The following is a 111,308-nucleotide window of genomic DNA, read 5'->3' on the forward strand; positions in this document are numbered from 1 at the left end:
GTATGGAAAACTTCTCGCCGGTGGCCAAGGCCGCCTGGACGACGGACGATGGCGCAGCCACGTTCTGCGTTCCGATGGCGTCGGTTATCCACGGTTTCATCTACAACAAGGATGCCTTCGACAAGCTCGGCATCGCGATCCCGGCAACCGAAGCCGACTTCTTTGCGGCCCTCGACAAGATCAAGGCTGACGGCACCTATATCCCGCTCGCCATGGGCACGAAGGATCTCTGGGAAGCCGCCACCATGGGCTACCAGAACATCGGCCCGACCTACTGGAAGGGTGAAGAAGGCCGCGCAGCCCTGATCAAGGGCGAGCAGAAGCTGACCGATGCCGATTGGGTCGAGCCCTACAAGGTTCTCGCCAAGTGGAAGGACTATCTCGGCGACGGTTTCGAAGCCCAGACCTATCCGGACAGCCAGAACCTCTTCACGCTCGGCCGCGCCGCCATCTATCCGGCCGGCTCGTGGGAAATCGGCCTGTTCAATACGCAGGCCCAGTTCAAGATGGGCGCCTTCCCGCCGCCGGTCAAAGCTGCTGGCGACGCTTGCTACATCTCGGACCACAACGACATCGGCGTCGGCCTGAATGCCAAGAGCGCGCATCCGGAAGAAGCCAAGAAGCTTCTCTCCTGGATCGCTTCGCCCGAATTCGCCGACATCTATGCCAACTCGCTGCCGGGCTTCTTCAGCCTGAACTCGACGCCGGTCGCGATGAAGGACCCGCTCGCCCAGGAATTCGTTTCCTGGCGCGAAAAGTGCAAGCCGACGATCCGCTCGACCTACCAGATCCTGTCGCGCGGCACCCCGAACCTCGAAAACGAGACCTGGGTTGAATCGGCCAACGTGATCAACGGCACCGATACGCCGGAAGTTGCTGGCGAGAAGCTGCAGAAGGGCCTCGACAGCTGGTACAAGCCGGCGAAGTAAGTTTGGTCTGCTAACAGGTTGGGGTTTGCCCCTCACCCTAGCCCTCTCCCCGCTTGCGGGGAGAGGGGACTAACAGAGTTTGTGGCTCCTCCCTTCTGCCCGTTCCGACGGGGAGAAGGTGCCCGCCCCTTGATAGTGAGGGAGGGTCGGATGAGGGGCGGCACTCGGCGCAGGATGTTCCAATGCGAAAAAGCAGGGCATCCAGCCGAAAACATGTAATCTGAAATCACATCCTGCCAGCGCCTCTGGGCCTGCTGGCAATGGCATGCGCGGCGGGGACCGGCGGCGCAGAGCCTTGCCGCATAGGCGGCAATCGACGAAGAACGGGTCGGAGCGGCAGAAGCCATGAGCAGCGCCATATCGTCTGAGGACACAATCGGAATTCCGGCGCGGCCGAAACGCTGGCATATCCTTGTCTTCCTGTTGCCGGCCTTCATCGTCTATTCGGCCGTGATGATCCTGCCGCTGATCGAAACGCTGCGCTTGTCGCTGTTCAACACGGTGGACGGACAATCGACCTTTGTCGGTCTTCACAATTTCCAGGTCCTGTTCGGGGACGAGCGCTGGGCCGCCGACTTCTGGCGGGCGCTGAAGAACAACTTCATCTTCTTTGCCATTCACATGCTGGTTCAGAATCCGCTCGGCATCGCGCTTGCCGCCATGTTGTCGATCCCGAAACTCAGGCTCGCGGCCTTCTACCGCACGGCGATCTTCATGCCGACGATCCTGTCCTTCGTCATTGTCGGCTTCATCTGGAAGCTGATCCTGTCGCCGATCTGGGGCATCACGCCGTTCTTCATGGATCTCGTTGGCCTGAAAGCCTTCTTCGGCCCATGGCTTGGAAAACCCGGCTCGGCGCTGATCGCGGTGTCGCTGATCTCCGTCTGGCAGAATGTCGGCATTCCCATGATGCTGATCTATGCAGCCCTTCTCAACATCCCCGATGAGGTCATCGAGGCGGCCGAATGCGACGGGATCACCGGCTGGAGCCAGTTCTGGAAGATCAAGCTGCCGCTGGTGCTGCCGGCCATCGGCATGGTCTCGATCCTCACCTTCGTCGGAAATTTCAATGCCTTCGACCTGATCTACACGGTGCAGGGCGCCCTGGCGGGGCCGGACGGATCGACTGATATCCTCGGCACGCTGCTTTACCGCACCTTCTTCGGCTTCCAATTGCAGCTGGGTGACCGCTCCATGGGCGCGACCATCGCCACCGTGATGTTCCTGATCATCCTCGCCGGCGTCTCGCTTTATCTTTTCGGCATCCAGCGGCGCGTCCGCCGCTACCAGTTCTAACGGAGGACGCACCATGTCAAAGGCACGTATTTCGCCGCTGCGCTCCAGCTTCGTCCACCTGGCCCTTGCCGGCTATACTGTGGTGGCACTGTTCCCGGTCGTCCTGACCATCCTCAATTCGCTGAAGGACAAGAACGCGATCTTCCGCACGCCGCTGCAGCCGCCGACGGCCGAGACCTTCAGCCTGATCGGTTACACGACCGTGCTGAAGCAGGGTGATTTCATCGGCTATTTCCAGAACAGCCTGATTGTCACCGTCATCTCGATCTTCTTCGCGCTGCTGTTCGGCGCCATGGCCGCCTTCGCGCTTTCGGAATATCGTTTCCGTGGCAATACGCTGATGGGACTGTATCTGGCGATCGGCATCATGATCCCGATCCGGCTCGGCACGGTCGCCATCCTGCAGGGCATGGTTGCGACCGGTCTCGTCAATACGCTGACGGCGCTGATCCTCGTGTATACCGCGCAAGGCCTGCCGCTGGCGATCTTCATCCTGTCGGAGTTCATGCGAACGGTATCCGACGATCTGAAGAATGCCGGGCGCATCGATGGCCTGTCGGAATATGCCATCTTCTTCCGCCTCGTGCTGCCGCTGGTCCGCCCGGCCATGGCGACGGTCGCCGTCTTCACCATGATCCCGATCTGGAACGACCTCTGGTTTCCGCTGATCCTGGCGCCCGGCGAAGCCACCAAGACGGTCACGCTCGGCAGCCAGGTGTTCATCGGCCAGTTCGTCACCAACTGGAACGCGGTGCTTGCCGCCCTGTCGCTGGCAATCTTCCCGGTTCTCATCCTCTACGTCATCTTCTCGCGGCAATTGATCCGCGGCATCACCGCAGGAGCCGTCAAGTAATGGAAAAGCCCGTTCGTGTCCTCGTCGCCGGCCTCGGAAACATGGGTCGCAGCCATGCGCTCGCCTATCACAACAATCCCGGTTTCGAGATCGTCGGCCTCGTCAATCGCTCCAAGCCGACACTGGCGCCGGAACTCGGCGGCTACGAAATCCATCCGGATTTCGAGGCGGCGCTGAAGGCGCTGAAGCCGGATCTCTGCTCGATCTGCACCTATTCCGACAGCCATGCCGATTATGCCGTCATGGCGTTCGAGGCCGGCTGTGACGTGTTCATCGAAAAGCCGTTGGCGACAACGGTTGCCGATGCCGAGCGTGTCGTGGCCGCAGCGAAGAAAGCGGACAAAAAGCTCGTCGTCGGCTATATCCTGCGCCATCATCCATCCTGGGTGCGCCTGATCGCCGAAGCGCGCAAGCTCGGCGGTCCCTATGTTTTCCGCATGAACCTCAATCAGCAGTCCTCCGGTCCAACCTGGATGACGCACAAGTCGCTGATGGAAACCACGCCGCCGATCGTCGATTGCGGTGTTCATTATGTCGACGTCATGTGCCAGATCACCGATGCGAAGGCCGTCGAGGTGCGCGGCATGGGCCTGCGCCTGTCGAATGAAATCGCTGCGGACATGTACAATTACGGTCACCTGCAGGTGATCTACGAGGACGGCTCGGTCGGCTGGTATGAGGCAGGCTGGGGACCGATGATTTCGGAAACCGCCTTCTTCGTGAAGGACGTGATGTCGCCGAACGGCGCGGTCTCGATCGTCATGGATCCAAACGCGAAATCTGACGATATCGACACCCATACGAAGACGGCCGTCATCCGCGTGCACAGGGCCGAAACCGGCGCGGACGGCAAGTTCGTGCACAAGGACGAAGACCTGAAGATGGACGGAGAGCCGGGCCACCAAGAACTCTGCGACCGGGAACAGGCCTATGTGCTGAAGGCCATCACCGAAAATCTCGACCTCGAACGGCATATGAACGACGCCGTCCAGTCGCTGCGCATCTGCCTTGCGGCCGATGAGAGCGTGCGGACGGGCCAGCCGGTCAAGTTTTAATCCGATGACTGCCCTCCCGAAACAGGGTGGGGCACGAACGACAACGACAGTAAGGGGCCTCTCGTGGGATCACTGAATCTGAAATCCATTCGCAAGGCCTTTGGCAATCACGAAGTCCTGAAGGGCATCGATCTCGAGGTGAAGGACGGCGAGTTCGTCATCTTCGTCGGGCCGTCCGGTTGCGGCAAGTCGACACTGCTGCGCGTCATCGCCGGCCTTGAGGATGCGACCTCCGGCAGCGTCCAGATCGACGGGCAGGAAGTCATCACCACGCCGCCCGCCAAGCGCGGTATCGCCATGGTCTTCCAGTCCTATGCGCTCTATCCGCACCTGACAGTGAAGGACAATATGGGTCTGGGTCTCAAGCAGATGGGCGCGCCCAAGGCCGAGGTCGATGCCAAGGTCGCCAAGGCATCGAACATGCTGTCGCTGGAACCCTATCTCGCCCGGCGGCCGGCCGAACTGTCCGGCGGCCAGCGTCAGCGCGTTGCCATCGGCCGCGCCATCGTGCGTGAACCGAAACTGTTCCTGTTCGATGAGCCGCTGTCCAACCTCGATGCGGCACTGCGCGTCAACACCCGCCTGGAAATCGCCCGGCTGCACCGCAGTCTCAAGGCAACGATGATCTATGTTACCCATGACCAGGTCGAGGCGATGACGCTCGCCGACAAAATCGTCGTGCTCAATGCCGGTCAGATCGAGCAGGTCGGTTCGCCGATGGAACTTTACAACAAGCCGGCCAACACCTTCGTCGCCGGTTTCATCGGTTCGCCGCAGATGAACTTCATCGAGGCAGGCAAGCTGGGCGACACGGAAGCCAAGACAATCGGTATCCGCCCGGAGCACATTACCCTGTCGCGCGAAAGCGGCGACTGGAAGGGCAAGGTCATCCATGTCGAGCATCTGGGTGCCGATACGATCCTCTACCTCGAAACCGAAGTAACCGGGCTCCTGACGGTGCGTCTGTTCGGCGAGCACAAATACGAAGTCGACGATGTCGTTTATTCAACGCCCAACAAGGCGGCGATGCACCGTTTCGGTGCCGACGATCGGGTTCTGCGATAGGTTTGGGACCTGATTTATAACCGAACGTTGATGCTCGTTGTCGTTTGGTAACGTTTTATTGTGCAGCGCATCATCGACTTGCACGCCCGGAAAAATTAACATACGACTGTGTTTGTATAATTGATGCGGCAAGCCGGATGGCAACAACGACCTGTCGCATCATATTGATTTTTCCGAATTTCCAGCCGTGGCTGACGTCTCTTCCCAGGACGATCGCCTTGAGGCTGGCCTTTGCGCGTGGAACCGAAAATGCGGATGAACCGACCGATACTGGCTGCAACCGTGGCTGCCCTGCTTGTTCTCTCCGGCTGCCAGGAAGGCGAGGGCGAAAAGCAGGCCGCGCCGTCCTATCCGCCGCCGCAGGTCTCAGTGATTACCACCAAGACCGAAGATATCCCGATCACCAACGACCTGCCGGGCCGTATCGCCCCGACGCGGATCTCCGAGGTCCGCCCGCGTGCGACCGGCATCGTCATCGAGCGTGTGTTCGAGCAGGGCTCGATCGTCAAGGAGGGCGACGTGCTCTACCGCATCGATCCAGCCTCCTTCCAGGTTCAGGTCGAGAGTGCCGAAGGCACGCTGCGTCGCGCGCAGGCCGTCCAGCTACAGGCGCGTCAGGCGGCTGAGCGCCAGGAACAGCTGCGCAAGTCCGGCGTGGCCACGGGCCAGAATTTCGATGATGCCGTGGCCCAGCTGGCGCAGGCGGATGCGGATGTCGCGATCGCAGAGGCTGGTCTCGCAACGGCCAAGCTCAATCTGCAATACACCAACGTAACCGCGCCGATTAACGGCCGCATCGGTCGTGCTCTGATCACCGAAGGTGCGCTTGTCAGCGCCAACGGCTCGGAAAACCTCGCGACGATCCAGCAGCTCGATCCCGTCTACGCCGACTTCACCCAGTCTGCGACGGATCTCATCCGTCTGCGCAAGTCGCTGCAGGCCAGCGCTTTGGCGGATGGCAAGAAGGAAGCCAAGGTCAACCTGATCATGGACGACGGCAGTGCCTATGCGCATGCCGGAAAACTGCTGTTTTCGGAAGCGGCCGTTGATGAAACCACCGGTCAGGTGACCCTGCGCGGCGAATTCCCCAATCCGGACGGCGATCTTCTGCCGGGCATGTATGTGCGCGTGCTGATCGAGCAGGGTATCGAAAAGAACGCCATTGCCGTGCCGACGCAGGCCGTCCAGCGCGACACGTCGGGTGTTGCGCAGGTCTACGTCGTCAAGGACGACAAGACGGCCGAATTGCGCACGGTCTCGGCCGGCCAGGTGCTCGGCGATCAGTGGGTGATTCGCGACGGCCTGAAGGCTGGCGAGAAGGTCATAGTCGAAGGGTTCCAGAAGGTACGGCCCGGCGCGCCTGTCGAGCCGACGGACTGGAAGGCCGGGGCAGCGCAGCCGGCTGACGGAAAGCCGGCGGAAGCCAAGGAAGGCGGTGCGAAGCCGGCGGCTGAGGCAACCGGCGCAGACAAGCCCGCGGATGGCGCCGCCAAGCCGGCCGAGGAAGCAAAGCCTGCTGACGCCAAGCCCGCCGAACAGGCGAAGTGAGGACCTGATCGATGCCCAGTTTCTTTATCGACCGGCCGATCTTTGCGTGGGTCGTCGCGCTTTTCATCATGATCGCCGGCATCATCGCACTGCCATTGCTGCCGATTTCGCAATATCCGAACGTCGCGCCGCCGCAGATCTCGATCAACACCAGCTATCCCGGCGCCTCATCGGAAGAGACCTATCAGAGCGTCACGCGGCTCATCGAAAATGAGCTGAACGGCATCGAAGGCATGCAGTATTTCTCTTCCACGTCGAGTGCGGCGGGAAGTGTCTCGATCAACGTGACTTTCTCTCCCGGCACGGATTCCGGCGATGCGTCGATCGACGTCCAGAACCGCGTTCGCCGCGTCGAGGCGCGCCTTCCCGATGCCGTGCGCCAGCAGGGCATCGAGGTCGAGGAGGCCGGTTCCGGCTTCCTGATGATCGTCGCGTTGACGTCTACGGACGGTTCCATGGACGCGGTTTCGCTGGGAGATTATCTCAGCCGCAACGTGCTCAACGAGATCCAGCGTGTCGAAGGCGTCGGCCGGGCGCAGATGTTCGCGACAGAGCGCGCCATGCGCATCTGGCTCGATCCGGACAAGATGCGTGGTCTCAACCTGACGGCCGGCGACATCAATTCGGCGATCACCGCGCAGAATGCCCAGGTTGCATCCGGCAGCATCGGCGCCCAGCCGAACCCGATCACGCAGCAGATCAGCGCGCCCGTGCTGATCAAGGGACAGCTGACCTCGGCCGAAGAGTTTGGGGCGATCATCCTGCGTGCCAATCTCGACGGATCGACGGTGCGCCTGCGCGACGTCGCGCGCATCGAGATCGGTGGCCAGGATTACAGCTTCTCCACCCGACTGAACGGCAAGCCATCCGCCGCTATCGGTGTGCAGCTGACACCGACCGGCAACGCGCTGGCCACGTCCACGGCCATCAAGGCGCGCATGGACGAACTGGCCGCCTTCTTCCCGGCAGGCGTCGAATATTCGGTTCCCTACGATACGTCGCCCTTCGTGGCGATCTCGATCGAGAAGGTTCTCCATACCCTGCTCGAAGCCGTGGCGCTGGTGTTCCTGGTGATGTTCCTGTTCCTACAGAACATCCGCTATACGATCATTCCCACGCTGGTCGTGCCGGTGGCGCTGCTCGGCACCTGCGCGGCCATGCTCGCCATGGGCTTCTCCATCAACGTTCTGACCATGTTCGGCATGGTTCTGGCCATCGGCATTCTCGTCGACGATGCGATCATCGTCGTCGAAAACGTCGAGCGCATCATGTCCGAGGAAGGCATCACGCCGAAGGCTGCCACCAAGAAGGCTATGAAGCAGATCACCGGTGCTGTCATCGGCATCACGCTGGTTCTGTCGGCGGTGTTCATCCCAATGGCCTTCTTCCCAGGTGCGGTCGGCGTCATCTACCAGCAGTTTTCGCTGACCATGGTCGTGTCGATCCTGTTCTCGGCGCTTTTGGCTCTGACGTTGACCCCGGCGCTGTGCGCCAGCTTCCTGAAGCAGGTTCCGAAGGGCCATCACCACGCCAAGCGCGGCTTCTTCGGCCTGTTCAACCGCGGCTTCGACAAGGCGTCGCATGGATATAGCGGCTGGGTCTCCGGCATGGTGACGCGCACCTGGCGCTTCATGCTGATCTATGTCGTGCTGCTCGGCGGCCTTGGCTACCTGTTCCTGCAGCTGCCGTCGTCCTTCTTGCCTGACGAAGACCAGGGTTTCGTCATCGTCTCGATGCAGCTGCCGTCGGAAGCGACCGGCAACCGTACCACCGAGGTCATCGAGCAGACGGAAGCCATCTTCAGCAAGGAACCGGCCGTCGAACGCATCATCGCCATCAGCGGTTTCTCGTTCTCCGGTACCGGCCAGAATGCCGGCCTCGCCTTCGTGACGTTGAAGGACTGGGCCGAGCGCGGACCGAGTGATGTTGCCTCTGTTATCGCCGGCCGGGCATCGGGCGCCATGTCCCAGATCAAGGATGCGATCAGCTTTGCGCTGTCGCCGCCGCCGATCCAGGGTCTTGGCACCTCGAACGGGTTCGAATTCCGCCTGCAGGATCGCGGCGGCCAGGGGTCTGCAGCCCTTGCGGCGGCGCGTGATCAGCTTCTGGGCCTTGCGGCGCAGAGCCAGGTCATTTCGGGTGTTCGCGTCGACGGCCTGCCGGATGCGGCGCAGGTCAACCTGATCATCGATCGTGAAAAGGCCAACACATTCGGCGTTGCCTTCGCGGATATCAACTCGACGATCTCGACCAATCTCGGCTCGTCCTATGTCAACGACTTCCCGAATGCCGGACGCCTGCAGCGCGTGACGGTTCAGGCCGACGAGAACCGGCGCATGCAGACAGCCGATCTCTTGAAGCTGAACGTGCGCAACTCGAATGGCGGCATGGTTCCGTTGTCGGCTTTCGCCAGCGTCGAATGGACAAGTGGCCCGACCCAGACGGTTGGCTATAACGGTTACCCGTCCGTGCCGATCAGCGGCCAGGCCAATGCGGGCTATTCTTCCGGTGAAGCGATCACGGAAATGGAGCGTCTCTTCTCGCAACTGCCCCCCGGCTTCGGCTATGAATGGACGGGCCAGTCACGCGAGGAAATCGCTTCGGGCACCCAGGCACCGCTGCTGGTGGCGCTCTCCTGCCTATTGATCTTCCTGTGCCTTGCCGCCCTCTACGAAAGCTGGAGCATTCCGGTTGCAGTGATGATGGTGGTGCCGCTCGGCGTCATCGGTGCGGTTCTCGCCGTCACGTTGCGAGACATGCCGAACGACGTGTACTTCAAGGTCGGCCTGATCGCGATTATCGGCCTGTCGGCCAAGAACGCCATCCTGATCATCGAGTTCGCCAAGGAGCAGATGGAGGCCGGAAAGCCGCTTCTGGACGCGACCATCGAAGCGGCGCATCTGCGCTTCCGGCCGATCCTGATGACCTCGCTCGCCTTTACCCTGGGCGTGCTGCCGTTGGCGATCGCCACCGGCGCAAGCTCGGGCAGCCAGCGCGCCATCGGTACCGGCGTCATGGGCGGCATGATTTCGGCGACGATCCTCGCGATCTTCTTCGTTCCGGTGTTCTTCGTCTTCATCATGAAGCTTTTCCGCCGGACGACGCTGAAGCCGATCGGGGCAGAGGAAGCCGCGCCGACACCGGCTGAATAAGGAAAGCGGCCCGCCGAAAGGCGGGCCTTTTTCAAAAGGGGAGAGCGCCATGCGCAGGACAAAGGCCGAGGCGGAAGAGACACGCAGCAGCATCCTCCATGCTGCCGAGCGGGTATTCTTCGAAAAGGGCGTTTCCAATGCGTCGCTCGACGATGTCGCCAAGGCAGCCGGCGTCACGCGTGGTGCCATCTACTGGCATTTCTCTAACAAGACCGATCTCTTCCTCGAACTCTACAACACCGTCTCGCTGCCGCTGGAGGACATGGTCGTTCGTGATACCGAGCAACCGGCCTCCGAAGTGCTCGGGGTCATCGAGGCATCTGCCGGCAACTGGCTGGACGATCTTGCAGCGGACGAGCACCGGCAGCGCATCTTCACCATTCTCCTGCGTTGCCCCTATGACGAGGATCTCATGCCGGTGCTGGACAAGCAGCGGGAGGTCGATGACCGTCACACGGTCATGCTCGACAATGCCTTTGACCGGGCGAGAAACGAAGGCTTCCTCAGCGGCAACTGGACGCCGCAATCGGCGACAAAGGCGTTACGCTGGATGATGGAAGGGCTGTGCAGCGAATGGCTGCTGTTCGGCCGCCGCTTCGATCTGGCGGCCGAGGGCAAGGAAGGACTGAAGCGGCTGTTCGACAGTTTCCGCCCGGCTCCAGTCGCCATCGCTTCGGCTTGAGCCTACTGGAAGACGATGGTCTTATGGCCGTTCATCATGACGCGGTTTTCCAGATGCAGCTTGACGGCGCGGGCAAGCACCCGGCTTTCGATGTCGCGCCCTGTGGCGACAAAATCCTCGGCCGTCATCGCATGGGTCACGCGCTCGGTTTCCTGCTCGATGATCGGGCCTTCATCCAGATCCGGCGTGACATAATGGGCGGTCGCGCCGATCAGCTTGACGCCGCGTTCATAGGCTTGGTGATAGGGCTTGGCGCCCTTGAAGCTCGGCAGGAAGGAATGGTGGATGTTGATCGCCTTGCCGTACAGCCGCTTCGACAGATTGTCGGAAAGAACCTGCATGTAGCGGGCAAGGATCACCAGGTCGGCGCCGGTTTCCTGGACAAGCTGTAACAGCTTTTCTTCCTTCTCCGCCTTGTTCTCCTTGTTCACCGGCCAACAGTAATAAGGGATGCCCTCCAGTTCCGCGGTGCGCTGGCTGTCATTGTGGTTGGAGACGATTGCCACGACCTCGGCATTCAGCCAGCCGACACGGGTCTGGTAGATCAGATGCAGCAGGGCATGGTCGAATTTCGAGACGAGGATGAGGATGCGCGGCTTGCGGCCGCCATCGGTGATGCTGATCTTCATGCCAAAACGATCGACCGGGGCTTTCAGCGCCCGCTCCAGATCGTCGCGTGACGTCCCCGGGGGAACCTGGAAGGCGATGCGCATGAAGAACTGGTTCGACTGCATGTCGCGATACTGGTTGCTTTCGGCGATGTTGGCGCCGGCTGCGGCGAGTTCCGTCGTGACCGCTGCGACGATGCCGGGCTTGTCGTCGCAGGACAGGACGAGGATGAAAGTCTGCAATGCCATGATGTCCTCCCAGAAGATGTGTGGCCGGAGGATCACGATTCCATCTGGCCGACGCATGCCCGGTATCGACGGGACACCACGGCGGCAAGGGGTTTGCCCGGAGCGCGCATCCCTTTCTATCATCCTGACGGACTGAATCCGTCAGGAGGGGAAAACGGCATGGCAAATGCAAGAATCGCCGCTTTGCATGGCGGTGCCATGACGGAATATTGCAGAGGTCTTTGAATCAGGCCGAGGTTGCCTTGAACTTGCTCATCAGGTAGGGGCCGGACAGGGCCGGACCGTATTTCGGCGTTTCCCCATCGGTAAGGCAGGCATCGAGCACGGTGATCTCGGCATCCCAGTTCGGCTGGTGGAAGAAGGCCAGCGACTGCCGGCGCGCCATGCCACCGTCTTCGGGTGACGGATTGACGACACGGTGGAGGGTGGAGACCCAGCGGTCATTGGTCCAGCGCGCCATCAGGTCGCCGATATTGATGACGAAGGCGCCGGGAACCGGCGGGACCGGTGTCCATTGCCCATCCGGCGTGATGATCTCCAGCCCTTTGGAACCTTCCTGCGGCAGAAGGATCGTCAGGCTGCCATAGTCTGTGTGGGCACCGGCGCGCAGTTGGCCGGGCTTCGGCGGCACATGCTGTTCCGGATAATTGAGTGCACGCAGGGCGCTGATCGGCGCGTCGATGAAACCTTCGAAATAGTCTTCCGGCAAGCGCAGCGCTACGGCAAAGAGCCGCATCACGCGGGCGGCGAGATCTTCCAGCGCGGCGTAATAGGTCTTCCATGCCTCGACGAACCCATCGGGCTCATTCGGCCAGATCGTCGGCGCATAGCAGAAGGCCAAGGCCTCCGGATCGGTGATCGAGGCGGGCTGGCGGAGCGGACCGCCGTTGAAGCTTTCCTTGAGATCGGGTGGGCTATCGACATCGCGCGATTTTGCCAGCGCCTCCAGTTCCGGGCCGAGATAGCCGTAGGGATAACCCTTGTAGGGCGCGCGGGCCTTTTGCTTGTCCTGCGGGGACAGATCGAAGAACGCGTGTGCCTTTTCCCAGACGGCATCGATCACCGCCTGCGGCACGCCGTGATTGGAGATGGCAAGAAATCCCGTCTCGCGGCAGATCGCATCGACCCGGTCGCCGAGTGCCCGTTTCGTGGCCCCGTCAGCTTTCTCGAAGGCACCGAGGTCGAAAACGGGAAAGGTGCGATCGGTCATGCATTGGCTCCGGATAAGATGAAATCCCGTCCATCATGCAGCCGGGAAGCCGCAATGCAAGTCGCGGCTTCTTGCCTTGATCGTTAGTGTGCTTCGTCCCAGTTGTGGGCGGCGCGAGCATCGACCTTCAGCGGCACTTTCATGTCGAGCGCCGGCATGGCGGCATTTTCCATGACCTCGACGATCAGCGGGATCGCGCGCTCGACATCGGCATCCTCAACCTCGAAGATCAGTTCGTCATGCACCTGCAGGAGCATGCGGACGCGCTGCGCAAGGCCTGCCTGTTCGAGGGCCGGCTCCATCTTCACCATGGCGCGGCGGATGATGTCGGCGGCCGAGCCCTGGATCGGGGCGTTGATCGCGGCGCGTTCGTTGAAGGCGCGATGCGAGGGGTTTGACGAACGGATGTCCGGATAGTGCGCACGCCGGCCGAAGATGGTTTCGACATAACCGTTCTCGCGAGCGAACGCCTTGGTGCTGTCCATATAGTCGCGGATGCCGGGGAAGCGCTCGAAATACTTCTTGATATAATCGCCGGCCTCGGAGCGCTCGATCGACAGCTGGTTGGCAAGGCCGAAAGCCGAGATGCCGTAGATGATACCGAAGTTGATCGCCTTGGCGCGCCTGCGGATTTCACTCGGCATGCCTTCGACAGGCACGCCGAACATTTCTGACGCTGTCATGGCGTGAATGTCGATGCCATCCGAGAAGGCCTGTTTCAGCTGCGGAATCTCAGCCACATGGGCAAGCACCCGCAGTTCGATCTGGCTGTAGTCGGCTGAAACCAGCTTGTGGCCGGGCGTCGAGATGAAAGCCGTGCGGATTTTGCGGCCTTCGGCGGTGCGCACCGGAATGTTCTGCAGGTTCGGATCGGATGATGAAAGCCGCCCCGTCGTGGTTGCTGCGAGCGCATAGGAGGTATGGACGCGCTTCGTTTCGGGGTGAACGAAGCCGGGAAGGGCGTCGGTATAGGTGGATTTCAGCTTGGTCAGCTGCCGCCAATCGACGATCTTCCGCGGCAATTCATGGCCTTCGACGGCCAGTTCCTCCAGTACCTGTGCCGAGGTCGACCACTGGCCGGTCTTGGTTTTTGCACCGCCGGGAAGACCGAGGCGGCCGAACAGGATGTCGCCCAGCTGCTTCGGCGAGCCGATGTTGAAGCTCTCGCCGACCAGCGCATAAATCTCGTGTTCGTGGGCGGCGGCACCCTGCGCCAGTTCGCCCGACAGGCGCGACAGGATCTGCCGGTCGATGGTGATGCCGCGCTCTTCCATACGGGCCAGCACCGGAACCAGCGGCCGTTCCAGCCGCTCATAGACGGTGTTGAGGTTCTTGGCTGCCAGGCGTGGTTTCAGCACCTGCCAGAGCCGCAGGGTGACATCCGCATCCTCCGCCGCATAGGCCGTTGCCTTGTCGATATCGACATAATCGAACGTGACGGAGGATTTGCCGGTGCCGGCGACGTCTTTGTAAGGAATCGGCTGGTGGCCGAGCCACTTTTCCGAGAGCGTATCCATGCCATGCGTGCCGGCGCCGGCATCAACCACATACGACATCAGCATCGTATCATCGAAGCTGGCAATGGTGATGCCGTGGCGCCGCATGACGAGATAGTCGTATTTGAGGTTTTGCGCGACCTTCAGGATCGACGGATCCTCAAGCAGGTCCTTCAGACGCTCGAGCGCCACCGGAGCCGGGATCTGGTTTTCCGCGAGCTTCAATCCATCACTGAACAGGTCATTGCCACCGGTCTTGTGGATCAGCGGCACGTAAGCCGCGCGGATGTCGGTGCCGGACGGGTTTTTGCTGTTGTCGGCGATCGCCAGCGAGAAGCCGACGAGATCGGCCTGCATGGCGTCGAGCGAGGTCGTTTCGGTGTCGAAGGCGACAAGACCGGTTTCGCGGGCGGCGGCGATCCAGGAATCGAGCGTCGCGACGTCACGGATGGTTACGTAGGTGCTGCGATCGATCTTGGCATTGGCGAACAGTTCGGCGCGTGCCTGGGCAAGGCCTGAGGGCGTCGCAGCCGGTGGTCCGGCATCGGCCAAGCTTGCCAAAGCTTCTGCCGCGTCTTCGGCACTGCCGAGCGCTGCGGATTTCGCCGAGGACAGCGCGGAAGGTGGTGGTGGGGAGGCGAGTTCGCCCTTGTCGAGGTCCGGCCCGTGGGCGGCGGCACCCCATTCGACAGGAACGTTGGCGACTTCGACCGCATCTGCGTTCGTGTCGGTGGCGGCTGCAACGCGGCGCGTCAGCGTCGTGAATTCCATCGCCTTCAGGAAGGCGACGAGCTTCGGGCCATCCTGCGGGTGAAGTTCGAAATCCTCTATCGGCACGTCGATCGGCGTATCGGTTTTCAGCATTACCAGCTGGCGCGACAGGCGGGCCAGATCGGCGTTGGCGATGATGTTTTCGCGGCGCTTCTGCTGCTTGATCTCGCCGGCGCGGGAAAGCAGCGTGTCGAGATCGCCGAACTCCTCCAGCAATTGCGCCGCCGTCTTCGGGCCGATGCCGGGAATGCCCGGCACGTTGTCAGTGGAATCGCCGGTCATCGCCTGCAGGTCGATCATCTTTTCCGGTGGCACACCCCATTTCTCGATCACTTCCGGGATCGAGATCTGCTTGTCCTTCATGCTGTCATACATGGAGACATTGGCGCTCACGAGCTGCATCAGGTCCTTGTCGGACGAGACGATGGTCACATCGGCGCCGGCGGCTTCCGCCATCCGGGCATAGGTGGCAATGAGGTCGTCAGCCTCGAAGCCTTCCTTCTCGATGCAGGGCAGGTTGAAGGCCCGGGTAGCATGGCGGATCAGGCCGAATTGCGGGATCAGGTCTTCCGGCGGCGCCGTGCGGTTGGCCTTGTACTGGTCGTAAAGCTCGTTGCGGAAGGTCTTGGACGAATAGTCGAAGATGACGGCGAAATGGGTCGGCGTCACCCCGACCGACGTGTCGCGCGCATCGGTGAGCAGCTTCCACAGCATGTTGCAGAAACCGGAGACGGCATTGACCGGCAGGCCGTCCGATTTCCGGTTCAGCGGCGGGATGGCGTGGAACGCCCGGAAGATGAATCCGGAGCCGTCGACGAGGAAGAGATGATCACCTTTTTTCATGGCGACAAGGGATAGCGCGGGCCGCGATGGGCGTCCATATTTCATTCAAGGCGCGGCCACTTTTGTGCAAACCGTAAAGAACGGAGGGCCCTCACGGGAACGTTACCAATTTGTAATGCCGCCTGATTGTCCCCCTCCCTTGAAAAGCCACATTTGGAACCACAAATCATAACCAACGGCACCTGAACACGCCGTCGTCTGGTCAAAGGCCTGTCCCCCGCCGAAGCCAGATGTGAGGACAAAGGCCTATCCCCCCTCTCCGGGCCTTTGTCCAATTCTCACAAGACCGCCGTGGCTCCGCCTCCGCCACGGCGGTTTTTGTTTGTCCGGGCGGAGCCATCACATCAGCGTGAAATTTTGTTTCCGCATGGTCCATCGCCTGCAATGCAACTTGTGTTCGTGGCGGCCGGGAGTTACCCATAGACATGGCCTTCGATCGTATGGAATCTGCGACATACCTGGCTAGTCTTCTGGCGAAGAGTTTCTCCCGCGCCCTGCAGGAGAGAGGCCAGAAACTCGGCTTTGCGCCGGGGCAGTTTCCCGTCCTCCTGGAGTTGTGGAGCGAGGAGGGGCTGACCCAGAAGCAGCTTCTCGACCGCATGGATATCGAACAGGCGACCATGGCCAATACCTTGGCGCGCATGGAGCGTGACGGCCTGATCGTCCGGCGCAAGCATCCGACCGACAAACGTGCCCAGCAGATTTTCCTGACGGACAAGGCGAAGCAGATGGAAGCGGAAGCGAAGGAGGCGGCTCTGGCCGCCGATCAATCGCATTTTTCAGGCTTCCGGCATTTCGAGCGCGAACTCCTGCTCGAATACATGCGCATGGCAATCGCCAACGGCACGCGCAATTAAAGCGGCAAAGGTCGACCGATCAAAAGATTTTGCTTAAAGCTGCCGTCATCTTTGTCTAGGTTCCGACCCACTCAAGAAGGATTCGGACATGACAGAGACGACCAGCATTCTCACCCGCGCGGATGATAACCTGCCCAAGAGCCTCGACCGGCTTTTCGAACTCGTGCGCATCCAGTCGATCTCGACGGATCCGGCTTACAAGGCCGAGTGCCGCAAGGCGGCGGAATGGCTGGTGGCGGAGTTGACGAGCCTCGGTTTCGAGGCCTCGGTGCGCGATACGCCCGGCCATCCGATGGTCGTTGCCCATCACGCCGCCGAAAAGGCCGGCGCGCCGCATGTCCTGTTCTACGGTCATTACGATGTCCAGCCGGTCGACCCGCTCAATCTTTGGGACACGGCGCCGTTCGAACCGTCGATCAAGGAGCTGGATGGTGGCCGCAAGGTCATCACCGGCCGCGGCACCGCCGACGACAAGGGGCAGTTGATGACCTTCGTCGAGGCCTGCCGGGCCTACAAGGAAACCAGGGGGACGCTGCCCTGCGAGGTGACCATCCTGTTCGAGGGCGAGGAAGAATCCGGTTCGCCGTCACTGAAGCCGTTCCTGGAAGCCAATTCCAGGGAACTGAAAGCGGACTACGCTCTCGTCTGCGATACCAGCATGTGGGACCGCGACACACCGGCCATCTCGGCGGGATTGCGTGGTCTTGTTGGTGAGGAAGTCGTCATCACCGCCGCCGATCGCGATCTGCATTCCGGCTATTTCGGCGGTGCTGCTGCCAATCCGATCCATATCCTGACAAAGATTTTGGCCGGCCTGCATGACGAGACCAGCCGCGTTACGCTCGATGGCTTTTACGAAGGCGTCGAGGAGACCCCGACACAGATCAAGGCGGCCTGGGAAACGCTTGGCCAGACATCCGAGAAGTTCCTCGGTGAAATCGGCCTGTCCATTCCGTCGGGCGAAAAGGGACGCTCCGTGCTGGAATTGACCTGGGCGCGTCCGACGGCTGAGGTCAACGGCATCTGGGGTGGCTATACGGGGGAGGGCTTCAAGACCGTGATCGCGGCGCAGGCTTCAGCGAAAGTGTCCTTCCGCCTCGTCGGCGCCCAGAACCCGGACAAGGTTCGCGAGGCTTTCCGCGCCTATGTGACATCGCAGATCCCGGCGGATTGCTCGGTCGAGTTCCACAAGCATGGCGGCTCACCGGCCATTCAGCTGCCCTACGATTCGCCATTGCTCAACACCGCGAAATCGGCACTGTCGGACGAATGGCCAAAGCCTGCCGTGGTCATCGGCATGGGCGGATCGATCCCGATCGTCGGTGACTTCCAGAAGATGCTGGGCATGGAATCCCTGCTGGTCGGTTTCGGCCTGTCCGACGACCGTATCCATTCGCCAAACGAGAAATACGAGCTGCAGTCCTTCCACAAGGGCATCCGCTCCTGGATCCGTATTCTCGACGCGCTGGCGGCCTGAACGGCTCGTTGTTAACGGTTAGCACCCTTGACCCTGCCGGTCGGGGGTGTTCTCATCGCCAAGATGACGTTGTGCCTACATTTCCCGAGAAGCCGCGCCCCATGAAAACGGTCCGCAAATTTGCCTGGCCGGTCATCGGACTGGCCGCGATCCTGTTTTCGCTCTACGGCCTGTATCATGAGTTGCATGGCCTCTCGGCTGCGGATTTTCTGTCGAGTGTCTATGCCGTGCCGCTGAAGGGCTGGCTGCTGGCCGGATGCGCCACGCTCGCTGCCTATGCCGCGCTCGCGGCTTATGATCATCTGGCGTTGGAACATCTGGGGCACCGGATTTCCCTGTGGTTCATCACCGTCTGTTCCTTCACCGCCTATGCCCTGTCGCATACGGTCGGCGCTTCCGTCTTCTCCGGCGCAGTGGTCCGATACCGGGCCTATGGATCGAAAGGGCTGACGGCGGCTGAAACCGGTGTTCTCGTCGCTTTCTGTTCCTTCACCTTCGCGCTGGGCACGCTGATGTTGTCGGCGATCGTGCTTCTGCTTGAACCCGATATCACTGCGCGCTTTGCGAAATTCCTGCCGGTCGGCGCGTCGATCTCCACGGGGCTGATCATTCTGGCGCTGATCGCGCTCTATGTCGTCGGCAGCCTTGTCGGCTTCAGGCCGCTCAAGACCCGCTGGTTCAAGCTGGAATATCCCAAGCCTTCACTCGCCCTGCGGCAATTGCTGATCGCGCCAGTCGAGCTGATCGCGGCGGCGGCCATCATCTATTTCGCGCTGCCGGAGGCCGGAAATCCGGGTTACATGGTCATCCTCGGCGTTTTCCTCGCCTCGTTTTCGGCGGCCCTGTTGTCCCATGCGCCGGGTGGACTCGGCGTTCTGGAACTGATGTTCATCGCTGCCCTGCCGGAAATGGACCCCGCCGGCGTGCTGGCCGGGCTGGTGATCTTCCGGTTGTTCTATCTCGTCATTCCCTTCCTGATGGCACTGATCGTCGTCGTCATTTTCGAGCGCGGGCAGTTCCTGGCCGGGCGCAGGGCCGAGCAGGATAGAATTAGGGATTTGCGGTAGATCACCCGTCACGAAGGCGAGTGGCAGACCTTCGGCAGGACTTTCTCCAGCGGCCCATCCACCTCTTTCAGTTCGGCACTCTCGATATGCAGCGGCGTGAACGGTGGTTCCTGGATCGCCGCATTGACGATGCGGGTGACATAACATCCGGCGAACACGTGCTCCTTTCCGCCTTCCTCGATCGATTTGATCGCGACCGGCACTGGCGCATAGATGCTGCCCGCCGCCCCCTCGGTGGTTACCTTGCCGGTGATCACCTCGACGCCGACGGTCTTGGCATAGCCCTTCACGAAGGATTGGTAATCGTCGAACGGCTTACTGAAATAGCTGTAGGCGCGGGAAAATTCCTTGCGGTTGATGGCGTTGTAAAGCGACTTGACCAGTGCCGCGCCGTCGGAGCGATCGTCGACATAGGGAATGTCCTGCGCGCGGGCGGGAAGGGCGGTTGCGCAAAGCGCTGCCAGCAATGTGGTGGAAATGAAAATCGTCTTCATGCGTGTCGCTCCCGTGTGTGAGTGCGCACCGTTCAACGCCGATGGGGCAATTTGAAGATTGGGAGACAGTCTTGGGGACAATAATCCCGCAAAAAACAAAAAGGCCGGGAAATCCCGACCTTTCACAATGCGTTTCAACACACCTGCCAGTACATCCGTGGTCAACCGCGGAAGCGCATTTCACCGGCGCGTATCATCGCGCCAGATTTGGTATTAGGCAGCCTGCAGGTTGTCAGCAGACATCTTGCCCGACTTGCGGTCCTTGACCAGCTCGAAGCTGATCTTCTGGCCGTCGTTGAGGCCGCGCATGCCAGCGCGCTCTACAGCCGAGATGTGGACGAAAACGTCCTGGCTGCCGTCGTCCGGCTGAATGAAGCCGAAGCCCTTTGTCGAGTTAAACCATTTTACTGTGCCAGTGGCCATAACGATCCCTTTCTCTAGCAAATTATAGTGAACCAAGCCGTGGTATTACAGCGAGGCTTGATGTTCGAATCTGAAGGAAAGTTCGTCCAATTGCGCGCAAAGTCGCAAAAACCAAAGTCATCTAACAAATATCGACCAAGGCTCAGATAGGTTGCTTGAGCGCTGGCGTCAAGTTTTATTATTTTTATTTCGTCGTTGCCGTTGTTTTCGCTCGATTTTACCGGGGGCGCAGCGGAAAAATTTCAGATGTATTTTCTCCCGCAGTCGTTCTGAGAATGCGTGACCGTCCTAGAATCGGTAAGCTCATTCTAGAGATTTGTGGCCTGCGATATTGATTTGTGCTGCTCCTGCGTCATCTCCGATATCTTGCCAGCCGATCGATCGGCTGTTCTGTTGGAGGAACCGCGATGCCGAAGGTCATAATCGCTTTAGCCTGTCTTTCCGTGCTTGTGCTGTCCGGCTGCGGCAACACCGTCCGCGGAATGCAGAAGGACGGTGCGCAGACAAGTCATGCGCTGGACGACGCCACGCACCGGATCGCCCGCGCAAATACCAATTGAGGGCGTCTTGCGGCCCTGATTGACGCGGATCTGCCAAAGGGAGTGCGTTGACGACCGGCATTCGTGTCGCGGCGTTCTAGCGGAACAGAGCCATGATGTTCTCGGAATTCGAATTGGCGATCTGCAGCGCCTGGATGCCGAGTTGTTCCTGTGTCTGCAGCGCCTTGAGACGGGTCGATTCCTCATTCATGTCGGCGTCGACAAGACGGCCGATGCCCTTGTCGATGATCGACATGAGCTCCGCCGCAAAGTCGGACTGCATGTCGATCCGGCTCTGAAAGGCCCCTAGCGCCGTCGCACCATCGATGATTCTCTCGCTGACGATGTCGATGTAATCGATGTAGCTGTCGAGCTTGGCTGGGTTCTGCGCGATGTCGATCTCGAGGAAGTTGATCGTCGGGATCGGCTCGATGCTGACACGGATCTGGTCGAAAGCGATTCTGGTTCCGCTGCCCCATGTCCGGTCCAAAGCGTGATCGGACTTCATCATGACGGTCGTTGCGGAGTTTGCCGCGATGATGAGACCGGGCCAATCCGGTGCAAGGAGGGAATTGAGCAGTGTCGCCATCTCCGCCGAAGTCTCGACCTTGCCGCTATCCTTTCCGAAGAGCGTGTTCACATAGGTTCTGTCGAACGAGTATGACTTGGGCGGAGCACCGTTCAGCGAGAATGAGAAATGGATATCCACGCCGTCTTCATTGTCGCCATCCTGGTGAACAATGAACTGCTGGAAGTTCAACTCCATCCCTGAGCCTCTCGTGCCGTAGTCGAAGCCGTTGGTGAGGCCGCCGGTGCCGACGGCAACGCTGGTGAGGTTGGCGATCTCGACATAGGAACCGTCGCCGTGAATCTGGTTCGTGCTGATGATCATCGTCTTTTTATCATGAACCCAGGGGCCTGAGCCTGGAGGATCCTGCACGATGCTGTTAGCGGATACATACGCGCCCTCAGCATTCAGCACGGAGTTGAGAACGCCGGCGAACTGCGTGTTCGTCGTGATGACTCCACCTAATGCGGCGTCATAGGCGTCGATCACGGCCTTATCGATGGTGATAGTCTTTGAATATCCGGGATAATATGGGCCGGGAAGTTCATTGAGATCTGCCTGCGTGCCGGTATAGCCGTGCGGATTGGTGTCTTCCTTGTCCAGGATGATGTCGAAGCTGATCTGGGCCCCGGGCGTATTGAAATCCAGCGATGATCCGACGGGAAAGTCGTTCAATCTGAAGCTGCCCGCCACACCGATTGATCCACTCGGGTACATCCAGCCCGAACCCTGGTTTCCATCATAGGGCGTGGAATCGATGGTCGTCGGCGGGTTGATGCTGGTGGTCAGATTGCGCATGCCGCCCAGCGTTTCGAGGTCGCGCGCGTCAGCCTGCAACAATCCGCCGCCGGTGCTGTTGAAGAGCGAGACGTCTGACAGGTGGACGTTCATCGTCTTCACGGAGACACCGCCTGAGGCGTTTCGCGTAAAGGAGGCTGCGCTCGTGGCTGCGTTAAGATCGTAGTCGTAGATGTTTGCAATATCGGTGACGAGCCAGTTCTGGCCGTTAAAACTGGCGGATTGGGCGACACTCCAGACCTGCTGCTTGTATTCGCTGAGTTCCTTTTGGATTTTCTGCTTGTCGACGCCGGGTTCTTTCGCGGCGACCAGTTTGGCCTTGAAGTCGCCGAGAATGTCGACGACCGCGTTCAGTCCTGTATAGGCCGTGTCCACCTTGGCTGCCGCAAATCCGAGCGCATCAGCGACCGCCGACATCGCGCGATTGTCCGACCGCATGGTCGTGCCGATCGACCAGTATGCAGCGTTGTCGGCCGCTGTCTGCACGCGCAAGCCAGAGGAAACCCGCCCTTGCGTGGCGGTCATGTCGCTGTCGATCGAGCGCAGAGTCTGGAGCGCAGCAATTGCGCCCGCATTTGTATGGATGCTGGTCAAAATGGCACACTGAAAAATTGGATTGATTGCCCATCATGGGCCGGCGGGTTGCAAACAGTAAACCGTCTCAATGGTAAACAATTCCTTAAAATATGTAATTTATGTAAACATTACAATAGATTAGATGATTCTTTCATTATGTATGACTCATCTTTAAATTGATAAGTTGCTTTGCTTGAGTACTGAAAAAAGTGCCGTTGTGGTTCGACAATGCAAACGTCACTTTCGTTTCGCCGTCAGATCGATCTGGGATACAATCGACGCTACGCTAACCTGATGATCGGGGATGACCATGCCGACAAAATTGTTCTTCGCGGATTCGATCGATGACCCCCGGCAGACATTGCTCGCCGGCGAGAATGCCTATGTGAAAACAGGCGTGGCCGTGGGATCAGTCGACAATGCGGCGCTCTATGGGACGACCAGCGATCACGAGTTCACGATCCATGGTGATGTCTTCGGCGGTTACATGGGGATTCTGAACAACGAGGATACGGCGCGGAACAATCACATAACCGTCGGAAAAACCGGAACGGTCGGGGCATCGTTTCACAGCGGCATCTATATGAGCGGCGGCGGTCACATCATCGCCAACTACGGCCAGATTACCGGTAGTTCCGGTATTACCATGTACACGATTTCAACCACGACCGAGTCCTCCATCCTCAACTACGGCATCATTCATGGTGAACACACGGGCATAGGCAGGCAGAATTCGGATGTGCGAGAAACGTTGAACATCACCAATTACGGTACGATTTCCGGCGGAAGCTACAGTTTCAGTTATTCGGCGGGCAATGCGGCCGAAAAAATCACCAACAAGGGCCTGATGGTCGGTGACATCCTTCTTGGCGACAATAACGACCGCTATGACGGACGGGAAGGGCGGGTCGATGGCATCGTCAATGGAGGCAGCGGTGCTGACAATCTCTATGGCGGCAGCGCCAATGACCAGATTTATGGGGAATCGGGAACCGATGTCCTGTCCGGTGGTGGCGGCGCCGACAGGCTGGACGGTGGCAGCAACACGGATACCGTCACCTATATATTCGCCCCGGGCGCCGTGATCGCCAGCCTCCAGGATTCCGGCCTCAATACAGGCGATGCCTTCGGCGACATCTATGTCAGCGTGGAAAACCTGGTCGGTTCGGCCTATGGCGACAGGCTCTACGGAGACTCCGGCGCCAACTCCCTGAGCGGCAGCGCCGGCAATGATCGGCTCTATGGATTGGCCGGCAACGACATCCTCTCCGGCGGTCCCGGCCAGGACATTTTCGTCTTCAACACGGCGCTCAGCGCATCGACCAATTACGACCAGATCTCGGGCTTCGATATCGCGGATGATACGATCCATCTCGACAACGCCTTCTACGTCGGCCTTGCCGCTGGGGCACTCCCGTCCTCGGCGTTTATTGCCAACCAGAGCGGCAGGGCGGCGGATGCGAGCGACCGCGTCATCTATGAATATGATACCGGCAGGCTGCTCTTTGACAGGGACGGGACAGGTTCCGCGTCTCCGATCCAGTTCGCCAAACTTGCCATCGGGCTGGCGGTAACGTCGGCCGATTTCTTCGTCATCTGACGGTTTCGCCTGCCCGGGACCGACAATGAGAAGATCGCTCCGGCGGGCGATCGGATCATGCTGAAAACGCAAGCGGATAGCGGCGCGTCTTTACGTCCCCTTAAATCGCCGCATTTACACTCCATCGCACCGATTGAAATCGGCGCGGCTCTGGCTTGCGCTCCCGAAACGCTCATCCGGAGCCAGCTTATCCCGACATGGCAGGAAAACGTACATCATCGCAAAGGATCGAGCCTTCGTTCGAAGGCGGGCGTGGCGAGCGTGATGACGGGGGACTGCGCGCCGATGCCCGCGATCGCGTCGGCGGTGGTGGCAGGAAGTCGAGCGGTTCCGGTGGCTCGAAGCCGCCGGCACGGAAAACCAAATCGAAGAGCCGCAGCCGCGGTTCGCGTGGCGGCGGTAGAGGTTTTACCGGCCTGATCCGTTCACTGGTCTATTGGTGCGTCGTCCTCGGCATCTGGGGCGCCATCGGCGCCGGGGGGCTGGTGCTCTATTACGGCGCCCGCATGCCGAGCGCCACCAGTTGGGCAATCCCCGACCGGCCGCCGAACGTCAAGATCCTGGCCGTCAACGGCGAGATCATCGCCAATCGCGGCGCGACCGGCGGCGAGGCGCTGTCGCTCGAAAACATGTCGCCCTATATCCCGCAGGCCGTCATCGCCATCGAGGACCGGCGCTTCTATTCGCATTTCGGCGTCGATCCGCTCGGCCTGGCGCGCGCCATGCTGACCAACATCACCACCGGCCGCATGGTGCAGGGCGGTTCGACGCTGACCCAGCAGCTTGCCAAGAACCTGTTCCTGTCGCCGGAGCGCACGCTGGAGCGCAAGGTGCAGGAGGTTCTCCTCTCGATCTGGCTGGAGCAGAAATACACCAAGGACCAGATCCTTGCGATGTACCTGAACCGGGTGTTCTTCGGCTCGAACGCCTATGGTGTCGAGGCGGCGTCGCGTCGTTATTTCAACAAGTCCGCGCGCGACGTGAACCTCGGCGAGGCAGCACTTCTCGCCGGTCTGCTGAAAGCCCCTTCGCGCCTGTCGCCGGCGCGCGATCCGAAGGCGGCGGAGGAGCGGGCGCAGGTCGTGCTGGGCACCATGCGCGAGGAGGGTTTCATCACCGACGCCGAGATCAAGACGGCGATGTCGCAGCCACCGACCAAAGCGAAGAGCTTCTGGTCCGGCGCGCAATATTATGTCGCCGACATGGTCATGGACCAGCTGCCGGGCATGGTCGGCGAGATCAAACAGGACCTGATCGTCGATACCACGCTCGATCTCGATCTCGAAAAGAAGGCCGAACAGACACTGGCCTCCAGCCTCGACGAATCCGGGCAGAAACTGAATGTCAGCCAAGCTGCGCTGGTCTCGATCGATGGTACGGGCGCGATCCGCGCTCTGGTCGGCGGCCGTGATTACGCCGACAGCCAGTTCGACCGTGCCGTCAAGGCGAGGCGCCAGCCGGGCTCCGCCTTCAAGCCTTTCGTCTATGCCGCCGCCATGGAGATCGGCCGCACGCCGATGTCGATTCGCAATGACGGACCTGTGCGCATCGGCAACTGGACGCCGGAAAACTATGACCAGAAATATCGCGGCGAAGTCTCGCTTGCGACAGCGCTTGCCAATTCGCTCAATACCATCGCCGCCCAACTGGTGATGGAGGTCGGCCCGCAGAACGTCATCAAGCTTGCCCACCGGCTCGGCATCGAATCGGAGATGCAATCCAACGCCTCGATCGCGCTGGGTACTTCCGAGGTCAGCCTCGTCGAGCTGACATCGGCCTATGCGCCGTTCATGAACGGCGGCTTCAAGGCAACGCCGCATGTCATCAAGCGCATTTCGACGGCGGATGGCAAGGTGCTCTACGAAAACACCTATGACAGCCCGCCGCGCGTTCTCGATCCCGCCGTTGTCAGTGAAATGAACCAGATGATGGTCGGCGTCATCGATCACGGCACCGGCAAGTCCGCCAAGCTCAAGGACTGGCAGGCGGCCGGCAAATCCGGCACCACACAGTCCTTCCGCGATGCGCTGTTCGTCGGCTTCACCAGCAACCTGACCACCGGCATCTGGTTCGGCAACGACGATGGCAAGTCGATGAAGAAGGTGACGGGCGGCGGTCTTCCGGCAAAAGCCTGGCACGATTACATGACCGCCGCGCACGAGGGCCTGTCGCCCGCGCCGATCTTTGGCACGACAGGCATCCAGCCGAGCTTCGGCGGCGATCAGGCATCGCCCGAGAGCATCGAAAACGTCATTTCGGGCGGTTCGGTCGACGAGTTCCCGCAGGCGCCGGTCACCGATGGCCAGATCGCCAATCAGGGGCAACCGGCCGATACCGCCAATTCCGGTCTCCTGCCGCCGGCCGATGTCGGCGAGACCACCGGCGCCACCCGGCGCACGACCCTGTTCGACATCCTGACAGGCGGTTGAAATCCATCCTTTCGTCCACATTTTCGGCTCGCAAGGACAGCATCGGCTCCTGCCGGGCCTGACTATTGAAGCAAGGCGGGCGGACGGTGAAATATCGCCTCTTGCGCAAGGCTGAATTTTCGTTGTTTTTGCGGCCAGCGGCTCTGTTTTTGCGCGTTTTCGGCCCGCAAGATGCCTTGCAGTCCGAAACACTGGTCCTTATATACGCCCCATCACCGTAGCTATCGCTGCGAATATTCCACAGACCCATCCCGTTAGGGGCTGTCAAATGAATGCCTGACCGGGTTCTGACAGTCCGCTTCAAGGAGAGAATGACATGGCTAAAGTAATCGGTATCGACTTGGGAACGACCAATTCCTGCGTCGCCGTCATGGACGGCAAGGACGCGAAGGTCATTGAAAATGCGGAAGGTGCGCGCACGACCCCTTCGATCGTTGCCTTCAACGACGACGGCGAGCGTCTGATCGGCCAGCCGGCCAAGCGTCAGGCCGTCACCAACCCGGAAAACACCCTGTTTGCCGTCAAGCGCCTCATCGGCCGCCGTTATGACGACAAGCTGGTTGAAAAGGACAAGGGCCTCGTTCCCTACAAGATCGTCAAGGGCGACAATGGCGACGCATGGGTCGAAGCCCACAGCGAAAAATATTCGCCGTCGCAGGTCTCCGCCATGATCCTTCAGAAGATGAAGGAAACCGCTGAATCCTATCTCGGCGAAAAGGTCACGCAGGCGGTCATCACCGTTCCGGCCTACTTCAACGACGCCCAGCGCCAGGCAACCAAGGACGCCGGCCGCATCGCCGGTCTCGAAGTCCTGCGCATCATCAACGAGCCGACCGCGGCTGCCCTGGCTTACGGCCTCGACAAGAAGGACGGCAAGACCATCGCGGTTTACGACCTTGGCGGCGGTACCTTCGATATCTCGGTTCTGGAAATCGGCGATGGCGTCTTCGAAGTGAAGTCGACCAACGGCGACACCTTCCTCGGCGGTGAAGACTTCGACATGCGTCTGGTCGAATATCTCGCAGGCGAGTTCAAGAAGGATCAGGGCATCGACCTGAAGAACGACAAGCTGGCCCTGCAGCGCCTCAAGGAAGCTGCTGAAAAGGCCAAGATCGAGCTTTCGTCCTCGCAGCAGACCGAAATCAACCTGCCGTTCATCACCGCTGATGCTTCGGGTCCGAAGCACCTGACGATGAAGCTGTCGCGTGCCAAGTTCGAAAGCCTGGTCGACGATCTCGTCCAGCGCACCGTCGCACCGTGCAAGGCAGCACTCAAGGATGCCGGCGTCACTGCGGCCGAGATCGACGAAGTCGTTCTGGTCGGTGGCATGAGCCGCATGCCGAAGGTGCAGGAAGTCGTCAAGCAGCTGTTCGGCAAGGAGCCGCACAAGGGCGTCAACCCGGATGAAGTCGTCGCTCTCGGCGCCGCCATCCAGGCCGGCGTTCTGCAGGGCGACGTCAAGGACGTTCTGCTGCTCGACGTGACCCCGCTGTCGCTCGGCATCGAAACGCTCGGTGGCGTCTTCACCCGCCTGATCGAACGCAACACGACGATCCCGACGAAGAAGAGCCAGACCTTCTCGACGGCCGAAGACAGCCAGAATGCCGTGACCATCCGCGTTTCGCAGGGCGAGCGCGAAATGGCGCAGGATAACAAGCTGCTCGGCCAGTTCGACCTGGTCGGCATCCCGCCGGCACCGCGTGGCATTCCGCAGATCGAAGTGACCTTCGATATCGACGCCAACGGCATCGTGCAGGTGTCCGCCAAGGACAAGGGCACCGGCAAGGAGCATCAGATCCGGATCCAGGCATCGGGCGGTCTGTCCGACGCGGATATCGAGAAGATGGTCAAGGACGCTGAAGCAAACGCCGAAGCCGACAAGAAGCGCCGCGAAGCCGTCGAAGCCAAGAACCAGGCCGAAAGCCTGATTCATTCGTCGGAAAAGTCGCTGAAGGAATTCGGTGACAAGGTGACGGAAGTCGAGCGTACCGCGATCTCCGATGCGATCGCAGCGCTGAAGACGGCCGTCGAAGCCTCCGAGCCGGACGCCGAAGACATCAAGGCCAAGACCCAGACGCTTCTCGAAGCTTCGATGAAGCTGGGCCAGGCGATGTACGAGGCCCAGCAGGCTGACGCCGCCAATGCTGATGCGCAGGCTGATGCGGCCCGCGATGGCGATATCGTCGATGCCGACTACGAGGAAGTCAACGACGAGGACGACCGCAAGAAGTCTGCCTAAGCCTTTCTCGAAGGCCCACAATCGAACCCGGGATGCCCAGCATCCCGGGTTTTTTGATGAGCCGGATTCACCTTAACGGATGATTTGCAAGACGCTGATATAAGATTCATGCGAAGAGGCAGCATTGCGACACTGCCGGCAGGGATTTGAGTCATGCATTTCAGAATTTTCGAATCCTGGCGGCTCATGGCGGCCATTCTGGTGATGACCTATCATTTCCTGCGCTTCGGACCCGGCGATGCCTTTCAGTATGATCTGAGCCATATTCTCGAACGCCTGCTGCCGCTGATGGACATGTTCTTCATGATCTCCGGCTTCCTTATCCTGTTGCGTTACGGCGATAAGCTGAAGGATTGGCCGAGCTACAAGTCCTTCCTCGTGCGCCGTCTGGCGCGCTTCTATCCGCTTTATCTCCTGACGCTCGCCTTCTTCGTCTTCGTCGGATTGATGCTGCATCTCGGTGTCGTCTCATCAACTGTGCCAGATCGCTACGATTACAGCATCCTGCCGCAGAACATCCTGCTCTTGCAGGCCTGGGGCACGACGAAGGAGTTGAGCTTCAATTATGTGTCCTGGTCGCTGTCGGCCGAATGGTTCTGCTATTTGTTGCTGCCAATCTATGTCTTCATCATCTGTCGAGGTGGTGTGAAGGGGCTGGCCGCGCTTGCTGTCGTCAGCGTCATCCTGCTGGAGGTCGCGACGCGTGCCGGGATCATTCCGTTCAAGAGCTGGCTGCTCGCCGACACCTGGGGTGCCTATCGCGCCTTTGCCGACTTTGCCATTGGCGGGGTGGTCATGCTCCTTGCCCGCGACAGCCGCCTGCAATGGCGCTCTCACACGCTCGCTTGGGGGCTGTTCGCCTTCGCGATGATGGGCATGATGATGCTGTGGCCGGCCTATGTGATCGTCGGCCTGCTGGGGGTCGCGATGTTCGCCGCCGCCGTGGTGGAGCGCAACAATCCGGATGGTGCCAAGGTCCTGTCGCTTCTGTCGCCAGCCGGCAAGGTTTCGTTCGGCATCTATCTCTGGCACCCGGTGGTGGAAACGATCGTGCTCGCTATCGTCTGGCGCCACGGCATCGAGCCGCTTGGCATCATCAGCTTCTATCAGTTCCTGATCGTGCCGATGATCATCGCCGTTCTCGTTGCCATGGGCTCCGATCGCTACTTCGAAAAACCGGTGAGTGATCTCATCAACCGTCTGTTCGGCTGGGATCGAAATGCGCGCAAGCCGCGTGCAGAGGCGGCAGCGACCTGAAAGCCGCGCGAAACCGGGCTTTTCCAATAAAAATCGGCAGTGATGCTGTATTGCCTATGGTATCGCGCGACAAGGTTCACTAAATCCTGTGCAAGGAAGTTTGGCGACCACCGGGCAGCCGGTTTTGACGCGCCTATTCAACGGGACAACCTGCAAGTATGAAACGTGATCTTTACGAAACGCTCGGCGTTGCGAAAACAGCGGATGAAAAGGAGCTGAAGAGCGCCTTCCGCAAACTGGCAATGAAATATCATCCCGACAAGAATCCCGGGGATGCCGAGGCCGAAAAGACCTTCAAGGAAATCAACCAGGCCTATGAGACGCTGAAGGATCCCCAGAAGCGGGCAGCCTACGATCGCTACGGTCATGCGGCCTTCGAGCAGGGCGGCATGGGCGCCGGTGGCGCAGGCATGGGCGGCGCCGGCGGCTTCTCCGACATCTTCGAGGACATCTTTGGCGAGATGATGGGCGGCGGGCGTCAGCGCCGGTCCGCTGGTGGTCGCGAGCGCGGTGGTGATCTGCGCTACAACATGGAAATCTCGCTGGAGGAGGCCTATACGGGCAAGACCGCGCAGATTCGCGTACCGACGTCGATCACCTGCGATGTCTGCACCGGCACGGGTGCCAAGCCCGGCACCAAGCCGACGACCTGCGCCACCTGTCAGGGTTCCGGCCGCGTTCGCGCGGCGCAAGGCTTCTTCTCGATCGAACGCACCTGCCCGACCTGTCAGGGCCGTGGTCAGACGATCGCCGATCCCTGCACCAAGTGCCACGGTCATGGCCGTATCACCGAAGAGCGCTCGCTCTCGGTCAACATCCCGGCCGGTATCGAGGACGGCACCCGCATTCGTCTGTCGGGCGAGGGCGAGGCTGGTGTGCGGGGTGGGCCGGCGGGCGACCTCTATATCTTCCTGTCGGTGAAACCGCATGAATTCTATCAGCGCGACGGCGCGGACCTCTATTGCAGCGTGCCGATCTCGATGACGACGGCAGCGCTCGGCGGCAAGTTCGACGTGGCGACGCTCGACGGCACCAAGTCGCGCGTCTCCGTGCCGGAAGGTACCCAGGCGGGCAAGCAGTTCCGCCTCAAGGGCAAGGGCATGCCGGTACTGCGCTCCAGCCAGGTCGGCGATCTCTATATCCAGATTCAGATCGAGACGCCGCAGAAGCTGACCAAGCGCCAGCGCGAATTGCTGAAGGAATTCGAGGAACTGTCCTCGAAGGAGAACAATCCGGAATCGGCGGGCTTCTTCTCCCGCATGAAGGATTTCTTCGATATCGAGTAATCTGCGCAGAGCGCGACTGGCCGAAACGACAGTTCGCCATATATCCGGGCCGGGAGCAGCAATGCTTCCGGCCTTTTCATTTGCGCCAACCATTAAATGCGGATGGCATGGTGACCGAGCGAAGCTGATATCGAGAGAGGTGCCAGATGACCTACGAGCTCTATTACTGGGACGGTATCCCCGGCCGTGGCGAATTCGTCCGGCTGGCATTGGAGCAGGCCGGCGCCGATTATGTCGATGTGGCGCGTGAGGAAGGCGGTATGGCGCGCATGATGTCCGTACTGAAGGGGCGTGGCAAAGGCTTCGTGCCGTTCGCTCCGCCGTTCCTGAAAGATGGCGACCTCCTAATTTCTCATGTCGCCAATATCCTGCTGCACCTCGGCGGCAAGCTCGGTCTTTCCCCGAAGGATGAGGCCGGCCGGATCGAGGCCAATGGATTGCAATTGAGCATCACCGATTTTGTCTCGGAGATTCATGACGTCCATCATCCGATCGGCGTTTCGCTTTACTACGAGGATCAGAAGGACGAGGCGCTGCGGCGGGCCGAGGATTTTCGCGATGAACGCCTGCCGAAATTTCTCGATTATTTCGAAGGACAACTCGGCAAGAGCGGGCAGGGCGAAATCCACGCTGTCGGCGAGACGCTCAGCTATGTGGACCTGTCGTTGTTCCACGTCGTGGAGGGTCTGCGCTATGCCTTTCCGAAGGCCATGACGGCGGCCGAACCGGATTATCCGCTGCTCGTCACCCTCAATGCGCAGGTCAAGGCGCTGCTGCGCGTCAAGGCCTATCTGGCCTCACCGCGTCGGCTCGCCTTCAACGAACAGGGCATCTTCCGCCATTATCCGGAGTTGGACCAAGCTTAAGCCACGCCCTTTCGGCGTAGGATCAACCCGGCCGCCAGGTTTTGACCGGCTTGTCGCGCTCCAGGATGTAGAAGCCATTGCCTGCGACCGGCTGCCAGTCGCTGGCCCTGCCATCCGGCCAGATAACCCGAAGATCGGCGCCCTCAGCTTCGCCGATCCCGAAATGACGCCAGCCAAGCTGGCCGCTGACATGGCCACCGCCGACGGTGATTTCCCGGCGAAGGATCGTGTCGCCGCGTCTCAGTTCCAGCCAGCTGCCGATCGCGTCGCGATTGGTTACGTCCTGCTTCAGCTGGATTTCGATCCAGTTCCCGGCTTTTTCCGTCGTGTTGCGCCAAACCTTGGCCGTCTCCCAGCGGTTGACGACGACGAGATCGAGCAGGCCGTCGAGATTGAAATCGGCCAGCGCCGCGCCCCGGGCAGTCGCGTAATTCTCGACGCCGGCCTTGTCGCCCGCTTCCTCGAACTTGCCGTCCGGCTTCTGCAGCAGCAGGTTGTCGGGATCCTTGGCCGCGAAGTCCGGCATATCGGCGACGTTGCCCTTGGCAACAAAGAGATCGGCGCGGCCGTCATTGTTGACGTCCTCGAACTGCGCATGCCAGGCCGTGCTTGGGCGAACATCGCCGCCGGCATAGGGTCGGTGCGCGGTAATCCCCTTCGCGAAGGCGACGTCGCTGTAGCCAGGCTCGCTCTTGCCACCCTCGACGGGCTTGGCCAGCGTCTGAAGCTTGTTGTCGGCCATGCTGGTCAGGAAATATTCTGGATAGCCGTCGAGATTGAGGTCATAGCCGGCAATGCCCATGCCCCAGATGCGCAGGTTCTTCCACCCTTCCTGCGGCGTGTAGAGCGCCGGCTCCTTGCCGGGTTCGACATGCCAGAGCTGTTCCTGGCCGCCCTTGTAATATTCGCGGTCGTTGGACACCCGCAGGCTCGGCGTGCCGGACCGGTTCCAGTCGGTGAACAGCATGGAGAGCGGACAGAAGCTCGGCTTCAGCGCGATTGGCGGTGCGAAGCGCCGCTGCCCCTGGTCGGCGACTGGCCGGTGCAGCCAGTTTTCGGTGCAGGAGCCCCATGGAAACATCTCCTCGCGGCGGTCGATATAGTTGCCGATGGCGATGGTCGGCCAGTCCGATCCGTGCTCCCAGGTGGCAGCGAGCGCCGTCGACCAGGCATCACCGCCGTCAAAGCCCCAATCCTCGTTCGCCCTCTTGAACCGGCAGCCACCAAGACCGCGCATCACGACATTTTCCCCGACACGCAGCAGCACAAGATCGACATTGCCGTCACTATCGATATCGAGCGGATAGGCCCCGGTGACGCTCTCGAGTTCAAGGCCGCTCGTCTCCGCCTTGAACGTCAACGGACCGGCATGCTTGCTGGTGTTGCGGTAGAATTTGGCCGGGGCCTCGCCACCGGCCAGAAACATGTCGGCATAACCGTTGCCGTCGCAATCGAAGGTAGCGACCCCGCCGCCAACCATATATTGCCAGTCTCCCGCATAGATACTGTTGATGCCGGATGTCTTGGTCTCCTCGCTATAACGCGGGATGAGGAGCGGTGCGTCGGCTGCGGGTGCCGCGATGGGAACTGCAATCAGCGAGGTGGATGCTGCAAGGGTAAGAACGAGTGCGCGCATGACCTACTTCCTCGTCTTCAAAGCATTCACATAGCCGGCAATGCATCTTCCTTGGTCCAGACCCCGCTCGATTGCGGCACGGAAATGAATGCCGCCGTAGAGGCGGGAAATGCCTGCCTCTTCCGCCGCTGCCCAGAAGCTCGGGAACGGACGTGGTTTCAGCCCATCGGCTGCATGGGTCGCGTCCTCGAAGGCGAAATTGTCGCCGAAAGCCTTGGTCAGAACGTCGGCGGCGGCGCCCGACTGCGTGCTGTGGCCGCTCGGATATTCCGGGAAGGGCGGTGTGTTGAGGATGGCTTCCCATTTCGGATCGATCACCCGACGGATATAGGTGAGCGGCCGGACGAGATCGTAGCGGAACTTGGCGTCCCAGCAGCCGATGAAGGAATCGGCCAGCACCACGCCCAGCCGTGCCAGCACGTCGGCGGTCTGTTCGGGTCCGGCCTTTTCATGTTCAAGCACCTGAAGCGCGATCGAAATCCAGTGGCCCGGCGGCGTTGGCGACAGCATCGGGTCATCCGACCAGAAACGGGCGATGACGCGATGTTCCGGCGTCAGGTCCTTGACGGCCGTATAGACCTCGAAGGCATCCTTGTAGAACGTCGAGTTCTTGTCCTCGCTGTATTCGAGCGGCGCCGGCAGGCCGCAGGTCGCGCCGTTCGCCATGGCGAAGGTGCGGTTCTTGCCCCAGTTGGGCAGGAGCGGCAATTGCTGCTGGGCGATAAGGCTGGTCGGCACCCAGTGCGCCGGCCCCTCCGTCAGCGTGTATTCCAAAGGAAAGCCCATGTTTTCGATCACGGCGCCGCCATCCTCCTTCGACCATGAGAGGATGTGCTCGCCGACGGCACGGCCATGGGCCTCGCTCCGGCTGATCACGTCGTCCGGCAAGCCGGACACGGCGCGTTCGCGCATCTTTGCCTGCATGGCCTTCAAGGCCCTTTGGCCGGTCGGGCCGGTATTGGAAAAGAAATTCTGGACGGCGAAGGACAGGGCGGCATCGACAACGAGCGCGTCGTCATAGACCTTGCCGGCTTCCCGCTGCGGCCCGGGCTGCAGCGCGTTCAGTTGTCCCGCCAGAGACTTGAGGCCATCGTTCCCGGTTGCCAGTGCTTCGAAGCCGGTGACGCCGAGATAGGCGAAGGACCGGCTGGCGACGGGCGGCGAATAGGTCGGCGTGTGCCGGACAAGTTCCAGAACCAGTTTGTACCAGGTCCGCATGACCTGTTCGGCCTGCCTCGAATCCGGCTGCGCGACCGCGAAAGCGGGCTGGATGAACCCAGCCACCAGCACAAGCAGGATCATGCCTGCAAAACGACGAATGATTTTCATATCTCCCCCCAGAGCACCGCTTCGCTGGAGGCGGCAACGCGATAAAACAACGCGCAGCGACGGTCTGCAAGGGGAGGACTGCAACGTTGCCGGAATATCTTTTCAGGATCCGGTCAGCCGCACCTGTCCGGTGAGTTCCTCCGCCCGCGGCTATTCCATGACGGCACTATGGTCCACGGCGGGTGGGGCCTTCGGCTTGCGCAGCAGGAAGACCAGCGGCATGACGGCGAGCGACATCAGCATCAAGAGCTTGAAATCGTCCATATAGGCGATGATCGTCGCCTGCAGCGTGACGATGCTGTCGAGCGAAGCGCGGCCAACGGCGGTCATAGGATCGAGCCCGGCGGCTGCCGGCGCCTGGAAGGCGTGGTTGAACGGCGTCACGTAGCCGGCGATCGCTTCATGGTTGGCCTGCGTGTTCTCCACCAATAGGGCTGCGACGACGGCGATACCGACGCTGGAGCCGATATTGCGGGAGAGATTGTAGAGCCCGGTGCCATCGCCGCGCATTTCCGCCGGCAGGGTTGCGAAGGCGATCGTCGTCAGCGGTACGAACAGGAAGCCGAGACCGGCGCCCTGCACGAAACCGACCGAAATGATCGTCCACTGCGAGACATCCGGCGTCCAACTCATCATGTCGTACATCGCCCAGGCGGTGATCGCGAGGCCGGTGAACAGCAGAATGCGCGTATCGACCTTGCCGATCAGCCGGCCGACGACGAACATGCAGACCATCGTACCAAGACCGCGCGGCCCCATGACGATGCCGGCCGTGATGACCGGATAGCCCATCAGCGACTGGAGATAGGGCGTCATCAGCGCCAGTGACGCCAGATAGGTGACGCCGATGACGAAGATGAACAGCATGCTGACGGTGAAGTTCTGGTCAAGGAACAGGCGTGGATTGATGAAGGATTTTTCGGTCGTCAAGGTGTGGATCAAGAGGAGATAGAAGGCGCTGGCGCAGACGATCGCCTCGACGATGATCTCGCCGGAGGAAAACCAGTCGAGCTGGCCGCCGCGGTCGAGGAAAAGCTGCAGCGAGGCGATGCCGAGGCTGAGCATGCCGAAACCGAACCAGTCGAGTTTCGCCTGGGCGTCGATCTTGGTTTCCTTGACGAAGACGCTGATGCCGGCAAAGGCGAGCGCACCGATCGGCACGTTGATGTAGAACACCCAGCGCCAGCTGATGTTTTCCGTCAGCCAGCCGCCGATCACCGGCCCGAGTACCGGGCCGACCATGACCGAGACCCCGAACAGCGCCATGGCCGAGCCTCGCTCTTCGGCCGAATAGATATCGAGCAGGATGCCCTGCGACAGCGGCACGAGTGCCGCGCCAAACAGGCCCTGCAAAAGCCGGAAGCCGACGATCTGGGGCAGCGACTGGGCAAGACCGCACAGGACAGACGCGGCGACGAAGCCAACGATGGCCGTCAGGAGTACGCGCTTGCGGCCGAATTTCGCCGAGAGAAACCCCGACGGCGGCGTCATGATCGCGGCCGCGACGATATAGGATGTCAGTACCCAGTTGATCTGGTCGGCGCTCGCCGCGACGCTGCCCTGAATGTAGGGAAGCGCCACGTTCGCGATCGTCGTGTCGAGCGCCTGCATGATGACGGCCAGGATGATGCAAGCCGTGATCGCGCCGCGATTGGCGACCGGCGTCGAGGCCACGGACGGGGTGCTGCTCATGACGGGTTTACTCGTGTGCGTGTGCGGTCGAGTATTCGATGAGCTTGCGAACCGAATCCGGCAGGCCGCGGGCATGGCCGGTATCGACCGCGATCAGCGTGCTCATGCCGACGCGCAGCGGCGGCTTGCCATCGGTGCCGTCGATGGTTACCCGCATCGGAATGCGCTGGACCACCTTGACCCAGTTGCCGGAGGTGTTCTGTGCCGGAAGCAGCGCGAAGCTCGCGCCGGAGGCGGGGCTGACGCTGGCAACCTTGCCCTTCCACTCGACGCCCGGATAGGTATCGACGGTGATGCTGACCGGCTGGCCGGGCTTTACATAGGTCAGTTCCGTTTCCTTCGGATTGGCCGCGATCCACATGTTCTTCGTCGAGACCAGCGAGAAAGCCTGCTGCGCGGCATCGAGATAGCTGCCGGTTTGCAGCGCGTTCACATTGGTAACGACGCCATCGAATGGAGCCCGCACCGTCGCATGGTCGAGTTCGCGCTGGGCATCATCGACTGCCGACTTCGCTTCGAGATAAAGCGGGTTCTTCTCGATCGGCTGGTTGGCATCGCCGCCGAGTTCCGCCAGCGTGGTTGCAGCCTGCGCCTGTGCGACGGAGACCTTCTGTTTCGCCGCTTCGAGATTGTGTTTGGCGTCGTCATAGGTGGCATGGGAGGCGGCGGAGTTGGAGATCAGCGTCTGCTGCCGGTCGAAAACGGTCTGGTAATAAGGGATATCAGCTTCGACCTGCGCGATCTGCGCCAGCGTCTGGGCGTAGCTCGCCTTGAGGTTCAATAGCTGGTTGCGGGCAGAGGCAAGTTTGGCTTCTGCGCCTTCCAGCGCAATTCGGAACGAATCCGGCTTCAGCCGGAACAGCACCTGTCCCGCCTTCACGTCTTCATTTTCATGCACATCGACGGAGGCGACAATGCCAGCGACATCGGTGGTTACGCCCACCATATCGGCTTGCAAATAGGCATTGTCCGTCTCCATAATCTGACCGCCGGTGACGTAGTAGTAGCCGCCTGCAACGAGCGCTATCGGCAGCAGGGCAAACAGGATGGGCCGCTTCAAACTGCGGCGACGCTTGGTCGCCCCGGCAGCAGGCGCGGGGTCAGCGGCAGGAACGGCATTGATCTTGGCTTCGGCCGTGTTGTTCTCGGACGTTTCAAGGGCGGTGACATTGGCATTTGCGGGGACGCGGAGGGGAGATGTGTCAGCCATGGTGCGTTTCTTTGTCGGCCGGCGCGCGGCAGGCCTGCAGGAGGTTGGATTTCATCGTGTCGAGAATGGCGAGAAGCCGATCGCGGTCCTCGTCGGAAATGCCCTGCAGCGCTTCGCTGCGTGTGGCGTCGCCGATGGCGCGCATGTCGGTCAACAGGCCGCGTGCGAGTTCGGTGGTGTAGAGCAGCGAGATCCGGCGGTCCGTCTCATGCCGCCGGCGTTCGATAAAGCCGCGTTCGGCCAGTTTGTCCAGAACGCGCATCAGGGTGATCGGCTCGATTTCCAGAAGTTCCGCCAAGCCGCTCTGATGGATGCCTTCGTTGCGGGCGAGATAGGCGATCGTCTGCCACTGCGAGCGGGTCAGGCCCATATGCTTCGCCCGCTGTTCGAAACGCTTGCGCAGCAGGCGCGCGACGTCGTGCAACAGGAAGCCGACAGTGGGGGCAAGGTTCATGGGAAGGGTGCCATATAGTAAGCATGCATAAGATAAGCATTCTTATTTGAATTTTCGCAGATGCGCAATAACTGCGTGTGCGATGCGGCAATTCTGCAGGACACCGCGACTTCGGGCCTTGTTCATCGAAAAGGTCATGTTCCGCCTTGCCATTGGCCTTCCGCGCGCTTAGCTCTCGGGGCGACACGCAACCGGATTCTTCATGCCGCACAAGGTTTCCCTCTCCCGCCTGAAGCTTGGCGATTTCCGCAATTACGCGGCGCTGTCGCTGGACCTTGATGCGCGCCATGTCGTGCTGACCGGGGACAATGGCGCGGGAAAGACCAACCTGATGGAGGCGGTCTCCTTCCTGTCTCCTGGCCGGGGCCTCCGCCGAGCTGCCTATGCCGATGTCGCGCGGGTCGGCGCAGAATCCGGGTTCTCGGTCTTTGTCGAGCTGGAAGGCATGGATGGGCCGGTCGAGATCGGCACCGGCACGGCTGGAACAGACGATGGACAGGTGCGGCGCCTGCGGCTGAACGGCACCACTGCAAAGACGGTGGACGAGTTGCTCGATCATGTCCGCGTGCTCTGGCTGACACCGGCCATGGACGGCCTGTTCACCGGCGGATCCAGCGATCGCCGACGCTTCCTTGATCGCCTCGTCCTGTCGCTCGATCCCGAACACGGCCGCCGCGCCACCGATTACGAGCGCGCCATGCGCAGTCGCAACAAGCTCCTGTCCGAGGGCAGGCCTGATCCGGTCTGGCTGACCGGGCTGGAGCGGCAGATGGCGGAGCTTGGGATTTCAATGGCGCTGGCGCGGCAGGAAATGCTGGGCCTGCTGGCCGGTCTGGTCGAGCGCAACCATGAAGGCGGCGTGTTTCCAGCTGCCGATCTGGCGCTCTCCGGCTTCCTCGACGGCGAATGGCACCGCCCGGCCTTTGATCTGGAAGAAGAGTATCTGGACATGATGAAGGCCGGACGTTACCGCGATGCCGCCGCCGGGCGCACGCTCGACGGCCCGCATCGCAGCGATCTCCTCATCCGCCACCGCGCCAAGGACATGGAAGCCGCGCGCTGTTCGACCGGCGAGCAGAAGGCGCTTCTCGTCGGGCTCGTGCTCGCCCATGCCCGCCTCGTCGGCAACATGACCGGCCATGCGCCGATCCTGCTGCTCGATGAAATCGCCGCCCATCTCGACGAGGGCCGCCGCGCCGCCCTGTTCGATCTGGTCGACGATCTCGGCGGTCAGGCCTTCATGACCGGCACGGACCAGTCGATGTTTTCAGCGCTCGGCGAGCGGGCGCGTTATCTGACGGTTGCCAATGGCAGCGTTTCGGGGTGACATTCCAAGATGAGCACACTCAATTCCGAAGAAATCCAGCGCTACGCGCGCCATATCCTGCTGCCGGAGATCGGTGGCACCGGTCAGCAGGCGCTGAAGGCGGCGCGCGTTCTGGTCATCGGCGCCGGTGGTCTCGGCGCGCCGGTCCTGCAGTATCTCGCAGCCGCCGGTATCGGCACGCTGGGCGTCGTCGATGACGATACGGTCTCGCTCTCGAACCTGCAGCGCCAGGTGATCCACGGCACGCCGGATATCGGCCGGCCGAAGATCGACAGCGCAGCGGAGACCATCGGGCAGATCAATCCGCATGTGACCGTCATCCGGCATGCCGGGCGGCTCAATACCGACAATGTCGAACGCCTGTTCGGCGGCTACGATATCGTCGTCGATGGTTCCGACAATTTCGACACCCGTTATCTTGCCGCCGATGCTGCCGAGCGGCTGGAGGTCACGCTGGTCAGCGCCGCCGTCGGCCGTTTCGATGGCTCGCTCACCGTGCTGCAGCCTTGGAAGACCGCGCATGACGGGCGACAGAACCCGCGCTACCGCGATCTGTTTCCCGAAGCGCCACCGCCGGGCGTGGTGCCCACCTGCGCCGAGGCCGGGATCGTCGGTGCGCTGACAGGCGTACTCGGTACATTGCAGGCTATGGAAGTGATCAAGATCATCACCGGCGCCGGCGAACCGTTGGTCGGGCGTCTGCTGATGTACGATGCCCTTGCCGCCCGGTTCGAGACGATCAAATACAGCCGCAAGAAAGCACCCGATGCAGCTTCTGGCGATCGATGAGGCTTTTGCGGATTGGGATGCGCTGCTGGCGCTGATCCTCGAATCCTTCGCCTACATGCATTCGCGCATCGAGCCGCCGTCATCGGCCTTGCGACTGACGCTGGATTCCCTGAAGGAAAAGGCCAGAGTCGAGAAGGCCTTTGCGGCAGTCGAGGATGCCCGCTTGCTCGGCTGCATCTTCTGCAAGCCGGAGCCACCGGATTGCCTCTACATCGGCAAGCTCGCCATCGCGCCTGAGGCCCAGCGCAAGGGTGTCGGGCGGCTGTTACTGGAAGTCGCGACTGATTATGCGGTTGCACAAGGGTTGTCGTGCCTGCGACTGGAAACACGGATCGAACTGACCGAAAATCACGGCGTCTTCGCCCGCTGGGGCTTTGTCCGTTCGGCGGACGGCGTACATCCCGGCTTTTCGCGCACCACTTTCATCGAGATGCGGAAACCGATCTGATGGCTCACGCCCGGCCGGGCAGGACGCGGTCCGGGGGGCGGTGGCCGTCGAAGAAGGTGCGGATGTTGATGACCACCTTGTCGCCCATGTCGATGCGGCCTTCGAGCGTGGCGGAACTCATATGCGGCAAAAGCACGACCCGGCCTTCGCTGGCGAGCTTGACGAGCTTCGGATTGACCGCGGGCTCGTTCTCGAACACGTCGAGGCCCGCGCCGGCAATCTTGCCTTCACGCAGGCATTTGATCAGAGCCGTCTCGTCAATGATGCCGCCACGTGCGGTGTTGACGATGTAGCTGGTCGGCTGCATCAGCGCGAGCCGACGGGCCGAGAGCAGGTGATAGGTGGCAGGTGTCGACGGGCAGTTGACCGAGACGATGTCGACACGGGCGAGCATCTGGTCGAGACTGTCCCAATAGGTCGCCTCCAGCTTTTCCTCGGTCTCGGTGCTGACGCGGTTGCGGTTGTGATAGTGGATCGACAGGCCGAAGGCCTTGGCGCGGCGGGCGACGGCGGTGCCGATCCGGCCCATGCCGACAATGCCGATGCGCTTGCCGGAAATGCGGCGCCCGAGCATCCAGGTCGGCGACCAGCCGGCCCATTCGCCCTTGCGGTCGGTCAGGATCGTGGCACCTTCCGCCAGACGGCGCGGCACGGCGAGAATAAGCGCCATGGTCATGTCGGCGGTATCCTCGGTCAGCACGTTCGGCGTGTTGGTAACGGTGATGCCGTGACGCGCGGCTGCGTCGATATCGATATTGTCCGTACCGTTGGAAAAACTGGCGATCAGTTTCAGCTGAGGCCCGGCCTGTTCGATCAGGGCAGCGTCGATCCGGTCGGTGACGGTCGGCACCAGCACGTCGGCGCGCTTGACAGCGGCCACCAGTTCCGGCTGCGTGCGGGGCGTGTCATCGATATTCAGCTCGGCATCGAACAGTTCCCGCATGCGCGTCTCAACGACGTCAGGCAGTTTGCGGGTGATGTAGACCTTGGGTTTTTTCTTCGCGGTCATGCTGCCTGCTTGCCCTTGTTGACGGGTTTTTAACCAAGATGAGTGATCGTTCTCCCTGCAGTTCCATTTTCTACCAGACCCGGTGTGGAAGACAAACAAAACTCTAGATGTTCCCAGACGATTTGCCTGGCTTCAACGGGACCGGTGAGAGATTTCGCTGCAAGCTCCTGAATCTTTTTGGAAAACGGATTTCGTCATGCGTCAGTTCCTTTCCAGGCTCGCTTTTGTCGTCGCAGCGACACTGTCCATTGCAGCGGCCGACGTGATGCCTGCCCATGCGCAGGCAGCCAAGGGCGCGAGCGGCTTGCCGCTGCCGCGTTTCGTCAGCCTCAAATCCAAGAGCATCAACCTGCGTGTCGGGCCGAGTGTCGATTACGCGATTGCCTGGCGCTACATGCGAGCCGGCATGCCGGTCGAAATCACTCAGGAATATGACAATTGGCGCAAGATTCGCGATGCCGATGGCACGGAAGGCTGGGTCAATCAGGCATTGCTCTCCGGCGAACGCACGGCGCTGACCGCCCCCTGGATGCGCGGCAAGGGCGACGGCATCTTCGTCAACATGCGTCGCGAGCCGATGGCGAACGCCACGATCGTTGCCCGTATCGAGCCCGGTGTTGTCGTTCAGGTCGGCGAATGCAACGGCGACTGGTGCCATGCTGAGGCGCAGGGCACCGTTGGCTGGATTTCGCAGGGCGAAATCTGGGGCGCCTATCCGGGCGAAGCCTTCAAGTAAGACTCACGCCCTCGAAAGCCCTCAGAGAAGGCCGGCTTCCGTCGCCGCCGTCTTCAGCGAGATCATCGGACGCGGGCCGACCTGCTCGATGACGATGCCGGCAGCCAGACTGCCCAGCTTGCCACAATCGGCAAGCGTTCTGCCTGTCGTATAGCCATGCAGGAAGCCGGCGGCATAGAGATCGCCCGCACCGGTCGTATCGACGACGCGGCTGATCGTGGTCGCCTCGACCTTCACCCGCTCGTCGCTGCGCACGATGATCGAGCCCTCCTCGCTCAGCGTCACCGCCGCTAGCTTGCAATCCTTGGCAATCATCGACAGCGCTTTTTCGAAATCCTCGGTTTCGTAGAGAGCCAGCGCTTCGGCGCGGTTGGCGAATACGATATCGACCGTTCCGGAACGCATCAGGTCGAGGAATTCGGCGCGGTAGCGGTTGACGCAGAAGCTATCGGAGAGTGTCATCGCTACTTGGCGACCGTTCTCATGGGCGATGCGGGCGCATTCGCGGATCGCATCCTTGGCAAGGGGCGGATCCCAGAGATAACCTTCGAAATAGGTGACGGCCGCATCGGCGACAACAGCCGGTTCGACATCGTCGGGACCAAGCTCGACGCAGGCGCCGAGATAAGTGTTCATCGAGCGCTCGCCATCCTCGGTGACGAAGATCATCGAGCGGGCGGTCGGCGGCTCCTTTTCGAGCGGCTTCGTTTCGAAATGAACGCCCTGGGCGCGAATGTCGTGGGCGAAGATCTCGCCGAGTTGGTCGTTGGCGACCTTGCCGAAATAGGCGGCCCGTCCGCCCAGGCTCGCGACGCCCGCCGCCGTATTGCCGGCGCTGCCACCGGAGGCTTCGAGAGCCGGTCCCATGCGCGAATAAAGCAGTTCGGCGCGGTTCGCGTCGATCAGGTTCATCGCGCTCTTGATGATGCCATTGTGAACGAGAAACGCGTCGTCACACCGCGCAATGATATCCACGATCGCATTGCCGATTGTGAGCACATCGAATTTCGTCATCCGGAACCGCCTGGAATGTTTGCTTCAGCCGGTGTCCGGTAATAGCGGATTCTAGCCGGTTTGGAAGGGGAGAACGAAAAAGAAGACGGCTCACGCCGATTTTACTTGATATAGGAAATGAACGTTTCCTATATGGTGGCATGGAAAACACAACCACCCTGCAAGAATCACGAACCCGTGGCCGCCCCCGCGAATTCGACGTCGATCGCGCGCTGGACAGGGCCATCGCGGTGTTTTCGGCCCGTGGCTATCATGGAACCTCGATCAACGACCTGACGGCGGCCATGGAGTTGACCCCGGGCAGCATCTACAAGGCCTTTACCGATAAGCGCGGCATCCTGTTGGCTGCGTTCGATCGATACCGCGCTGTCCGTAGCGCCAAGTTGAGAGCGGCCATCGATCCGCATCCGCTTGGTCGTGAGAAGGTCCGCGCCGCGCTGCAATTCTACGCCGAGGCTGCCCACGGCGAGCACGGACAGTGCGGTTGCCTTGTTATCACCACCGCGACCGAACTGGCGGCCTACGATCCGATTGCCGCAGAGCGCGTGGAAAAGGCGCATGCGACCAACCAAGCCGTGGTGCGTGAGTGCATTTTGCTCGGTCAGGCGGATGGATCAATCCCGGCGGGTATCGATGCCGACGATACATCGCGCGCCATGCTCTGCCTGCTGCAGGGGATGCGCGTCCTTGGCAAGACCGGACGTAGTCGCGACCAGATGCTGGCGGTGGCCGGCGTGGCAATGAAACTTCTCGACTGATCCCCAGACAATCCGAACAAGACAATCTGAACAAAACAATCCGATTTCTGCATTGGAGACGACCGTGACCATAATTGCTGCCCCCGGCGATCTTGCTTCCGACCCGAAACCCATGTCGTCGGCAATGACCTTCCTGCTCGCCGCCGCCTGCGGCCTGATCGCTGCCAATCTTTATTACGCACAGCCGCTGATCGGACCGATCAGCACCTCGCTTGGCCTGTCGCCGGGGGCGGCCGGCCTGATCGTCACATTGACGCAGGTCGGTTATGGGCTCGGCTTGCTGTTCATCGTTCCGCTCGGCGATCTCTTCGAAAACCGCAAGCTGATCCTGTCTGTCATGGGGCTTGGAACGCTCGCCGTCATCGGCGCGGGGCTGGCCTCGACGCCGCTGCCATTCCTTGCTTCCGCGTTTTTCATCGGCCTCGGTTCGGTCGCGATCCAGATCATCGTGCCCTATGCCGCGCATATGGCGCCGGAGGCCCATCGTGGTCAGGCGGTCGGCAATGTCATGAGCGGGCTGATGGTCGGCATCATGCTGGCGCGACCGGCTTCAAGTTTTATCGCCGAATTCCTGCCCTGGCATATGGTCTTCTTCATTTCGGCGGGCGTTCTGGTCCTTCTCGCAATGATCCTGTCCCGCGCCCTGCCGCCGCGTATCCCGCAGACGGGCCTGAGCTATGGCGGTCTGTTGGCGTCGATGGCGCGGCTGGTCAGGACGACACCGATCCTGCGCCGCCGCTCGCTCTATCAAGCCTTCCTCTTTGCAGCCTTCAGCCTGTTTTGGACGACGACGCCTCTGCTACTGTCAGGCCCGGAATTCGGCCTGTCGCAGGGCCAGATCGCACTGTTCGCGCTCGCTGGAGCCGCCGGCGCGATCGCCGCGCCGATTGCCGGACGGCTGGCGGATCGTGGCTGGAGCTATCTGGCAACGCGGCTCGCCATGCTGTCCGTCGCCGCCGCCTTCCTCATCACTCATATTGCGCCGGCAGGCTCGCTGCCGGCTTTGGCCCTGTTGACCTTCGCCGCGATTCTTCTCGATTTCGGTGTCACCACCAATCTGGTTCTCGGTCAGCGTGGCATCTTCGTGCTCGGTGCCGAATACCGCAGCCGCCTCAATGGCCTCTATATGGCGACCTTCTTTGCCGGTGGCGCCATCGGTTCGGCGCTTGGCGGCTGGCTTTATGCCGAAGGCGGTTGGTGGGCCGCCTCCATGCTGGGCCTGACCCTTCCGGCGAGCGCCTTGTTCTATTCGCTGACCGAGCGTCGGCGCGCCTGAGGCGTTCAGGCCGGTAGCGCCGAGGCGCCATATTGCGCGGCATATTCTCCGGTCGGCGGGATCGGCTTGATCACGTCGATCAGGACGCCATTCGGATCGGCGGTGATGAAATGCCGCTGGCCGAAATCTTCGTCCCGCAGCGGCAGCAGGATCGGCAGCCCTGCAGCCTGGAATTCCGCATGGAGCGCGTCGGGATCCTCAACCTCGAAGTTCAAGAGCAGCCCCGAAACCGTACCGCGTCCGCTCTCGGGGATCGTGTGGTGGCTGCCGTCGAGAATGGCGAGCGTGACGCGCTCGTCCAGCGTCGATTGCAGGTGGACATACCAGTCGGCGGTGAACAGGGCTTCGAAGCGCAGATGGCGTTGATAGAAGTCCGCAGTCGCTTGGACGTCGTTCGTCATGATGACCGGGTAGTAGGAGGTGATTTTCATGGCTTCCGTCTCCTCTGATATTTAGATACAGTCTGTATGTATCTTTGAAATAACATACATACAGACTGTATGTAAAGGTGGAAATGTGAGACGCAGTAACAGCGAGCGCACGGAGACCATGCGGGCGACCCTGATCGCGGCAGCCCGTACGCTCTTTATCGAAAAAGGCTATGCCGAAACGGCAACCCCCGAGATTGTCGCGGCGGCCGGCGTGACACGCGGTGCGCTCTATCATCATTTCGAGGACAAGAAGGCGCTGTTTGCCGCTGTTGTATCGGAAGAGGCGAGGGCGGTTTCCGAGGAAATCGAAGCCGCGACGGTGGCATCGCTGACGGCGCGGGACGGTCTGATGGAGGGAACGCGAGCCTATTTCGATGCCCTTGCCGTGCCCGGCCGTATCCGCCTCCTGCTATTGGATGGTCCGTCCACGCTCGGCATCGATGCCATGCAGCAATTGAACGGGGAGACATCGGAGGCCAGTCTGAAAGCAGGTTTGCGCGCGCTGTTTACCGCCAGCGGAAAGCCGGAAAACCGGCTGGATGCCCTGACCGATCTTCTCGGCGCGGCTTTCGACCGGGCCGTGCTGGCGATTGCCGCCGGCGGCGATCGTCGGGATTATGAACAGGCGATAGACGAAATGATTGACGGCCTCGTCCGATAGTTCGGGTCAGATGATCTGGGCAGGTAGTTCGACCAGCGGTGCCGGGATCGTATTGGTCTTTTCCGCCGCCTGGCAGATATCGGCGATGACGCAGCGCTCGCATTCCGGCTTGCGCGCCTTGCAGCAATAGCGCCCGTGCAGGATTAGCCAATGATGGGCGTGGTAGAGATAGTGGTCGGGAATGATCCGCATCAGCTGGTCTTCCACCTCGTCCGGGGTCTTGCCCGGTGCCAGACAGAGCCGGTTGGCTATGCGGAAGATATGGGTGTCCACCGCCATGGTCGATTGTCCGAAAGCCATGGAGAGCACGACATTGGCGGTCTTGCGGCCGACGCCGGGCAGGGTGATCAGCTCTTCTCGCGTGCGCGGAACCTCGCTGCCGAACTCGGCAATCAGCTTTTCGCTGAGCGCGATGACGTTCTTCGCCTTGTTGCGGTAAAGCCCGATCGTCTTGATATACTCCCGCACTTGCTCTTCGCCGAGCGCGACCATCTTTTCCGGCGTGTCCGCCACCGCAAACAGCGCTCGCGTCGCCTTGTTGACGCCGGCATCGGTCGCCTGCGCCGACAGCGCCACAGCAACGACCAGTGTGAAGGGATTGACGTGTTCCAGTTCGCCCTTCGGCTCCGGCCGCTGGATCGAGAACCGGCGGAATATCTCCTCGATCTCCGCCGGGCTGTAGACGGATTTCGACTTTGTTTTGGCGCGTCCGGTTGTCGCGGATTTCGCTTTCCCCGGTTTCATCGCTGATTTTGGCTTCACGTTTTTCATCCTGCATCTATAGTCATGTGCCATGAATGATGGCAACGCTCAGATATCTGGTCTCGATCAGCCGGTGTTTTCCGCCGAGCTGACACCGTATCGTTCGCTGGGGATGAAGGGCCTCAAGGTCTTTTTCGCGATTGCCGGCCTGATGAGTCTTGTTCACATCTTCGTCTTCGTGGTGATCGGCGCCTGGCCGATCGTTTTCTTCTTCGGACTGGATTTCCTGCTGCTGTTCGGTGCCTTCTGGCTGAACAATCGGGCAGCCCGCGCCCGCGAGGAAATCAACGTCTCGCGCCTGAATGTGTCAGTGCGGAAGTTCACGCCGGCCGGCAGGATGACCGAGCACCGGTTCAATCCGTTCTGGGCGCGGTTCAACATCGCCCGCCATGAGGAAATTGGCATCGTCTCGATGCAGATCAGCGACCGGCGCCGAGCGACCGATATCGGCTCCTTCCTCAACCGGGACGATCGCGAGACCTTCGCTGTTGCGTTTTCCCGGGCGCTGGCGACCGTCAAGCGCCGCTAAACAAGAATCGGGTGGCGGACATCCGGTCCGAATGATTATCTCTCTGTCCAAGGAGATAAGCGATGAATATCACCACATCCATCCCAACCGACATCACGCCGCAGGGTAGCGATTACGAGACCGTTTGCCGTGTCGTCGAACTGTTGACCGAGACCTATCGTGACCAGCCCTCGCTCGAAAGCATTGCCGGAGAGCTTGGCGAGTCGCCGACCCAGTTGCAGAAGACCTTCACGCGCTGGGCGGGCCTGTCGCCCAAGGCCTTCCTGCAGGCCGTGACGCTCGATCATGCCAAGCGGCTGTTGCGGCAGGAAGAGTTGCCATTGCTCGAAACTAGCTACGAACTCGGCCTGTCCGGCCCAGGACGTCTGCACGACCTGTTCGTCACCCATGAGGCGATGTCGCCGGGCGAATGGAAGTTGCGGGGTGGTGGTCTGACGATCCGGTATGCCTTCCATCCATGCCCGTTTGGCGTGGCGCTGGTTATGGTGACCGATCGGGGCCTCGCGGGCCTGGCGTTCAACGATGCCGGTGCCGAGAAGGCGAGTTTCGAGGATATGGCCAGTCGCTGGCCGAATGCCGAATTTGTTGAGGACAGCGCCGCCACGGCTGGCTACGCCGCCCGCATCTTCGATTCACGCCAGTGGAGCGCGGAAGAACCGTTGCGCGTCGTGCTGATCGGCTCGGACTTCCAGGTCCGGGTCTGGGAATCGCTCTTGAAGATCCCGATGGGCAAGGCCGTCACCTATTCCGACATTGCCTGCGATATCGGCCAGCCCACCGCATCCCGCGCCGTCGGCGCCGCCGTCGGCCGCAACCCCCTTTCTTTCGTGGTGCCCTGCCATCGGGCGCTCGGCAAGAGCGGAGCGCTGACGGGCTATCACTGGGGGCTAACCCGCAAGCGGGCGATGCTCGGCTGGGAGGCGGGGAAGGTTTGATTTTTGGAAGGGGAGGCTTTCCTCACATTCCGTCATGCCTGTGCTCGTCACAGGCATCCAGTCACCGCGCGTCTGCGCGGTGAGAGAACCAATCAATTTTCAGAGAGTCCTTTGACCCGACCGACGTCGGGTCGCTGGATGCCTGTGACGAGCACAGGCATGACGGAGAACGAGGAACGCCTCCGCTGACAAAAGGCAAAAGCCAGCGCCTCAATGCGCGCCCGACATATCCCCCAGCACTTCCTTCGAAGCAACGGTGGAATCCGCGTTCAGCTTGTAGACCATCGGCACGCCGGTCGCGAGGTTGAGGGCCAGGATCTGTTCCTTGGTCAGGCGATCGAGCACCATGACCAGCGAGCGCAGCGAGTTGCCGTGGGCTGCGATCAGAACGTTCTCGCCCCGGAGAACGCGCGGCAGGATTTCCGTGAGGTAATAGGGCCAGACGCGGGCGCCGGTGTCACGCAGGCTTTCGCCGCCCGGCGGCGGTACGTCGTAGGAACGGCGCCAGATATGCACTTGCTCCTCGCCCCACTTGGCGCGGGCATCGTCCTTGTTGAGGCCGGAAAGATCGCCGTAGTCGCGCTCGTTCAGGGCCTGGTCGCGGATGGTTTCGAGGTCGGGCTGGCCGATATTGTCGAGGATCAGCTTCAGCGTGTGCTGGGCGCGCGTCAGGGCAGACGTGAAGGCGATGTCGTACTTGATGCCATAGTCGGCTAGCGCCTTGCCGCCGGTATTGGCTTCCTCGATACCCAACGGGGTCAGGTCTGGATCCTTCCAGCCGGTGAACAGGTTTTTCAGGTTCCAGTCGCTCTGGCCGTGACGCACAAGGACGAGGGTGCCGCTCATGATGGTATTCCTCCGGGGGATTGAAAGGTTCAGGACAGCCCGAGCACGTCGAGCATGGAATAGAAGCCGGGTTTCTGGTCGCGCGCCCAGAGGGCCGCCGTAATGGCGCCGCGGGCAAAGATCGACCGGTCGGTGGCGCTGTGGGAGAGCGTCACCTGCTCGCCTTCGCCGGCAAGGATGACGGAATGTTCGCCGATCACCGAGCCACCGCGCAGCGTGGCAAAGCCGATCGTGCCGGCGACACGAGCGCCGGTATGGCCATCGCGCACCCGCACGGAATGGTCGGCAAGGCCGATCTCGCGACCCTTCGCAGCGGCTTCGCCGAGAAGCAGGGCGGTGCCTGACGGCGCATCGACCTTGTGCTTGTGATGCATTTCGAGGACTTCGATATCCCAGTTGGCCGGACCGAGCGCGCGGGCCGCCTGCTGCGTGAGAACGCCGAGCAGGTTGACGCCGAGGCTCATGTTGCCGGACTTGACGACCCGGGCATGGCGCGCCGCCGCCTTGAACTTATCCTCGTCTTCGGTCGAGCAGCCTGTGGTGCCGATGACATGGACGATACGGGCCTGGGCAGCGAGAACGGAAAATTCGACCGAGGCTGCAGGCGAGGTGAAATCGAGCACGCCTTCCGCCTCGACAAAGGCTTCCAGCGGCTTGTCGCTGATGATGACACCCGTCGGGCCGAGACCTGCGACTTCACCGGCATCACGGCCGATGAAAGGAGAGCCGGACCGCTCGACGGCTGCAAACACGGTCACGCCCTGCATCGCATGGATGGTGCGGATCAGCGTCTGTCCCATTCGGCCGGCCGCGCCAACCACCACGAGTTTCATATCCGTCCCGCTCATGCCTGCCTCATTCCATCAAATCAGTGGTTCGGCTTCCGCCGTTGGTTGCGTCGCTGTCGTGCCCTGCAGATTGTGCAGGCGAGCGTAAAGACCGTCGCTGCGCTGCGCAAGCGCCTCATGGGTGCCTTCCTCGACCACCAGGCCATCCTTCATGACGATGATCTTGTCGGCATTGACGACAGTGGACAGGCGATGGGCGATGACGACGACGGTGCGGCCGCTCATGGCATGGTCGAGCGCCTTCTGCACGGCAGCTTCCGACTCGGTATCGAGCGCGGAAGTGGCTTCGTCGAGCAGCAGGATCGGCGCCTGGCGCACCAGCGCGCGGGCGATCGACAGGCGCTGCCGCTGGCCGCCGGACAGTGTCACGCCGTTTTCGCCGACGGCGGTGTCGTAGCCCTGTGGCTGGGCGAGAATGAAATCATGGGCGTAGGCGAGCTTTGCCGCTTCCTCGACCTCGGCGTCCGTCGCCTCCGGTCGGCCGTAACGAATGTTGTCGCGGATCGAGCCCTCGAACAGGTACGGTTGCTGCGAGACATAGGCGAGGCCGTTGCGCAGCGATTGCTTGGTGATATGGGCGATATCCTGCCCATCGATGAGGATTTCGCCACCGGACGGATCGTAAAAGCGTGGAATGAGGCTGATGACGGTCGATTTGCCGGCGCCGGACGGCCCGACTAGTGCCGTTGTTTTGCCGCCCTCGGCCACGAAGCTCACACCCTTCAGGATCTCGTCGGTCTGAGTGTAGCCGAAGCGGACGTTGCGGAACTCGATCGAGGCCTGATCGAGCTTCAGATCGGTGGCATCTGGCAGGTCGCGCTGGTGCGGAACCGTATCGAGAATTTCGTAGATCATCCGCGCATTGACGACGGCGCGTTCCAGCGAAATCTGCAGCTTGGCGAGGCGCCGCGCCGGATCATAGGCCATCAGCAGCGCGGTGACGAAGGCGAAGAAGGCGCCAGGCTGGATACCGTTGTAGATCGAGCGGAAAGCGGCATAGGCGAGCACACTGGAAATCGCGAAGCCGGCAAAGGTTTCCGTCATCGGCGCGGTGCGTTCGCTGAGGCGTGCGATGCGGTTGGCGCGATTTTCGGCGCGGTCGATGATTGACTCGACCTTGGACTTCAGCTGCCTTTCCATTGTGAAGGCCTTCACAATGGTGATGCCCTGGATGGTTTCCTGCATGGCGCCGAGAACATGGCTGTTGATCTCGACGGATTCGCGCGTCGCCTGTTTCAGCCGCCGCGAAATGTAGCGCAGGCCGATCAGCAGCGGTGGCGCGATGACGAAGACGATCACTGTCAGCAGCCAGTCCTTACTGATCATGACGCCGATGAGCGCGATCAGGGTCAGGAAATCGCGGGCGAGCGAGGTGACGGTCATGTTCAGGACGTCGCGGATGCCCGAAACGTTCTGGCTGATCTGCGCCGAAATCCGCGCCGAGCGGGTGTCGCTGAAATAGCCGACGCTCAGTGCCATGAGGTGCGAATAGAGCCGGCGCTGGTAACTGGCGACGATGCTGTTGCCGATCTTCGACAGGGCGACGGCCTGCCCATAGGTGGCGAAGCCGCGCAGCACGAAGGCGATGAAAATCGCGCCGCAGATATAGACGACGATATCCGCCCGCTTGTTGGCGAAGGCCTCGTTGACCACCGATTCCATGATCCAGGCGGTGAAGGCCGTCGAAGCGGCGATCACGCCGAGGCACATGATGGCGAAGATATATCCACGCAGGTGCGCACGGCCATTTTCGGCGATGACCCGCTTCAGCACGCTGGTGATCGTCTCGCGATCGACGGCTGGCAGCTTTGTCTTGGCTTGTTTCAAGCGTCTTTCCTTAAAGCCCGGCGCGTGCCCGTGAGCACCCCGTTTTCCCGCGCTCTATAGTCCCTTGCTCCCGGTTTGGCGAGTCCGGGCAACCCTTGGTGCCTCAAGTTCTCCAGCGCCGTCCCTCAGTTGCCACACCAAAGCGCGACGGCGTGCGTGCATAGGCGGCGAGACCGGAGAGAGCTGCCGTCGGATGGGTCACCACGAAAGTCGGGATTGTCCTGAGAAGTGCTGAATGCGGGGCCTTGTCCTCGAAGGCTTGACGAAACTCCGGCTTCTTCAGCGCGGGCAGGATTTTCTGCGAAATGCCGCCAGCCAGGAACACGCCGCCACGCGCCATGAAGATCATCGCCATGTCTCCCGCCACACGGCCGAGATAGGTCGAAAACAGCGAGACGGTCTCGACAGCGGCTTCATCGCTGCCGGCCAACGCGGCGGTTGTCACTGCCGCCGGATCGGCCAGGTGCGGGTCCTGCACGTTCGATTCGCAGACGGCGCGGTAGATGTTCATGATGCCGCGGCCACAAAGCAGCTGTTCGGCGGAAATGCGCCCCTCAATCGGTTCGAGGAAGGGCCAGATCTGGCAGTCGCGCTCGGAACGCGGCCCGACATCGACATGGCCGCCTTCACCAGGAACCGGGATCCAGGCGTGCTGGGCATGCACGAGACCAGCGACGCCGAGACCTGTGCCGGGGCCGAGAACGGCGCAGGAGGCGGATTCGAGAATCGAGCCGGGACCGATCTGTTCGCGGCCATCCTCGCCGATTGAGGCGATGGCGAGCGCTTGCGCCTCGAAGTCGTTGATGATGATCACGTCTTCCAGCGACAGCGCCTTCAGCATGTCCTTCGGCTTGATCACCCAGCCGGCATTGGTGAGCGGAATGTCGTCGCCCTTGACCGGGCCGGCGACCGCAATGATGGCCGAACGCGGCTGCACGGACGTCTTGTCGAGAATGCTGGTCTGCAGCGCTTCCTCGATGCTGGCATAACGTGTCGTCGGAATGATCGGGAACATCTTCGGTTCGGCGAAGGCGTCGAGCACCAGGCCGAAGCGCGCATTGGTTCCGCCGATATCCCCGATCAGGATCGGGAATGTGAGATTGCTATCGGTGTCGGTGAACGAGGGCATGGGATGTTCCGTTGGATCGAGCGGACGATAGGCTGGATGAAAAAGCTTTATCAGGGATGATTGAAGTCGATCAACCGTTCAGCAGTCGCCCGGTTGAGCGCCATCGGAATATCGTAGACGGTGGCAAGCCGCATCAGTGCCTTGACGTCAACGTCATGCGGCATCGCGGTCAGGGGATCGGTGAAGAAGATCAGCATGTGGACGTCGCCTGTGGCGATCATCGCGCCGATCTGCTGGTCGCCGCCGAGCGGGCCGCTCTTCAGGCGAATAACGTCGAGGCTCGGACAGGCCTCCTGAACCCGGCCGCCTGTGGTTCCGGTCGCGACGATCTTCCATTTGGCAAGCTCGGCTTCATTGGCCCGGGCGAAGACCGCCAGATCGTCCTTCTTCTGGTCATGCGCAATCAGCGCCACGCATTTTGCCATGTGATCCCCCCGGCATCCGTCAGCTTCATCGATGCTTTAAATCGATTTGATTTCCTCTACATGACAGGCGGACACTTGAAAAGACCGGGTAACGCGTGGACGTCCCGGCTTATTGCACGGGCCGGGCGAGTGGCACGGGAATATCACTGTCGGGCAGGTCGCCGGCGGCATTGATCATCTGTTCGATCGCCGTATTGCCGGGCTGCGGCTCGGGCGTGACATAGGCATTGCCATAGGTCGCCGCCTGTTCGGCGTTGGCGGGCGCCGCAAGAACGGCGGTGCAGGCTTTGGGCAGATCCGAAAGCATCGTGAATCTCGGCTTCACCGGCTTGGCATTCGGATCCTTCTTCGGCTTGGCCCATGGCTCCTTGGTGAACCACCAGGCCAGCGACTTGTCGCAGCCATCGCCGCTGGCGACCGGCGCCTGCGCCTTGCAGCCGGCAGCGCCGGGCGGGCAGTGCATTCGGATATGGAAGTGCTCGTCATGGCCATAGACCGGGCGCACCTTCCCCAAGAGGTCACGATCACCGGTCCAGGTTTCGCATAGCTTCTTCTTGATCGCCGGGTTGACGAAGACGCGTTCTACCTGCGGATAGCTTGCCGCCTGCATGACGAGGTTCGCATGGGTGGGCGTCCAGCGAGCCGGATTGACAGTGAGAAACTTGCTCTTGTCGAGCATGGACACGAACGGCATGTCCTCGCGTGCCTGCGCGGAGAGCGGTTGGGAGGGCTTGGGCTGGAACCAGATATCGGCATCAAGCCCGATCTGGTGGGAGGCATGGCCGGTCAGCATCGGTCCGCCGCGCGGCTGCGAAATGTCGCCGATGAGGATGCCGGAACCCCAGCCGAGCTTGACGGCGTCCTGCGAGAATTTTTCGAGAAGCTGGATCATGGCCGGATTGCCCCAGCGCCGGTTGCGCGACAGGCGCATGGCCTGCCAGGTCGGTCCATCGGTGGGGATAGCCACCGCGCCGGCCATGCAGCCCTTGGCATAGAAGCCGATCGGGCTGGGTGCGGCAAGGCTCGGCAATTTGACCTTGCCGAAGATCTGCTTGGCGGGTGTCGATTCGGCCGCTGCCGCATCGCCGGCGATGAGGCTCAGGCCGCAGAGAGCCGCAAGTGCGATCGTTCCCAGATGCCGAATGAAACCTGCCTGCATGCCCACCATTGTCCGTCCATTCCCGCTAATAAAAGCAATCCGAAACCTGCGGCGAAGCCGAAGCGCCGGTTATCCCAGGCTGCATTGACACACTCTCTTTGTGTCAGCCTTGTGGGACACGCGACCGTGATCCAAAAAAAATGCCCGATTTGAGGCAGCTTCTGTCAATTGCCCGGATTTTGCCTATTCTGTCCGCCAAGCAGGGGCAAAAGGAAAACCGAATGCGGGGTATTGGCATGAATTTCAGAAGCGCGCTGGGCGTGGCGGCATTGGTACTGGCGGCGTTGTCGTCTGTGCCGTCGATGGCACAGGAGCTGGCATGGCATCAAGGCACGGCAACGGTGGGCGATCTGAAATACCCGGATGGTTTTGCCCGCTTCGATTACGTTAACCCCGACGCACCGAAGGGCGGCAATCTCAATCTCACCGCAGCAGGTACGTTTGACACGTTGAACCCGCTGCTTGCCAAGGGAGAGCAAGGCGCTGGCGTGGCGGCATTGGCGTTCGAAACACTGATGAAGCCGTCCATGGACGAGATCGCCTCCGACTATGGCCTTCTCGCCGAGGCCATCGCCTATCCCGATGATTTCGCCTACGTCAAATTCCGGCTGCGGCCGGAGGCAAAATGGGAGGATGGCCAGCCTGTCACGCCGGAAGATGTGGTCTTCAGTTTCGATCAGGTGAAAGCCAACGATCCGCAGAAAGAGTTTTACTACAAGCACGTCACAAAGGCCGAGAAGACCGGTGATCGGGAGGTAACCTTTTCCTTCGACGAGAAGAACAATCGCGAACTCCCCAAGATCGTCGGAGAGCTGGTGATCGTCCCGAAGCATTGGTGGGAAAGCAAGGACCCCAAGGGCGTCCAGCGCGATATTTCGAAAACCTCGTTGGAAATTCCAATGGGATCAGGTCCCTACAAGATCACGTCCATGACGCCTGGCGCGACCATCCGTTATGAGTTGCGGGATGATTATTGGGGCAAGAACCTCAACGTAAACATCGGCCAGAACAATTTCGGGTCGATCAATTACGCCTATTATGCCGACCTCGGCGTGTCCTTCGAGGCGTTCCGCTCCGGCAATGCGGATTACTGGTGGGAGAATTCCGCCAAGCGCTGGGCGACCTCCTATGATTTTCCAGCCGTTAACGACGGCCGCATCAAACGGGAGGTACTCGACAACGATTACCGCAACAGCGGCATCCTTGTCGGCTTCATTCCCAATCTTCGCCGCGAAAAATTCCAGGACGAGCGGGTCCGCGAAGCCCTGAATTATGCCTTCGATTTCGAGGAGTTGAAACGGACGATCTTCTATAACCAGTATGACCGCATCAACAGCTACTTCTTCGGATCGGAGCTTGCTTCCAGCGGTTTGCCGCAGGGCCGAGAACTCGAAATCCTCAACGAGTTGAAGGACCAGGTCCCTCCGCAAGTCTTCACCACCGAGTACAAGAACCCGGTCGGCGGCGACCAGACGAAGCTGCGGGACAATCTGCGCAAGGCCATCGCCCTGTTCAAGGCAGCAGGATACGAACTCAAGGGCAACCGCATGGTCAATTCGAAGACCGGTGAGCCCTTCAGTTTCGAAATCCTGCTCGATGGTCCGACGATCGAGATCGTTGCGCTGCCTTTTGCCCAGAACCTGAAGAAGATCGGGATCACCGCGACGGTGCGCACGGTCGATTCCTCGCAGTATACCAATCGCTGGCGTTCGCGCGATTTCGACATGATCTATCTGGGCTGGGGCCAGTCCCTCAATCCTGGCAACGAACAGGCGGAATATTGGGGATCGGATTCGGCCAAGCGCGACGGTTCGCAAAACTATGCCGGCATCAGCGATCCGGGCATTGACGCGCTCATTCGCCGGATCATCTTCGCCAAGGATCGTGACGAACTGATTGCAACGACCAAGGTGCTCGACCGGGTGCTTCTGGCGCATCATTATGTCATCCCCAGCTATACCGGCCGATATTCCCGTATTGCCTATTCGGCCAATCTCATCCGCCCTGCCGACTTGCCGAAATATTCGGTCGGTTTCCCGACCATCTGGTGGTCGAAGAACGCCCAGCCGCAATGAAAGCCTTGCGCAGGGCTCAATGCGTACTCCAAATGCGGATATGCGAATCAATGCGGGTGCCGGTTTCCTCTGGCGCCCTGAAGGAGATCAGCGGATTGACGACGATGAGGCGGGTTGCCGCTAGCAGCGGATCGGATTGGATTGCCGGACAGGCCGGGGAGCAAAGCTGATGGGCGCCTATATCCTGCGCCGGCTCCTGCTGATGATCCCGACGATCGTCGGGATCATGGCCATCTCTTTCGCTGTCATCCAGTTCGCGCCCGGCGGCCCCGTCGAGCAGGTGATTGCCGATCTCACTGGCCAGAACCAGGGCGGTGATCGCTTGTCGGGTGGTAGCAATGATCTCGCCGGCCAGCAGTTCGGTGGCGAGGAATCCTCCGGAAAGTATCGAGGCGCACAGGGCCTTGATCCGGAGTTCATCGCCAAGCTCGAAAAGCAGTTCGGCTTCGACAAGCCGCCGCTTGAGCGTTTCGGTCAGATGATGTGGAACTATATCCGCTTCGATTTCGGCGAAAGCTTCTTCCGCAACACCTCGGTCATCGACCTGATCCTCGACAAGATGCCCGTGTCGATTTCGCTGGGCCTCTGGATTCTGCTTTTTTCATACGCCATTTCCATCCCGCTGGGGATCAAGAAGGCCATATCGGACGGCTCGACCTTCGATGTCTGGACATCCGGCATCATCATCGTCGGCTATGCGGTTCCTGGATTCCTGTTCGGTATCCTGCTGATCGTGCTCTTTGCCGGCGGATCGTTCTTCGACTGGTTTCCGCTGCGTGGCATCGTCTCGGACAATTTCTACCAGCTGAACTGGTGGCAGAAGATTCTCGATTATTTCTGGCACATGACGCTGCCGCTGATCACGCTGCTGATGTCCGCCTTCGCGACGACGACGCTGCTGACCAAGAACTCCTTCATTGACGAGATCAAGAAGCAGTATGTCACGACGGCGCGGGCCAAGGGACTGAACGAACGGCAGGTGCTTTATGGCCATGTGTTTCGCAACGCCATGCTGATCATCATTGCCGGCTTTCCGGCGGCGTTCATTACAGCCTTCTTCACCGGTTCGCTGCTGACGGAATACATCTTCTCGCTCGATGGCCTGGGCCGCCTCGGCTATGACGCTGTCGTCAAGCGGGACTATCCGATCGTGTTCGCGACGCTCTACATCTTCTCGCTGATGGGCTTGCTGGTCGGTCTTCTCTCGGACCTGATTTATACCTGGGTCGATCCGCGTATCGATTTCGACCGGAGGGATGTCTGATGGTCGATATGACCTCCAATCCGCCGCTCGTCACCAGCGCGCCCGGCCGCCTGTCGCCGGTCAATCGCCGCCGCTGGGAAAACTTCAAGGCCAATCGCCGCGGTTACTGGTCCTTCTGGATCTTCTTGGTGCTGTTCGGCTTGAGCCTTTGCGCCGAGTTCATCGCCAACGACAAGCCTGTTCTCGCTTCTTACAAGGGCGAAATCCTGGTTCCGGTTCTGGTCAATTATCCAGAGGAAAAATTCGGCGGGTTCCTTGCCGAAACCGACTATCGCTCCGACTTCATTCGCGACGAAATCAACGCCAACGGCTGGATGATCTGGCCGCCGGTTCGCTATTCCTATCAGACGGCCAATTCGAACATTCCGCATTCGGCACCGACGCCGCCCTTTTGGCTGATGGATGACACCGAACGCTGCTCGGCCTATCCGCAGGGCAAGGATGATCCCGGCTGTACGCTCGGCAATCTCAACTGGCTGGGCACGGACGATCAGGCGCGCGATGTTGCTGCGCGCATGATCTACGGTTTCCGCATCTCTGTCCTGTTCGGGCTTGCGCTCACCATCGCATCCGCCGTCGTCGGTGTGACGGCCGGTGCCGTTCAGGGTTATTTCGGCGGCTGGACGGACCTGCTGATGCAGCGCTTCATCGAGATCTGGTCGTCGATGCCGGTGCTCTATATCCTGCTGATCATCGCCGCGATCCTGCCGCCGGGCTTCTTCGTCCTGCTTAGCATCATGCTCTTGTTTTCCTGGGTCGGTTTCGTCGGCATCGTACGGGCGGAATTCCTGAGGGCACGCAATTTCGAATATGTCCGCGCTGCCCGGGCGCTCGGCGTCAACAACCGGACGATCATGTTCCGCCATCTATTGCCCAATGCCATGGTGGCGACGCTGACCTTCCTGCCGTTTATCCTGTCTGGTTCGATCACCACGCTGACCTCGCTCGACTTTCTCGGTTTCGGCATGCCGCCGGGCTCTCCGTCGCTGGGCGAACTGATCAGCCAGGGCAAGTCGAACCTGCAGGCGCCCTGGCTCGGTCTTACCGCCTTCGTCGTCATGTCGGTTATGCTGTCGCTCTTGATCTTCATCGGCGAGGCGGCCCGCGACGCGTTTGACCCGAGGAAGACGTTCCGGTGAGCACACAGATGACAGATACCCTCCTTTCCGTGCGCAACCTGTCTGTCGCCTTCCATCAGGGGGGCAAGACCTCGACGGCGGTGGACGATATTTCCTTCGACATCAAGCGCGGCGAAGTCGTCGCGCTGGTCGGCGAATCCGGCTCGGGAAAATCCGTCTCGGCCAATTCGATCCTGAAGCTTCTGCCCTATCCGGCCGCAAGCCATCCGGGCGGTGAGATCGTCTTCAACGGCAAGGACCTGATGAAGGCATCCGATGCGGAGCTGCGCCATGTGCGCGGCAACGACATCACGATGATCTTCCAGGAGCCGATGACCTCACTCAATCCGTTGCATTCGATCGAGCGGCAGATCGCTGAAATCCTTGAATTGCACCAGAATGTGACCGGGACGGCCGCGCGCACGCGTGTGTTGGAACTGCTCAACCAAGTCGGCATTCGCGAGCCGGAAAAGCGCCTTGCCGCCTATCCGCACGAATTGTCCGGCGGCCAGCGCCAGCGCGTGATGATCGCCATGGCGCTCGCCAACCGGCCCGAACTTTTGATCGCCGACGAGCCGACGACCGCGCTCGATGTCACCGTCCAGGCCCAGATCCTCGAACTTCTGAAGAAGCTCAAGGACGAGCACGGCATGTCGATGCTGTTCATCACCCATGACCTCGGCATCGTCCGCAAGATCGCCGACCGCGTCTGCGTCATGACCAAGGGCAAGATCGTCGAGACCGGCCCCACGGCCGAAATCTTTGCCAATCCGCAGCACACCTATACGCGCCACCTCCTGGCATCCGAGCCGAGAGGCATGCCACCGGTCTCCGATCCGTCGAAGCCGGTGGTGATGGAAGGCAAGGACATGAAGGTCTGGTTCCCGATCAAGGCCGGTTTCCTGCGCAAGGTCGTCGATCATGTCAAAGCCGTCGATGGCATCGACCTGACGCTGCGCGCCGGCCAGACGCTCGGCGTCGTCGGCGAATCGGGATCGGGCAAGACGACGCTCGGCCTGGCGCTCACCCGGCTCATTTCCTCGCAGGGCCGCATCAGCTTCATCGGCAATGACATAGCCGGCTATTCGTTCAAGCAGATGCGTCCGTTGCGCAACCGCATGCAGATCGTCTTCCAGGACCCGTTCGGTTCTCTCAGCCCCCGCATGGCCGTCAGCGACATTGTTGCCGAGGGTCTGAAGGTGCACGAGCCGTCGCTCTCGGACAACGAACGCGACGCCCGCGTGGCGGGGGCACTCGAAGAAGTCGGGCTCGATGCCTCCACCCGCTGGCGGTATCCGCACGAGTTTTCCGGCGGCCAGCGCCAGCGCATCGCCATTGCCCGTGCCATGGTGCTCAAGCCGCAATTCGTGATGCTGGACGAGCCGACGTCCGCTCTGGACATGAGCGTGCAGGCGCAGGTGGTCGATCTCCTGCGCGACCTGCAGGCCAAGCACGAACTGGCCTATCTCTTCATCAGCCACGACCTCAAGGTCGTGCGGGCGCTCGCCAACGATATGATCGTCATGCGCCAGGGCAAAGTGGTGGAGCAGGGACCGTCCGAGCGCATCTTCACCGCGCCGCAGGAAGATTATACAAAGGCGTTGATGGCCGCCGCCTTCGATATGAAGGCGGTCAAGGTGCCATCCATCCGTCAATAGAGTTCCGTTCATGCCATCCAGAAGCCCTGTCATTGTCGACCTGAAGTTCATTCCGCAGGAAGTGGAGGATGGGCTGAAGGGCGCGTTTTCCGGCCGCGAGATCATCAACCTCGCCGATCCTATCCACAAGGGCCGCGATCTCACCGGCATCGACTATGCCGTCGTCTGGAAATCCGATCCGGACCTGTTTGCGCGTGCCACCGATTTGAAGGTCGTCTTTTCCGGCGGCGCCGGCGTCGATCATGTGCTGAAGCTGCCGGGTCTTCCCGATGTGCCGCTGGTCCGTTTCGTCGATCGCAGCCTGACGACCCGAATGAGCGAATGGGTGGTGATGAACTGCCTCCTGCACCTGCGCCAGCACCGCGCCTACGAGGCCCGTGCTAAGGCCCATGTCTGGGAAGACCTCAGCCAGCCGGAAGCCGCCGAGATCACCGTCGGCGTCATGGGCCTCGGCGTGCTCGGCCAGGACGCGATCGCCAAGCTCCGCGTCATGGGCTTCAAGACCGTCGGCTGGTCACGCTCGAAAAAGGTGATCGACGGCGTCGAGACCTTTGACGAAGCTCAACTCGATTCCTTCCTCGGCAAGACTGATTTCCTGGTCGGTCTGCTGCCGCTGACGCCGGACACGAAGGGCATCTTCAACGCATCGCTGTTCTCAAGGCTGAGCCGCAAAGGCGTATTCGGCGCGCCAGTCTTCATCAATGGCGGCCGTGGCGGAAGTCAGGTCGAGGCAGATGTTCTTGCCGCATTGAAATCCGGCGTGCTCGGCGGCGCCTCGCTCGATGTGTTCGAGCAGGAGCCGTTGTCCAGCGATAGCCCGTTCTGGGACATGGACAATGTTTATGTCACGCCGCATGTGGCGGCATCCTCGGACGTCAAGGCGCTGTTCGTGGCCGTCGAACGACAGATCGACCGCTTCGAAGGCGGCCTGCCGCTCGAAAACGTCGTTGATCGCAAAGCCGGCTACTGATCAGGGCCGGCGGTAACCCGTGGGCTTGTTGTAGAGCCAGCCGATGCGCTGGATCGAATCCTCCAGCCCCTCGTGCGAGACGGTCATCGTATGGCCGTTGGCATGGAGCAGGGTCCGGTCGTCCTCCATGATGGCGACATGGCCCTTCCAGAAAACGAGGTCGCCGCGGCGCAACTCCTCGCGCTCGATCGCCGTGCCGAGCTGCTTCGCCTGCATGTCCGTGTCGCGCGGGGCAGTTCGACCGGTCATCATCATGGAGAGTTGCACGAGACCGGAGCAATCGATGCCGAAGCCGGAGCGGCCGCCCCAGAGATAGGGCGTCTCCAGGAAACGCGCGGCGATGGAAACGTAATCCCCCGCCAGAGGTTGCGTCGCCTCGGCGCAATGATTGGCAATGACGGCCTGTCCGCCCTCCAGCAGGAAATACCGCGTTCCCCGCGTTTCCCGCTCGTCGATGACGGCGATGCGGTTACCCATCGAGAGCGCCTGGACGGTCGGGAATTTCAGGTCAGGTCCGGAATAGATGAAGGTACGCGGCGCGGTGATGATGTGGGTCAGGCTGCGCACCACCGGCGACACGGCATAATCCGCGATATAGCCGACATAGCCGTCGAAATCCGCCTTCACCCAGGCCCAGCCGCCGCTTGTATCGAAAACATGCACCGTCTCGCCCAGCAGCAGCTCGGTATCTGTGCCGCACTCCAGTTCAGGCCTTGCCCGCATCTGCATGACGGGAACACAGATCACGCCGGCGGAGCCTGTGACATAGGCGGGCGCTTCGACGATGCCGCGCAGGCGCTCTTCGGCAAGATCGGGACGATAGGCATTCAGCCGGCGGTCGGGAAGATCGGACATGGTTTCTCAGATAGACAGTTTGCGTCCCTGATCAATGATCAGATCGCCAAGTTTTTCAAGATAGAGCGCACCATCGACGGTTCGCTTGATAATCACATTACGCCTGTCGCGCTCGTCGCGGGTCCGGGTGACAAGGCCGAGATCGCCCATCGTATCCAGTGCACGGGTGATGACCGGCTTGGTGACGCCGAGAATGGTGGCCAATCCGCGCACCGTATGCGGCGGCGGGACCAGGTAGATGTGCAGGAGAATGGAAATCTGGCGAAGCGTCAGGTCACGGTTGTCGATCCGCACCTGTTCAAGCGAGACGCTGTGCCAGAGATTCAGGGCTTGCGACGCTGACAATTCGACTGGCATCCGGGCGCCCTCGGTTCAATCAAAGCGTATTTTAGCGCCATGATCGTTACGGAACCGTTTCTTTCCGTCCAGTCTCAAATGCGGGAGATTGCCTTTTTCACCCGCTCCAGATGTGCTGCCCGCTGTGCCGGCGTCACACGGTCCATGTCATGCAGAGACAACATGTTGAACTTGACACCTTTGGCACAGAAAGCCCCGATTCCGCGCTTGAGCAATCGGCGAATGGGATTGCCCATGTAAAGCCAAACGATCCACCAGGGCGATCCGGTCGTCGTCAGTGCCCAGAGAAGCTTGATATTCGTCAGGCGTGGAATGATACGGCCACCGGCCTTGTCATGATCGAAGGCGACACCGGGCGCGAAGACACGGTCGAAGAAACCTTTGAGGATGGCCGGGAAATTGAACCACCATTGCGGAAAAACCAGGATCAGACCGTCGGCGTCCCTTAGCCGAACAACGATACCGTCGACGCCAGCCGTGTCGTAGGGCGTATCGAAATAACCGCGCCGTTCCGCTTCGCTCAGCCGTGGATCGAAATTCTCGTTGCAGAGATCGAGCAGGTCGATCTCGTGGCCCTTTGCTTCCAGCGCGGTCTTCGCCGTATTGGCAACGGCGGCCGCGAAACTGTCGGACAGGGGATGGGCGAGAACGAGGAGGATGCGCATCCTAGAACAGGCTACCCTGTCGGGGTGGCGTCGCCGGTCCAGACTTTTCGGCCTGTTTTTTTACAGGCTTCGCTGGCGGCGGGCCACCTTCGGTCGTGACTGCATTGATCGAGCCATCGGCGAATTGAAGCGAAATCGCCTGGTTCAGCGACAGTGCAGCAGCGGTCTTGGCCGGCAGGCCGGCATCGTCGCGGACCAGTGCGTATCCGCGTTTCAGCACGTTGCGGTAAGACAAGGACTGCAGGATACGATCATGGGCCGAAACCTCGCTGCGCCGTCGCCGCAGATCGGCGGCAAGGGCGCTGTCGGCCCGGCCCGCGAGACCTTTCAGCCGATCCTGGGATCGGTGAATCTGGCTCAGCAGTCGCGCCGGCAGCGTCCGGAGCGCAGCATCGGCCGAGGATACGCGGGAGGCGGAACGCTGGATCAGTCGCTCGACGATGCGTTCGGCCCGGGTCATGCGCTCGGCGATTTTCTGCCGCCGCTCGTTGATGCGGTTCGATAGGACATCCGGCCGCAGATGCGCGGCCGTGCGTTCGAACAGGCGGCGTTTGTTGGCGGTGTTCATCTGCAGACCGCGCCCCAGCCCCCCGGCCGCTTCGTCGAAACGGCGACGGGGCAACGCAAGAAGCTGGTCGAGGGACGGCAGCGCCCGCGTCAGGGCACGCACGTTCTGGCGCCGATTGTCCATCTGACGTCCGACCGCTGATTTCAACCGGGCGGACAGGGCGGCGACTGCAGCTTCGAGGTCGGCCTTCACTGGCACGGCCATTTCGGCGGCCCCGGTCGGGGTCGGGGCACGCTGGTCGCTGGCATAATCGATCAGCGTCCAGTCGGTCTCGTGGCCGACGGCGGAGATTAGTGGGATCTGCGAGTTCGCGGCTGCCCGCACCACCGCCTCGTCATTGAAGCTCCAGAGATCCTCCAGGCTACCGCCGCCACGCGCCACGATCAGCACTTCCGGCCGGGCGATCGGGCCGCCGAGAGGAAACGCATTGAAGCCTTCGATGGCGGCGGCCACCTCGTTGCCCGATCCCTCGCCCTGGACTTTCACGGGCCAGACGATGACATGAACGGGGAAGCGATCGGAAATCCGGTGCAGGATATCGCGGATGACAGCGCCGGTCGGCGAGGTCACGACGCCGATGACGCGGGGCATGTAGGGCAGAGGCCGCTTGCGCTGGGGATCGAACAGGCCTTCGGCGGCGAGCTTGCGCTTGCGCTCCTCGATCAGCGCCATCAATGCGCCGGCGCCAGCCGGCTCCAGGGTCTCGATGACGATCTGGTATTTGGAGGATCCGGGGAAGGTCGTCACCTTGCCGGTGGCGATAACTTCCATGCCCTCTTCCGGCCGGAACTTCAGCCGGCTCATCGTGCCTTTCCAGATGACGGCGTCGATGCGCGCTTTGTCATCCTTCAAGGCGAAATAGGCATGCCCCGAGGAATGCGGGCCGCGGTAACCGGAAATTTCACCGCGCACGCGCACATGATCAAAGGCTTGCTCGACGGTCCGCTTGATGGAGCCGGACAGTTCCGAGACCGAGTATTCGGCGAGATTGGAAGGCGAATCGGATTCGAAGAAGGCGCTCATGGGACCATTTTGCAGTGCCGCGCCGCCAATGGCCAGCCATCTCGTCCGCCCCTCAACAGGCCATTCTTCATCCCCGTTTATCCCCGCCCTGCCAAACCGTGCGCATCATGTCGGCAACGTCAACCAAAGCCGAGGACAAACCGATGCCTGACCGTTTCGCCAGCAACATTCCCTCTCTGACCAGCCCCGCCACACATGGTTTCGCTGTCACGCCCAACGACACGCTCGATCTCTCCGAGACAACGCGGGCAATCTACGTCGGCGCGGGCGGCGCGCTCGCCGTGCGGCTGCTCTCCGGCCAGACGGTGACGTTTGCCGGTGTTGCGGCGGGCACGATCCTGCCGTTGCGCGCCGACCGCGTTCTGGCCACCGGAACCACCGCCGGCAGCGTTGTGGGGCTGGTCTGATGGCATCTCTCGGCTTCAGTTCCGGCCTTGGGCTTGCGGCGACCGCAAATGCCTGGTTTTCCGGCTCCGCTTTTACCATCGTCGATACCACCGACAGCCTATCGAAATCCCCGGCCTTTATCGCGGATTTCCGCAGGGATCGCCATGCGCTGACTTCTGTCGCTGCCGCCGGCATTGCAGCGGCCACGGTCGATGCGCTGATCGTGCCACAGTCGGTCGCCTTCGCCGACCTGTTTGCCTTCACGCGCGGTTCGGTAGCCGAATATATCGATGCAGCCGGCGCAGCCCAGCAGGCCGCGGTCGACATGCCACGCTTCGACTACCGGACCGGCCAGAGGCAATTGTTGCTCGAAGGTCCTGCGACAAACCTGTTCCTGAACTCCTTTGCCACGGCAACCCAGACGGTTTCGGTGACCAATGGCAGCCAGTACACGGTTTCCTGTCGCGGCAGCGGTTCGCTGGGCTTGTCGGGCGCTACAAGTGGAACGGTCACCCAAGCGACGTCTGTGACCTTCACGGCATCATCAACCAGCCTGATCCTCACGGTGTCGGGCAGCCTCAGCCGCGCGCAGGTGGAAACGGGGGCGGTTGCCAGCTCCTTCGTACAGACAACCGGCACGACGGCTTCGAGAAGTGCCGACAGTTGCCGGCTTTCGGCTGCGGGCGAAGCACTCGTCCAGAGAAGCGCCGCAACGCTGACCTTGAAGGCGCAGGGACTTTCCGGCTCGCTGGCTCGTCTTTTCGGCGCGGGTTCCGGAGACGACCTTCTGGGGCTGAACACGGCACAGACGAACATTCTGAGTGGCAGCACCCTCGTTCTCACCGCGATCACATCGCCGCTACCGGCCTTCGGCGCCGGCCTTGCATGGAGCGGTACGGGACGGAGCGGCAGTTACAACGGTTTGGCGGTAGCATCGGATTCGGCCGTGCCGGTCACAACGGGACAGGTCTACCTCGGGCGCAACCAGTCCGGGCTGTTCGCATCCGGCAGATATGACAGTCTGGTGATTTGGCCATTCCGCGCCACGAATGCTTCTATCCAGGCCAAAGCGGTTGCCTATGTGTGAGCCGGTTTCGCATGCGACAGCCGGCTTCACGCGACTGTGAATAGAACACCTGCAACTTTTCGGGGGGTATGCCGTTTGAAATCCTTAGAGGATTAAACCAAATTTAGCGAGCCTGGTGCAAAGTTTCCGGACTAGGCTGGTGACTGGGAGGGGGTCGGATGATCATCTTGACCGCATTTTCAATCGGACTGCTGGCGACGGTAATGCGGTCGGTGGCTTGCTATGTGCTGATTGCCCTGATGATCGGCGCAAGTTTTATCGTTGCGGCGCTGATGTCGGCGGGCACGGTTTCGCTGACCATGCTGATGCTGGCCCTGCTGGGCTATAATGCTGGAATCGCGGCTGCAATCGGAGCCGCCTTGGCCGTTACGACACGGCGCCAGGCATAAGCCGCCAACCCATCATCGGACGAGCGATCATACCCGCCGGATTTGCGCCGGCGGGCTCTCGATCATTGGCTCAAACCGGCTCCCAGCCATCCTTCTCGCTGGCGCGGTAGATCGCATCGATCAGTTTCTGGTTGTTCACCGAGCTTTCCAGCGTCACCACTTCCTCCGCCTCTCCCTTCGCCGCGCGCGAAAACGCCTCGGCCTCGAGCTTATACTGACGGGCATCCTGGAAGCGGAACAGCTGCGATTGCGAATGGTTCTGATTGGTGAGTTCCAGTTCCTCGGCGCCATAACGATCGGCGTTGAAGGGAGACTTGACCTCGATGAAGCCCTTGTCTCCATGGAAGACCATGACTTGCCGGGCGGCAAGCTGTGTGGAGATGTAGAAGCTCAATTCAAAATCACCGAAATCCGCACGCACGCTTGAATAGATATCGGTGCCGAAATCCGGATCGCGATCGGTATTGGCCTGAACACGAACCGGCTCCTTGCCGGTGACGAACCGGGTCGAGATCGTCGGGTAGACGCCGATATCCGGCAGGCCACCGCCGCCGAGTTCCGGCATATTGCGCATGTTGGAAGCATCGCGGTTGAAATAGGTGAAGGCACCCTGCACATGGCGCAGCCGGCCGATCGCACCTTCCTGCAGCAGCGAGCGGACTTTCCGCCAGACGGGGCTATAGGTGACCATGTAAGCTTCGGAGACCAGCACCTTGTTGCGGTCGCGAGCCTCGATCAGCGCATCGATTTCAGAGGCTTTCAGCGCGATCGGCTTTTCGCAGAGCACGTGCTTGCCGGCATCGGCCGCCTTGATGGTCCATTCCACATGCTGCGAGGTCGGCAGCGGGATATAGACGGCATCGATGACGTCGGACGCCAGCATCTCCTCATAGGAGCCGAAGGCATGCGGCACCGAGAAGCGATCGGCCATGGCGCGAGCCTTGGAAAGATCGCGGCTGGCAATCGCCGTCACGACGCAGTTTTCCGCGTCCTGAATGGCAGGAACGACGAGTTCGCGGCCGATCTTGGCCGTCGACAGAATACCGAAACGCAACATGATGTGTCCTCCCGTTTTGTTGGCCGCACACTAGCCGTGAGGTACGTGCCCATCAAGCGGCGGGTAGCGAATAAAGTTTTCGAGGACCATGTAAAAACGCTGTACGGCGCCTATGTCGATGGGGCAGACTTTACCCTCCCTTTGCAGCAATCTCCCATCATCTTGGAGCGACCCCATGGAAAAGCGAACCCTCGGCCGCACCGGCCTGTCCATCGCGCCGCTGGTTTTCGGTGGCAATGTCTTTGGCTGGACCGCGGATGAAAAGACGTCGTTCCAGTTGCTAGACAGGTTTGCCGGTGTCGGTTTCAACGCCATCGATACCGCCGATGTCTACTCGTCCTGGGCGCCGGGCAATTCGGGTGGCGAATCCGAGACGATCGTCGGCAAGTGGCTGAAACAGTCCGGCCGCGCCCGCGACGAGGTCGTCATCATCACCAAGGTCGGTTCGGACCTGGGCGAAGGCCGAAAGGGTCTCTCGGAGCGCTGGATTCTGCAGGCGGTCGAGGATTCGCTGCGGCGGTTGCAGACCGATCACATCGATCTCTATCTCTCGCACTGGCCGGATGCCGAGACTCCCTATGAGGAGACGCTCGGCGCTTATGACAAGTTGCTCAGCCAGGGCAAGGTTCGCCATGTTGGCGCGTCCAACCTCAATGCCTCGCAGTTGCGGACCGCGCTCGACATTTCCGCAGCCAACGGGTTGCCGCGCTATGACGTCCTGCAGCCGGAATACAATCTCTATGACCGCGCCTCCTTCGATGGGGCACTGCGCAACCTCTGCATTGCCGAAGACATCGGCGTCATCACCTATTACAGCCTTGCCTCCGGTTTCCTGTCCGGCAAATATCGTTCGCACAAGGATCTTGGCGCATCGGTGCGCGGCGGCGGCATCGAAAAATATCTCGACGGGCGCGGTATGCGCATCCTCGGCGCCCTGGACGAGGTGGCGGCGGCGACCGGCAGCACGCAGGCGGAGATCGCCCTCGCCTGGATCATGGCCCGCAAGGGAGTGACGGCGCCGATCGCCAGCGCCACTAGCCTCGCCCAACTCGACAGCCTGATCAAATCCGCGTCCGTCAACCTGTCCGACGAAGCGTGCAGACTGCTGAATGAAGCCAGCGAATAATCCGGGGGCGGCAATGACAGTTGAAATCCGCGATGCCCTGCCGGGTGACGAAGCCGATTGGCGCCGCCTCTGGGCTGGTTATGTCACCTTCTACCGGGTGGCCGTTTCCCCCGATGTAACGTCCACGACCTGGGCGCGGATCATCGATCCTTCCACGCCGCTGTTCATGCGCGTTGCCGTGCTTGATGGCCATGTGGTTGGTTTCGCCATCTGCCTGCTGCATGAGGCGACATGGGTGAAGGAGCCGGTCTGCTATCTGGAAGACCTGTTCCTCGACGAGGCAGCGCGCGGCAGGGGCATCGGCAAGGCGCTGCTGGACGATCTCGTCGAGAAGGCGAGGACCAATCGCTGGGCGCGGCTTTACTGGCATACCGATGAAGGCAACGAGACCGCCCGCAAGCTTTATGACCAATATACCGAGGCGGATGGCCATGTGCGCTATCGCATGAGCTTCAAGCCTTGAGTTCGGGAAAGCCTTCATAGAATTTCGCATGGCTGCCGGCATGGTTCGCCATACCGGGCTTGGTCAGCAAGCCGGCGGGCGCGACATAACTGCGGATGCGCCGGATTGGGCGTTCATGCCATTGGATGTTGAACGCCCAGAGTTTCGGAAAGAAGCAGAGCGAGGCATAGGGCAGGTGGTCATGGATCCACCAAGCGAGTGATTGCCAACCCAGAACGGTCGCCCGCCGATCCCAGACCCAGGGAACGACAATACAGGCCGTCGCCCCCATGCAGCCATCGGCGTCGCGCATGTCCCAGATATGATCGGCGGCGGTTGCCGCATTGGTGGAGCAATTCAGCTTGTTCCGGTTGCCGAAATCGTTGACCGAGCGCGAGCGGTAGCCGGAGCGGATATGCAGGCGCCCGAACGTGCGCTGCAACGGCTCCAGCAGTTCGGTGCAAAGCTTCGTTCCGGCTTCGATCGCAAGCTGTGGATCGTCAGGAATGTTCGGCATGCCGTAGAAGTCGGCGATCTCCGAATAGAGGAAATCGCGCAGGAAGAAATTCTCGGACAGACGCGCCCGGCCCATATCCTCCAGCCCCCGCATCGATCCCGGTTTCTTCATTCGAAAACCTCCCGTTTCGGCCAAGGCTAAGCTCTCACTGCCTCCTGTGCCACCCGTTTCCTGAACCTGTCCCGCACGCCCCGATCCTTGCCGCTTTTGACAGTCGTGATAGACTTGCTGGGTGCAGCAAGGGAGGTTCGCGAATGTCCGACAGGCAGGCAGTAGGCACCGTCGTCCACCTCTATGTCGAGGGCATGGCGTTCTGCAACGAGGCGGCCTTGCGCAAGGCCTTTCACCCGGATGCGAAGATCATCGGCAACTACGAAGGCGCGGTGGAATGGATGTCGCGCGACGACTTCATTGCCGCAATTCTCGCCGAGCCTCCGGCACCGCCCGGAACCCAACCGATGATGGACATCGAGATCATCGACATTGAAGGCGACGCCGCCTTCGTCAAGGTCGCCGACGAATTCGCCGGCATGCGGTTCACCGATTACCTGTCGCTGCTCAAGATCGACGGCCGCTGGGTGATCGTAAACAAGCTGTATCACCTGCACCGGTAAGCTCTTACATGCCGCCAACCCCTACGCCTCGGCTGTTTTCAGCCGCAGGCCAAGCACCAGCGGCACACTCATTGCATAGACCAAAACGACCGACAGCCAGATCGCGCCGGGCCATTCCTGCCGGACGAGGAAATACGCGCTGGAAAAGGCAAGCGGTGCGATGATCGATGCGAGGCTGACGGTGGAGGCGAGGACGCCCTGGAACTGGCCTTGGGCGGCATCGTCGACCTGGCGGGTGGCGAGCGATTGCAGCGCGGGCACGCCGATGCCGCCGAGGGCGAAGATGGGCATGATCGCGAAGACCATCCAGCCCTCCGTCGCGAGCGCCATGACGGTGAGTGCGACGCAGACTCCGGCAACGCCGGTCAGGATGGCGGCGCGTTCGCCGAGCAACTTGACTGCCGGGCCTGGAAGAAACGCCTGGGCGAGCGTCTGGCAGATGCCGAAGGCGCCGAGCGACAGGCCGATCCACAAGCCGTTCCAGTGAAACGTGTCGCTGCCCCAGAGCGCCCAGCAGGTGCCATAGGCCTCGCCGGTGGCGCTGAAGATGAAGAACAGGAAAATGTAGGGCGTCACGCCCTTCAGCGAGAAGACCCAGCGCAGGGGGCGGAGCGGATTGAGCGCGCCGAGATCGAGCTTTTCGCGGGTTGGTGTGCGGGATTCCGGCAGGATGAAAAGGGCCAGCAGCAGGTTGCAGCCGTTTAGCACCGCGGCGGCAATGAAGGGCAGGCGCAGCCAGTGATCGCCGAGCACGCCACCAAGGACGGGGCCGATGATGAAGCCGATGCCGAACATGGCGTTGAAGAGACCGAAGCGGCGGGCGCGCTGGTCCGGCGTGGAAATGTCGGTGAGATAGGCCATGGCCACGGCAATATTGGCGCTGGTCAGGCCGGCAATGGCGCGGCCGAGAAACAGCATCCAGAGACTGGAGGCGAAGGCGAGCACGAGATAGTTGACGGCAGCACCGGCGAGCGAAATCAGGAGGACGGGGCGACGGCCGATCCGGTCGCTGAGCGCGCCGAGCACCGGGGCGAAGATGAACTGCATGACGGCGTAGAGCGCGGTCATCGTGCCGATATAGGGCGCGACATTGGTGGTGTGGGTGACGTCCTGCAACAGCGAGGGCAGGATGGGGAAGATGAGGCCGATGCCGACGGCATCCAGCACGATGGCGGTGAAAATGACAAGAAGAGGCCTGTTCATGGCGCGATCCGATCGACGCAGGCATGCGGACGCTGTTCGCCCCGATGCGTGCGAATGAGCCTGACAAACATCAGGCATGTGGTTTCAGGGGAACGCTGGCCGATCCCGGCGGAAATGCGCGGGGATGGCGTGTGCTTGACCACCTGGACGACAATTCGTCCACCTGTTTACTCCGCCGGGAGGCGGCTCAAGGGAAGCGGTCGCTTTTCGCGATGGCTGTTCATACCGCAGACGGGGCAAATGGGCAAGCGCTGTGCCAAAGGCTGGCGGGATGACGATCCGGTCTATCAAGAAACACGCCAAGGCATCGCGCCGGGGATACGGCACGGTGGGATATCGCTGGAGGGCGCACGCAAATGCGAAACCTCGGGGTATTTGAGTATATGGCTCCGCATTTGCGTGACCTTCGGCGTTCTTCGGGGCGTCCAGCCCCTTCAAATGCCAACCACGTCTCGCTGCACCGCCTTATGGGGCGGCTTGCATGGCTCAACCAAACCGGGCTTGGACACCCGGGGGAGACGTTGTGACGGACCATTGGCGATCCGCCCGGTGTGCATCACCCTGCCTTTTGCCGCACGTTACGACAGGAAGCACAGGGCGCCGGCCCCCACCTGCCCGCGACCGTCTCGCGAAACACTCCGGCGGTGGAAACGGGATCAGTATGCGCTGTGATTTTGGGGCGGGGATGGACGGGGATGAAATTTTTTTGAAGGTGGTGGTCTTTGCGAGGTGACCAAAATTAGCCGCAATAAAACGGGAGGCGAAAGAGGCGTGATTCCCGATTGTCATTTTCCTGACCAAATCAGAGATTCCGTCACTTACCTAGAGGCAACTTTGCGCCGTCATTTCGGACATTCAGGACTTGCTAGTCCGGAATGCAGTCAGTCGCTTCACAGCCTTATCGGGGCGAATGGTCCGCCGAGCAATTCTACCGTCCAAAATATCCTCCGCGCAGCCGTGCGGCATCTCGGGAAGGCGGCAGGCCGAATTGCCGAGCATATTCCCGGCTGAACTGTGTCGGGCTCTCATAACCCACTCCGAACGCAATGGATGTGGCGTTGCCTTCGCCGGCGATAAGAAGAGATCGCGCGTGTAGCAGGCGGACATGCTTCTGGTACTGGAGCGGACTGAGGGCCGTCACAGCCTTGAAGTGTCGATGGAAGGCCGAGACACTGAGCGCCGCCATCTCTGCCAAAGACTCGACTCGTAGCGGCTTGGCAAAGTTTTCCCTGACCCATTGGATGGCGATGTTGATCCGTGAAAGAGCGGAATCCGGTGTCGCGATATCTCGCAACATCCAGCCTAACGGCCCCTGCAGCACCCGGAACAGGATTTCACGCTCGTAGGCCGGGGCAAGAGCGCTGACTTCGTCCGGGCGCAGTATAAGGCGCAGCATGCGCAACCAGGCATCGAGTAAATCGGGTGTAACAGGAGCGACCGAAAATCCGGGGCTGTAGAGCTCACCTCTGGCAGGTTTGGGCATGTCTGCCAGCAGGTTTGCAACGATTGCAGGCTTGAGCGTCAGGCTGATTGCAAGATACGGGTCACCATCATCAGACGCATGCACTGAACCGATCGCAGGCAGATCGACCGACATGACGAAATATGTCGCTGGATCATAGCGGAACGTGCGGTCGCCAACAGACATGGTCTTCGACCCCGTCAGGATCACATTGACCATAGGATCGTATACGGCTGCAAGCTGATGCTCCGGAATTTCTCCCTGCACCATCGCGATGCGCGGAATACCCGTCTCCGTGCGGCGGTTCTCCGCCCGTGACGCCAATTGCCTGAGTTCCTGAAGCTGCGTGTTCATGGATCTGTTGTTTCACACGAGCGGTCAAGGTTCAACGAGAAAGCAGAAATAGGCAAGATTCGAAGAGAATCGTGAGAGCGGGCTGCAGGTGCCGAGGCTATCCATTGGCTATCCAATCGAAGGAGCACCAAATGAGCATCGTCATTATCACCGGTGGAAGCCGTGGCCTCGGCGCGAGCATCGCAACCCAGTGCGCCAGGCGCGGTATGGGCGTCATCCTTACCTATAACAGCAACCGGCAAGCTGCCGACAGCGTCGTCGGTGCAATTGAGGCTAACGGTGGTAAGGCGGTCGCTTTGGAGCTGGACGTCGGCAACAGTGCGACCTTCCCGGCGTTTCGCGACGTTGTCGGCGAAGTATTGGCAAAGATTTGGAACACAACGACTTTCGATTTCCTCGTCAACAATGCGGGTTACGGGCTCTACAACCCGATCGCTGCCGTGACCGAAGAACAGTTCGATGGGCTGTTTCGCGTGCATCTGAAGGGGCCGTTCTTCCTCACGCAGGCACTGCTTCCCTTGATGGCCGATGGCGGTCAGATTGTGAACGTAACAAGCGCGACCAGCCGCGTGGCAACTGCCGGCGTTGCGCCCTATGCCTCCTTCAAGGGTGGGCTCGAAGTGCTGACCCGCTACATGGCCAAGGAGTTCGGCGAGCGTCGTATCCGCGCCAACTCCATCGCACCGGGACCGATCCGCACCGAACTCGGCGGGGGCCTCTCGCGAGAATTCGAGATGCTGCTTGCCGGGCAGACGGCGCTCGGCCGCGTCGGTGAACCCAACGATGTCGGTTGTATGGTCGCCAGCCTGCTGTCGGACGACAACCGCTGGATCAATGCCCAGAATATAGAGATTACTGGCGGCTACATCATCTGAGGAGGCTTACATGCTCGATCACATCTTCCTGACAGTCAGTCATATCGGGCGCGCGATCGCCTTTTACGAGAGGGTGCTCCCGATACTCGGGATCACCGCCCGCCATGACTATGACGGCAGCCAAGGCCCGGCGAGGCATGACGACCTCGCGGGCTTTGGTGCCAAGAGCAGAGTGTTTTTCTGGCTGAGGCAGGGCACGGCTGCGCCCGGCGCAGTGCATATCGGCTTTGTCGCGGAGTCCGAGGCAGTCGTAGAGGCCGCTCACCTTGAGGCTTTGGCAGCCGGGGCGACTGAGATCCATGCACCAGCGCCGCAGCTTCACTACGATCCCCGCTATTATGCGGCGCAAGTCCGTGACCCGGACGGCTATAGCCTCGAGTTCGTTTTCAAGAGCTGGCAGCATGGGAGCTGATTTAATGCCCACCAAGACAGTGCGCGGGACGGCAGATGCGCTGATCGCCGCTCTCAATGCCTTCGATGTCGATAAAGCTTTGTCGGTGTTCACTTCCGATGCCGTGATCGACGACCCGTCGACCGGCCACCGTTTCGACGGTTATGCCGGCATCCGCGATTACATCGAGCGGTATTTCATTGGCTATCACACGGTGACCCGCTTCCTCTCGCTCAAGGCGATGGGTGAGACCCGTGCCCGCGTGCGCGTCGACTTCACCGGAGACTTCGGTCACGAGATCGGTCTCCTTGATATCTCCGTCAACGCTGACGGACTGATCATGCGCATCGACGCCGATCTGGAATAATTACAGGGAAAGAATACCCCAATGAACACTTTCATGATCTATGGAGCCGCCGGCTATACCGGCGGCATGGCTGCGGAGCACAGCGCGTCTGCCGGACTCGACCTCGTTCTCGCAGGTCGTGAACAAGACCGGATGAAACTTGAAGCTCTGGCAGATCGTCTCGGCGCGGGTGTGAAGCTCTTTTCGCTGGACGATCCCGATGGCATCGCGACCGGCCTTGCAGGCGTGTCCGTTTTGCTCAACGCCGCAGGTCCCTTCGCGGATACGGCCGAGCCCCTCATGTCTGCTGCGATCGGCGCCGGTGTCCATTATCTCGACTTTTCCGCCGAACTCGACACTTACCGCGAAGCGTTGGCGCTGGATGCCCGAGCCCGTGCGGCAGGGACGATGCTTCTACCGGGCAGTGGTGGAAGCGTCGCCATGCTCGGAAGTCTGGCCGGACATGCGGTCGCGCGCGTAAAGAATGCTCGGAAAATCAGCATCGCGCTTCATGTGGCAGGAGCGATGTCGAGAGGATCAGCGATCAGCGCGAGCCAGAGTATCGCCCCGGCTACACTGCGTCTCGTCAATGGCGAACTCGTCATGCGCAGCACAAACGAGATACGCGACTTCGACTTCGGATTTGGCTTGCAATCGTCGTTTCCCGTGACGCTGCCCGACCTCCTGACAATCAGCCACGCGACCGGCGTTCCCGAAATTGAGACTTTCGTTCACATCAGCGCCGGCGCTTTCCCAACGGGAAAGATTGAGGACCTGCCTGTTGGACCGAGTTTCGAAGAGCGCGAAGCAAGTCGATATCGTGCAGCTGTCGAAGTCACCGATGCGGACGGAACGGTGGTGCATTCGGTGCTTGATTCGGTGAACGGCTACACTTTCACCGCGATGGCCGCCGCTGAAGCAGCCCGGCGTGTGATCGACGGTGAGTTTCGGGTGGGCTTCCAGACACCCGTAGGGCTGTTCGGTCATGGCTTTGCTGAAACGATCGCCGATACACGAATCATAAACAGCCAGGAGAAACAGCATGTTGCTTGACCACATCGAATTCCCGGTGACCGACCCTGATACTGCCGGAAAATTTTATGAGATGGCACTCGCACCCCTTGGCATAGCATGCGTGCTATTGATCCCCGCCGAGCGCTCGGCCAGCGGAACGGCGCGGTATGGGTTGGGCCGTGCCGGATATCCGTGTCTTTGGCTCCATGCAGGTGAAGCTGTACGTGGGGGACTGCACATTGCGTTTGCCGCAAACGATCGGGCTACCGTCGATGCCTTCCACGCGGTTGCTGTGGCTGCCGGAGGACGAGACAACGGCCCACCCGGCATACGGACCCGATATCACCCGTCCTACTATGCAGCCTACGTGCTCGATCCTGATGGCAATAACATTGAGGTTGTCTGTCAGGCCGAATAGCAAATGGCAGAGGCGCTCCCACCCCCATGCGTTTGGAGCGCGCGCGGTACTGCGTCCATGTTGTCGATGGCCGAACGGCGACTTTTGCCTGAACTTTGACAACTGCGGTCAGTCCGCTGATGGCCCCAAAATACCAGAGGTTGATCTTGCAGCCACCGAGAGAGGCCAATCGCCCCTCTCCCGATGCTCACACCATTACGCCCGCAAAACCCCGCCGGTGTTCTTCGCCACATTGGCGATGATCTTGGCGGTCAAAGCTTCGAAGTCTTCGTCGGTCAGCGTGCGGTCGGCGGGCTGGATGACGACTTCGATGGCGATGGATTTCTTGCCTTCGCCGAGCGCGGCGCCTTCGAAAATGTCGAAGACGTTGACGCCGGTGACCAGTTTGCGGTCGGCGCTGCCGGCGGCCTTCAGGATGGCGCCGGCTTCGACCGACTTGTCGACCACGAAGGCGAAGTCGCGCTTGACGGCCTGGAAGGGTGAGAGTTCCAGCGCGGCCTTGGTGCGGGTGGCCTTCTTCTTCGGCTCGGGCATGGCGTCGACATAGATTTCGAAGCCGGCCAATGCGCCGGAGACGTCAAGCGCTTCGAGCGTTTTGGGGTGGAACTCACCGAAGGTGCCGAGAACGATCTTCGGGCCGAGCTTGATCGTGCCGGAGCGGCCGGGATGATACCAGGACGGGCCACCGGCCTCGAACTGGACATTGCCCATCGGCACGCCGCAGGCTTCCAGAACCGCAATGGCGTCGGCCTTGGCGTCGAACACATCGACCGGCTTGCCGCCGCCCTTCACCGCATTCGACCAGGAACGGCTAGCACCTGCCAGCGAGGCGGTGCCGCGACGGATGCCGCCGGCGACGCGCCGCTGGCCTGCCGGCGTGTCGTTTTCATAAGTGCCGGAGACTTCGAAGATCGCCACGTCGCCAAAACCCTTGTCGGCATTGCGCTGGGCGGCGGTGAGCAGGCCCGGCAGCAGCGAGGGGCGCATGTCGGACATGTCAGCGGCGATCGGGTTTGCCAGCGACAGGGACAGTGCGCCGCCGCCGAACAGCTCGGCCTGCGCCTTCGAGATGAAGGACCAGGTGACGGCCTCCAGCATGCCGCGCGAGGCGAGCGCCCGCTTGGCTAGGCGCGTGCGAATCTGCAGCGTGGTCAGGATCTTGCCATTGACGGCGCCGAGGCTTTCGATCGGCTGCGGCTTGATATTGTCGACGCCATGGATGCGCATGACTTCCTCGACCAGATCGGCCTTGCCATCGACATCGGGACGCCACGAGGGAACGGAGACGGAGACTTGGCTGCCGGAGCCTTCGACGCCGAAGCCGAGGCCCTTGAGGATCGCAACGCTTTCTTCCGAACTGACCTCGAGGCCGGTGAGGCGCTTGACCTCTGAGACCGGGAAATCGACGGTCTTGGCGGTGTAGCCGGTATAGCCGACGACATCGGTCTTGGCTGGCGTGCCGCCGCAGATATCGACGATCAACTGGGTGGCGCGCTCAAGGCCGGCGACCATGTATTCCGGATCGACGCCGCGCTCGAAGCGATAGCGTGCATCAGTGATGATGCCGAGCGTGCGGCCGGACTTGGCGATGTTCATCGGATCCCACAGCGCCGATTCGACCAGCACATCGACGGTGTTCTCATCGCAGCCGGAATGCTCGCCGCCCATGATGCCGCCGATCGATTCCAGCCCGTTGTCATCGGCGATGACGACGTTTGCCGGAGACAGCGTATATTCGCGGGTATCGAGCGCCAGAACCTTTTCGCCTTCGACGGCGCGGCGGACGGTCAGGTTGCCCTTGACCTTGGCAGCATCGAAGACGTGCAGCGGGCGGCCCTGGTCGAAGGTCATGTAATTGGTGACATCGACCAGTGCGTTGATCGGACGAAGGCCGATGGCGAGCAGGCGCTGCTGCATCCATTTCGGGCTCGGGCCGTTCTTGACGCCGCGCACGAGGCGAAGGGCGAAGCCCGGGCACAGATGCGTGTCAGTGCCGAGGTCGAGCGAAACCTTGGTGGTCGTTTCGCCTTCGACCTTGAACGTCGGCTGCGGCTGCGCCTTCAATGTGCCGAGCCCGGAAGCCGCGAGGTCGCGGGCGATGCCGTGGATCGAGGTGCAGTCCGGACGGTTCGGCGTCAGGTTGATCTCGATCATCGGATCGTCGAGGCCGGCATACGTCGCGAAGCTGGTGCCGACAGGCGCATCTTCGGGCAGGTCGATGATGCCGTCGTGATTGTCCGACATCTGCAACTCTTTTTCCGAGCACATCATGCCGCGGCTTTCGACACCGCGAATGGTGCCGACGGCGAGCGTCACGTCGATGCCGGGAACGTAGGAGCCGGGGGCGGCAAAGGCGCCGACGAGGCCGGCGCGTGCATTCGGCGCACCGCAGACGACCTGCACGGGGCTGCCCGCGCCAGTATCGACCATCAGCACCTTCAGCTTGTCGGCTTGCGGATGCTTTTCGGCCGAGACGACCTTGGCGATGACGAAGGGCTTGAACGACGCCTTGTCGTCGACGTCCTCGACCTCCAGCCCGATCGCCGTCAGGCGCTCGCAGATCTGTTCGAGGGTGGCATCCGTTTCCAGATGGTCTTTCAGCCAGGAGAGTGTGAATTTCATGATTTCACTCGTGTCCTAATGTCTTTGCAAAGGCGGCCTGACAAGCAGGCGCCTGCGGAAAAGGGTCAATCTCGATCAGGCGCTCAAACCGCCGAACAAAGTCGGCATATCCAGCGGGCGAAAACCGTAATGGCTCATCCAGCGGACATCGGCATCGAAGAAGTTTCTGAGGTCCGGCATGCCGTATTTCAGCATGGCGATGCGGTCGAGGCCCATGCCCCAGGCGAAGCCCTGGTAGACATCGGGATCGAGACCGCCGGCGCGCAAAACGTTCGGGTGCACCATGCCGCAGCCGAGGATTTCCATCCAGTCGGTGCCTTCGCCGAACTTGACGATCGGGCCGGAGGAGCGGTCGCACTGGATGTCGACCTCGAAGGACGGCTCGGTGAAGGGGAAGAAGGACGGGCGGAAGCGCATCGTCACATCATCGACCTCGAAGAAGGTCTTGCAGAATTCTTCCAGGATCCAGCGCATGTTGGCGACGTTCGACTTGGTGTCGACGACGAGGCCCTCGACCTGGTGGAACATCGGCGAATGGGTGGCGTCCGAGTCCTGTCGATAGGTCTTGCCGGGGATGATGATGCGGATCGGCGGCTTCTGTGCCTCCATCGTGCGCACCTGTACCGGCGACGTATGGGTGCGCAGCACCTTGCGCTCGCCGTTTGCGTCCGGATTGAAGAAGAACGTGTCGTGCATTTCGCGTGCCGGATGGCCTTCGGGGAAGTTCAGCGCGGTGAAGTTGTAATAGTCGGTCTCGATATCGGGACCTTCGGCGATCGAGAAGCCCATGTCGGCGAAGATTGCGGTGATCTCGTCGATGATCTGGCTGATCGGATGGATGCGGCCGCGCTCGGCCGGGGACGAACGGACAGGCAGCGAGATATCGACGGTCTCGCGGGCGAGACGCTCGGCGATCGCGGCATCCTTGAGATCGGACTTGCGGGCTGCGATGGCGGCAAAGACGTCGTTCTTGAGCGCATTGATCGCCGCGCCCCTGGTCTGGCGTTCTTCCGGCGACATGGTGCCGAGCGTCTTCAGGAGCTCGGAGATCGAGCCCTTCTTGCCCAGCGCATTGACGCGCACGGCTTCGATGGCCGCCTCATCGCCGGCGCCGGTCACCTCGGCCAGCAGATTCTCTTTCAGTGCTTCCAGATCGGACATCGTTTATTTCCCGGTTCATTTGCCGTGATCGGTCAAAGAAAAACCCGCGCCAGCCGTGCCAGCGCGGGTTTCCCAATTCAAATTCCAAAAGGCTTGGGAAGCGCTGGTTTACTTGACCGCGCTTTCAAACTCGTTGGTGGTGCCAGCGGTCTTGAGGTACTCAAGTGCCTTCTTGGCGGCAGCGACGAGTGCGCCGAATGCTGCCGGCTCATGGATAGCCATGTCGGACAGAACCTTGCGGTCGACTTCGATGCCGGCCTTGGCCAGACCATCGATGAAGCGGCCGTAGGTCAGGCCATGTTCGCGGACAGCCGCGTTGATACGCTGGATCCACAGAGCGCGGAAGTTGCGCTTGTTGATCTTGCGGTCCTTGTAGGCGAACTGCTTCGAACGATCCACGGCTGCCTTGGCGGCGCGGATGGTGTTCTTGCGGCGGCCGTAGAAACCCTTGGCTGCCTTGAGTGTCTTCTTGTGCTTGGCGTGAGCTGCTACGCCGCGTTTTACACGTGCCATGTCATGATCTCCTTATCGATCCAAAATGCCTGAGTCTCAGAGACCGTTGGGCAGGTAGTTCTTGATGACCTTCTTGCCATCAGGCTCTGCAAGCACCATCGTGCCGCGTGCATCGCGAATGAACTTGTTGGAACGCTTGATCATGCCGTGACGCTTGCCAGCGGCAGCAGCCAGGACCTTGCCAGTTGCGGTGATCTTGAACCGCTTCTTGGCAGCAGATTTCGTCTTCATCTTGGGCATTTTGCTACTCCATTTTTCTTGATATCGAGATCGACTGACGAGGTCGTCTCCAGCGTAAAGAACGGCCACGGCATGCCCTGCCGGACCGTTCGGACGGGGGCTTGTAACCGAAGCGCCCCCAAAGTGCAATGGGATTCGAGACGAGGCCCGATATTTCCGGTCACGCATCCCAAAATGTGAAAAAGCCGCCAGTCCGGCGGCTTTTGTCAGATGCGGTGTTTTAGAGGCCGGTGCTTATCTCGGCGCCAGGACCATCATCATCTGGCGGCCTTCGAGCTTCGGCTCGGCTTCCACCTTGGCGATCGCCGTGGTGTCTTCCTTGACCTGAAGCAGGAGCTTCATGCCGAGTTCCTGGTGAGCCATTTCGCGGCCGCGGAACTTCAGCGTCACCTTGACCTTGTCGCCCTCTTCGAAGAAGCGGTTCATCGCACGCATCTTGACGTCGTAGTCGTGCGTGTCGATGTTCGGACGCATCTTGATCTCCTTGATCTCGATGATCTTCTGCTTCTTGCGGGCTTCCGCCGCCTTCTTCTGGGTGGCGTATTTCAGCTTGCCCAGGTCAAGGATCTTGCACACCGGCGGCTCGGCGTTCGGCGAGATCTCGACGAGGTCGAGACCTTGCTCCTCCGCCATGCGGAGTGCCTGATCGGTGGGAACGCTGCCGTGGTTTACACCTTCGGCGTCGATGAGCTGAACCCGTGGTACCCGGATTTCCTTGTTAGAGCGGGGGCCGTCCTTGGTAGGGGCGTCCGTTTTGAACGGTCTGCGAATGGTCGTACTCTCCTCGAGCTGTTACGATTCAATTGTGTTTGATGATAGCGCGATCTACCGGCGAAATGCCGATCAGATGCCGCTTGATCGTCATGTGTGAATTGCTGCGCGAAAGTCAATAACACAGGTCTTTGCGAAAATCACCACCTGTCGGCCCTCTGGCGAATCTGTTTTAGAAAGAAAAACAGCGATAAACGCTAAAAATTGGAGAAAAACGGATGTCATTGCCTGATCCGGAGACGCAACTCACCCATCTCGATGTCGGCGCGGACGGGGAATCGCGACGCATTGCCATGCGCGTCCTGCCTGCCGCAAGTGACAACGGCCTGCCGACGCTCGTCTGGCTTGGAGGATACCGTTCGGACATGGCCGGCACCAAGGCTGTCGAGTTGGAGCGCCACGCCCATGCGACGGGTGCCGCCTGCATCCGCTTCGACTATTCCGGCCATGGCGTTTCCGGCGGCGCCTTTGCCGACGGCACGATTTCGCGCTGGCTGGAGGAAAGCCTGGCGGTGATCGATCATGTTGCGCCGAAGCGCATGGTGCTTGTCGGCTCGTCGATGGGCGGCTGGGTGGCGCTGCGGCTGATCGCCGAACTGCGTGCGCGCGGCGAGGGCGGCAGGATCGCCGGTCTCGTGCTGATCGCGCCGGCACCGGACTTCACATCCGAGCTGATCGAGCCGAACCTGACGGATGCGGAGCGGACATCGCTTGCCGAGCGCGGCTATTTCGAGGAGCCGACGCCGTATGGGCCGGATCCGAACATCTTCACCGCCCGGCTGCTCGACGACGGCCGGCGCAATCGGGTGCTGGACGGTCTTATCGAAACCGGCTGCCCGGTTCACATCCTCCAGGGCATGCAGGATCCGGACGTTCCTTACAAACATTCGCTGAAATTGATGGAGCATCTGCCGTCCGACGACGTGGTCATGACCCTGATCCGCGACGGCGACCACCGCCTGTCCCGACCCGAGGATATCGAACGCATCCTGGCTGCAGTAACGGCCATGTCCGGCGGCTAAAAAAGATAGTCGAATCAACGGCAAATCAGCTGTGATGCTGATTTGCCGCGCATTTTAACCATATCTCGCAATCCCTAACTCTGCAGATTGACTTCGTTTCGGGCGCGCTGTTAACTCTTTGTTAACGATTAGAGCGGCGCGGGCAAGGGACGGCCCACACACAAGCCGACAGTCGGACTTCAGATTTCGCGGGGTGCTCCGGGAATGATTCTCGGAGAGATGCCGCGCCACAGGGGACGTGTATGGCGCAGTTGACTGGGATCAAGAAGATGGTCGTTGCTTTGGCGGCTGTTTTCGTATCGGCGAGCGCGGCAATTCCGGCGCCGAATGTAACAGCCCTCTCCATGCAGACGGGCGCCATCACCTCCCAGCCGATCGGCCATTACGAATTCTGCCAGAAGTATCGCGCCGAATGCGAGATCAAGACCAAATCGACGACCGCGCCGCGCGTCACCGATTTCGGCTGGTCTGTCATTCGCGAGGTCAATGTCGCCGTCAACAACAAGATCACCCCGATGACCGACATGGATCAGTTCGGCAAGGACGAAGTCTGGTCCTATCCGGACGCTGCCGGTGACTGCGAGGACTTTGTTCTCCTCAAGCGCAAGCGCCTGATGGAGAAAGGTTTCTCGCCGGCCGATCTGCTGATTACCGTCGTCCGCAAACCTGATGGCGAAGGCCATGCCGTGCTGACCGTCCGCACTGCCCAAGGCGATTTCATCCTCGACAATCTCGACAACGACGTGAAGCTGTGGACCAAGACCCCCTACCGCTTCCTGAAACGTCAAGCCTCGTTTAACACCGGCCGCTGGGTCACCATCGAAAATGGCGACGAAGTGCTGGTTGGCTCGGTTGGGAACTGATCTGACTCCTGCTTCCGCCAATTCGTTGGGTTGAAAGTCTTCCATCTCCACCGTCGTTCCTGTGCTTGTCACAGGAATCCATTCACGCGACTTTCGTCGCTTGGAAGGCCCGTTTTTTATCAAGACATCAGTCTCTCACCGCGCAGACGCGCGGTGGCTGGATGCCCGCCACAGGGGCGGGCATGAGGAGCCCGGGGGCGTTGTCACGCACAAGCCCTCACGCATTCCCGATCAGAACACCCGCCGCCAGAACCAGACTGCCGCCGATGACCACCTGGAAGGCGGCGCGCAGGAAGGGGGTTTCCATATATTTGTTCTGGATGAAGGCGATCGCCCAGAGTTCGAAGAAGACGATGATGCCGGCGGTGATGGTGGCTGTCCAAAAATGCGGGATGAGGTAGGGCAGCGCATGCCCAAGCCCGCCGACGGTCGTCATGATGCCGCAGGCGAGGCCCCGCTTGATCGGTGAGCCACGGCCGGAAATCTTACCGTCGTCATGGGCTGCTTCCGTGAAACCCATCGAAATGCCAGCGCCGACGGAGGCCGACAGGCCGACGAGGAAGGTCTGCCAGGTATCCTGCGTCGCGAAGGCGGCGGCGAAGATCGGGGCAAGCGTCGAGACGGAGCCATCCATCAAGCCGGCAAGACCGGGCTGCACATAGGTCAGGACAAATTGCCGGCGCGCCGTTTCGTCCTCTGCGGTTTGCACATCCTCCGGCACATGCCGGTCGGTCAGCATGCGGGCGATATCCTCGTGGCCCTGTTCGGCCAGTGCCAGATCGCCGAGCAACTGACGGGTCGAGGCATCGGATGTATTGCGGGCCGCTTCGACATAGAAATTGTAGGCCTGCGTTTCCATCATCACCGCTTCGCGGCGCATCGCATCCAACGTCTGGTTCTGCCGCAGCCAGTCCGGTTTGCGGGCGAGAAAACCGCTGACATGTTCGCGTCGGATCAGCGGGATAAGCTCGCCGAAACGGCGGCGATGCATATCGATCAGCATGTTCTTGTGGGTGTTTTCCACTTCCGCCATGTCCTCGAAAACCTTAGCGGAATCCGGGAAGTTGGTTTTCAACTTTTGCGCATAGGCAAGATAGATGCGTCCGTCATCTTCTTCGGACGAGATAGCCAGCGCCAGGATTTCCTGCTCGGACAAGGATGAAAGTGGTCGCTTAAAGCGGGACAGAAGGCGGGAAAACATGACGCGAAATACCTAGTTTAGAATTATTCTAAAAATAAGTTGGTGCTGCGTCGAGGTCAAGCCGCCAAGGAGGAAGACTCGACAGAAAGCAGGAGAACTTCCTAAATGCGGGTTATGATGACCTGCCCCGAAAGCCGTTTGCCATGAACCCGCTCCTGAAAGGCAAGGATACCGTGCTCGACCGCATCGGCAGGGCGCTGGCCGAACGGTTGACCACCCAGACGTCCGGTTACGAGCCTTATACGCCGTCCGATCCGGAGACCTTGGCGCGGACGCTGAGGCCTGGCGACATCCTGCTGATCGAGGGCAATCACAAGGTTTCGGCGGCGATCAAATATCTGACGCAATCAACCTGGTCACATGCCGCCTTCTTTGCCGGCGACGAGATTCCGCTGACGCTGGATCAGGCGGCCCGCCCGATCATCGATCGCCCGCAACTTGTCGAAGTCAATCTGGGCGAAGGCTGCGTCGCGGTGCCGCTCAGCAAATATTCCACCTACAATACGCGCATCTGCCGGCCGATCGGTCTGACACCGGAGGATCGCGATGCGGTCGTGTCCTTCATGGTGTCGCGGCTCGGGCTGAAATACGACATGAAGAACATTTTCGACATGCTGCGCTATTTCATGCCGGCGCCGCCGGTTCCGGTGCGTTTGCGTCGCCGGATGCTGGCCTTCGGCTCGGGGGATCCCACGCGGGCAATCTGTTCGACGCTGATCGCGCAGGCCTTCGAGCAGATCCGCTATCCCATCCTGCCGGAAATCACCCGCGCACCGGGCCGCGCATCGGCGACCTCGACCTTTTCACGGGCCGAGATCCTGCACATCCGCCACCACTCGCTCTATACGCCGCGCGACTTCGACCTCTCGCCCTATTTCGCCATCGTCAAACCGACGCTGGAATACGGCTTCGACTACAAGCGGCTGGAATGGGGGGGCGAACCGCCGGCTACAGGGTAATGTTCAGCGTCTGCTCCCGGACGATATAGGCTTTCTGCCGGTCGGTGATGTAATCGCGCACGATCGGGGCAGCATCGCGCGTACGCGACAGCTGCATGTGGAACACGAGCTGGCTGCCGGTGCGGAACATCATCTCGCAACTGATCAGGTAGAATTCCCACATGCGGGCAAAGCGTTCGTCGTACATTTCGACGACCTTGTCGCGGTTCTTCTCGAAGCGTTCGACCCAATGCTTGAGCGTCGTGGCGTAATGGACGCGCAGGAATTCGAGATCGGTCACCCAGAGGCTGTTCTGCTCGACGACTTGGAAAACCTCGGAAAGCGCCGGCGAATAGGCGCCGGGGAAGATGTATTTCCGCAGCCAGGCGCTCGCCATGCCGGGCGGGCTCATATGGCCGATCGAATGCAGCACGGCGACGCCATCATCCGGCATCAGCGCATTCAGCTTTTTGAAAAATTCGTCGTAATGGCTGACGCCGACATGTTCGAACATGCCGACGGAGACGATCCGGTCGAAGGTCTCAGTGACATCGCGGTAGTCGCGCAGCTCGAACCGGACACGGCCTTCAAGTCCGGCATCCTTGGCGCGCTGCGTCGCCAGCGCCTGCTGCTCTTTCGACAGCGTCACGCCGAGAACTTCGACATCTTCCAGTTGGGCGAGATAGAGTGCGAGATCCCCCCAGCCGCAACCGATATCCAGTACCTTCATGCCCGGCCGCAGGCACAGCTTGGAGGCCAGCAGCCGCAGCTTGTTGCGCTGCGCCTGTTCGAGCGTTTCCTCCGGATCGCGGAAATAGGCGCAGGAATAGAGCATGTTGGCATCGAGGAAGAGCTTGTAGAATTCATTGCCGACATCGTAATGGTGGGCGACATTGCGCTGCGCCTCGCCCTTGATGTTGGACTGCTGGCGGTTGCGAAAGCGCATCTTGATGGCGCGCAGCACCTTCTGGATCGGATAAGAGCCAAGCGACAGCCGGTTGATCGAGAACAGCGTGAGGAAATCCTTCAGCGTCGAGCCATTTTCGAACAGCAGTGTGCCATCCATATAGGCTTCGCCGGCGGCCAGTTCGGAATTGAAGACGAGGGTGCGGTAGAGTTTCGGGTCCGTCAGCCGCATGGTGACTTCCGGGCCGGGTTCGCCGGAGAAGACATGCGACTTGCCATCCGCGTCGATGACCGTCAGCTGGCCCTTGCGGATGAAGGCTTTCATCATATGCGACAGTGGAAACATGCACACCTCAATGAGAACAAGTGACGCTTTCGAAGCGGCACTCTATCACCGGGTTTTCAAAATGCGCGTCCCAATTTCGTGAAAATTCAACGGCCGGTGGCAGTGGCGCCGGCACTTGCGGCCACCACGAGCAGGGTTCCCGTGATCTGCAGCGCGGTCATCGGCTGGCTCAGCACGAGAAAACCGGCAATGGCACCGAGCGCAGGCTCCAGGCTCATCAGGATGCCGAAGGAGGATGTGCTCATCCGGCGCAGCGCGATCATCTCCAGCGCATAGGGAATGAGCGGCACCAGCAGCGCCAGCCAGGCGACGGTAAACACGCCTTCCATCGTCATGCGGTGAGCGTCGAACAGCCCGAAGGGGGTGGCGACGACGGCGGCGACGATCAGCGACATGGACAGGCCCTGCAGCCCTTCGAAGGCGCTGCCGGCCTTCTTCATCAGGATGATATAGAGGCCCCAGCCCGTGGCAGCGCCGAAGGCGAAGAGAACGCCGATGGGATCGCCGATCCAGCCGTGGCCGTCATGGGCCAGCAACAGCACGCCGGCACCGGCGATCAACGGCCAGACGAGCCGCCAGCCGAGACCGAAGGCGAAGGTTGCGACGGTGAGCGGCCCGAGGAAATCGATGGCCACGGCCAAGCCGAGCGGAATACGCTCGATGGCAGCAAAGAAACACAGGGTCATGCCGGCCATCGATGCGCCCAGCACACCGGCGGTCTGCCACTGCGCGCGTGTATAACGGAAGACGGGAGGCCGCACGACGATGGCCAGCAGCGCGGCGGCCCAGAGCAGGCGCAGCCAGGTGGTGCCGGACGGGCCATAGGCTGATATGGCCGAGGCCGAAAAGGCCGAGCCGAACTGCACGCTGGACATGGACAGAAGGCACATCAGGCCGCCGGTCAGGGCAGCCGTGGTTCCGGCGGTCAGCGGCGCCGGGGCCGACGGTACTGTCGTGTCTGCAGACTGATCCATGATGTCATCCTCAGGGCGGCAAGACGTTCCGCCTTCCCTGGCTCTAGCGAAGGCGGGCACCGCGTTCAAATTCATATTTATGGGGTGAGCATAAGGGCATTTGATGCTCGACTTCTAATGGATGCGATGAATGTGGGGAACATTCGGGCTCCCCGGCCGTTATGCCTGCCAGAAATCGCGTTTGAGTGAGGTGGAAGACATGGATGTAAACGGTGTCGGCTGGATTGCGGCGATCATCATCGGCGGTCTCGCCGGGTGGCTGGCGGAACAGTTCATGAAGTCCAACATGGGCGTGTTCATGAACATCATTCTCGGCATCATCGGCGCGGTCGTGCTCAACGCCATCCTCGCCTTTGCCGGGCTCGGCTTCACGGGCTGGCTGGCTTACTTGATCATCGGCTTCCTCGGTGCCTGCATCCTCATTGCCGTCGGCCGTGCGGTGCGGCGATAACAGTGAAGGAGAAAACCGATGCTGACATTCGCAGCTGAAGGCAATGGACAGGGCAAGCTGGAAATCAATGGTCAATCACAACCTGTGTCCTATGAACTCGTCGAGGCACGGGAAGACGATGACAGCCGTCAGGTTCGCATCCGGCTCCATGCGCCGAGGGACTGGCTGATGAAGCAGGGATTCAGCGGCGAAGCCGTGCTTGTGCGCAACAATGGCGCGCGCATCGCGGTACGCCGCGAGGGCGGCGTTGATGTGGACGATGCTGTCTCGGTGACGCTGGAAGGCTATGACGACAGCCGATCCGACGAAGGAGAGGTGTCTGACGCGTACCCCGAATTGAAGCATTAGCTTCAGGAAAGTTTGCGGCGGAAACGGAAACGGGCGCGATGCGAGGTCGCGCCCGTTTTCATATGTCTGACGATCGTTCCCTTGGGGAAATCAATCCTTGGCGCGTTCGACGTAAGACGCATCTTCCGTCAGGATGACAACGCGGGTGCCGACGCCGATATGTGGCGGAACCATGGTGCGCACGCCGTTCGACAGGATAGCCGGCTTGTAGGACGAAGACGCCGTCTGGCCCTTGACGACCGGCTCGGTCTCGGTGATCTCAAGCGTCATGCGGGTCGGCAGTTCGATGGCGAGCGCCTGGCCTTCGAACATTTTCAGCTGAACGACCATGCCTTCCTGCAGATAGGCCTTGTCGTCGCCAATGACATCCGGGCTGACCGCGACCTGGTCGTAGCTTTCCGGGTTCATGAAGTGGAAGCCTTCGCCATCTTCATAGAGGAAGGTGTGATCGCGATCCTCGACGAAAGCGCGCTCGACTTGCTCGGTCGTGCGCCAACGCTCCGACACCTTCACGCCGTCGGAAATGCGGCGCATGTCGACCTGCGTGACCGGGGTGCCCTTGCCGGGGTGGAAGTTCTGTGCGGTCAAAACGGCATAGAGCTTGCCGTCGACTTCGAGAACATTGCCCTTGCGGACCGTGGAGGCGATTACCTTGACCATAAGTCTTCCTTGTAACTGAGCTTGATGCGTCGTAGAGGAGCGCAGGAAATGCGCGTCAAAGACGCCAGAATGCGTTTTCGGGCCGCACCTACCCTATATCGGGGCAAATTGCCAGTGTGACGGTGGATAGACCCGGAAGAAACCGACAATTGCCGTAAAATTCGAGCCTGACCGACAAGACGGAACCACTCTTTATGCCAGCCGCATCTCCCTGGTGGACGCCCGATGTCCATGCCGACCGCCGCGGCTTCCTTCTCGGCCGCAACCGGATCCAGGCGGCTCTGCGCGGTTTTTTCGCTGAGCGGGATTTCATCGAGGTTGATACGGCCACGCTGCAGATTTCGCCGGGCAACGAGGCGCATCTGCACGCTTTCGCGACGTCTGCCATCAACCATGACGGCAGCACTGCGCCGCTTTACCTGCACACTTCGCCGGAATTTGCCTGCAAGAAGCTGCTGGCTGCCGGCGAACAACGCATTGCGTGTTTCGCCCATGTCTATCGCAACCGCGAGCGCGGGCCGCTGCATCATCCGGAATTCACCATGCTGGAATGGTACCGGGCCGGCGAGACATATGAAGCGCTGATGGTTGATTGCGCCGCGATTCTGGCGCTTGCGGCTGAAACCACTGGTGCCCGCCAACTCACTTACCGCGATCGACAGGCCGATCCGTTTGCGGAGCCGGAGCGCATCACGGTTGCCGAAGCCTTCGCCCGCTTTGCCGGCATCGATCTCCTCGCATACATCGACAAGACGGGAGAAACTGACCGGGATCGTTTCGCCGAAGCCCTGCGCACCGCCGGATTGCGGGTGGCGGGTGACGATACTTGGGCGGATCTGTTCAGCCGCGTGATCGTCGAGAAGGTCGAGCCCAATCTCGGCCATGGGCGTGCGACGATCCTCTATGAATATCCCGTCGCCGAGGCAGCTCTGGCGCGCCCGACGCAGCATGATCCGCGCGTTGCCGAACGGTTTGAGCTCTATGCCTGCGGCGTCGAGCTCGCCAATGCCTTCGGAGAATTGACCGATCCCGCCGAACAGCGCCGCCGTTTCGAGATCGAGATGGTCGAGAAGGCCCGCGTCTACGGCGAGACCTATCCGCTGGACGAGGATTTCCTCTCGGCCCTTGCGATCATGCCGCAGGCGAGCGGCAGCGCGCTGGGTTTTGATAGGCTGGTCATGCTGGCAACCGGCGCGCCGCGTATCGATCAGGTCATCTGGGCGCCGGTTGCAGAAACAGACCCTCGCGATGGAGGCCGTGCATGACAGCCCTTCGCCCGCTGAAGACCATCGCCGATCTGGAACAAGCCGGGCTGGTTTCGGCCGAACAGCGGCCGGCGCTTGAGCCGGTCGCCGATCGCTATGCCGTTGCCGTGACGCCGGCCATCGCCGCGCTGATCGACCGGAACGACCCTACAGATCCCATTGCCCGCCAGTTCGTGCCTGATGCCGCCGAGCTTCTCCGCCTGCCGGAGGAGCGCGAGGACCCGATCGGCGACGCCGCCCATAGCCCGGTCGAGGGCATCGTCCATCGGTATCCGGATCGCGTGCTGCTGAAAGCCGTGCATGTCTGTCCGGTCTATTGCCGCTTCTGTTTCCGCCGCGAAATGGTCGGGCCGCAAGGGCTTGGAACACTTGCATCGCAGGCGATGGATGCTGCCTTCGCCTATATCGCCGATCATCCGGAAATCTGGGAAGTCATCCTGACGGGTGGCGATCCGCTGGTGCTGTCACCGCGTCGTCTCGCCTCGATCATGGAACGGCTGTCGGCGATCGATCACGTCAAGATCGTCCGGTTCCACACCCGCGTGCCCGTCGTCGAGCCCGAACGTGTCGATGCGGCCCTGATCGATGCGCTGAAGGCCAGCGGCAAGACCACCTATCTCGCTTTGCACGCCAATCACCCGCGCGAACTGACGGCGTCGGCGAGAAAGGCTTGTGCGCTTCTGGTGGATAGCGGCGTTGTGATGATCAGCCAGTCCGTTCTGCTGAAGGGCGTCAACGACGACGCCGATACGCTGGCTGCCCTGATGCGTGCATTCGTCGAAAACCGCATCAAACCCTATTACCTGCACCATCCGGACCTAGCGCCCGGCACCAGCCATTTCCGGCTGACCATCGAGGAGGGGCAGGCCCTGGTTGCGTCCCTGCACGGCCGCGTTTCCGGCCTCTGCCAGCCCACCTACATCCTCGACATCCCCGGCGGCCACGGCAAGGCCGTCATCAGTGCCTCGACCATCGAGGACAATGGCGGCGGCTGTTTCACTGTGACGGATTTCAGGGGTGAGGGGCACGATTACGTGTCGAAGTGATTGGGCTCATCTGCAGTTCGTTGACTGCAGATGAGCAGCACTTCAAAGTATGAAGTCGTCGCTTTTCAGGATCACGGCATGATCGAGATGGACAGCGAAATCGGCTTTCCTGTCACCGTTGGTATCCGCATAGATGTAGGTGTCTGACGCTCTCTTTTCGTAGCGCAGTTCGCCGCCTTTGCCGGAAAACGCCTTGGTGGCGATAAATGCGAAGGCCTGATCGCCAGTGATCTTTGTGTTGGCATCCATCGCGCTGAGATCGACGCGATCCCCCGGCGTGAAGTCGTAGATCGTGTCGCGGCCTTTCGCCAGTACGGTCGACTCGCTGGTGCCCATGTAGGCGAAGGTATCGACACCACTGCCGCCCCACAGCTTGTCTGCTCCCTGGCCACCATTGATCCGGTCGTTGCCGCTACCGCCATAGATGCGGTCGTTGCCTGCCATGCCGTAGACAGTGTCTTCTCCACCCCGTGTATCGATGACATCGTCGTAATTTGTGCCGATGACCATGTCGCGGCCGCCAAGCATCAGATCCTTGATCGCGTTGCTGTTGCCGGCAACGACAGCATTGTAGAAGTCCTTCGCGGAAACAATGCCACCTGGGTTGATATGGCCCGGCAGGTCGGAGAGGGTGAAGTCCGCTTTGAAGACTGGCTTTCCCTGATGCACGAACTGCATGTCGCGCAGGCCACCTCCAACGATTTCGACAATCTCTTTGCCTTGAGGGTCGGAGACAGTCTTTCCGTCAGCGGTGCGATAGGACAGATTCAAGCCCTTGAACGACACGCTGTCGCCTTTGCCATTCGATCCGGTAATGCCGTTCGGACCATAAACGTATGTGTAGGATTGAAGAAAACCGAAATCGAAAGTCGCGAAGTTCACGCCTTCGCCCGTATCAAAGCATTGAATATACGTCATGATTGCCTCAAACAATAAATAGAAAATAATCTTAATTCAACGTGTAGTATTGGGATGTCTTGCGCTTTCGCAAGCGCATCCCCCGTCAACCTGTTGTTAAGGTAAATATCGAAAAGCTGGGCTGCAGGCCGTCGGATTGATGGGGCAACATGCAGTGAAAGCGAGCTGGGCTTGAAGCGTTGCGTCCATTCGCAGCCGCGTCTCCGGCCTCTGCCAGCCGACATACATTCTCGACATCCCCGGTAGCCACGGCCAGGCCGTGATCAGCGTCTGGACCATTGATGGCAATGATGGCGGGTGTTTCACCGTCACGGATTTCAGAGGCGAGGGGCACGATTACGTGTCGCGGTGATCTGAATGGGGCTTCGCGGAAAGCTGATCGCTTGCGCGATGAGGGGGCGACGGCGCAAGCCGGCGCGAACGGCGCACTCTGAAGGTGGCCTTCGGCCCCCTCATCCGGCCTTCCAGGCTACCTTCTCCCCGCCGGGGAGAAGAGGAAGCAAGCCGATGGCACCACGTTTTAAGACAGTCGTACAATGAGGCGCAACCCGGCACGTTGCCGGATCACGCCGCACTATATTCAAACGTCCGATCAGCCTTCCTTGATCGGGGCGATCGAGATTTCCACGCGGCGGTTCTGGGCGCGGCCAGCCGGGCTGGCGTTCGAAGCGATCGGACGATCCGGGCCGTAGCCGACGGCCGACATGCGGCGCTGGTCGACGCCGCGCGAGCCGAGATAGTTGGCAACGGTGATGGCGCGACGCTGCGAAAGGTCCTGGTTGTGGCTTGCGCTGCCGGTCGAATCGGTATGGCCGTCGACGTCGATCAGCGTCTTGTTGAATTTGCGGAACACGGCTGCGACGGAATCAAGCGTAGCATAGGCATTCGGGTTCAACTGGTCCTGGTCGGTGCCGAAGGTGATGTTTTCCGGCATATTGAGAACAATGCGGTCGCCGACGCGGGTGACCGAGACGCCGGTGCTCTGCAACTGGGCGCGCAGTTCGGATTCCTGGCTGTCCATATAATTGCCGATCAGGCCGCCGCCGAGCGCGCCGATGCCGGCACCAACGAGCGCCGCATCACGCCGGCCTGCCGCACTGCCGCCAACCAGAAGACCGGTCGCAGCGCCAAGGCCCGCCCCGATCAGCGCGCCGCCGGCGGTGTTCGACATCTTCTGCTGGCCCGTATACGGGTCGGTCGTGGTGCAGCCGGAAAGGTAAACCGCGGCGATGGCCAGGACGGCGAGTTTCTTGATCATGGAATCAGAGGTCCCCAATGGTGTTGCTCCGTTTCATACTAATGATTGCGGCAGGAAGATGAAGAGGGCTTGTCCCGCTTGCCACGGTTTTGGCTGGATGGTCGGGGTTGTGGATATCTAATGACATGCATAGCTGGCGATGAAAATCTTGCGCCGGTGATCTCTCTGACTTTTCCCCCAGTCACTGCTGCCCAACAGAAAAAGCCGGCAGCGAAACCACCGGCTTTCCATCTTTCAGTACAGTGGGCGACTGCCTATTCCGTCAGGTCGATTTCCTCCGTGCTGCCGCCCTGGCAGGTGTAGCAGCAATCCGAGCAGGTGTCGGCATTGTCCGGGCCGGTGCCCCAGTAGGTCGACTTGTCGCCGGAAACCCAGGCGCCGTAGCAGATCTTCTCGCCTTCGTCGCAGGAGAGCGGGATCTGCTTGGTTTCGCCGTCATTGAGCAGATAGACCTGGTCGTTGCCGGGCCAGACATGATCGCGGTCCTGGCTGTAAAGCTCCAGTTCGACGGCATTCGGGTGGCTGTTGCGCATCTGGAAAGTAACATCCGCGGCTGAGACGGCGGAAATGGCGCCGAAAGCGAGCAGCACGGACAGCGCGGCCAGGCCCGCGCGGTGACGAATGGTTTTCATGGATTCCCCTCTGATAGCAGGCTTTTCAGCCGCATTTCAGCTAGCACGAACATTGGCAAGGCGAAACGATTGGAAAGTCCGGAAGGTATGAATTTTTGCGAGGAAAATCAGCCATTTCTGGTCACAAGGATAGGTGGAATTCTGCGAGCCTTTACGCGTTGCCGGCCGGATCAGCCGGCCGAGAGCGCCTTGTAGAAGAATGTCGAGCCGCAATAGCTGCCGTCGGGCATCAGCGCATATTGTGGAATGACCCCGACGCGTTGCCAGCCAAGTTTCTCGTAGATGAATTCAGCGGGGCTGCCGGTTGCGGTGTCGAGCACCAGGATATGGCGGCCATGCTTCCTCGCTTCAACGTCGGCGGCATCCATCAGGGCGCGGGAAAGCCCAAGACCGCGCGCCTTGCGGTGGACGAGCAGTTTCTTCAGGTCGGCCCGGTGCGGCTGGTTCGGCATCATGCCGATGCCCAACTGGACCGTGCCGACGATCTCGCCATCGCGCTCGGCGACGATGAGGACCGTGTTGCCATCCGCGACGGCTTGGGAAACGCCCTCCCAATAAGGCATTGCGTCCGCAGGCAGATATGGCGACATGAAGCCGACGGATGCGCCGCCCTCGACGCAGTCGGACAGAACCTCCGCAAGGGCCGGCAGGGCGGCGGCGATTTCAGAGGGAGAGAGGGTGCGGATGATTTCGGACATTGGATCAGACTTTGCTGCGGTGGAGGATGACGGCGTAGCGCGCCCGCTCGCCGTGGGGGTTGTGGAAGGAATGGGCATCGGCAAGCCGCATGAAGAGGCAATCGCCGGGCTCCAGAAGATGCGTGGTTGCGTCCGTCGTCATCGTCAGCCTGCCTTCGAGCAACCAGAGATGCTGTGTCTGCCCGTCATCGAACTGCTGCGGCCCGAACACGACCGTGGCGCCCGGCGGAAATTCCACCTCGACGATATCGACCGGTGATCCCATGCCATCGGGGGAGACGGAGCGGCGCAGATATCCGGTTCCCGGATCGCGCCAGATGCGCTGGTCTTCGCGGCGCAGCAGTGGTTGGCTTGCCTGTTCGTCCGGCGCGAAAAACCGCGATAGCGTCGTGCCGAGCGCGCTGCACAGCCGCGCCAGAAGCTGGGCCGTAGGACTCGCTTCGCCGCGCTCGATGCGGGAGATCATTGCCCGGCTCACGCTGGCGCGTTGCGCAAGGTCGTCGAGCGTCATCGCTTGAGTCGTTCGCAGCGCCTTCATGCGTTCACCAAGCGCCCTGTCGGAATTCTCTTGAACAATTTCCATGATATGAGAATTAAATGATCTTATAGTGGAGTCAATCGAAGAGTGGCATCCCTCCAAAAAATCTGTCACATGCCGCTTTGACGACACCATCTCGGCGGCAATATCTGTATGGTCCGGATCATCCGCATGGCGCGAGAAACCGCCCTGCGATCAATATGTTAGATAATGCTTGAACGGCAGAAACTGCTGGTTCGACTGTGAGGGCGGATGGCGTCGGTATCGGAGACAAGGGCAGAAGAGCCGAGGGCTTCCGTGCTGTCGATCGCCAGCATCGTCCTGTCCATGGCCTGTGTCGGGATCGGCAATGGCATCATGTTCGCCTACGTGCCGTACCTGCTGGCGAGCGGCGACAGCGCGTCCTGGTTTGCGGGAGCGGCCGTTACAGCGTTGGCTTTCGGCGGGCTTGCGGGCTGTGTTGTTGCCGGCCCGGTCATCCGCCGCGTCGGTCATGCGCGAGCGTTTTTGTGCTCCATGGCGCTGGTGCTTCTCTCGGCCTTCTTCATTGCGCTTGGCTTCAACCCCCTACTCTGGGTGTTCGCGCGCGGGCTCTATGGGGCCGCAGGCAATATCAATTTCATCATTTCGCTGAGTTGGCTCAACCATGCCAGCGCCAACAGCTGGCGCGGCAAGGCGATGTCGGTGTTCTACATGACCTATGTCATTGCGCTCGGTTTCGGCGCCTGGCTGTTCGGTCAGGTTCCTGCGGAGGGCAATCTGGCGCCACTCCTGACGATCTTCTTCACCACCATGGCGATCCTGCCGATCGGGTTGACGCGCCTGCCCAATCCGCCGCCGCCGGCCAAGGTCAGCGTCGATGTGCCGATGGTCTGGCGCAATTCGCCGGTCGCCTTTGTCGGTGTTCTCGCCGCCGGCGGGCTGTCCATGTCGGTGCAGGGTTTCACGCCGATCTATGCCGCTGCCAACCAGGTGAGCCAGGGTGACGTGGCGCTGTTGATGCTGGTGATGCAGTTCGGCCTGATCTTCATCCAGTATCCGATGGGCGCGCTGTCCGATCGCATCGACAGGCGCATCGTTCTCATTCTCGTCTGCCTGCTGATCTCGGCCGCGGCCGTCGTGTCGCTCGCCGTCTCCTTTGCCAATCTCATGCTGCTGATGCTGGTCTTTGCCGTGTTCGCAGGTGCTGTCGAGACCGTCTATTCGATCGCCAACGCCCATGCCAATGATCGCACGGCGCCGGCCGATTTCGTGCCGCTCGCCTCGACGCTTTTGATGTGCTGGTCGATCGCGGCGACGATCATTCCGCTGTCGATCACCCTCCTGACGCCGGTGTTCGGGCCGAAAACCTTCATCTACGCGGCGATGGGCACGGCACTCGCCTATGCCGCCTTTGTTGCGGTCCGGCTGAAATTCCGCGAGACGGTGCCGCCGCATCTGCGGGAAAATTTCGAGATGAAAAGCGCCCAGATGCCCAATGCCGGCGCTCTGGTCGAGGGCGTGAAGGACGCTCGATAGAGCGCATGATACGAAGGTTTCGTTGACCTTGTTTGGCTGTTGCGACTATCCAGACCCGGCGGAAATCACTTAATGCTCCGCTAAAACAGCAAGCGGGATGTGTGCCATGCTCAAGTTCAAGACGTCTACCGGCACCGTCTCGGTCGACAATTGGGGCTATCAGTTGCAAGGGTTGAACGGCAATCCTCAGGATGTCGGACTGCTTACCTCGGCCACGCATGACCTGCTCGTTATCGATTCCTCGCGCGACGGGACAAACAGCGGCCGCTTCACCGTGGACGAAGTCACGCGGATGAAGGATGGCATGGGCGGACGCTCCGTCGTCGTCTCCTATATTTCCATCGGCGAGGCCTCGGATTTCCGCGATTACTGGGACAAGGACTGGACGACGACCGGCAAGGCGACGGGCAAACTGACCAAGGATGCTCCCGATTGGCTCGGCCCGGTCAATCCCGACTGGCCGGAATCGCGCAAGGTCCGGTTCTGGGACGAGGACTGGCAGAACACCATGTTCAACGACAGGAAGACCGGCGACCTCGACGCCATCGTCAAGGCCGGCTTCGACGCGGCCTATCTCGACATTATCGATGCCTATTATTTCTGGGGCGCCGAGGTCGCGAAAGCTGACCGCAAGGCAGGCGATCCAGCGAACGCGAAGCAGGCCGCCCAGCGCATGGTCGATTTTGTCGTCGAACTGACGGAGCATGCGCGAAAAACCAATCCGGACTTCTTCGTCATCCCGCAGAACGGCGCCTGGATCCTCGACGATCTCGGCTCGGATGCGGCGCGCAAGAAGGCCTATCTCGATGTCATTGGCGGGATCGCGGTGGAAGATCTCTATTATCGCGGCGACAAGGACGAGAATAATCCGCTGAAGCCGGACGAGGAAACGATCGCCGTGCTCAAGCGCGATTTCCTCGACAAGGGAATCCCGGTCTTCGTGGTCGACTATATCAGCGGCAGCGCGCGGGTCGATGCGTTCAACAAGATGGTGCTGGCGGACGGCTTCATTCCCTTCGCAGCCCCCGAGCGCGATCTCGACAGGCTTGTCGGCACCTATGACGGTGATCCCGCCTATATCAAGCCTACCGCCGGGGCCGATACGCTGCGCGGCTCGAAGCTTGCCGATACGATCGATGGCCTCGCCGGAAACGACACGATCAACGGCCGCGAGGGTAACGATACCTTGAAGGGCGGTGACGGGAATGACCGCCTGTCCGGTAGTGCCGGCAACGACAAACTGTCCGGTGGTTTAGGCAAGGATGTGCTGACCGGTGGCGCCGGCAAAGATCATTTCGTCTTCGACACAAAGCCGTCTGCCGGCAATATCGATACCGTGACCGACTTCAGCGTGGTCAGCGACCGGCTGGATCTCGATCACGATGTCTTTTCGAAGCTCCCGATCGGCACGCTGAAACCGTCCGCCTTCGTCATCGGAACCAAAGCCGCCGACAGCAGCGACCGCATCATTTACGACGACAAGACCGGCAAGCTGTTCTACGACGCCGATGGCACCGGCAAGCTCGTGGCCGTCCAGTTCGCGACGCTCGATGCCCATCTGAAGCTGGTGGCGGATGATTTCCTGATCTTCTGAATGGCCGGAAAAATCCTCCCTTGAGCTCGGTTTTGTGACAGTAAACGGGCTCAAATGCTTTTGACGCGGGGCGATCGGTAAAATTCTTTGCAGTTTGGGAGGTTCCATTGTATGCGGGCGCATGAGCACAAATTCGACCCGCACACCCCTGTCGCATATCCGCAATTTCTCGATCGTGGCGCATATCGACCACGGTAAATCGACCCTTGCCGATCGCCTGATCCAGAGCACCGGCGGCCTCGCCGACCGTGAAATGTCGGAACAGGTTCTCGACAACATGGACATCGAGAAGGAGCGCGGCATCACCATCAAGGCGCAGACCGTGCGCCTGCACTACAAGGCGAATGACGGCGACACCTATGTCCTGAACCTGATCGACACGCCCGGCCATGTCGACTTCGCCTATGAAGTCTCGCGTTCGCTGTCGGCGTGCGAGGGCTCGTTGCTGGTAGTCGATGCATCGCAGGGCGTGGAAGCCCAGACGCTCGCCAATGTCTATCAGGCGATCGACAACAACCACGAACTCGTCACCGTCCTCAACAAGATCGACCTGCCGGCCGCCGAGCCCGACCGGATCCGCGAGCAGATCGAGGAAGTCATCGGCATCGATGCATCGCAGGCGGTACTGATCTCGGCCAAGACCGGTCTCGGCATTCCCGATGTGCTCGAAGCCATCGTTCACCAGCTTCCCGCGCCGAAGAGCGAGGGCGGCGAAACCGCGCCGTTGAAGGCGCTGCTGGTCGACAGCTGGTACGACACCTATCTCGGCGTCATCGTTCTCGTGCGCATTCTCGACGGTGTCCTGAAGAAGGGGCAGACCGTGCGCATGATGGGTACGGACGCGAAATACCAGGTCGAGCGCGTCGGCGTCATCACGCCGAAGATGGTCACCGTCGATGAACTCGGCCCCGGCGAGATCGGCTTCATCACAGCCTCGATCAAGGAAGTGGCCGACACCCGCGTCGGCGATACCATCACCGAGGACAAGCGTCCGACCGCCAACATGCTGCCGGGCTTCAAGCCGGCCCAGCCAGTGGTGTTCTGTGGCCTGTTCCCGGTCGATGCCGCCGATTTCGAGGACCTGCGCGCCGCCATGGGCAAGCTGCGCCTCAACGATGCCTCCTTCTCCTTCGAGATGGAAAGCTCGGCAGCACTCGGCTTCGGTTTCCGCTGCGGTTTCCTCGGCCTGCTGCATCTGGAAATCATCCAGGAGCGTCTCGAGCGCGAATTTGATCTCGACCTGATCGCAACAGCCCCGTCCGTCGTTTATCAGCTCTACATGACCGATGGCACGACGCGCGAGCTGCACAATCCGGCCGACATGCCCGATGTCGTCAAGATTTCGGAAATCCACGAGCCGTGGATCCGCGCCACGATCCTGACCCCGGACGATTATCTCGGCGGCATCCTGAAGCTTTGCCAGGACCGCCGTGGCGTCCAGGTCGAGCTGACCTATGTCGGCAGCCGCGCCATGCTGACCTACGACCTGCCGCTCAACGAAGTCGTCTTCGACTTCTACGACCGTCTGAAGTCGATCTCGAAGGGCTATGCCTCCTTCGATTACAGCATCACCGCGCATCAGGAAGGCCATCTGGTCAAGATGTCGATCCTCGTCAATGGCGAGCCGGTCGATGCCCTGTCGATGATGGTTCACCGCATGGCGGCGGAAAAGCGCGGCCGCGAAATGTGCGAAAAGCTCAAGGAGCTGATCCCGAAGCACATGTTCAAGATCCCGATCCAGGCCGCCATCGGCGGCAACGTGATCGCCCGCGAAACCATCTCTGCGCTCCGCAAGGATGTCACCGCCAAGTGCTACGGCGGCGACGCAAGCCGCAAGCGCAAGCTGCTCGACAAGCAGAAGGCCGGCAAGAAGCGCATGCGTCAGTTCGGCAAGGTGGAAATCCCGCAGGAAGCGTTTATTGCCGCGCTGAAGATGGGCGACGAGTGATCCTGTAGCTCAAACGGTTTTTGAAAGAGGGCCAATAGGCTCTCTTTTTTTGTCAAATTTCGGAACATTTGCAGATCAAATGATTAATCAAGTTGGTAAAGGAATCCTTGACGATTCGGATTCGTCCAATTATCTTGAGTGAAGAACAAGAATTAGCAGTGCTTTAGATGGTTAACCAGAATAGAACGAGGGAGACGGATCTTGTAGATCCGGCGTTGGCCTTGATCGCGAAATACGGAGATGAAGATCTAGGGTTGGAGATATCAATTCTCGCGCGAAAATTACGCGAACTGGTAAATCCAACCGCAGCAGATTTGTTGCCACTCAAGGGACGCAAAGATGATCGTCTAAGTCAGGTTATTCGTAACTTGGTCAGTCATCGGACGCTTGAGAAGAAGGGGCTCGCTACATACAGAACTGGAGAATCCCTCGTGAGAGGAAGTTATGTCTTAACGGAAATTGGGAAAGCTTCAGTCAAGAAATCTTGGGCCAATAAGCTCAAGTAAAATAGGAGAAAAATTGTGAGGTATAAAAGCAGAAGAGAGTTAGCCGACTGCGCCATTGAGCGCCGTCGTGGTCGGCTATAACAAAAAGGGCCACAAAACTATCGAGTACCAGTCGATAGATATTGTGACCCGTGGTGTCAGCGGACAAGCCCGAATCCGTTGGACGGATGTACTCGGAATGCCGATATCTGAACCATTTGCATATTCAGAGTCGCATGTCTGAGTCTCCGTTTCAAGAGGGCTTCTTGAAACGAAAGGATCGTTCTCATGAACGATAATGGACAGCCAAGCTATCAGCTCACTTTTGAAGACGCCGTCGAAATCTGGCTCCGGCACTGGAATGGTGAGTTCCAAAACCGGATTGCTGCCAACTTTGACGTCAATCCGGGCCGCGTGAATGACGTTCTGAAGGAACGCAAACACATCGGCAGTCGGATCGAAGCGCTTAAAAAGCGAGCCGCATAGCGGCAGGTGACCAGCGTCAACGATGACGCTGGTTTTCTCTCAACTCAATAGGAATTTTCAAATGACCAAACGTAATCAGCATGTGGTCCCGCATGAAAATGGTTGGGCAGTGAAAGGTGCCGGTTCGGAACGGGCGACAAAGGTCGTTTCCACGCAAACCGAAGCAATCGGCATTGCGCGCGGTATCGCCCGTAATCAGCAAAGCGAACTGCTGATCCATGGCGAAAACGGCCGCATTCGCGCCCGTGACTCTTACGGCACTGACCCGTTCCCGCCGAAGGGGTGAACAAGCTACCGTGGGGCCTTTGTTTCCAGAGATTGCGGGCGTATGGTTTGCTCGTAATCTCTGGAGATGCCCATGTCCCAGCCTGCCCGCGAATCTGTCAAACTTCGGCTGGACGATGAACTCCTCTCCTTGGCGGACGAATTGAAGATCAACCTGACGCTGGCGGCGGAGGAGGGGATCAGGCAGGCCGTCAAGGCAGAGCGTGAGCGCCTTTGGCGTATAGAGAATGCCGACGCGATCGCTGCCTGCAACGAATATGTCGAACAGAATGGCCTGCCCTTGGCGAAGTATCGTCAATTCTGAATGGCGGGTTAGCTTCCAAACTCTTACGTCCTCCAGAAATCCGCCCTCAAATCAACCCCAACGAACTCCCCGCCAGGCTTGCCGCAAACAGCAGCATAACGCTGGCGGCGATGCGGCTGAGGAGGGGTGGGAAACCGGCATCACGCTGGCGATAGAGGATGGCGGCCCCGGCGCTGAGCCAGATGCTGGCGGCTGAAACGACCAGGATGACGAAGAGGCCGAGCCAGGGCACGACGTTGGCAAGCGTGCCGTGCGGCACCAGAACCAAGCCGAAAATCAGGGCCTTGGGATTCAGCACCGTGGTGATGAAAACCTGGCGAAAGGTAACCAGCGAAGGGGAGGTTCCGGCTGTGGCCGGTGGCGTCGTCCAGAGCCGGATTGCGAGCAGCAGGACCCAGACGGCCGAGCAGAGCTTGATCGCCGATGCGGCCAGTGGATGGGCGGCGAGATAGGGACCGGCGAACGTGACAAGCGGCGTGATCGTCAGGAGATAACCGGAAGCTTCCGCCAGAATGAGCGGCAGGGACCGGCGGAAACCGGCCGATGCGCCGCCAACCGCAAGCAGTGTGTTCGTCGGGCCGGGTGTCAGCAGAAGCGCGAGCACGGCGGCAATGAAGGCGGGAATGGTCACTGTGTTCTCCGAAGGGTCGCGTCCACCCCTATGATCCGACGGCAATACCCGCCTTGATCCTGCTCAAACTCCGTCCGGTTCCGGCTTATCGCGCCGATTGCGCAGCAAATTCGTTGACCAGTCCTTCATAGGCTTCCATCGGCGGGAAGCTTTCGTAGGAATGCACGGCTGCGGTCGTCGCCCAGGGCAGTCTCTCGCTGGTGAAGGTCTCGATGAAGGGCGAGAACCAGCTGGCATCGTCCAGCATGGTGGGGCGCAGGTTGACGAACCAGTCCATGCCTTCGGGGCGGGTGAACATCCAGGTCAGGCAATGCGGGCAGAAATAATGCCGGGTGGCGCCGTGCAGGCCGCCGATCACCGGCTCTCCGGCCGTAACCTCGAAGCCCTCGGCAGGAATGGCGGCGCTCAGCGAATAGGCGCTGGAGGACATCTTCTGGCAGCCGGTGCAATGGCAGGCCATGGTCAGGATCGGTGGCGCGCTGACCTTCAGCCGCACCTGGCCGCAACGGCAGCCGCCTTCCATGGGTGTGTTCAAGACGCTCATGATTCGATCCTCCCGATTTTTCGGTCAAACCTAGCGAAGTCGCCACCGATATCCAATGCGGTGTTTCATCGCGCGGGCCGACCGAAAGAAGCGGCAGGATTGGTTCAATCAGAGGCGCAGGGCCAGGTGGTCGGCGTCTTCAGGCCTTCGGGCAGCTTGGTGCTCTCGTCGCCGCAGGTGAGATCGATCTGGGTCTGATGCAGGCCGGTGGCGGCGGAAAGATCGACGCCCTCGATATGGGTGAGGAACATGAAGGCCTCCTCGAAGTCGATCGGGCCTTCGAAGGTCACGCCGTTGAAATTGGCGCGGGAGAGGTTGGCGACGGAAAACTTGGCGCCGGTGAGGACCGCGCCCTTGAAATTGACCCGGCCGAGTTCTGCCTTGGAGAAATCCGCGCCTGACAGTTGGGCGCCGCTCATGTCCGTCCGCTGAAGCTCGGCGCCAACGAATGAGGCGCCATTGGCGATGATATTGGCAAAGCTCGAGCGATAGGCCTCGACATGGCCGAAATTCGCCTTTTCCGCCTTGGCGCCGGCGAGCCATGCCCTGACGAGGGTAGCCTTTTCCAAGTTCGCCGAGGCAAGGTTGGAGCCGCTGAGATCGGTCAGCGAAAAATCGGTGCCAGCGAGATTGGCGCCTTCGAGTTCGCTCGCCGACAGCATCAGGTTCTTCTTGCTGCATTCGCTCCAGTCGAGCGCAGGTTCAGGCGTGCTGCCGCAGGACGCTGCCATGACCGGCGAGGACAGGGTAAATGCGAAAGCCGAAAACAGGCCGAGCGCGAGAAACCGGGATGCTGCCCGGTGCCGTAGTGTCGGTTGGCCATTGCGCCTGTCAGAATGGATCGTCATCCGTTTGCTCCGCCTCCAGCTGGCCCGCCTCATTCCGGCAGGTTCCTCTTCGCGTTGTTCCTGTAACGCCCAGCTCTCTCGATACATAGGATGGTTGATGCCGGGCGCAAATGGCTCTGACACATTTATATGTCAGGCGCTTGCCCCGGCGATCGCGCGAGAGTCGCTTTCGACTGCTTTTTCGTTGCGGATCGTCCGGACCCAGGCGCGCGCCAGCGTCAGGCCGGTCGCATCGGACTTTTCGGCGTGTTTCGCTGCATGCTCCGGATAGCGCTCCAGCCAGTGCGGATCGATCCCGTTGATCTGGTCCTCGAAAATGCGCTTCCAGTTTTCGACCACCTGCGTGCCGGCCTCGAAATGAAACTGCATGCCATAGGCCGCGCGACCGACGCGAAATGCCTGGTTGGCGACAGCTGGATTCGCAGCGAGATGGACGGCACTGGGCGGCAGGGTGAAGCTGTCGGAATGCCATTCGAAGCTCGGGAACGCTTCGCCCGCTGCGCTCAACACGGGGTCGGCCCGGCCTTCTTCTGTCAGCTCGACGCCGTGCCAGCCGAATTCGCGGGTTTTGCCCAGAAGATTGTCTCCGCCATGCGCCCGGGCCAGAAGCTGGCTGCCGAGGCAGATACCGAGCACCGACTTGTCGGTCTGCGTGAAGGCGTGCATCAGTTTGGCAAGATGCGGTAGATAGGGATGGATATGGTCATCGACGGCACTCTGCTCGCCGCCGAGCACGACCAGCGCATCGTGGTCGCCGGCATCGGAAGGGAGTGCGTCGCCGCTGAACGGCCGGCGCAGGTCGATCTCCGCCCCGGCCTCCTCAAGCGCCACGCCAACCTGCCCGAGGTCGGAATGGAGCATGTTTTCCACCACCAGAACCCGCATATGCCCTCCGTCCGCTTTACCGATTCCCGGGAATTGATCATGCCAGCGGGGTGCTTTCAAGGGTTTTTCGGCACTTTAGGCGCTGCTTTGCCGCTCCAAAAGCCCGCAAGTCTTGACCTTTGGGCCTGAAAGTAGCATTGGACCGCCTTGGTCGCGTTCGATGAAACGCCAGACAGCGGAAAAACCATGAGCAAAGTGACATCCTCTGCCCCCTCGCAGCGTATGCTGAGGGTCGGCGAACAGGTACGTGCAGGCCTGACCCAGGTTCTGCAGCGCGGAGAAGTGCGCGACCCGGTGATCGAGAAGACGGTGATCTCGATTTCTGAAGTGCGCATGTCGACCGATCTCAGGGTCGCCACGGCCTTCGTGACACCGCTCGGCGTGGCGGATCATTCGGCGACGATCGAGGCATTGAACCGCAATGCCAAGTTCATTCGCGGCCGGCTCGGCCCGCATTTGCGCCAGCTGAAGTATATGCCGGAGATCCGTTTCAAGGATGATACCAGCTTCGACAATTACAAGAAGATCGACGAGTTGCTGCGGTCGCCCGAGGTCATGCGCGACCTGAAGGACGAAGACGGCGACACCTAATGGCCAAGCATATTTCCCTGGATGAAATGAACGGCTGGCCGTTCGAGCAGCGCCAGACCTTCTATCGCAACGGACTGGCGCGCTTCGACAATGCCGAGGCCGTGCGGCTGGTCGAGATGATGGTCGCGTCCGGCCTGCCGTTTCGTCGCGGCAAGGAGGTCGCCCATGGCGACCGCGAGATGAAGGCGCTCGAAGCCATCGTCTATTCGCCCTATAATGAAAAGCTGCTGCTTGAGGCCGCGGCCTCCGGCAAGCCGCCGCTCGGCGTCATCGAGCCCCTCATGGTCGAGGAGCTCGGTGAGGATTACCGCATCGACAATGGCGCGACGATTGCGGCCGGATATCTCATCGCCCGGCGGCTTTACGCGCTCGGGTTCGAGAAGGGCAACAGCCAGAAAATGCCGGATGGCAGCGTGGCGAAGACAGCCGCGACGTTTCGCAAAAAAAGAGCCTGAGACATGTCAAAACCCCGCAAGCCCAAGGGCCGTCCGATTTCCGGCTGGCTGATCCTCGACAAGCCGCTGGATTTCGGCTCGACGGAAGCCGTGTCGAAGATCAAGTGGCTGTTCAAGGCACAGAAGGCCGGGCATGCCGGCACGCTCGATCCGCTCGCCTCCGGCATGCTGCCGATCGCGCTGGGCGATGCGACCAAGACCGTGCCTTACGTGATGGACGGCCGCAAGATTTATGAATTCACCGTCGCCTGGGGCGAGGAGCGCTCGACCGACGACCTCGAAGGCGAAGTCGTGCAGTCCTCCGATATCCGCCCGACGGAAGAGGATATCCGCGCGCTCTTGCCAAGATATACCGGCGTGATCAGCCAGGTGCCGCCGCAGTTCTCGGCGATCAAGATCGATGGCAACCGCGCCTATGATCTGGCCCGCGAAGGCGAGACCGTCGAAATCCCGGCCCGCGAGGTCGAGGTCTTCCGACTGTCGCTGCTCGGCTGCACGCCCAACATGGCGCATTTCGAGATCGAGTGCGGCAAGGGAACCTATGTGCGCTCGCTCGCCCGCGATTTCGGCCGTGATCTCGGCTGTTTCGGTCATATCGCTTCGCTGCGCCGCAGCTTCGTGGCGCCTTTTGCGGAAGAGGCTATGGTGCCGCTCGCTGATCTCGTGGCACTGGAGAAGATCGAGAGCGATGAGGAGCGTCTGGAGGCGCTTGACGCTTTCCTGATCGATACCGGCGAGGCGCTGTCCAACCTGCCGCATATCGCGATCACCGACGACCAGGCGCACCGCCTGAAAATGGGCAATCCGATCATCCTGCGCGGCCGTGACGCGCCGGCTTCCGAGCCGGAAGCCTATGCGACCTCGCGTGGCAAGCTGATCGCCATCGGCGAGATCGGCGAAGGTGAGTTCCGTCCCAAGCGGGTCTTCGCCACCGGTTGAAATCCGGCCGGACTCCCATAGGTTCCTGCTCACGGCATCGGTTGCCTTACCGAAACCGCTGGCGCATGTTCGGGTCCATCATCGGGATTCGCGCCAATATCCGGGCTGCATTGTGTCCGGATGCCCGGGTCGGGGGTAATGGATGAGGGACGCTTGAGCGAAGGAATCGAGAAACACACCAGGTCGGTCACTCCCTGGAGATTGCGGCTGCGCGCCCGGTTGCGGCGCCCCCTGTCTTTCTATCTGACTGCCCTGCTGTCTGCTGCTATTGTACCCTCCTTCATCTTCTCGGTCATCATCCTGAAGCGTAGTACCGACGAGCAGGAACGTGTTGTCACATCCCTGCTCAAAGCATCGACAGGATCGGTGACTCGGGTCGTCGAGCGCGATATCGACGGCATGCTGACCACGCTAAAAGTGCTATCGACGGACAGCACGGTCGAAGCGTCGCGACTGGAGGCGTTCTACCAGCGGGCGTCCTCGGCGCTTGCCGGCACCGATTCCAACCTGCTCGTGATCGACCGCGCTCACAATCAACTCTTCAATACCCGTGTCCCCTTCGGAGCCCAGCTTGCGAAGGCCTCGGACCCGACATCGATCGAGGGAGCCTTCACGAAAGGCGAGCCTCTGATTTCGAACGTGTTCTTTGGAAAGACCGCGCAGAAATGGGTCTATAACGTCTATCTTCCCATCCTGACCCCGCAGGGCAACAACGATTACCTGCTGACGCTGACACAGGATGCCAGCAGCATGACCAAGGCCGTCAATCGGGATGTCCTGTCGCCGGGCTGGAATGCAGCGCTCATCGATGGGGCGGGTAATGTCATCGCCTCGTCCGTTGCGGACATGCCGGTGGGCAAGCCGTTTTTCATGAGCATCGTGCCGGCGCTGCGCGTCGGCATCGGCGAGGCGGTTCACGATGGCGTCGAATATCGGACCGTAACGGAATTCTCGCTGCTGACCGGCTGGAAGGTCATCGCCTGGGCCAAGAGTTCCGATGTCGATGCGCCGGCGCTGTGGTCTTATGTCTGGCTGTCGCTGGGTGGGCTGTTGTTTGCCGGCATAGCGATTGCCGGATCCGCCGCGATCGCACGCTTCCTTGCGCAAGGCGTCAAGCTGCTTGCAAAGGATGCGCATCTTCTGGGGCAAGGGCGGCCGATCGCGCCACGCAAGCACATCATCGCCGAGATCGAGACCGTTTCCACCGCATTGTCCGATGCTTCGCAGGCGCGCCGCAAGGCCGAAAACGAGATCCGCTTCCTGATGCGCGAGGTGGCACACCGTTCGAAAAACCAGCTGACCGTCATCCAGTCGATGCTCAACCAGTCGTTCGGGGCGGCCGAAAGCCGGGTGGATTTCGCCGAGACCTTCCGCAAGCGCATCGCCGGCCTCGCCCGATCCACCGATCTGATGATCGCCAACGCGGCCCAGGGCGTCGATTTTCACGAATTGGCGCAGAACCAGTTGCAGCCGTTCGTGCCCGACGATCCTGAGCGGGTGCGCCTGTCCGGCCCGCCCGTGCGCCTGGATGCGCAGGTTTCGCAGACACTCGGCATGGCGCTGCACGAACTGGCCACCAACGCGACAAAATATGGTGCGCTGGCAAACGGCCGGGGCGTCGTCGATCTTCGCTGGTCGATCTCCGAGGGCGCTTTTCTCATTGTCTGGAAGGAAACCGGCGCGGATATTGCCGCGGATGCGCCGGCGCCGCGAAAGGGGTTTGGCACGATGGTGCTGGAGCGTATGCTGGGGATGGCGCTGGACGCCAAGCTGGAGCGGATCATGCACCCCGACGGGATCGAATGGCGGGTGAGGATTTCGGAGGAGAAGCTGAATGCCAACCTTTCGGCCTAGCGACCCCGAAGCGACCAGCACGGGTCGTGACATGGAGGAATGCTGATGCGTTCACGCATAGGAATGCTGGCAACCGTCCTGTTGATGGCGGTCGCGGCAGGAGGGCAGGCCCAAGCCGCCGATTGCACCGTCGCTGATCCGACGGGCACGCCGCTCAATGTCCGCGCCGAACCCAAGGGGCGCATCCTGTCCGTGCTTGAAAACGGGATCGAGGTTCAGGTGACGGACGAGACCTGGATTGGCGGCAAGCGCTGGGTCCGGGTTTCCGCCGATGACAGCACGCGGGGCTGGGTCTTTGCGGACTACCTAGATTGTGTAACGATGGAAAATTTGCAGAAATCAGCGCCGATGCGCCCGCGTATGGCTCCGCAGTGACCGTTCGGAGCGGCTCAAGACGCCCTCTTTCCTTTTGATGATGGATGGTTTATAGGCAGCGCCAGCATCAGACCCCGCTCAGTGCGGACTTTTGCCTTCATGGCCGCAGCTAGACGACATCCCGGCTGCTGGCGACCCGAAATCCTAAACATTGAAAGGATGACACGATGTCGATCACTGCAGAGCGCAAGGCTGCGCTTATCAAGGAATACGCAACCGTCGAAGGCGACACCGGTTCTCCGGAAGTCCAGGTTGCGATCCTCACCGAGCGGATCAACAACCTGACCGAACACTTCAAGGGCCACAAGAAGGACAACCACTCGCGTCGTGGCCTTCTGGCAATGGTTTCCAGCCGCCGTTCGCTTCTTGACTATCTTAAGAAGAAAGAAGAAGCGCGCTACACCAAGCTGATCACTGCTCTCGGCATTCGCCGCTAAAGCCTTAACCCGGCGGGTTTCTCGATCGAGAACCCGCCGGCTTGTTATTTGCGGGTCACA

109 protein-coding genes and 2 pseudogenes (1 of these 111 only partly in view) are annotated in these 111,308 nt (G+C 60.8%); 63 read left to right on the forward strand and 48 right to left on the reverse strand.

What is annotated here, in order from left to right:
- The 8 genes from ASG68_RS15645 to ASG68_RS15680 form a co-directional block, all read left to right on the forward strand.
- Positions 1-929, forward strand: partial view of an ABC transporter substrate-binding protein gene (locus tag ASG68_RS15645; RefSeq protein ID WP_062581933.1) — the 3' portion only. It extends 331 nt beyond the left edge of the window; 929 of the gene's 1,260 nt are visible here — the last part of the coding sequence; its start codon lies off the left edge, out of view; its stop codon occupies positions 927-929.
- 345 nt (positions 930-1,274) lie between these two features.
- Positions 1,275-2,225: a carbohydrate ABC transporter permease gene (locus tag ASG68_RS15650; protein ID WP_062581935.1), complete on the forward strand. Its 951-nt coding sequence runs from the start codon at positions 1,275-1,277 to the stop codon at positions 2,223-2,225.
- A 13-nt stretch (positions 2,226-2,238) separates the two neighbouring features.
- On the forward strand, positions 2,239-3,078 hold the full coding sequence (locus ASG68_RS15655; RefSeq protein ID WP_062581937.1) for a carbohydrate ABC transporter permease: 840 nt from the start codon (positions 2,239-2,241) through the stop codon (positions 3,076-3,078).
- Complete coding sequence (locus tag ASG68_RS15660; protein WP_062581939.1) at positions 3,078-4,133, forward strand: Gfo/Idh/MocA family oxidoreductase; 1,056 nt, start codon at positions 3,078-3,080, stop codon at positions 4,131-4,133. The genes ASG68_RS15655 and ASG68_RS15660 overlap by 1 nt, the downstream gene beginning before the upstream one ends.
- Before the next feature lie 63 nt (positions 4,134-4,196).
- A complete protein-coding gene (locus ASG68_RS15665; protein WP_062581940.1) occupies positions 4,197-5,198 on the forward strand; it encodes an ABC transporter ATP-binding protein in 1,002 nt (333 codons plus the stop codon).
- Positions 5,199-5,447: 249 nt separating this feature from the next.
- Positions 5,448-6,746 carry an efflux RND transporter periplasmic adaptor subunit gene (locus tag ASG68_RS15670; RefSeq protein ID WP_082554021.1) on the forward strand — a complete coding sequence of 433 codons (1,299 nt, stop codon included), beginning with the start codon at positions 5,448-5,450 and terminating at the stop codon, positions 6,744-6,746.
- An 11-nt stretch (positions 6,747-6,757) separates the two neighbouring features.
- Complete coding sequence (locus ASG68_RS15675; protein ID WP_062581942.1) at positions 6,758-9,898, forward strand: efflux RND transporter permease subunit; 3,141 nt, start codon at positions 6,758-6,760, stop codon at positions 9,896-9,898.
- 49 nt (positions 9,899-9,947) lie between these two features.
- Positions 9,948-10,580 carry a TetR family transcriptional regulator gene (locus ASG68_RS15680; protein WP_062581943.1) on the forward strand — a complete coding sequence of 211 codons (633 nt, stop codon included), beginning with the start codon at positions 9,948-9,950 and terminating at the stop codon, positions 10,578-10,580.
- A 2-nt stretch (positions 10,581-10,582) separates the two neighbouring features.
- On the opposite strand, the gene purU is transcribed toward ASG68_RS15680, so the two are convergent.
- The 3 genes from purU to polA form a co-directional block, all read right to left on the reverse strand.
- Positions 10,583-11,437, reverse strand: a complete 855-nt coding sequence (gene purU / locus ASG68_RS15685; RefSeq protein WP_062582405.1) for a formyltetrahydrofolate deformylase — start codon at positions 11,435-11,437, stop codon at positions 10,583-10,585.
- Between the two features lie 226 nt (positions 11,438-11,663).
- Positions 11,664-12,647: an isopenicillin N synthase family dioxygenase gene (locus ASG68_RS15690; RefSeq protein WP_062581945.1), complete on the reverse strand. Its 984-nt coding sequence runs from the start codon at positions 12,645-12,647 to the stop codon at positions 11,664-11,666.
- 83 nt (positions 12,648-12,730) lie between these two features.
- Positions 12,731-15,757, reverse strand: coding sequence for a DNA polymerase I (gene polA, locus ASG68_RS15695; RefSeq protein WP_062581946.1), 3,027 nt, complete (start codon positions 15,755-15,757; stop codon positions 12,731-12,733).
- 425 nt (positions 15,758-16,182) lie between these two features.
- Here polA and ASG68_RS15700 point away from each other — a divergent pair, with 425 nt between their 5' ends.
- The 3 genes from ASG68_RS15700 to ASG68_RS15710 all read left to right on the forward strand — a co-directional run bounded on the left by ASG68_RS15700 (position 16,183) and on the right by ASG68_RS15710 (position 19,158).
- Positions 16,183-16,614, forward strand: coding sequence for a MarR family winged helix-turn-helix transcriptional regulator (locus ASG68_RS15700; protein ID WP_062581948.1), 432 nt, complete (start codon positions 16,183-16,185; stop codon positions 16,612-16,614).
- 88 nt (positions 16,615-16,702) lie between these two features.
- Entirely contained in the window at positions 16,703-18,091 is a 1,389-nt protein-coding gene (locus ASG68_RS15705) for a dipeptidase (RefSeq protein ID WP_062581950.1), read from the forward strand.
- 101 nt (positions 18,092-18,192) lie between these two features.
- Positions 18,193-19,158 carry a lysylphosphatidylglycerol synthase domain-containing protein gene (locus ASG68_RS15710; protein ID WP_062581952.1) on the forward strand — a complete coding sequence of 322 codons (966 nt, stop codon included), beginning with the start codon at positions 18,193-18,195 and terminating at the stop codon, positions 19,156-19,158.
- Positions 19,159-19,166: 8 nt separating this feature from the next.
- On the opposite strand, the gene ASG68_RS15715 is transcribed toward ASG68_RS15710, so the two are convergent.
- Entirely contained in the window at positions 19,167-19,652 is a 486-nt protein-coding gene (locus tag ASG68_RS15715; protein WP_062581953.1) for a hypothetical protein, read from the reverse strand.
- A 213-nt stretch (positions 19,653-19,865) separates the two neighbouring features.
- A complete protein-coding gene (locus ASG68_RS15720; protein WP_037103743.1) occupies positions 19,866-20,075 on the reverse strand; it encodes a cold-shock protein in 210 nt (69 codons plus the stop codon).
- A gap of 407 nt (positions 20,076-20,482) precedes the next feature.
- Here ASG68_RS15720 and ASG68_RS15725 point away from each other — a divergent pair, with 407 nt between their 5' ends.
- The gene (locus ASG68_RS15725; protein ID WP_062581955.1) at positions 20,483-20,635 is read left to right on the forward strand and encodes a hypothetical protein; all 153 of its coding nucleotides are present in this window, start codon (positions 20,483-20,485) and stop codon (positions 20,633-20,635) included.
- 76 nt (positions 20,636-20,711) lie between these two features.
- Here the strand turns inward: ASG68_RS15725 and ASG68_RS33045 are convergent, their stop codons facing one another.
- Positions 20,712-22,073, reverse strand: a complete 1,362-nt coding sequence (locus ASG68_RS33045; RefSeq protein WP_413814023.1) for a flagellin — start codon at positions 22,071-22,073, stop codon at positions 20,712-20,714.
- Between the two features lie 111 nt (positions 22,074-22,184).
- Positions 22,185-22,574: pseudogene (locus ASG68_RS32880) on the reverse strand (flagellin); the annotation flags it as partial.
- 292 nt (positions 22,575-22,866) lie between these two features.
- Here ASG68_RS32880 and ASG68_RS15735 point away from each other — a divergent pair.
- The 6 genes from ASG68_RS15735 (at position 22,867) to ASG68_RS15760 (ending at position 32,233) form a co-directional block, all read left to right on the forward strand.
- The gene (locus tag ASG68_RS15735) at positions 22,867-24,156 is read left to right on the forward strand and encodes a calcium-binding protein (RefSeq protein WP_162243602.1); all 1,290 of its coding nucleotides are present in this window, start codon (positions 22,867-22,869) and stop codon (positions 24,154-24,156) included.
- Positions 24,157-24,353: 197 nt separating this feature from the next.
- Entirely contained in the window at positions 24,354-26,585 is a 2,232-nt protein-coding gene (locus ASG68_RS15740; RefSeq protein ID WP_062581960.1) for a transglycosylase domain-containing protein, read from the forward strand.
- Positions 26,586-26,901: 316 nt separating this feature from the next.
- On the forward strand, positions 26,902-28,824 hold the full coding sequence (dnaK, locus tag ASG68_RS15745) for a molecular chaperone DnaK (RefSeq protein WP_062581962.1): 1,923 nt from the start codon (positions 26,902-26,904) through the stop codon (positions 28,822-28,824).
- 153 nt (positions 28,825-28,977) lie between these two features.
- Positions 28,978-30,081 (forward strand): acyltransferase family protein, encoded by a 1,104-nt coding sequence (locus ASG68_RS15750; protein ID WP_062581964.1) that lies wholly within the window; start codon positions 28,978-28,980, stop codon positions 30,079-30,081.
- Positions 30,082-30,239: 158 nt separating this feature from the next.
- Positions 30,240-31,367 (forward strand): molecular chaperone DnaJ, encoded by a 1,128-nt coding sequence (gene dnaJ / locus ASG68_RS15755; protein ID WP_062581966.1) that lies wholly within the window; start codon positions 30,240-30,242, stop codon positions 31,365-31,367.
- 146 nt (positions 31,368-31,513) lie between these two features.
- Positions 31,514-32,233 carry a glutathione S-transferase gene (locus ASG68_RS15760; protein ID WP_062581967.1) on the forward strand — a complete coding sequence of 240 codons (720 nt, stop codon included), beginning with the start codon at positions 31,514-31,516 and terminating at the stop codon, positions 32,231-32,233.
- 22 nt (positions 32,234-32,255) lie between these two features.
- On the opposite strand, the gene ASG68_RS15765 is transcribed toward ASG68_RS15760, so the two are convergent.
- From ASG68_RS15765 to ASG68_RS15785, 5 genes are all read right to left on the reverse strand, one after another.
- On the reverse strand, positions 32,256-33,869 hold the full coding sequence (locus tag ASG68_RS15765) for a CRTAC1 family protein (RefSeq protein ID WP_062581969.1): 1,614 nt from the start codon (positions 33,867-33,869) through the stop codon (positions 32,256-32,258).
- 3 nt (positions 33,870-33,872) lie between these two features.
- Positions 33,873-35,198 carry a vanadium-dependent haloperoxidase gene (locus tag ASG68_RS15770; protein ID WP_062581971.1) on the reverse strand — a complete coding sequence of 442 codons (1,326 nt, stop codon included), beginning with the start codon at positions 35,196-35,198 and terminating at the stop codon, positions 33,873-33,875.
- Positions 35,199-35,348: 150 nt separating this feature from the next.
- Positions 35,349-36,890: a DHA2 family efflux MFS transporter permease subunit gene (locus ASG68_RS15775; RefSeq protein WP_062581973.1), complete on the reverse strand. Its 1,542-nt coding sequence runs from the start codon at positions 36,888-36,890 to the stop codon at positions 35,349-35,351.
- Between the two features lie 7 nt (positions 36,891-36,897).
- Entirely contained in the window at positions 36,898-38,100 is a 1,203-nt protein-coding gene (locus tag ASG68_RS15780) for an HlyD family secretion protein (RefSeq protein WP_062581976.1), read from the reverse strand.
- Positions 38,093-38,554, reverse strand: coding sequence for a MarR family winged helix-turn-helix transcriptional regulator (locus ASG68_RS15785; RefSeq protein WP_062603579.1), 462 nt, complete (start codon positions 38,552-38,554; stop codon positions 38,093-38,095). The genes ASG68_RS15780 and ASG68_RS15785 overlap by 8 nt, the downstream gene beginning before the upstream one ends.
- Before the next feature lie 202 nt (positions 38,555-38,756).
- Between ASG68_RS15785 and recF the strand changes: the two genes are divergently transcribed.
- Genes recF through ASG68_RS15800 form a run of 3 tightly spaced genes read left to right on the forward strand, consistent with a single transcriptional unit; the run spans position 38,757 to position 41,118 of the window.
- Positions 38,757-39,881, forward strand: coding sequence for a DNA replication/repair protein RecF (recF, locus tag ASG68_RS15790; RefSeq protein ID WP_062581982.1), 1,125 nt, complete (start codon positions 38,757-38,759; stop codon positions 39,879-39,881).
- Between the two features lie 9 nt (positions 39,882-39,890).
- Positions 39,891-40,670, forward strand: a complete 780-nt coding sequence (locus tag ASG68_RS15795; protein WP_062581985.1) for a molybdopterin-synthase adenylyltransferase MoeB — start codon at positions 39,891-39,893, stop codon at positions 40,668-40,670.
- Positions 40,648-41,118, forward strand: a complete 471-nt coding sequence (locus tag ASG68_RS15800) for a GNAT family N-acetyltransferase (protein WP_062581987.1) — start codon at positions 40,648-40,650, stop codon at positions 41,116-41,118. The genes ASG68_RS15795 and ASG68_RS15800 overlap by 23 nt, the downstream gene beginning before the upstream one ends.
- A 4-nt stretch (positions 41,119-41,122) precedes the next feature.
- Here ASG68_RS15800 and ASG68_RS15805 read toward each other — a convergent pair whose 3' ends face one another.
- A complete protein-coding gene (locus ASG68_RS15805; protein WP_062581990.1) occupies positions 41,123-42,127 on the reverse strand; it encodes a 2-hydroxyacid dehydrogenase in 1,005 nt (334 codons plus the stop codon).
- Positions 42,128-42,323: 196 nt separating this feature from the next.
- Here ASG68_RS15805 and ASG68_RS15810 point away from each other — a divergent pair, with 196 nt between their 5' ends.
- Positions 42,324-42,863, forward strand: coding sequence for an SH3 domain-containing protein (locus tag ASG68_RS15810; protein ID WP_062581993.1), 540 nt, complete (start codon positions 42,324-42,326; stop codon positions 42,861-42,863).
- Positions 42,864-42,884: 21 nt separating this feature from the next.
- On the opposite strand, the gene ASG68_RS15815 is transcribed toward ASG68_RS15810, so the two are convergent.
- Complete coding sequence (locus ASG68_RS15815; RefSeq protein ID WP_062581996.1) at positions 42,885-43,877, reverse strand: adenosine kinase; 993 nt, start codon at positions 43,875-43,877, stop codon at positions 42,885-42,887.
- 140 nt (positions 43,878-44,017) lie between these two features.
- On the opposite strand from ASG68_RS15815, the gene ASG68_RS15820 reads away from it, so the two are divergent.
- Positions 44,018-44,635, forward strand: a complete 618-nt coding sequence (locus ASG68_RS15820; RefSeq protein ID WP_062581998.1) for a TetR/AcrR family transcriptional regulator — start codon at positions 44,018-44,020, stop codon at positions 44,633-44,635.
- 112 nt (positions 44,636-44,747) lie between these two features.
- Positions 44,748-45,911 carry an MFS transporter gene (locus ASG68_RS15825; protein WP_062582407.1) on the forward strand — a complete coding sequence of 388 codons (1,164 nt, stop codon included), beginning with the start codon at positions 44,748-44,750 and terminating at the stop codon, positions 45,909-45,911.
- Between the two features lie 5 nt (positions 45,912-45,916).
- Here the strand turns inward: ASG68_RS15825 and ASG68_RS15830 are convergent, their stop codons facing one another.
- Positions 45,917-46,342, reverse strand: coding sequence for a VOC family protein (locus tag ASG68_RS15830; protein ID WP_062582000.1), 426 nt, complete (start codon positions 46,340-46,342; stop codon positions 45,917-45,919).
- An 85-nt stretch (positions 46,343-46,427) separates the two neighbouring features.
- Here ASG68_RS15830 and ASG68_RS15835 point away from each other — a divergent pair, with 85 nt between their 5' ends.
- On the forward strand, positions 46,428-47,003 hold the full coding sequence (locus ASG68_RS15835; protein ID WP_413814016.1) for a TetR/AcrR family transcriptional regulator: 576 nt from the start codon (positions 46,428-46,430) through the stop codon (positions 47,001-47,003).
- 6 nt (positions 47,004-47,009) lie between these two features.
- Here ASG68_RS15835 and nth read toward each other — a convergent pair whose 3' ends face one another.
- Positions 47,010-47,774, reverse strand: coding sequence for an endonuclease III (gene nth, locus ASG68_RS15840; RefSeq protein WP_062582005.1), 765 nt, complete (start codon positions 47,772-47,774; stop codon positions 47,010-47,012).
- Positions 47,775-47,796: 22 nt separating this feature from the next.
- On the opposite strand from nth, the gene ASG68_RS15845 reads away from it, so the two are divergent.
- Both ASG68_RS15845 and ASG68_RS15850 read left to right on the forward strand, forming a co-directional pair.
- Positions 47,797-48,294, forward strand: a complete 498-nt coding sequence (locus ASG68_RS15845; RefSeq protein ID WP_062582007.1) for a DUF2244 domain-containing protein — start codon at positions 47,797-47,799, stop codon at positions 48,292-48,294.
- A 62-nt stretch (positions 48,295-48,356) separates the two neighbouring features.
- On the forward strand, positions 48,357-49,229 hold the full coding sequence (locus ASG68_RS15850; protein ID WP_062582009.1) for a methylated-DNA--[protein]-cysteine S-methyltransferase: 873 nt from the start codon (positions 48,357-48,359) through the stop codon (positions 49,227-49,229).
- Between the two features lie 210 nt (positions 49,230-49,439).
- On the opposite strand, the gene ASG68_RS15855 is transcribed toward ASG68_RS15850, so the two are convergent.
- The 6 genes from ASG68_RS15855 to mepA all read right to left on the reverse strand — a co-directional run bounded on the left by ASG68_RS15855 (position 49,440) and on the right by mepA (position 55,463).
- Positions 49,440-50,075 (reverse strand): 2,3-bisphosphoglycerate-dependent phosphoglycerate mutase, encoded by a 636-nt coding sequence (locus ASG68_RS15855; protein WP_062582011.1) that lies wholly within the window; start codon positions 50,073-50,075, stop codon positions 49,440-49,442.
- 29 nt (positions 50,076-50,104) lie between these two features.
- Complete coding sequence (gene dapB, locus ASG68_RS15860) at positions 50,105-50,923, reverse strand: 4-hydroxy-tetrahydrodipicolinate reductase (protein ID WP_062582013.1); 819 nt, start codon at positions 50,921-50,923, stop codon at positions 50,105-50,107.
- A gap of 15 nt (positions 50,924-50,938) precedes the next feature.
- Complete coding sequence (locus ASG68_RS15865; RefSeq protein ID WP_062582014.1) at positions 50,939-52,750, reverse strand: ABC transporter ATP-binding protein; 1,812 nt, start codon at positions 52,748-52,750, stop codon at positions 50,939-50,941.
- A gap of 103 nt (positions 52,751-52,853) precedes the next feature.
- Positions 52,854-53,879 (reverse strand): glucokinase, encoded by a 1,026-nt coding sequence (locus ASG68_RS15870; protein ID WP_062582016.1) that lies wholly within the window; start codon positions 53,877-53,879, stop codon positions 52,854-52,856.
- A 50-nt stretch (positions 53,880-53,929) separates the two neighbouring features.
- Positions 53,930-54,304 (reverse strand): methylglyoxal synthase, encoded by a 375-nt coding sequence (locus tag ASG68_RS15875; protein WP_062582018.1) that lies wholly within the window; start codon positions 54,302-54,304, stop codon positions 53,930-53,932.
- A 109-nt stretch (positions 54,305-54,413) separates the two neighbouring features.
- Entirely contained in the window at positions 54,414-55,463 is a 1,050-nt protein-coding gene (gene mepA / locus ASG68_RS15880; RefSeq protein ID WP_062582409.1) for a penicillin-insensitive murein endopeptidase, read from the reverse strand.
- Between the two features lie 221 nt (positions 55,464-55,684).
- Between mepA and ASG68_RS15885 the strand changes: the two genes are divergently transcribed.
- The 5 genes from ASG68_RS15885 (at position 55,685) to ASG68_RS15905 (ending at position 62,548) form a co-directional block, all read left to right on the forward strand.
- Complete coding sequence (locus tag ASG68_RS15885; protein WP_062582019.1) at positions 55,685-57,538, forward strand: extracellular solute-binding protein; 1,854 nt, start codon at positions 55,685-55,687, stop codon at positions 57,536-57,538.
- 169 nt (positions 57,539-57,707) lie between these two features.
- On the forward strand, positions 57,708-58,802 hold the full coding sequence (locus ASG68_RS15890; protein WP_062582022.1) for a microcin C ABC transporter permease YejB: 1,095 nt from the start codon (positions 57,708-57,710) through the stop codon (positions 58,800-58,802).
- An 8-nt stretch (positions 58,803-58,810) separates the two neighbouring features.
- Positions 58,811-59,941, forward strand: coding sequence for an ABC transporter permease (locus ASG68_RS15895; protein WP_156373915.1), 1,131 nt, complete (start codon positions 58,811-58,813; stop codon positions 59,939-59,941).
- 8 nt (positions 59,942-59,949) lie between these two features.
- Complete coding sequence (locus tag ASG68_RS15900; RefSeq protein WP_062582024.1) at positions 59,950-61,578, forward strand: ABC transporter ATP-binding protein; 1,629 nt, start codon at positions 59,950-59,952, stop codon at positions 61,576-61,578.
- Between the two features lie 10 nt (positions 61,579-61,588).
- Entirely contained in the window at positions 61,589-62,548 is a 960-nt protein-coding gene (locus ASG68_RS15905) for a 2-hydroxyacid dehydrogenase (protein ID WP_062582027.1), read from the forward strand.
- Here ASG68_RS15905 and ASG68_RS15910 read toward each other — a convergent pair whose 3' ends face one another.
- From ASG68_RS15910 to xseA, 4 genes are all read right to left on the reverse strand, one after another.
- On the reverse strand, positions 62,549-63,403 hold the full coding sequence (locus tag ASG68_RS15910; RefSeq protein WP_062582029.1) for an NlpC/P60 family protein: 855 nt from the start codon (positions 63,401-63,403) through the stop codon (positions 62,549-62,551). It lies immediately after the preceding gene.
- Between the two features lie 6 nt (positions 63,404-63,409).
- Positions 63,410-63,760 (reverse strand): MarR family transcriptional regulator, encoded by a 351-nt coding sequence (locus ASG68_RS15915; RefSeq protein WP_062582031.1) that lies wholly within the window; start codon positions 63,758-63,760, stop codon positions 63,410-63,412.
- Positions 63,761-63,834: 74 nt separating this feature from the next.
- Entirely contained in the window at positions 63,835-64,425 is a 591-nt protein-coding gene (locus ASG68_RS15920) for an NAD(P)H-dependent oxidoreductase (RefSeq protein WP_062582032.1), read from the reverse strand.
- Position 64,426: 1 nt separating this feature from the next.
- Positions 64,427-66,016, reverse strand: coding sequence for an exodeoxyribonuclease VII large subunit (gene xseA, locus ASG68_RS15925; protein ID WP_062582035.1), 1,590 nt, complete (start codon positions 66,014-66,016; stop codon positions 64,427-64,429).
- Between the two features lie 143 nt (positions 66,017-66,159).
- Here xseA and ASG68_RS15930 point away from each other — a divergent pair, with 143 nt between their 5' ends.
- From ASG68_RS15930 to ASG68_RS15940, 3 genes are all read left to right on the forward strand, one after another.
- The gene (locus ASG68_RS15930) at positions 66,160-66,423 is read left to right on the forward strand and encodes a spike base protein, RCAP_Rcc01079 family (RefSeq protein ID WP_062582411.1); all 264 of its coding nucleotides are present in this window, start codon (positions 66,160-66,162) and stop codon (positions 66,421-66,423) included.
- On the forward strand, positions 66,423-67,490 hold the full coding sequence (locus ASG68_RS15935) for a hypothetical protein (protein WP_062582037.1): 1,068 nt from the start codon (positions 66,423-66,425) through the stop codon (positions 67,488-67,490). The genes ASG68_RS15930 and ASG68_RS15935 overlap by 1 nt, the downstream gene beginning before the upstream one ends.
- Before the next feature lie 158 nt (positions 67,491-67,648).
- The gene (locus tag ASG68_RS15940; RefSeq protein ID WP_062582039.1) at positions 67,649-67,879 is read left to right on the forward strand and encodes a hypothetical protein; all 231 of its coding nucleotides are present in this window, start codon (positions 67,649-67,651) and stop codon (positions 67,877-67,879) included.
- Positions 67,880-67,949: 70 nt separating this feature from the next.
- Here ASG68_RS15940 and ASG68_RS15945 read toward each other — a convergent pair whose 3' ends face one another.
- A complete protein-coding gene (locus ASG68_RS15945) occupies positions 67,950-68,936 on the reverse strand; it encodes a Gfo/Idh/MocA family protein (protein ID WP_062582040.1) in 987 nt (328 codons plus the stop codon).
- 175 nt (positions 68,937-69,111) lie between these two features.
- Between ASG68_RS15945 and ASG68_RS15950 the strand changes: the two genes are divergently transcribed.
- The gene (locus ASG68_RS15950) at positions 69,112-70,062 is read left to right on the forward strand and encodes an aldo/keto reductase (protein ID WP_062582042.1); all 951 of its coding nucleotides are present in this window, start codon (positions 69,112-69,114) and stop codon (positions 70,060-70,062) included.
- 13 nt (positions 70,063-70,075) lie between these two features.
- On the forward strand, positions 70,076-70,525 hold the full coding sequence (locus tag ASG68_RS15955; protein WP_062582044.1) for a GNAT family N-acetyltransferase: 450 nt from the start codon (positions 70,076-70,078) through the stop codon (positions 70,523-70,525).
- Here the strand turns inward: ASG68_RS15955 and ASG68_RS15960 are convergent.
- Complete coding sequence (locus ASG68_RS15960; RefSeq protein ID WP_062582046.1) at positions 70,515-71,132, reverse strand: hypothetical protein; 618 nt, start codon at positions 71,130-71,132, stop codon at positions 70,515-70,517. The two genes, ASG68_RS15955 and ASG68_RS15960, sit on opposite strands and share 11 nt — an antisense overlap.
- Before the next feature lie 143 nt (positions 71,133-71,275).
- On the opposite strand from ASG68_RS15960, the gene ASG68_RS15965 reads away from it, so the two are divergent.
- Complete coding sequence (locus tag ASG68_RS15965) at positions 71,276-71,635, forward strand: nuclear transport factor 2 family protein (RefSeq protein ID WP_062582048.1); 360 nt, start codon at positions 71,276-71,278, stop codon at positions 71,633-71,635.
- A 21-nt stretch (positions 71,636-71,656) separates the two neighbouring features.
- On the opposite strand, the gene ASG68_RS15970 is transcribed toward ASG68_RS15965, so the two are convergent.
- Together ASG68_RS15970 and ASG68_RS15975 are read right to left on the reverse strand one after the other, a co-directional pair.
- The gene (locus ASG68_RS15970; RefSeq protein WP_348271813.1) at positions 71,657-72,916 is read right to left on the reverse strand and encodes a TCR/Tet family MFS transporter; all 1,260 of its coding nucleotides are present in this window, start codon (positions 72,914-72,916) and stop codon (positions 71,657-71,659) included.
- 850 nt (positions 72,917-73,766) lie between these two features.
- Positions 73,767-74,654: an AraC family transcriptional regulator gene (locus tag ASG68_RS15975; RefSeq protein ID WP_062582051.1), complete on the reverse strand. Its 888-nt coding sequence runs from the start codon at positions 74,652-74,654 to the stop codon at positions 73,767-73,769.
- Positions 74,655-74,785: 131 nt separating this feature from the next.
- On the opposite strand from ASG68_RS15975, the gene ASG68_RS15980 reads away from it, so the two are divergent.
- From ASG68_RS15980 to ASG68_RS16000, 5 genes are read left to right on the forward strand one after another with little or no spacing between them, the layout of a single operon-like run.
- The gene (locus tag ASG68_RS15980; RefSeq protein ID WP_062582053.1) at positions 74,786-75,529 is read left to right on the forward strand and encodes an SDR family NAD(P)-dependent oxidoreductase; all 744 of its coding nucleotides are present in this window, start codon (positions 74,786-74,788) and stop codon (positions 75,527-75,529) included.
- 10 nt (positions 75,530-75,539) lie between these two features.
- Positions 75,540-75,941 (forward strand): VOC family protein, encoded by a 402-nt coding sequence (locus ASG68_RS15985; RefSeq protein WP_062582055.1) that lies wholly within the window; start codon positions 75,540-75,542, stop codon positions 75,939-75,941.
- 4 nt (positions 75,942-75,945) lie between these two features.
- Entirely contained in the window at positions 75,946-76,287 is a 342-nt protein-coding gene (locus tag ASG68_RS15990) for a nuclear transport factor 2 family protein (protein WP_082478498.1), read from the forward strand.
- Between the two features lie 21 nt (positions 76,288-76,308).
- The gene (locus ASG68_RS15995) at positions 76,309-77,319 is read left to right on the forward strand and encodes a saccharopine dehydrogenase NADP-binding domain-containing protein (protein WP_062582057.1); all 1,011 of its coding nucleotides are present in this window, start codon (positions 76,309-76,311) and stop codon (positions 77,317-77,319) included.
- Positions 77,312-77,698, forward strand: coding sequence for a VOC family protein (locus ASG68_RS16000; protein ID WP_200943315.1), 387 nt, complete (start codon positions 77,312-77,314; stop codon positions 77,696-77,698). The genes ASG68_RS15995 and ASG68_RS16000 overlap by 8 nt, the downstream gene beginning before the upstream one ends.
- Positions 77,699-77,893: 195 nt before the next feature.
- On the opposite strand, the gene pheT is transcribed toward ASG68_RS16000, so the two are convergent.
- The 5 genes from pheT to infC form a co-directional block, all read right to left on the reverse strand.
- Positions 77,894-80,320 (reverse strand): phenylalanine--tRNA ligase subunit beta, encoded by a 2,427-nt coding sequence (gene pheT, locus ASG68_RS16005; protein WP_062582061.1) that lies wholly within the window; start codon positions 80,318-80,320, stop codon positions 77,894-77,896.
- Between the two features lie 75 nt (positions 80,321-80,395).
- On the reverse strand, positions 80,396-81,481 hold the full coding sequence (gene pheS / locus ASG68_RS16010; protein ID WP_062582064.1) for a phenylalanine--tRNA ligase subunit alpha: 1,086 nt from the start codon (positions 81,479-81,481) through the stop codon (positions 80,396-80,398).
- Positions 81,482-81,589: 108 nt separating this feature from the next.
- Positions 81,590-81,994, reverse strand: a complete 405-nt coding sequence (rplT, locus tag ASG68_RS16015) for a 50S ribosomal protein L20 (protein ID WP_062582065.1) — start codon at positions 81,992-81,994, stop codon at positions 81,590-81,592.
- A 36-nt stretch (positions 81,995-82,030) separates the two neighbouring features.
- Positions 82,031-82,234, reverse strand: a complete 204-nt coding sequence (rpmI, locus tag ASG68_RS16020; protein ID WP_054151415.1) for a 50S ribosomal protein L35 — start codon at positions 82,232-82,234, stop codon at positions 82,031-82,033.
- A gap of 234 nt (positions 82,235-82,468) precedes the next feature.
- On the reverse strand, positions 82,469-83,005 hold the full coding sequence (gene infC / locus ASG68_RS16025; RefSeq protein ID WP_082478497.1) for a translation initiation factor IF-3: 537 nt from the start codon (positions 83,003-83,005) through the stop codon (positions 82,469-82,471).
- Between the two features lie 218 nt (positions 83,006-83,223).
- Between infC and ASG68_RS16030 the strand changes: the two genes are divergently transcribed.
- Entirely contained in the window at positions 83,224-84,027 is an 804-nt protein-coding gene (locus ASG68_RS16030; protein ID WP_062582069.1) for an alpha/beta hydrolase, read from the forward strand.
- A gap of 242 nt (positions 84,028-84,269) precedes the next feature.
- Positions 84,270-84,890: a transglutaminase-like cysteine peptidase gene (locus tag ASG68_RS16035; RefSeq protein WP_062582071.1), complete on the forward strand. Its 621-nt coding sequence runs from the start codon at positions 84,270-84,272 to the stop codon at positions 84,888-84,890.
- A 217-nt stretch (positions 84,891-85,107) separates the two neighbouring features.
- Here the strand turns inward: ASG68_RS16035 and mbfA are convergent, their stop codons facing one another.
- The gene (mbfA, locus tag ASG68_RS16040; protein WP_062582073.1) at positions 85,108-86,091 is read right to left on the reverse strand and encodes an iron exporter MbfA; all 984 of its coding nucleotides are present in this window, start codon (positions 86,089-86,091) and stop codon (positions 85,108-85,110) included.
- 143 nt (positions 86,092-86,234) lie between these two features.
- Here mbfA and ASG68_RS16045 point away from each other — a divergent pair, with 143 nt between their 5' ends.
- Positions 86,235-87,050, forward strand: coding sequence for a lipo-like protein (locus tag ASG68_RS16045; RefSeq protein ID WP_062582075.1), 816 nt, complete (start codon positions 86,235-86,237; stop codon positions 87,048-87,050).
- Here ASG68_RS16045 and ASG68_RS16050 read toward each other — a convergent pair.
- Together ASG68_RS16050 and ASG68_RS16055 are read right to left on the reverse strand one after the other, a co-directional pair.
- The gene (locus ASG68_RS16050) at positions 87,040-88,281 is read right to left on the reverse strand and encodes an SAM-dependent methyltransferase (protein WP_062582077.1); all 1,242 of its coding nucleotides are present in this window, start codon (positions 88,279-88,281) and stop codon (positions 87,040-87,042) included. The two genes, ASG68_RS16045 and ASG68_RS16050, sit on opposite strands and share 11 nt — an antisense overlap.
- Before the next feature lie 86 nt (positions 88,282-88,367).
- On the reverse strand, positions 88,368-89,255 hold the full coding sequence (locus ASG68_RS16055; protein ID WP_062582079.1) for an EamA family transporter: 888 nt from the start codon (positions 89,253-89,255) through the stop codon (positions 88,368-88,370).
- Between the two features lie 199 nt (positions 89,256-89,454).
- Here ASG68_RS16055 and ASG68_RS16060 point away from each other — a divergent pair, with 199 nt between their 5' ends.
- Both ASG68_RS16060 and ASG68_RS16065 read left to right on the forward strand, forming a co-directional pair.
- Complete coding sequence (locus ASG68_RS16060; RefSeq protein ID WP_062582081.1) at positions 89,455-89,706, forward strand: GlsB/YeaQ/YmgE family stress response membrane protein; 252 nt, start codon at positions 89,455-89,457, stop codon at positions 89,704-89,706.
- 18 nt (positions 89,707-89,724) lie between these two features.
- A complete protein-coding gene (locus ASG68_RS16065; RefSeq protein WP_062582083.1) occupies positions 89,725-90,054 on the forward strand; it encodes a hypothetical protein in 330 nt (109 codons plus the stop codon).
- A gap of 90 nt (positions 90,055-90,144) precedes the next feature.
- On the opposite strand, the gene efp is transcribed toward ASG68_RS16065, so the two are convergent.
- On the reverse strand, positions 90,145-90,714 hold the full coding sequence (gene efp / locus ASG68_RS16070) for an elongation factor P (RefSeq protein ID WP_062582084.1): 570 nt from the start codon (positions 90,712-90,714) through the stop codon (positions 90,145-90,147).
- Between the two features lie 194 nt (positions 90,715-90,908).
- Here efp and epmA point away from each other — a divergent pair, with 194 nt between their 5' ends.
- Together epmA and ASG68_RS16080 are read left to right on the forward strand one after the other, a co-directional pair.
- Entirely contained in the window at positions 90,909-91,979 is a 1,071-nt protein-coding gene (gene epmA / locus ASG68_RS16075; protein WP_062582086.1) for an EF-P lysine aminoacylase EpmA, read from the forward strand.
- Positions 91,976-93,025, forward strand: coding sequence for a lysine-2,3-aminomutase-like protein (locus ASG68_RS16080; protein ID WP_062582088.1), 1,050 nt, complete (start codon positions 91,976-91,978; stop codon positions 93,023-93,025). Before epmA ends, ASG68_RS16080 begins: the two co-directional genes overlap by 4 nt.
- 42 nt (positions 93,026-93,067) lie before the next feature.
- Here the strand turns inward: ASG68_RS16080 and ASG68_RS16085 are convergent, their stop codons facing one another.
- Positions 93,068-93,943 (reverse strand): calcium-binding protein, encoded by an 876-nt coding sequence (locus tag ASG68_RS16085; protein ID WP_062582090.1) that lies wholly within the window; start codon positions 93,941-93,943, stop codon positions 93,068-93,070.
- A 178-nt stretch (positions 93,944-94,121) separates the two neighbouring features.
- On the opposite strand from ASG68_RS16085, the pseudogene ASG68_RS32465 reads away from it, so the two are divergent.
- A pseudogene (locus ASG68_RS32465) lies at positions 94,122-94,295 on the forward strand (lysine 2,3-aminomutase); the annotation flags it as partial.
- 240 nt (positions 94,296-94,535) lie between these two features.
- On the opposite strand, the gene ASG68_RS16090 reads toward ASG68_RS32465, so the two are convergent.
- The 4 genes from ASG68_RS16090 to ASG68_RS16105 all read right to left on the reverse strand — a co-directional run bounded on the left by ASG68_RS16090 (position 94,536) and on the right by ASG68_RS16105 (position 97,114).
- Entirely contained in the window at positions 94,536-95,201 is a 666-nt protein-coding gene (locus tag ASG68_RS16090; protein WP_062582092.1) for an OmpA family protein, read from the reverse strand.
- A 254-nt stretch (positions 95,202-95,455) separates the two neighbouring features.
- Entirely contained in the window at positions 95,456-95,833 is a 378-nt protein-coding gene (locus ASG68_RS16095) for a hypothetical protein (RefSeq protein WP_062582094.1), read from the reverse strand.
- A gap of 170 nt (positions 95,834-96,003) precedes the next feature.
- On the reverse strand, positions 96,004-96,531 hold the full coding sequence (locus ASG68_RS16100; RefSeq protein ID WP_062582096.1) for a GNAT family N-acetyltransferase: 528 nt from the start codon (positions 96,529-96,531) through the stop codon (positions 96,004-96,006).
- A gap of 4 nt (positions 96,532-96,535) precedes the next feature.
- Entirely contained in the window at positions 96,536-97,114 is a 579-nt protein-coding gene (locus tag ASG68_RS16105) for a helix-turn-helix domain-containing protein (RefSeq protein WP_062582097.1), read from the reverse strand.
- A gap of 207 nt (positions 97,115-97,321) precedes the next feature.
- Here ASG68_RS16105 and ASG68_RS16110 point away from each other — a divergent pair, with 207 nt between their 5' ends.
- From ASG68_RS16110 to ASG68_RS16140, 6 genes are all read left to right on the forward strand, one after another.
- Positions 97,322-98,587, forward strand: a complete 1,266-nt coding sequence (locus tag ASG68_RS16110; RefSeq protein WP_062582099.1) for an MFS transporter — start codon at positions 97,322-97,324, stop codon at positions 98,585-98,587.
- Between the two features lie 106 nt (positions 98,588-98,693).
- A complete protein-coding gene (locus ASG68_RS16115; RefSeq protein ID WP_162243601.1) occupies positions 98,694-100,181 on the forward strand; it encodes an MJ1477/TM1410 family putative glycoside hydrolase in 1,488 nt (495 codons plus the stop codon).
- Between the two features lie 121 nt (positions 100,182-100,302).
- Positions 100,303-102,129 carry a translation elongation factor 4 gene (gene lepA / locus ASG68_RS16120; RefSeq protein WP_062582102.1) on the forward strand — a complete coding sequence of 609 codons (1,827 nt, stop codon included), beginning with the start codon at positions 100,303-100,305 and terminating at the stop codon, positions 102,127-102,129.
- 773 nt (positions 102,130-102,902) lie between these two features.
- Positions 102,903-103,100, forward strand: a complete 198-nt coding sequence (locus tag ASG68_RS16130) for a hypothetical protein (protein WP_062582105.1) — start codon at positions 102,903-102,905, stop codon at positions 103,098-103,100.
- Between the two features lie 61 nt (positions 103,101-103,161).
- A complete protein-coding gene (locus tag ASG68_RS16135; protein ID WP_062582107.1) occupies positions 103,162-103,386 on the forward strand; it encodes a DUF2188 domain-containing protein in 225 nt (74 codons plus the stop codon).
- A gap of 72 nt (positions 103,387-103,458) precedes the next feature.
- On the forward strand, positions 103,459-103,689 hold the full coding sequence (locus ASG68_RS16140) for a type II toxin-antitoxin system CcdA family antitoxin (RefSeq protein ID WP_062582109.1): 231 nt from the start codon (positions 103,459-103,461) through the stop codon (positions 103,687-103,689).
- 46 nt (positions 103,690-103,735) lie between these two features.
- Here ASG68_RS16140 and ASG68_RS16145 read toward each other — a convergent pair whose 3' ends face one another.
- The 4 genes from ASG68_RS16145 to ASG68_RS16160 form a co-directional block, all read right to left on the reverse strand.
- On the reverse strand, positions 103,736-104,320 hold the full coding sequence (locus ASG68_RS16145; RefSeq protein WP_062582111.1) for a LysE family translocator: 585 nt from the start codon (positions 104,318-104,320) through the stop codon (positions 103,736-103,738).
- Positions 104,321-104,405: 85 nt separating this feature from the next.
- Positions 104,406-104,864 carry a GFA family protein gene (locus ASG68_RS16150; RefSeq protein WP_062582113.1) on the reverse strand — a complete coding sequence of 153 codons (459 nt, stop codon included), beginning with the start codon at positions 104,862-104,864 and terminating at the stop codon, positions 104,406-104,408.
- Between the two features lie 104 nt (positions 104,865-104,968).
- Positions 104,969-105,712: a pentapeptide repeat-containing protein gene (locus ASG68_RS16155; protein ID WP_082554022.1), complete on the reverse strand. Its 744-nt coding sequence runs from the start codon at positions 105,710-105,712 to the stop codon at positions 104,969-104,971.
- A gap of 132 nt (positions 105,713-105,844) precedes the next feature.
- Positions 105,845-106,597 carry a type 1 glutamine amidotransferase gene (locus tag ASG68_RS16160; RefSeq protein ID WP_062582115.1) on the reverse strand — a complete coding sequence of 251 codons (753 nt, stop codon included), beginning with the start codon at positions 106,595-106,597 and terminating at the stop codon, positions 105,845-105,847.
- A 186-nt stretch (positions 106,598-106,783) separates the two neighbouring features.
- Here ASG68_RS16160 and rbfA point away from each other — a divergent pair, with 186 nt between their 5' ends.
- The 6 genes from rbfA to rpsO all read left to right on the forward strand — a co-directional run bounded on the left by rbfA (position 106,784) and on the right by rpsO (position 111,248).
- A complete protein-coding gene (gene rbfA / locus ASG68_RS16165) occupies positions 106,784-107,188 on the forward strand; it encodes a 30S ribosome-binding factor RbfA (RefSeq protein WP_062582117.1) in 405 nt (134 codons plus the stop codon).
- Entirely contained in the window at positions 107,188-107,643 is a 456-nt protein-coding gene (locus tag ASG68_RS16170; RefSeq protein WP_062582119.1) for a hypothetical protein, read from the forward strand. The genes rbfA and ASG68_RS16170 overlap by 1 nt, the downstream gene beginning before the upstream one ends.
- 3 nt (positions 107,644-107,646) lie before the next feature.
- Positions 107,647-108,582: a tRNA pseudouridine(55) synthase TruB gene (truB, locus tag ASG68_RS16175; protein ID WP_062582120.1), complete on the forward strand. Its 936-nt coding sequence runs from the start codon at positions 107,647-107,649 to the stop codon at positions 108,580-108,582.
- 153 nt (positions 108,583-108,735) lie between these two features.
- Positions 108,736-110,436: a sensor histidine kinase gene (locus tag ASG68_RS16180; RefSeq protein WP_062582417.1), complete on the forward strand. Its 1,701-nt coding sequence runs from the start codon at positions 108,736-108,738 to the stop codon at positions 110,434-110,436.
- A gap of 45 nt (positions 110,437-110,481) precedes the next feature.
- A complete protein-coding gene (locus ASG68_RS16185) occupies positions 110,482-110,811 on the forward strand; it encodes an SH3 domain-containing protein (RefSeq protein ID WP_156373909.1) in 330 nt (109 codons plus the stop codon).
- 167 nt (positions 110,812-110,978) lie between these two features.
- Positions 110,979-111,248: a 30S ribosomal protein S15 gene (rpsO, locus tag ASG68_RS16190; RefSeq protein WP_062582123.1), complete on the forward strand. Its 270-nt coding sequence runs from the start codon at positions 110,979-110,981 to the stop codon at positions 111,246-111,248.
- Positions 111,249-111,308: the final 60 nt, after the last annotated feature.

Origin of the sequence: Rhizobium sp. Leaf453, from assembly GCF_001425605.1 — a bacterium.
Classification (GTDB): Bacteria; Pseudomonadota; Alphaproteobacteria; order Rhizobiales; family Rhizobiaceae; genus Pararhizobium.

What these genes read in the sequence shown, in the direction of transcription:
- ASG68_RS15650 (WP_062581935.1), top strand. Translation starts at nt 1,275, where the DNA reads ATGAGCAGCGCCATATCGTCTGAGGACACAATCGGAATTCCGGCGCGG.
- ASG68_RS15655 (WP_062581937.1), top strand. Translation starts at nt 2,239, where the DNA reads ATGTCAAAGGCACGTATTTCGCCGCTGCGCTCCAGCTTCGTCCACCTG.
- ASG68_RS15660 (WP_062581939.1), top strand. Translation starts at nt 3,078, where the DNA reads ATGGAAAAGCCCGTTCGTGTCCTCGTCGCCGGCCTCGGAAACATGGGT.
- ASG68_RS15670 (WP_082554021.1), top strand. Translation starts at nt 5,448, where the DNA reads ATGCGGATGAACCGACCGATACTGGCTGCAACCGTGGCTGCCCTGCTT.
- ASG68_RS15675 (WP_062581942.1), top strand. Translation starts at nt 6,758, where the DNA reads ATGCCCAGTTTCTTTATCGACCGGCCGATCTTTGCGTGGGTCGTCGCG.
- ASG68_RS15680 (WP_062581943.1), top strand. Translation starts at nt 9,948, where the DNA reads ATGCGCAGGACAAAGGCCGAGGCGGAAGAGACACGCAGCAGCATCCTC.
- purU (WP_062582405.1), bottom strand. Translation starts at nt 11,437, where the DNA reads ATGGCATTGCAGACTTTCATCCTCGTCCTGTCCTGCGACGACAAGCCC.
- ASG68_RS15690 (WP_062581945.1), bottom strand. Translation starts at nt 12,647, where the DNA reads ATGACCGATCGCACCTTTCCCGTTTTCGACCTCGGTGCCTTCGAGAAA.
- polA (WP_062581946.1), bottom strand. Translation starts at nt 15,757, where the DNA reads ATGAAAAAAGGTGATCATCTCTTCCTCGTCGACGGCTCCGGATTCATC.
- ASG68_RS15700 (WP_062581948.1), top strand. Translation starts at nt 16,183, where the DNA reads ATGGCCTTCGATCGTATGGAATCTGCGACATACCTGGCTAGTCTTCTG.
- ASG68_RS15705 (WP_062581950.1), top strand. Translation starts at nt 16,703, where the DNA reads ATGACAGAGACGACCAGCATTCTCACCCGCGCGGATGATAACCTGCCC.
- ASG68_RS15710 (WP_062581952.1), top strand. Translation starts at nt 18,193, where the DNA reads ATGAAAACGGTCCGCAAATTTGCCTGGCCGGTCATCGGACTGGCCGCG.
- ASG68_RS15715 (WP_062581953.1), bottom strand. Translation starts at nt 19,652, where the DNA reads ATGAAGACGATTTTCATTTCCACCACATTGCTGGCAGCGCTTTGCGCA.
- ASG68_RS15720 (WP_037103743.1), bottom strand. Translation starts at nt 20,075, where the DNA reads ATGGCCACTGGCACAGTAAAATGGTTTAACTCGACAAAGGGCTTCGGC.
- ASG68_RS15725 (WP_062581955.1), top strand. Translation starts at nt 20,483, where the DNA reads ATGCCGAAGGTCATAATCGCTTTAGCCTGTCTTTCCGTGCTTGTGCTG.
- ASG68_RS33045 (WP_413814023.1), bottom strand. Translation starts at nt 22,073, where the DNA reads ATGAACGTCCACCTGTCAGACGTCTCGCTCTTCAACAGCACCGGCGGC.
- ASG68_RS15735 (WP_162243602.1), top strand. Translation starts at nt 22,867, where the DNA reads ATGCCGACAAAATTGTTCTTCGCGGATTCGATCGATGACCCCCGGCAG.
- ASG68_RS15740 (WP_062581960.1), top strand. Translation starts at nt 24,354, where the DNA reads ATGGCAGGAAAACGTACATCATCGCAAAGGATCGAGCCTTCGTTCGAA.
- dnaK (WP_062581962.1), top strand. Translation starts at nt 26,902, where the DNA reads ATGGCTAAAGTAATCGGTATCGACTTGGGAACGACCAATTCCTGCGTC.
- ASG68_RS15750 (WP_062581964.1), top strand. Translation starts at nt 28,978, where the DNA reads ATGCATTTCAGAATTTTCGAATCCTGGCGGCTCATGGCGGCCATTCTG.
- dnaJ (WP_062581966.1), top strand. Translation starts at nt 30,240, where the DNA reads ATGAAACGTGATCTTTACGAAACGCTCGGCGTTGCGAAAACAGCGGAT.
- ASG68_RS15760 (WP_062581967.1), top strand. Translation starts at nt 31,514, where the DNA reads ATGACCTACGAGCTCTATTACTGGGACGGTATCCCCGGCCGTGGCGAA.
- ASG68_RS15765 (WP_062581969.1), bottom strand. Translation starts at nt 33,869, where the DNA reads ATGCGCGCACTCGTTCTTACCCTTGCAGCATCCACCTCGCTGATTGCA.
- ASG68_RS15770 (WP_062581971.1), bottom strand. Translation starts at nt 35,198, where the DNA reads ATGAAAATCATTCGTCGTTTTGCAGGCATGATCCTGCTTGTGCTGGTG.
- ASG68_RS15775 (WP_062581973.1), bottom strand. Translation starts at nt 36,890, where the DNA reads ATGAGCAGCACCCCGTCCGTGGCCTCGACGCCGGTCGCCAATCGCGGC.
- ASG68_RS15780 (WP_062581976.1), bottom strand. Translation starts at nt 38,100, where the DNA reads ATGGCTGACACATCTCCCCTCCGCGTCCCCGCAAATGCCAATGTCACC.
- ASG68_RS15785 (WP_062603579.1), bottom strand. Translation starts at nt 38,554, where the DNA reads ATGAACCTTGCCCCCACTGTCGGCTTCCTGTTGCACGACGTCGCGCGC.
- recF (WP_062581982.1), top strand. Translation starts at nt 38,757, where the DNA reads ATGCCGCACAAGGTTTCCCTCTCCCGCCTGAAGCTTGGCGATTTCCGC.
- ASG68_RS15795 (WP_062581985.1), top strand. Translation starts at nt 39,891, where the DNA reads ATGAGCACACTCAATTCCGAAGAAATCCAGCGCTACGCGCGCCATATC.
- ASG68_RS15800 (WP_062581987.1), top strand. Translation starts at nt 40,648, where the DNA reads ATGCAGCTTCTGGCGATCGATGAGGCTTTTGCGGATTGGGATGCGCTG.
- ASG68_RS15805 (WP_062581990.1), bottom strand. Translation starts at nt 42,127, where the DNA reads ATGACCGCGAAGAAAAAACCCAAGGTCTACATCACCCGCAAACTGCCT.
- ASG68_RS15810 (WP_062581993.1), top strand. Translation starts at nt 42,324, where the DNA reads ATGCGTCAGTTCCTTTCCAGGCTCGCTTTTGTCGTCGCAGCGACACTG.
- ASG68_RS15815 (WP_062581996.1), bottom strand. Translation starts at nt 43,877, where the DNA reads ATGACGAAATTCGATGTGCTCACAATCGGCAATGCGATCGTGGATATC.
- ASG68_RS15820 (WP_062581998.1), top strand. Translation starts at nt 44,018, where the DNA reads ATGGAAAACACAACCACCCTGCAAGAATCACGAACCCGTGGCCGCCCC.
- ASG68_RS15825 (WP_062582407.1), top strand. Translation starts at nt 44,748, where the DNA reads ATGTCGTCGGCAATGACCTTCCTGCTCGCCGCCGCCTGCGGCCTGATC.
- ASG68_RS15830 (WP_062582000.1), bottom strand. Translation starts at nt 46,342, where the DNA reads ATGAAAATCACCTCCTACTACCCGGTCATCATGACGAACGACGTCCAA.
- nth (WP_062582005.1), bottom strand. Translation starts at nt 47,774, where the DNA reads ATGAAAAACGTGAAGCCAAAATCAGCGATGAAACCGGGGAAAGCGAAA.
- ASG68_RS15845 (WP_062582007.1), top strand. Translation starts at nt 47,797, where the DNA reads ATGAATGATGGCAACGCTCAGATATCTGGTCTCGATCAGCCGGTGTTT.
- ASG68_RS15850 (WP_062582009.1), top strand. Translation starts at nt 48,357, where the DNA reads ATGAATATCACCACATCCATCCCAACCGACATCACGCCGCAGGGTAGC.
- ASG68_RS15855 (WP_062582011.1), bottom strand. Translation starts at nt 50,075, where the DNA reads ATGAGCGGCACCCTCGTCCTTGTGCGTCACGGCCAGAGCGACTGGAAC.
- dapB (WP_062582013.1), bottom strand. Translation starts at nt 50,923, where the DNA reads ATGAGCGGGACGGATATGAAACTCGTGGTGGTTGGCGCGGCCGGCCGA.
- ASG68_RS15870 (WP_062582016.1), bottom strand. Translation starts at nt 53,879, where the DNA reads ATGCCCTCGTTCACCGACACCGATAGCAATCTCACATTCCCGATCCTG.
- ASG68_RS15875 (WP_062582018.1), bottom strand. Translation starts at nt 54,304, where the DNA reads ATGGCAAAATGCGTGGCGCTGATTGCGCATGACCAGAAGAAGGACGAT.
- mepA (WP_062582409.1), bottom strand. Translation starts at nt 55,463, where the DNA reads ATGCAGGCAGGTTTCATTCGGCATCTGGGAACGATCGCACTTGCGGCT.
- ASG68_RS15885 (WP_062582019.1), top strand. Translation starts at nt 55,685, where the DNA reads ATGCGGGGTATTGGCATGAATTTCAGAAGCGCGCTGGGCGTGGCGGCA.
- ASG68_RS15890 (WP_062582022.1), top strand. Translation starts at nt 57,708, where the DNA reads ATGGGCGCCTATATCCTGCGCCGGCTCCTGCTGATGATCCCGACGATC.
- ASG68_RS15895 (WP_156373915.1), top strand. Translation starts at nt 58,811, where the DNA reads ATGACCTCCAATCCGCCGCTCGTCACCAGCGCGCCCGGCCGCCTGTCG.
- ASG68_RS15900 (WP_062582024.1), top strand. Translation starts at nt 59,950, where the DNA reads ATGACAGATACCCTCCTTTCCGTGCGCAACCTGTCTGTCGCCTTCCAT.
- ASG68_RS15905 (WP_062582027.1), top strand. Translation starts at nt 61,589, where the DNA reads ATGCCATCCAGAAGCCCTGTCATTGTCGACCTGAAGTTCATTCCGCAG.
- ASG68_RS15910 (WP_062582029.1), bottom strand. Translation starts at nt 63,403, where the DNA reads ATGTCCGATCTTCCCGACCGCCGGCTGAATGCCTATCGTCCCGATCTT.
- ASG68_RS15915 (WP_062582031.1), bottom strand. Translation starts at nt 63,760, where the DNA reads ATGCCAGTCGAATTGTCAGCGTCGCAAGCCCTGAATCTCTGGCACAGC.
- ASG68_RS15920 (WP_062582032.1), bottom strand. Translation starts at nt 64,425, where the DNA reads ATGCGCATCCTCCTCGTTCTCGCCCATCCCCTGTCCGACAGTTTCGCG.
- xseA (WP_062582035.1), bottom strand. Translation starts at nt 66,016, where the DNA reads ATGAGCGCCTTCTTCGAATCCGATTCGCCTTCCAATCTCGCCGAATAC.
- ASG68_RS15930 (WP_062582411.1), top strand. Translation starts at nt 66,160, where the DNA reads ATGCCTGACCGTTTCGCCAGCAACATTCCCTCTCTGACCAGCCCCGCC.
- ASG68_RS15935 (WP_062582037.1), top strand. Translation starts at nt 66,423, where the DNA reads ATGGCATCTCTCGGCTTCAGTTCCGGCCTTGGGCTTGCGGCGACCGCA.
- ASG68_RS15940 (WP_062582039.1), top strand. Translation starts at nt 67,649, where the DNA reads ATGATCATCTTGACCGCATTTTCAATCGGACTGCTGGCGACGGTAATG.
- ASG68_RS15945 (WP_062582040.1), bottom strand. Translation starts at nt 68,936, where the DNA reads ATGTTGCGTTTCGGTATTCTGTCGACGGCCAAGATCGGCCGCGAACTC.
- ASG68_RS15950 (WP_062582042.1), top strand. Translation starts at nt 69,112, where the DNA reads ATGGAAAAGCGAACCCTCGGCCGCACCGGCCTGTCCATCGCGCCGCTG.
- ASG68_RS15955 (WP_062582044.1), top strand. Translation starts at nt 70,076, where the DNA reads ATGACAGTTGAAATCCGCGATGCCCTGCCGGGTGACGAAGCCGATTGG.
- ASG68_RS15960 (WP_062582046.1), bottom strand. Translation starts at nt 71,132, where the DNA reads ATGAAGAAACCGGGATCGATGCGGGGGCTGGAGGATATGGGCCGGGCG.
- ASG68_RS15965 (WP_062582048.1), top strand. Translation starts at nt 71,276, where the DNA reads ATGTCCGACAGGCAGGCAGTAGGCACCGTCGTCCACCTCTATGTCGAG.
- ASG68_RS15970 (WP_348271813.1), bottom strand. Translation starts at nt 72,916, where the DNA reads ATGCCTGATGTTTGTCAGGCTCATTCGCACGCATCGGGGCGAACAGCG.
- ASG68_RS15975 (WP_062582051.1), bottom strand. Translation starts at nt 74,654, where the DNA reads ATGAACACGCAGCTTCAGGAACTCAGGCAATTGGCGTCACGGGCGGAG.
- ASG68_RS15980 (WP_062582053.1), top strand. Translation starts at nt 74,786, where the DNA reads ATGAGCATCGTCATTATCACCGGTGGAAGCCGTGGCCTCGGCGCGAGC.
- ASG68_RS15985 (WP_062582055.1), top strand. Translation starts at nt 75,540, where the DNA reads ATGCTCGATCACATCTTCCTGACAGTCAGTCATATCGGGCGCGCGATC.
- ASG68_RS15990 (WP_082478498.1), top strand. Translation starts at nt 75,946, where the DNA reads ATGCCCACCAAGACAGTGCGCGGGACGGCAGATGCGCTGATCGCCGCT.
- ASG68_RS15995 (WP_062582057.1), top strand. Translation starts at nt 76,309, where the DNA reads ATGAACACTTTCATGATCTATGGAGCCGCCGGCTATACCGGCGGCATG.
- pheT (WP_062582061.1), bottom strand. Translation starts at nt 80,320, where the DNA reads ATGAAATTCACACTCTCCTGGCTGAAAGACCATCTGGAAACGGATGCC.
- pheS (WP_062582064.1), bottom strand. Translation starts at nt 81,481, where the DNA reads ATGTCCGATCTGGAAGCACTGAAAGAGAATCTGCTGGCCGAGGTGACC.
- rplT (WP_062582065.1), bottom strand. Translation starts at nt 81,994, where the DNA reads ATGGCACGTGTAAAACGCGGCGTAGCAGCTCACGCCAAGCACAAGAAG.
- rpmI (WP_054151415.1), bottom strand. Translation starts at nt 82,234, where the DNA reads ATGCCCAAGATGAAGACGAAATCTGCTGCCAAGAAGCGGTTCAAGATC.
- ASG68_RS16030 (WP_062582069.1), top strand. Translation starts at nt 83,224, where the DNA reads ATGTCATTGCCTGATCCGGAGACGCAACTCACCCATCTCGATGTCGGC.
- ASG68_RS16035 (WP_062582071.1), top strand. Translation starts at nt 84,270, where the DNA reads ATGGCGCAGTTGACTGGGATCAAGAAGATGGTCGTTGCTTTGGCGGCT.
- mbfA (WP_062582073.1), bottom strand. Translation starts at nt 86,091, where the DNA reads ATGTTTTCCCGCCTTCTGTCCCGCTTTAAGCGACCACTTTCATCCTTG.
- ASG68_RS16045 (WP_062582075.1), top strand. Translation starts at nt 86,235, where the DNA reads ATGAACCCGCTCCTGAAAGGCAAGGATACCGTGCTCGACCGCATCGGC.
- ASG68_RS16050 (WP_062582077.1), bottom strand. Translation starts at nt 88,281, where the DNA reads ATGTTTCCACTGTCGCATATGATGAAAGCCTTCATCCGCAAGGGCCAG.
- ASG68_RS16055 (WP_062582079.1), bottom strand. Translation starts at nt 89,255, where the DNA reads ATGGATCAGTCTGCAGACACGACAGTACCGTCGGCCCCGGCGCCGCTG.
- ASG68_RS16060 (WP_062582081.1), top strand. Translation starts at nt 89,455, where the DNA reads ATGGATGTAAACGGTGTCGGCTGGATTGCGGCGATCATCATCGGCGGT.
- ASG68_RS16065 (WP_062582083.1), top strand. Translation starts at nt 89,725, where the DNA reads ATGCTGACATTCGCAGCTGAAGGCAATGGACAGGGCAAGCTGGAAATC.
- efp (WP_062582084.1), bottom strand. Translation starts at nt 90,714, where the DNA reads ATGGTCAAGGTAATCGCCTCCACGGTCCGCAAGGGCAATGTTCTCGAA.
- epmA (WP_062582086.1), top strand. Translation starts at nt 90,909, where the DNA reads ATGCCAGCCGCATCTCCCTGGTGGACGCCCGATGTCCATGCCGACCGC.
- ASG68_RS16080 (WP_062582088.1), top strand. Translation starts at nt 91,976, where the DNA reads ATGACAGCCCTTCGCCCGCTGAAGACCATCGCCGATCTGGAACAAGCC.
- ASG68_RS16085 (WP_062582090.1), bottom strand. Translation starts at nt 93,943, where the DNA reads ATGACGTATATTCAATGCTTTGATACGGGCGAAGGCGTGAACTTCGCG.
- ASG68_RS16090 (WP_062582092.1), bottom strand. Translation starts at nt 95,201, where the DNA reads ATGATCAAGAAACTCGCCGTCCTGGCCATCGCCGCGGTTTACCTTTCC.
- ASG68_RS16095 (WP_062582094.1), bottom strand. Translation starts at nt 95,833, where the DNA reads ATGAAAACCATTCGTCACCGCGCGGGCCTGGCCGCGCTGTCCGTGCTG.
- ASG68_RS16100 (WP_062582096.1), bottom strand. Translation starts at nt 96,531, where the DNA reads ATGTCCGAAATCATCCGCACCCTCTCTCCCTCTGAAATCGCCGCCGCC.
- ASG68_RS16105 (WP_062582097.1), bottom strand. Translation starts at nt 97,114, where the DNA reads ATGGAAATTGTTCAAGAGAATTCCGACAGGGCGCTTGGTGAACGCATG.
- ASG68_RS16110 (WP_062582099.1), top strand. Translation starts at nt 97,322, where the DNA reads ATGGCGTCGGTATCGGAGACAAGGGCAGAAGAGCCGAGGGCTTCCGTG.
- ASG68_RS16115 (WP_162243601.1), top strand. Translation starts at nt 98,694, where the DNA reads ATGCTCAAGTTCAAGACGTCTACCGGCACCGTCTCGGTCGACAATTGG.
- lepA (WP_062582102.1), top strand. Translation starts at nt 100,303, where the DNA reads ATGAGCACAAATTCGACCCGCACACCCCTGTCGCATATCCGCAATTTC.
- ASG68_RS16130 (WP_062582105.1), top strand. Translation starts at nt 102,903, where the DNA reads ATGAACGATAATGGACAGCCAAGCTATCAGCTCACTTTTGAAGACGCC.
- ASG68_RS16135 (WP_062582107.1), top strand. Translation starts at nt 103,162, where the DNA reads ATGACCAAACGTAATCAGCATGTGGTCCCGCATGAAAATGGTTGGGCA.
- ASG68_RS16140 (WP_062582109.1), top strand. Translation starts at nt 103,459, where the DNA reads ATGTCCCAGCCTGCCCGCGAATCTGTCAAACTTCGGCTGGACGATGAA.
- ASG68_RS16150 (WP_062582113.1), bottom strand. Translation starts at nt 104,864, where the DNA reads ATGAGCGTCTTGAACACACCCATGGAAGGCGGCTGCCGTTGCGGCCAG.
- ASG68_RS16155 (WP_082554022.1), bottom strand. Translation starts at nt 105,712, where the DNA reads ATGACGATCCATTCTGACAGGCGCAATGGCCAACCGACACTACGGCAC.
- ASG68_RS16160 (WP_062582115.1), bottom strand. Translation starts at nt 106,597, where the DNA reads ATGCGGGTTCTGGTGGTGGAAAACATGCTCCATTCCGACCTCGGGCAG.
- rbfA (WP_062582117.1), top strand. Translation starts at nt 106,784, where the DNA reads ATGAGCAAAGTGACATCCTCTGCCCCCTCGCAGCGTATGCTGAGGGTC.
- ASG68_RS16170 (WP_062582119.1), top strand. Translation starts at nt 107,188, where the DNA reads ATGGCCAAGCATATTTCCCTGGATGAAATGAACGGCTGGCCGTTCGAG.
- truB (WP_062582120.1), top strand. Translation starts at nt 107,647, where the DNA reads ATGTCAAAACCCCGCAAGCCCAAGGGCCGTCCGATTTCCGGCTGGCTG.
- ASG68_RS16185 (WP_156373909.1), top strand. Translation starts at nt 110,482, where the DNA reads ATGCGTTCACGCATAGGAATGCTGGCAACCGTCCTGTTGATGGCGGTC.
- rpsO (WP_062582123.1), top strand. Translation starts at nt 110,979, where the DNA reads ATGTCGATCACTGCAGAGCGCAAGGCTGCGCTTATCAAGGAATACGCA.